This is a genomic window from Ruegeria sp. CK1 (genome assembly GCF_056536545.1).
Window position 1 is genome coordinate 1,204,774 of the sequence record NZ_JBQFPX010000001.1, and the last position, 110,919, is coordinate 1,315,692.

Below are 110,919 nucleotides of genomic sequence, written 5' to 3' on the forward strand. Positions count from 1 at the left end.
AGCCCATCAGGACAAAAGTGCCGTTCGCCCCAAAGGTTCCTACAAAATTTTCAATGGCATGGGCTTGTGCGCTAAAAATATTGGGCAAGGTCACCGCAACATGGGTCCAAGATGCAACCATTTCGGCCCAGATTTCGTTGATTTCCTTGATCGGGTCTTCGCGTTCCTCTGCTTCGGCGGCTTTTTGTTCAGCGACCGCGTCCAAACGCTCTAGCAAAATGGCACGGACCTGATCGTCAGACATCCGAGCGACCAGATCGTCCACCTGTTCGGGCGTCAGATCTTCGGGGATGGTCACCGCCGCAGGAGCGTCAGTACTGCCGTTGGTTTGGGCGTATAACGGGCCCGACAGCAGCACCACGGAAATAATCGCCATTATCAGGCGGAGTGGGTGGAACATAGATTGTGTCCTCGATCGCGAAAAATTGTCTGTTTTTTCGGGATCATAGGACTGAAAGAGGTTTTTTCCCAGAAGTTTCACCGGCCTGATTTGACCTAGATGGCAAAAAACCAAAAAAAAGGCCGAGCACTAAGCTCGGCCATAGTCCAACAGGGAGGTATGAAGATGATGAGCGTTTCAGCATCACCGCCTTCGATTGCTCATTTAGGGATCACTTTGTTAACGATCAAGATTTTTCAGACTGATATTAGGTCATGTCCGCTATGCCATTTATGCATAGCTAGAGTTTTCCCATCTGCTTCAACTGCTTGCGCTGTGCGACAATCTCTTCCTGAACAAAATCGCGGAAGGCGGCAACACGTTTGGAATGACGCAATTCCTCGGGGTAGGCGAGGTAAACGGGGACATCAGCGCTTTCGATATCCGACAGAATGGGAACGACGTTCGGGAGGCCCTGTGTCACGTAGTCCGGCAAGACACCAATACCAAGGTTATGCAGGACGCCCTGAAGCACTCCAAAGTAGTTGTTCACAGTCAGCAGTGAACCGGGATTATACGTCATTAAATGACGCACCATGGCGGCACTTGCGCCAACTTGCGGTGCTGCAGGTGTCTGACAAATCAATCGGTGATTGGATATTTCTTCCAATGAAGACAGCATGCCGCCATTGGCCTCAAGATATTCTTCTGTTGCGTACAGCTGCATCTGAACGGTCATGAGGCGCTTACGAACAAGATCGGCCTGGCTTGGCTCCTTCATGCGGATGGCGACGTCAGCCTCTCGCATTGGCAGGTCAAGCACGCGTTCTTCCAGCATCAGGTCGATGTTGAGGTCAGGGTATTGTTCGTAGAGTTTCGGCAGACGAGGGGCCAGCCACAGAGTTCCAAAACCGAAGGTGGTCGTGACGCGTAAAACGCCAAATACTTCTTCTTCGCTGTCGCGGATGCGCGCTGCTGCTGCATCCAGACGTTTTGACATGGCCGATGTTGCGTCGAACAACAGTTCGCCCTGTTCAGTCAATATCAGGCCGCGAGCGTGGCGGTGAAACAGGGTCGAATCGAGCGATTCTTCAAGCGCTCTGATCTGCCGACTGACGGCCGATTGCGACAGATTCAACTTGTCGCCAGCGTGAGTCAGACTGCCAGCATCCGCAACTGCGTGAAATATCCTAAGCTTGTCCCAATCCATCGCCGCAACTTTCGTTATTCTTCGGAACGCCTATATGAAATAGATAACAACTTCTACATTCAAAGGCTGAAAACCTCAGGATTCAGAGGATAAATACTATCCAGGTCAGAAATTATGACCTAAAATGGAGAAAAATGTAGCACACTGATCTGACGAGGGGAGGCGTCTGATGAGTCAGCCAAAAATATCGCTGAATGACCGCTTTGATCTAAACAAAAACCCCATTCTTCTGAATGGCACGCAAGCTCTTGTGCGGCTGATGTTGATGCAAAAGGCGCGCGACACGCAGGCGGGACTGAATACAGCTGGTCTGGTGACCGGGTATCGGGGCTCACCACTGGGTGCAGTTGACCTGCAGATGACCCGCGCCCAAAAACAGCTGACCGAAAGTGACATCACCTTTCAGTACGGCCTGAACGAAGATTTGGCGGCAACCGCCCTGTGGGGCAGTCAACAGGCGGGACTACGCGGAGACGGACGTTTCGACGGCGTGTTTGGCCTTTGGTACGGTAAGGGGCCAGGGGTTGACCGATCTGGCGATGTGATGCGTCACGCCAATATGGCAGGTACAGCCCAACATGGCGGCGTGCTGATGGCGATGGGTGATGACCACACTGGCGAAAGCTCGACCGTGCTGCATCAATCAGAGTGGTCATTGGTCGACATGTATATGCCGATCGTCAGCCCAGCCGGCGTTCAAGAGATACTGGACTACGGCATCTACGGGTTTGCGCTCAGCCGCTTTTCGGGGCTATGGGTCGGTCTGAAGACGATGAAGGACACGATCGAGGTCACTTCGGTTGTCGATGGCGCTTTTGACCGTATGAAGTTGTCTGTGCCCGAGTTTGACATGCCGGAAGGCGGTCTGAACATCCGGTTGGTTGACACGCCTCATCTGCAAGAGGGGCGGATCATTGATTACAAACGTTTTGCAGCCGAGACCTTTTCACACGCGAATAAGATGGATCGTCGGGTTTGGGGGAAAACCGGCGCCAAGATCGGATTCGTTGCGGCTGGCAAGAACTGGTTGGACCTGACCCATGCCATGTCTTTGCTGAACATCGACGCGAATGAGGCTGAACGGTTGGGGATCACGACCTACAAAATAGGTCAGACATTTCCACTGGACATGGCCGGATTCCACGACTGGGCCGAAGGACTGGACCTTATTGTTATCGTTGAAGAAAAACGAAAACTAATCGAGGTTCAGGTCAAGGAAGCTATATTTGATGATCGCCGGGGTCGCCGCGTTTATGGCTGGTACAAGGGTGGGGCCGGAACGCTGCACCGCGAGGAGCTGTTTCCTACACGTGGTGCCTTAGACCCGAATATGATTGCTGAGAAGCTGGGCGAAATTCTTATTGAAGAAGGCAGGGATACCGATGGTATTCGGGCCGGATTGGCCAGCTTGTCCGAGGCGCGCCGCGCTGACAATGCAGAAGAAATCGCGACACGTCTGCCCTATTTTTGCTCTGGATGCCCGCACAACAGTTCTACGAGACTGCCCGATGGCAGCCGTGCCTACGCCGGGATAGGCTGTCACTATATGGTGCAGTGGATGGACCGGGAAACCACCGGCTTTACGCAAATGGGTGGCGAAGGAGCGAACTGGATTGGCGAAGAGCCCTTTTCCACCACCAAACATGTGTTCCAGAATTTAGGCGACGGAACGTACAACCACTCGGGCGTGCAGGCGATCAGGGCGGCTTTGGCTGCAGGCACCACTATAACTTTCAAGATCCTGTTCAACGATGCCGTTGCTATGACTGGCGGGCAGGAAAACGAAGGCGGGCTTTCCGCAGAACGGATCGTGGCCGAGGTCAAAGCCATGGGCGTCCAGCATGTTGCGGTGGTCTATGATGAAAAGGAAGACGTAAACTTCAAAGCGCTACCATCGGGCGTTGAAACATTTGAACGCGCCGAGTTGATGCGGGTACAAGAACAGTTCCGCGAAATCGAAGGCGTGTCAGTCATCGTCTACATCCAGACATGTGCAGCAGAAAAACGCCGCAGGCGCAAAAGAGGCCAGTTTCCCGATCCAGACAAGCGCGTGTTCATTAACACCGATATCTGCGAAGGCTGCGGTGATTGCGGTGTGCAGTCGAATTGCGTGTCTATCGTACCCAAAGAGACAGAATTAGGGCGTAAACGCGCGATCGACCAATCAAGTTGCAATAAGGATTTCTCTTGCCTCAAAGGGTTTTGCCCGTCGTTCTTAGCTTTGGAAGGCGCAGTCATCCGTAAAGAGGCAACGACTGAGATCGACTTGCCCGATTTGCCTGAGCCTGTCCTTCCCGAAATCAAAGGCACGCATAACGTTGTGATCACCGGCATAGGTGGAACTGGTGTCGTTACTTTGGGGGCTATTCTGGCTCAGGCCGCGCAAATTGATGGCAAGGGCGCGGGAATGATGGAGATGGCTGGGCTGGCTCAGAAGGGCGGTGCAGTACAAATTAATTGTCGCTTGGCGAACAAACCTGAAGATATCAGCGCTATTCGTGTCGCCACGGGCGAGGCGCACGCCTTGATCGGCGGGGATTTGGTCGTTTCGGCGGGAGCCAAAACTCTGGGTCTGACACGAGCTGGTCAAACCGGCGCAGTCGTCAATAGCCACGAAACGATCACAGGTGATTTCACGAGAGACACCGATTTTCACATTCCTGGCGACCGGCTGGAATTAGCGTTGCAAGCACGGTTAAAAGAGGATGTTTTCTTATTCGATGCCACCGATCTGGCTCGCGCGGTGATGGGGGATTCCATCTACTCCAACATGATGATATTCGGGGCCGCCTGGCAAAAAGGCTTGTTGCCGATGAGTCACAGCGCCGTATCGCAGGCAATCGAACTGAATGGAACAGCGGTGGAACGCAACAAGCGCGCCTTTGACGTTGGCCGTTGGGCTGTTCTCCATCCCGAAGAGGTCGCGCGGATATTAGAGCCCAATGTGGACGAAATGCCGAAGTCCTTGGAACAGCAAATCGAATATCGTGCTCAACACCTTATAGCTTATCAAGGCAATCGATTGGCAAATCGCTACAGACAGCTTGTCGATGTCTTTGAAGACAATGACATCCGACAAGCCGCGGCAAAAGGCTATCATAAGTTGTTGTCCTATAAGGATGAATATGAAGTGGCACGTCTCATGCTGGACAGTCGTGAAAAGGCTTCAGCTGAGTTTGACGGGGACTTCAACATGACCTTTTATTTGGCCCCTCCGATTTTGGGGAGCACTGGGCCTGACGGTCGACCTCAGAAAAGAGCTTTTGGAGAGTGGGTTCTAAAACCAATGAAGCTTCTTACGCGTTTAAAATCATTGCGTGGCACACCACTAGACATATTCGGGTACAGTGCAGAACGGCGTATGGAGCGCGCCCTTATCAAGCAATATGAGAATGATATCAAAGAAATAACGCCGCTTGTTACTGCGCAAACCAAGGATGCGGTAATCGCTCTGCTACAACTGCCGCTGGAAATTCGCGGTTTTGGGCCGGTACTGCGCGCCAACGAGACCAAAGCCGCCAAACGACGCGAGGAATTATTGACTACCATTCGCAACGGAGGGCCTGAGTTGCGCGCTGCGGCCGAATAATTCGTCACGGGATTGTCACGAAACCTAGTCAAAATTGTTGCTTACACTTATCTAGCAGGCAGCAAACCTTGGAGACTCGAATGCCCCCGCGCCATCATGTCGCTCGTGACATTTCTTACGCCTATTCCGCGGAAACCAAAGGCGGGCGGATGGTGATCAGGCTTATGGAGAACACCACAGGCCGCATGCGATTGATCAAGCGCGCGGACGGTTACGAGAAAGAAATCGCTAACGGGCGCGACTTTTGGTCGGTTATGGTGGACCGTTATGGTTTGTCGCTGGATGTCGTCGGCGGGGCGCTGTCGAATATTCCCAAAACCGGGCCGTTGATCCTGATCGCAAACCATCCATACGGTATTTTGGATGGGCTAATGATGGGTCACATGCTGTCGGAAACGCGCGGAGATTTCCGTATTCTTGCCAATCGTGTGTTTCGCAAAGCCGAAGATATTAATCGCATCATCCTACCGATCTCGTTCGATGAAACGAAAGAAGCGATGAAACTGAACCTTGAGACCCGGAAAACCGCGTTGAACTATCTTGGTGACGGCGGGGCGATTGGGATTTTCCCCGGAGGTACGGTCAGCACCGGTGTAAAACCGTTCTCTCACCCAATGGACCCAGGGTGGCGCGGCTTCACCGCGCGAATGGTAGCCAAGTCCAACGCAACTGTTGTGCCTGTTTTCTTTGACGGTCACACCTCGCGCCTGTTCCAGATCGCCAGCCATTTGCATAACACGCTACGCATGGGTTTGCTGATAAAAGAGTTCAAAAAGCGCATAGATACTCCGGTCAAGGTCGTAGTCGGAGAACCGATAGAACGAGATGTTCTTGATCCGCTGAGCAAGGACACGCGCAAGATGATGGATTTCTTGCGCAAAGCCACGTATGAGCTGTCCCCGACACCTTTGAAGTCTTATGACTACGGTTATGAATTTGAGGAACGGCATCGCGCCTAAAGGGGCAAATGGCAGTAGGCATTTTTGATTCTGGTTTGGGCGGGCTTACCGTTCTGGACGCCGTGCAGAAACGTCTGCCGGACGTGGATTTCCTTTATTTTGCGGACAATGCGCATGCCCCGTACGGTGTGCGCGACGCCGAAAACATCTACGATTTAACAAAGCACGCTGTGTACGACCTTTGGGATCGAGGGTGTGATTTGGTGATTCTAGCCTGCAACACCGCCAGCGCCGCCGCGTTGCGTCGAATGCAGGAAGAGGGCGTACCCGAAGGTAAACGCGTTTTGGGCGTGTTCGTGCCGCTTATCGAGGCGCTGACTGAGCGCCAGTGGGGTGACAACAGTCCTCCTCGTGAGGTCAACGTTAAACACGTGGCATTGTTTGCCACGCCCGCCACAGTATCGAGCCGTGCCTTTCAGCGAGAGCTGGCATTTCGCGCAATTGGCGTAGACGTTGAAGCTCAGGCCTGCGGTGGCGTCGTCGACGCCATCGAGGACGGTGATATGATCCTGGCAGAGGCGTTGGTGCGCAGTCACGTGGATGCATTAAAGCGTAAAATGCCGGAACCACAGGCGGCCATTTTGGGTTGCACGCACTACCCATTGATGGCCGAACAGTTTCAGGCCGCGTTGGGTGCTGATGTTCAGGTGTTCAGCCAGGGAGCTTTGGTAGCCGAAAGTCTGGCGGACTACTTGAAGCGTCATCCAAACATGCAGGGCAACGGCGAGGGCGGATTCCTAACAACCGGCAAACCGGACTTCGTCAGCGATCGGGCAACACAGTTCCTCCGACGACAAATCACGTTCGAGGCCGCCTGACTTAGGTCAAGGACACCGCCACCACACTTCTTTATTCGAAAACCGTCACGATGGCGGTCCTGAAATATGACACAATGGAAAAAGAGGTCTGACATGACCCATAAAATCGCAATTCTGGGCGCTTCGGGCTATACTGGTGCCGAACTGGTGCGGCTGATCGCCGAACACCCGAATATGGAAATCACCGCTTTGGCCGCCGAGAGGAAGGCGGGAATGTCGATGGCGCTGGTTTTTCCGCATTTACGCCATATGAAGCTGCCGGACTTGTGTAAGATCGCAGAGATCGACTTCTCACAGATCGATCTGTGTTTCTGCGCCTTGCCGCATAAAACCAGTCAGGAAGTCATTCGTGATCTGCCGAAAAACCTACGGATCATTGACCTGTCCGCAGACTTTAGGCTGCGCGACGCCGACGAATACGAGAAATGGTACGGCAACCCCCACGCTGCGTTGTCTCAGCAAGAAGAAGCCGTGTATGGCCTGACCGAGTTTTATCGCGAAGACATTCGCAATGCCCGGCTAGTAGCCGGCACTGGGTGCAATGCCGCGACGGGTCAGTACGTGCTTCGGCCTTTGATCTCGGCGGGCGTTATCGATCTGGATGATATCGTTTTGGATCTGAAGTGTGCAGTTTCGGGGGCTGGGCGGTCACTTAAAGAAAACTTGCTGCATGCAGAGCTTAGCGAGGGCTACAACGCCTATGCCGTAGGCGGCACTCATCGCCATCTGGGTGAGTTCGATCAAGAGTTCTCGGCGCTTGCTGGGCGGACAGTGCATGTGCAATTCACTCCGCATCTGATCCCCGCCAACAGGGGCATTCTGGCTACAACTTACGTAAAAGGCGACCCGGCAAGCGTTTATGAGACGCTTGCTAAAACCTACGAAAACGAGCCCTTTATCCAAATGTTGCCGTTTGGCGAAACGCCCTCGACCCACCATGTGCGGGGCTCGAACTTCTGCCATATTGGTGTGGTCGGCGACCGTATTGAACGCCGTGCTATCGTTATCGGCGCCTTGGATAACCTGACAAAAGGTAGCAGTGGTCAAGCCTTGCAGAACGCCAACCTGATGTTAGGTGAGGATGAAACCGCAGGCCTGATGATGGCCCCGTTGTTCCCGTGAGGATGAAATGAAAACGCTCAAGAAACGCCGTCGTATACAAGTCATTTTGGTGGCTGTTGTGGCTCTGGCTGCATCGACGGTGTTAATTGGCGTCGCGATGAAAGACGGGATCAACTTTTTCCGCTCGCCGAGCCAAGTGATCGCGGAACCGCCGTCTCCGACTGAAGTGTTCCGCATCGGTGGTTTGGTTGAAGAAGGTTCGATTGTGCGCGGGCAGGGTGAGACCGTGCGTTTCGTTGTGACCGATGGGGGCGAAAGCGTACCGGTGGCGTTTACCGGAGTTCTTCCGGATTTGTTTTCGGAGAACCAGGGCATGGTCGGGACGGGTTCCTACGTGAACGGTGTTTTCGAAGCCACTGAAATTCTCGCGAAACATGATGAAACTTACATGCCGAAAGAGGTTGTGGATGCTCTGAAAGAACAAGGTGTCTACAAAGAAGGTGGCGAAAGCTGATCACAGATTACAATCTGTAAAGTCGGTGGGGCGTTGCATAAGCAGCGCCCTTTCTCTTTGGGCGGATTTAACGAGTAGACCTCAGCGTTTGTAGGGTGACAAACAGGGGGTGTAATGCAGAACGTTCGACAGATTGCCGAGGAAATCGTGGCACGAGAGGGTGGATTTGTAGACGATCCAGATGACCCCGGCGGAGCGACCAAATACGGTGTCACCATCCATACTATGCGCCATCTAGGATTAGACCTTTCGGGCGATGGAGCAATTAATGGCATTGATGTGCGTTTGCTTAGCAAAGCTCAGGCCGTTGAGATATTTGTGCAGCATTACTTTGAACTTCCCAAGCTCAACTTGCTGCCGCTCAAACTGCAGCCCCCAGTGTTTGATATGTATGTCAACGCGGGCAGTCAGGCTGTCAAAATCTTGCAAAGGCTTCTGCAAGAAATGGGTTTTGAAATCGCGGTGGACGGTGTTGTAGGCCCCAAGACTGCGGAGGCTTGTTACAATGCTGCAGATCCCGACCCGGTTACGCTCCGAGATGCCTATGGGGTTGCGCGCCGCAATTATTATTTTCGGCTTGCGGATCACCGACCATCCTCGCGCAAGTATGCACGCGCCAGAAACGGCGGAAAAGGGGGCTGGATTCGTCGTGCCGAGGAGTTTGTATCGTCAATTTACCATCTGAGTGACACGGATTTCCAAAGGAGAGTTGCGGGATGGGATTAATCTCGAACGTGCTGACATTTCTGTTTGGTGGCAGCCGTAACGTTGTGCGTGAAACCGCTGAAATATTTCGAGAAAATGCAGAAAACGGCGCAAAACGCGGTGTATCTTTGCAAAAACAAGCGATGATGCAACTAGGCGAAGAGTTCAATTTGCCACAGAAAGGTGCGTTTGATCGGTTCATCGATGGACTTAATCGTTTGCCACGCCCTGCAATGGCTCTTGGTACATTGGGTCTATTTGTTGCAGCGATGGTCGACCCGATCTGGTTTGCGTCACGGATGCAAGGGATTGTGCTGGTTCCCGAGCCATTGTGGTGGCTCTTGGGTGTAATCGTGTCCTTCTATTTTGGCGCTCGCCACCAGGCAAAGGTTCAGGACCTACAACGGGAGATATCGGCTACCATGAGTCGTACGCCTCAAGTTGTAGACAATCTTAGGTCGCTGAAAAATCTGCGCGCAAGCGGTGTTGGGGTCGCGAACCCCGGTACGGATACAGCGTTGGCTGATAAAGTAGCTCGCCCGGACACCAACCCGGCTCTTGAGGACTGGCGGCGTAGACGTCTGGCATGACCCGCGACACTATGTTCGCCCCTAAGGGGCGAAAGTGATTGGAGCTTGCCTCAGAACAGGAATATATCCGTTGGCATGATTACTGAACTCGGCCACTTTGCCCTGATCCTTGCCTTCCTCGTGGCCATCGTACAAACGGTGGTGCCGCTAGTGGGTGCTGCGAAACGATGGCCTGCATGGATGAGCTTTGCGGAACCCGCGGCGATAATTCAGTTTTCCTTGGTTACATTTTCTTTCGGTGCGCTGGTCTGGGCTTTCGTCAACTCAGATTTCTCGTTGCGGGTGGTGGTTGAAAACAGTCATTCAGCAAAGCCAATGCTCTACAAGATTAGCGGCACGTGGGGTAACCACGAAGGATCCATGTTGCTGTGGGTGCTGATTGTGGCGCTTTTCGGTGCCGCGGCCGCGGTGTTTGGCGGTGGACTTCCACCAACATTGAAAGCGCGGGTGTTGGCGGTGCAAGCCTCAATCGCAGTGGCGTTTTTTGCATTTATCTTGTTCACCTCAAACCCGTTTGACCGGCTGGTTGTGGCACCCTTCGATGGTCGCGATCTGAACCCGCTTTTGCAGGACCCGGGTTTGGCCTTTCATCCCCCGTTCCTGTATCTGGGTTATGTCGGTCTAAGTATGGCTTTCAGTTTTGCTGTCGCAGCCCTGATCGAAGGGCGTGTGGATGCAGCATGGGGCCGTTGGGTACGCCCGTGGACATTGGCAGCTTGGGTTTTCCTGACCATCGGTATCGCGCTGGGGTCTTGGTGGGCCTACTACGAATTGGGATGGGGAGGGTTCTGGTTTTGGGACCCTGTTGAAAACGCCTCGTTCATGCCTTGGTTGTTGGCAGCCGCGCTCTTGCATTCAGCGATCGTGGTTGAAAAGCGTGAAGCCTTGAAAAGTTGGACCATATTGCTGGCGATCATTGCGTTTGGGTTTTCTCTTATTGGCACGTTCATCGTGCGCTCTGGCCTTCTGACCTCGGTACATGCATTCGCCAATGACCCTGAACGGGGGGTCTTCATACTGCTCATCTTGGTGTTCTTCATGGGTGGCGCGTTGACGCTATTTGCGGCTCGCGCGCAATCGATGGAGGCCAAGGGTGTCTTTGGGATGGTGAGCCGAGAAAGCAGCCTACTGCTGAACAATATCTTGCTGGCTGTAAGCTGCTTCGTTGTTTTTGTCGGGACTATGTGGCCGATGGTGGCTGAAATGGCGTTTGACCGAAAACTCTCAGTCGGTGCGCCATTCTTTAACGCGGCATTTACTCCTTTTATGGTTGCTTTGGGGCTTGCCTTGCCTGTGGGCGCGATGCTTCCTTGGAAACGCGGAAAACTTGGGAAAACAGCTTATTCCCTGCGATATGCCTTTATATTAGCAATTGCGCTGGCTTTGCTGGTTTGGGCGATGCAGACAGGTCGCAGTGCGTTGGGTCCAGTTGGTCTGTTCCTCGGCGCATGGATAACCTTTGGCACCGCCATCGATTTGTGGAGCCGTACGGGCCGCAAGGGCAATATAAAGCGCCTATTCCGACTTCCCCGAGCAGATTGGGGCAAGGCTGTGGCTCATACCGGTCTGGGTGTGACGATGTTCGCCATCGCTGGTCTGACCGCGTGGGAGGTTGAGGACATTCGCGTCGCACAACCGGGTCAACCGTTCGAAGTGGGACAATTTACACTGACCTTGGAAGACGTTCGAAACGTGGAGGGTCCGAATTATTTTTCGACGACAGCGGATGTGCTGGTTGAAAAGGATGGGCGGCTCGTCGGCAATCTGCATCCTGAGAAGCGGAACTATCCGGTTGCGCAGATGCCCACAACTGAAGCTGCGATCGACTATCGGTTCCTTCGCGATTTGTATGTTGTAATCGGAGATCAACAAGCGGACGGCGGCTGGGTTATACGAACCTACATCAAGCCGTTTGCAAACTGGATTTGGGCCGGTTGTATACTGATGTCTTTGGGCGGTGTCTTGAGCCTGTCGGATCGTAGATTCCGTGTCGCAGCCGGAGCGCGCAAGGCACCTGCGGGCGGAGTACCGGCAGAATGAAGCGTCTGATTTTAATTTTGACGTTAATTGCGTCCCCGCTATTTGCCGTCCAACCTGACGAAGTTCTGGACGACCCTGTGCTGGAACAACGTGCCCGTGACCTCAGCACTGGTTTGCGCTGTCTGGTTTGTCGCAACGAAAGCATCGATGAAAGCAATGCAGAACTTGCCCGTGACCTTCGTCTATTACTGCGTGAACGCCTTGTGGCAGGGGATACGGATGACGAGGCAATAGCCTTTATCGTTGACCGCTACGGCGAGTACGTGTTGTTGAGGCCAACTACGGCAGGCTCCAACCTGATGTTGTGGCTGGCGGGTCCAATCATGCTGCTGATTGCAGCGGCTATTGGTTTGAACTTTCTCCGGAAGCGCTCTCAGGTACAGACTGAAGCTGAGAAAGACACTCTGAGCGAGGCTGAAAAAGAACGCCTGCGCCAAATTCTTGAAGACTGACCCAGGGTTCCGCTTTTCCTTCTACCCTATTTCAGTCAGGGTTCCGACAAGCTCGGAATTGGAGGGGGTTCATGGAATACGAAACGATCCTGCTAGACATCACGAACGATTTGGCGGTTCTCACCTTGAACCGGCCTGACAAAATGAACGCGATGACGGTACAGATGCGTGCGGAAGTTACGCATGCCATGAAACACGCTGCGCGACACGCGCGGGCGATTGTTCTGACCGGGGCTGGCACGGCGTTTTGTTCGGGGCAGGACCTAGGGGATGCGTCCAGCACGGGAAAAGTCGATCTGGAACGTACACTTCGCGATGAATACGAACCTATGCTGGAAACGATCTACGACTGTCCAGTACCCACAATTGCGGCGGTAAATGGCGCGGCAGCCGGGGCAGGGGCAAACCTTGCGCTTTGCGCGGACATAGTGATTGCCACCGAAAGCGCTTATTTCTTGCAGGCTTTTGCTCGGATTGGGCTTCTGCCTGATGCAGGCGGTACGTGGTTCATGCCACGCCAGATGGGGTTTGCCAAAGCCATGGGGGCAGCCTTGTTCGCCGACCAGATCAGTGCGCGGCAGGCAGACGAATGGGGTATGATCTGGGAAGCTGTCCCTGATGATCAGTTCGACGCTCACTGGCGCAATCGTGCCGCTTATCTGGCCAAAGGTCCTACCGCAGGATTTGGCGCAATTAAGCAGGCAATCCGAGGCACCTATGAAAAAACACTGCCGCAACAACTTACACTAGAAGCACATCTTCAAGGTGAATGCGGACGCAGTCGGGACTTTGCTGAAGGTGTCGTTGCCTTCATGGAAAAACGCCCCCCGAAATTCGAGGGGCGCTAAAACTATTAGGCGCGGCGACGGCGGCGTGAACGCCGCTCAGGCACTGCAGCATCGTCGCCCGTGCCGTCTGAGGCTGACGAGAACGGCCCCAAGACAGCGGTAATCTCATCCAGCGCCGGGCGAGATCCGCGCGGTGCGGTATCCAAAGCTTTGCGCATTTCGCGTAGGTGCGCAGGCATGGTGCCGCAACAGCCGCCAATGATAGTAGCTCCCGCGTCGCGGGCCATTGCTGCGTACTGCCCCATCAATTCAGGCGTGCCGTCATAGTGAATATGTCCATCCATGTATTTCGGAATGCCCGCATTCCCTTTCGAGATCACAGGCCGCTCAGTTCCTTGTGCGGCGAAACCAAGCACAGTGCGCAGAATGTCGGACGCACCTGTACCGCAATTGGCCCCAAAGGCCACTGGTGGGTTAGGTAGCGTTTCAACTAACTGTGCTAGATCGGCCGAAGTGACGCCCATCATTGTGCGTCCGGCGGTATCAAAGCTCATGGTTCCGCACCATGGCATATCGGCTAGAGCAAAGGCTTCGGCTGCAGCGCGGAATTCTTCAGGGGCGCTAATGGTTTCCAGCCACAAAACATCTGCTCCACCTTCTTTCAGCGCATCGGCCTGTTCATGGAACATCTCAACCGCAGCAGCATGAGAAAGCGCACCAACTGGCTCCATGATCTCTCCTGTCGGTCCAACCGACCCAGCCACGACGACGGTACGTCCGGCTTTATCCGCGACTTCGCGCCCAAGTTCAGCACCAATACGGTTTAGTTCTGCAACACGATTGTGGGCGTCATGAAGCTTGAGCCGCGCAGAAGTGCCGCCAAATGTATTAGTTAGGAACAGATCACTGCCTGCATCGACAGAGCCTTGATATAGCGCACGTATTTTGTCCGGCGCATCCACGTTCCAAAGCTCGGGGGCGTCACCGGACTGTAGGCCCATATTGAACAGGTTCGTGCCGGTTGCGCCATCTGCCAGGATGGTATCAGTGGTTTCAAGAAGCTGGCTCAGTGCATTTGTCATTGGGATATTCCGGAAAAGGCACAATAGGCCTGATAAGATCAGAGACGCCCCGTGTCTCATGACCGGGGCGTCAAATCAAATTCATAAATCTCATGAAGATCATGAGGTGGGCACTAAGCCCTTAGTCTGTCTCGCTGAGAACCTGTGCTTTGGCTTCTGGCAAGAGCTCGGCCATTTTTGCACGGATTTCGTCATCAGACGACAAAGACCCCAGATCGCCAGAGACCTTGCGTACCACGTCTTCGTGTCCGGCTTCTTCGAAGTCGGCAATCACGACGGTTTTAGCGTACGCTTCCGCGTCTGCGCCGGTTTTGCCCAGTTTTTCCGCAGCCCAAAGGCCCAGCAATTTGTTGCAGCGGGCCTGTGCCTTGAACTGCATTTCTTCGTCATGCGCGAACTTGGCTTCAAATGCGTTTTCGCGCTCGTCAAACGTGGTCATAGGTTCGGGACCTCATATCTGGAATCTTGTTCAACAGATAAAAAAACAACACCGGAATGTATAGCGAAAACAGTCATTGCGCGACCAAATGTACTGTGCAACCAAATGTTGCATGACCTGAGTTGGGAGCACCGTTTAAGTTTAGTTTTTATGAGGGTTATGATGGTTCACTATTCACATCCGGGCGATGTTTCCTTGCAAGATGCAACTGTTGCAAGATCTGTTTCCGCACCTGCAGTTCCAACAATGGCCGCAGATAACCGACTTGATCGAGCAAAGATTGTGCAGCTGAACACGGTGCTGGCGTTCAGTCCAGTTTTTCTTCCGTTAAGCGACAAAGCGACGGCGAGCCTAAAAGTGACGGCGACGGAATGCGCTGGAGCAATGGCCGTAGGACCACGAGAAACGGCGTTCCGCTTTAAGCGCGAGTGGCAACAGCTGGCGGCTACGTAAATGGTAGAACAGGAAAAAAACGACGGAAGCTTTAGTGCCTACATCCTGTTGTCCAAAGCTATTCAGTTCAATTCAAACGAAATCGAACAAGCTTTGCTAGAGGCTTATCCAGCACTGGATTTACAGACCGAGACCTCTATCAGTTTTGCTCAGGATTGTGACACGGATCAATTTGTTACCACCCCGATCCTCTTTGGCGCCAAAGGGCGCGACAGTGCGATCGCAATGCTGACACGGAAACCGGGCAGCGGCCAATGGGATCCACAGGGACTAACCCTGTCGCAACAGTTGCAATTCCCCGAAATCAAGAAAGCCCTCGAGCAGAATGCATCATATATTTGCGTGACAACTGAAAAGAACGATCAGGAAGAAACCAGCGAGTTTCGTGTTGCGCGTTTATGCTCATGCCTTGCTGCAATATTCGCGAAATTGCCAGCCGCGCTTGCGGTTTATTGGGAGACAGCAAATCACTTTCTTACTCCAACAGATGTCGTGAAAATGGCGGATAAAGCCATGTCGGATGAGTTCCCGATTGAAAAATGGATCGGAGTGAATTTGAACCGGCTAAAGGATGAAAACAAAGAGTATTCTTCGGGGATCACGCGTGGACTAAAACAGTTCAAAGGATGTGAGATCAGCCTTGCTGCCGCACCACTGGATTTGGCCACAGCTGCAAATACGTTAACTACTGCCGCCGCTATGCTAACTTCCTATGGTCAAAGTTTCCGGGATGGGGGCACCGTAAGCCACGAAGGTCAGTCGCCCGAACAGTCCATGCGTATTCGGTTTGCACCGTCAGGAACGAATGGGTCTAGTTGTGATGCCTGGGTACTCGTTCATCCTGACAGCCCATTTGACCACGAAGATGCCTTAGGCGAAATGCAAAGCGCACCGTCACCACAGAGGCCGGACCAGCAGGTTAAGTCCAAGATAGGCTTCTTCAAACGCTTGATCCGAGGTGGGCGCCACCTCTGATAACTTGCGGGTTGCGGCGCTCTGCACTATGAGAACGCCAACAACGAGGGACTCGTGCTCTCTTATGATAGTGGAAAGGTCGCTTTATGGCGCGTCGCAAGAAAATCTACGAAGGTAAGGCCAAGATCCTGTATGAAGGCCCTGAACCCGGCACCATCGTTCAGTATTTCAAAGATGACGCTACAGCGTTCAATGCCGAGAAAAAGGACGTAATCGACGGCAAGGGCGTATTGAACAACCGCCTGAGCGAGTTTTTCATGAACGGTCTTACGCAAATCGGCGTACCAACGCACTTCATCCGGCGTTTGAACATGCGCGAACAACTCGTCCGCAGTTGCGAGATCGTGCCTTTGGAAGTGATCGTGCGCAACTACGCCGCTGGTACAATGTCGAAACGTCTTGGTATAGCTGAGGGTACGCAACTGCCGCGTCCAATCGTCGAGTATTGCTATAAAGACGACTCGCTAGGTGATCCTTTGGTGACAGAAGAGCACATCGCTGCCTTTGGCTGGGCTAGTCAGCAAGACATGGATGACATTCTCAGCTTGGCGTTGCGCGTAAATGATTTCCTCAGTGGCGTGATGCTGGCCGTTGGAATTCGTCTGGTGGACTTCAAGATTGAAATCGGCCGGGTATACGACGGCGATTACCAACGCCTGATCATCGCAGATGAGATCAGCCCGGACAGCTGCCGTTTGTGGGATATCGAAACCGGTCAGAAACTGGACAAAGACGTGTTTCGCCGGGATCTGGGCAACCTGACCGACGCTTATTCCGAAGTCGCGCGCCGCTTGGGCGTTCTGCCGAAAAGCAACGTCAGCAAGCCGACGCTGATCAACTGATCTGCTGGATTGCTTAAACATTGAACAAAAGCGCCATATCGGACGATGTGGCGTTTTTTTCTTTGAAATTGGAGGTTTGACAGATCGGCCGATTGTCTCGCATTGTCGGGCGAGACTTTGAGCGAGGTGACACCCGAGATGGCCGACCTTTTTAATCACGCCGTTTTTCTTAAATACCTCGCCGCCTTGCTGGCCATTTTCAGCCCGCTATACGGAATACCGGTTTTTCTGAGCATGACCGATGGCTACACGCCCTCGGAACGAAAACGTGTCGCTTTAACCGTCACGGGTGCCGTGGTTGCATTTTCTCTGATTGTCGTCTTGGTCGGAGAAGAGATTTTGGCAATCTTCGGCATTGATGTTCCGTCATTTCGCGTTGCCGGTGGGTTGATTATTCTTAGCCTGGGAATGGCGATGCTGAACACCTCGGGCAGATCACCGGGCGATCAGCAGGCTGCCGAGGAGGGCCATAAAAAAAAGAGCAACATAGCGGTGGTGCCGTTGGCGATACCGTTGATCTTTGGACCTGCAACCATTGCAACGACTATTGTATTTGCACACCAGTTGTCGGATGGCGCTGAGATCGTGACGCTCGGTTCGGCTATATTGATCGCATGTGGCCTAATTGGCCTGGGATTGCTGTTTGCAGTTCCAATATCGCGATTTCTGGGCCCTACAGTTCTCGATGTTTTGACGCGTGTTATGGGAATAGTCCTTGTGGCGGTCGCCGTCGAAATGGTTTTCACAGGCGCGTTCGATGCGATTGATGCGCGCTATCCCGGCTTAACTTCGGGCGGTGGCGGATAAGCGAGGAAAACTGTGGTTCAAGAAGGGTTGTCCAAGGCGGGTAACCACGTTATCCCCCGCGCAACGGAACGGGCCAGGAAGCTGAGCCCTCAGCTGGAGTTGCAGGAATGAAAGCACGGGTGCATGTGATGCTGAAGAACGGGGTCCTCGACCCTCAAGGTGAGGCCGTGCGGCACGCATTGGGCGCCATGGGTTTCGATCAGGTCGAAGGCGTGCGTCAGGGCAAGGTTATCGATCTCGAACTGGCAGAAGGCGCGACCGAGGCGGACATCACCGAGATGTGCGAAAAGCTTTTGGCCAATACGGTCATCGAACGTTACGAAATCGAACTGGTCTGAATTTATTCCTGGAGGGCCCGCCATGCGCGCAGCTGTCATCGTTTTCCCTGGGTCGAACTGCGACCGAGACCTTGCCGTTGCTTTCGAACAAGCGGGATTTCAGGTCGACATGGTATGGCACAAAGACGCCGCGCTGCCTGAAGGCATCGACATTGTGGGCGTCCCTGGTGGTTTTTCGTATGGCGACTACCTGCGCTGTGGCGCCATCGCCGCGCAATCTCCAATTTGCAAGGCCGTTGTCGAGCATACTGATCGGGGCGGGTACGCCGTCGGAATCTGCAATGGTTTCCAGATCTTAACCGAAACCGGCATCCTTCCGGGCGCGTTGCTGCGCAATGCCGGATTGAAGTACATCTGCAAAACTGTCGGCCTTAAGGTGGAAACCAGCGATAGCGCCTTTACGCAGGGCTACAACGCAGGCGATGTTATTGGAATTCCGATTGCGCACCACGACGGAAATTACTTTGCTGACGACGCAACGATGTCTGCACTTCGTGATCAAGACCGGATCGCGTTCACCTATACCGAGAATCCCAACGGCTCAGTCGGTGACATTGCCGGTATTCTGTCTGAAAACCGCAGAGTTCTGGGGATGATGCCGCACCCCGAGCGGGCGGCGGATATGGGTCACGGTGGAACCGACGGGACGGCATTGTTCCGCGCATTGTCCGGGGTACTCGCGCCCGCGTGACTTGAGGTTGAAACATTCCCCGCGTAATTTCCCGGGATGAGTTCTGATGTTCGCTCTACTTGGTCTGTTCTGACGAAACCATTTCGTGGTGCGCCCCTTGGGTGGCGCCTGCGTTTCGCCGTCATGGCTCTGTTGGTTGCGGCGGCCGCCACGGTCTGGATAACGAACCGTTTGCTGACAGACCGGTTCACGGAATCCACGAAAAACCGTGCCGAGCTGCGTTTGGCACTGTATTCCGGGAACCTGCTTAGTGAACTTCGCAGAAATGCGATTGTGCCACAGCTTCTGTCGCGTGATCCCACGTTGTTGTCAGCGCTTCAGTCCAGTGACTATTCACTGTCAACACAGCGCCTGATTTCCTTCGTTGAAGAGATTGGCGCTGCTTCTTTGATGTTGTTGGATGGGGACGGGCGCACGGTCGCATCAACAGATCGCAACCGATTGGGTGAGGCGCATCGAAGTTCACCATACTTCATCGATGCCGTACGCTCGAACGCCACAATTTTCACTGTGATTCCAAAGGAATCCGGCGGCTACAGCTTTGTTTACTCGCGCCGTATGGAGGCCAATGCCGAAATTCTGGGCGTTATCTTGGTTGAGGTTGACCTGCACAAGTTTGAACTGGCGTGGGCAGGAATCTCTGATGCCGTGATGGTTTCTGACAGTACCGGAACAATAATCCTGTCGACTGAACCGCAGTGGCGCGGGCTGGAAGAAAACGAAGCTATGCTGCGCCAGCCGCCTGCCGGTGCAATTCAGCGCGCGATCCGTGCGACGACAGATTGGACCGCGTTGCCGCCAGATGCTTATCTGCAGGGTGAGGCGGTGATGCGGCTGGATACCCGTATTCCGTTCCGCGGTTGGAAGATGACATCTTTCACCACCTATGCCTCAATCCGAGAGAAGGTGAACAGTGTTCTCGCGCTTGAGATCATGGGCTTTGCGATTCTACTCGCGTTGGCTTTCTATGCACTCAGCCGCCGGGCGACTTTCCGGATGACGTTGTTCCAACGCGAGTCGGCAGAGCTTCGCGCATTGAACACAAGGCTACAGCGGGAAATCGCTGAACGCGAACGGGTTGAAAAGACACTGGAAGTTGCTGAGCAAACACTGGCGCAAAGCTCGAAACTGGCGGCTTTGGGAGAGATGTCAGCCGCTGTCAGTCACGAGTTGAATCAACCACTGGCTGCAATGAAAACCTATCTGGCAGGGGCGCGCTTGCTGTTGCGCAGGAACCGCCCCGAGGAGGCCTTAGCCAGCTTTGGTCGCATCGACGGTTTGATTGAACGGATGGGTGCAATTACACGGCAGCTTAAGTCCTACGCACGCAAGGGTGCGGACGCGTTTTCCCCTGTAAACCTTGGGGAAGCGCTGGCTTCCAGCCTGTCAATGATGGAACCGCAGCTGCGTCAGCGGCATGTTAAGATCACGCAAATTCTGCCCGAAGAACCTGTTATAGTAATGGGGGACAGGATGCGCATTGAACAGGTGATGGTGAACCTCTTGCGGAATGCACTGGACGCCACCAAATCAGTATCAGAGCCGGACGTCGAAATCATTCTGGCGGCGGGCGATACGGCGGTGCTAACTGTGCGGGACAACGGTCATGGCATCGAAAATATCGAGAACCTGTTTGAACCATTCTATACGACTAAGCAGCCCGGAGATGGGGTCGGTTTGGGGCTTGCCATCTCTTCAGGTATCGTAAACGACCATGGAGGTCGGTTGACCGCGCGAAACAGCCAGCAAGGTGGCGCGGTGTTTGAAATGAAACTGCCGATACTGGGAAGCGACGGCCTTGAGGCCGCTGAATAACGAGGAAGTACTATGGCACAGGCCATGAAAATCGCCATTGTCGATGACGAACAGGACATGCGCCAATCGATCAGTCAATGGTTGGCGCTGTCTGGATACGACACCGAAACCTTTTCCAGCGCCGAAGATGCGCTGAAAGTGCTGGGGCCGGATTATCCCGGCATTGTCATCTCGGACATCAAGATGCCCGGCATGGACGGCATTCAGCTACTTAAAAAGCTGATGGGGGCTGATAGCACTTTGCCGGTTATCATGATTACCGGTCACGGTGATGTACCGATGGCAGTCGAAGCGATGCGCGTGGGTGCCTTCGATTTCCTTGAGAAACCTTTCAATCCAGATCGTATGTCCGAATTGGCTAAACGCGCCAGCAATGCGCGTCGTTTGACTCTGGACAACCGTGCGCTTCGGCGTGAGCTGTCCGGTGGTACTCAGATCATGAACAAGCTGATCGGTGCCAGCCCGGTGATGGAGCGTTTGCGTGAGGACATTCTGGATCTGGGGCAAGCTGACGGTCATGTTCTGATCGACGGCGAAACTGGAACCGGCAAGACTCTGGTGGCACATGCTCTGCACGCGGTAGGTAGCCGAGCGGGTAAGAAATTCGTCCTCGTGTCCTGCGCAGCGCTGGAAGAAGAGGCGTTGTCGAAACGTCTGTTTGGTCCAATGATGCCCGAAGATGCACAACTGCCAGCGATCGAAGAGGCACGTGGCGGCACACTGGTGCTGGAAGATGTTGAGGCGCTAAGCGACACGCTTCAGGCACGTCTTCTGAGCGTCATGAACGATCAGGGCACACCGGCCGAAACACGGATCGTTGCGATATCGAACCTGCAGGAAGCCGGTAAAACCAGCGAAGACGTCCTGCGCCCAGACCTATTCTATCGATTGGCCGCCCTTCGGATCACCATGCCGCCGCTGCGCCAACGCGGAGAGGACATTCTGACACTGTTTACCCGTCTCAGTGAGCAGTTTGCCGAGGAATATGGTTGCGACGCGCCTCAAGTTAGCGCCCAGGAAGCTGCGCAATTGTTGCAGGCTCCGTGGCCGGGCAATGTACGTCAGCTGATCAACATCGCCGAACGTGCGGTGCTGCAATCACGGCGTGGGTCTGGAACGATTGCCTCGCTTCTGATGTCTGATCATGAAGAAATGCAACCCGTTATGACAACGGAAGGCAAGCCGCTCAAAGAATATGTCGAAGCTTTTGAGCGGATGCTTATCGACAATACAATGAGGCGCCACAAGGGTTCCATCGCTTCTGTGATGGAAGAACTTTGCCTGCCGCGGCGAACGCTAAACGAAAAGATGGCGAAGTATAGCCTGCAGCGTTCGGACTACTTGTAAACGCCTGGGAGGGGGGGGTGACCCCCTCACTTGGCCTTCTGGGCCAATTCACTGAGCTAGGATATTTGAGCCAGATGAAGAAATCCCTGCCGTCACAGCGGCATCGGGATGCAGTTTGCCCATTGTCTTTTCCACAGGACTGCCTTTATGGTGTCGAAACGGGTCCGGCCTTTTTTGCCTTAAAGTCCCGAATCTTTGAGTTTCGCTGCTCTGACGCGGATGGTGATATTCCCCACGTGGCACGGCAGACCGATTATGCCCCTCAAGGGGGCAGTTGAACGCCTGAGCCCTTCAATACGGGCGAAAGGAATAAATGGGCAGGCTGCGACGCAACGCGCCTGTCGGAGAAGAACCGCGATGACGCGCGCGCAACGAGTGAACATACGGGCAGGGGGCCACAGCGCCAGACCCTGCCGCGCGCCGTCCGAAATCGCCCTGACAAGACACCACCCCAAAAGCGCCTGTCCCCCCGGACGGGTAAGGACAACGCGTTTGGCGCGGTGCACCAAGGACACATGGCTAAGAAAATGCTTATCGATGCCACCCACGCAGAGGAAACTCGCGTCGTGGTGGTCGACGGAAACAAGGTCGAGGAATTCGATTTTGAATCCGAAAACAAACGCCAGCTTGCTGGCAACATCTATCTTGCAAAAGTAACACGGGTTGAGCCGTCTCTTCAGGCGGCTTTTGTTGATTACGGTGGGAACCGGCATGGTTTCTTAGCGTTTTCGGAAATTCATCCTGACTACTACCAGATACCGGTCGCTGACCGCGAAGCGCTTATGGAAGAAGAGCGCGCTTATGCCGAGGCGATGAAAGCCCGGGATGACGCGGAAGAGTCAAAGCCGAAAAAGCGCCGTTCGCGGTCTCGGACAAAAGCGGCGGACGTGAAATCGGATGACGTTGTTGAATCCATCGAGGTCTCATCTGAGCCAACCGGTATGGAAACGATTGATCTGGATGAAGGTGAAGAGGGCGCCGATATGTCGGTCCCTGAAGGCACCTCTCCGATGGAACGTGTTGCAGAGACGCCGGTTGAAGAACCTAACGACGACGCCGATGCTCCAGATGATACAGAGGCGACTGCCGTCGAGCCTGATGACGCAGTAGAAGAGGAAGCTGCACCGAAGGCGGAAGAGAATATAACCGAAGCCGCTGAAGAAACAGAAACTGCAACGGAAGAACCTGCGGATGACGAAGTCGAGGCGGAGGACGAATCTGCCGAAACCGTTGCCGAGGCAGAAGCAGAGGCAGAGGATACTGCAGAAGCTTCTGACAGCGAAGAAGAGGCACCTTCTGAAGATGTAACTGCGGCCGATGAAGCCAAAGGCGCTGCTGATGAGAGTGGCGAGGTTGAAGAGGATTCACCGTCGGATGCTGCGGCGAAGGATGACAGCATCGAATCCGTCGCCGAAGAGGATGACAGCGAAGACATTCGTCCGCCGCGCAAACCGCGCCCGCGTCGTTACAAAATTCAAGAAGTTATCAAGGTGCGCCAGGTTCTACTGGTGCAGGTCGTAAAAGAAGAACGCGGCAACAAGGGCGCTGCTCTGACAACATACCTTTCGCTGGCAGGACGTTATTGCGTCTTGATGCCCAACACGGCGCGCGGTGGCGGGATCAGCCGTAAAATCACCAATGCTCCGGATCGTAAAAAGCTTAAGGAAATCGCCGCCGAGATTGACGTGCCAACCGGCGCAGGCCTGATCATCCGGACCGCAGGTGCAAAGCGCACCAAGTCCGAGATCAAACGAGACTATGAATACCTGCAACGTATGTGGGAGCAGATTCGCGAACTGACGCTGAAATCCATCGCCCCCGCGAAAATTTATGAAGAAGGCGACCTGATCAAACGCTCGATCCGCGATCTCTATAACCGCGATATCGACGAGGTTCTGGTTGAGGGCGAGGGCGGTTATCGCATCGCCAAGGACTTCATGAAGATGATCATGCCGTCCCACGCCAAGAACGTGAAACGGTATGAAGATGCGCTGCCTTTGTTCGCGCGATATCAGGTCGAAAGCTACCTGACAGGTATGTTCAACCCGACGGTGCAACTGAAATCCGGCGGGTATATCGTCATCGGCGTAACCGAAGCGCTGGTGGCGATCGACGTAAACTCAGGTAGAGCGACCAAAGAAGGTTCGATTGAAGAAACCGCGCTGAAAACCAACCTTGAGGCTGCCGAGGAAGTGGCGCGCCAGTTGCGTCTGCGTGATTTGGCGGGTCTGATCGTCATCGACTTTATCGATATGGACGAGCGCAAGAACAACTCGGCCGTCGAAAAGCGCCTGAAGGAAAAACTAAAGACGGATCGCGCGCGCATCCAAGTTGGTCGGATCTCTGGATTTGGTCTGATGGAGATGAGCCGACAGCGCCTGCGCCCTGGTATGCTCGAGGCAACTACGCAGCCGTGCCCGTCCTGCCATGGCACCGGTCTGATCCGCTCGGACGACAACATGGCGCTGACAATCCTTCGTCAAATCGAAGAAGAAGGCACGCGCCGCCGCTCACGCGAGGTTTTGGTACGTTGCCCGGTGAGCATTTCCAACTTCTTGATGAACCAGAAACGTGAGCATATTGCCCAGATCGAGGCGCGCTATGGTCTTTCGGTTCGGATTGAAGGTGACGTACATTTGGTTAGCCCCGACTTTTCGATGGAAAAGTTCAAGACCGCTAGCCGGATAGTGCCCGAAGCGAGTGCTCCGGTCGTATCTGTCGACGCATCTTTGATGGATCTGGTTGACGCTGACGAGGATGAAGTCGCTGAAGAAGAAGCGATTCAGACCGAAGAAGAGACCAAGCCCAAGCGCAAGCGTCGCCGCCGTCGTCGCAAGAAGAACAACGGTGGAAGTGACACGCCCGAGGCTAATTCAGAGGAAGGTGAAACCACCTCTGAAGAGGCTGCTGAAACCACTCCTGAACCTGAGGGCGAGGGCGCCGAAGAAGCAGAAAAGGCAGAGAAACCCAAACGGCGCCGGGCGCCGCGTCGCAAAAAGAAAGACGCAGAAGCTGTTGACGCCACAGAGGAAACTGCCGTTGAGGCAGAAGTTGTGGAGCAGGTTGAAGATACTGTAGCGGTTGAAGAAACAACTGCTGAGTCGGCAAAAGTGACAGGTGACGAGCCCTCTGAACCTGAAACAGCTGACCCAGTTGCTAACGAGGCTACTGCGCCAGAAGAAGTCGAGGTTTCCGAGCCTGTTGACGAAGAAGTAGTAGCTGTGACCGAGACGGTCGTCGAAGAGGTTTCAGAAGAGATTGTTCAAGCAGAACCCGAGGCGGAACAGGAAGAGCCCGAACCTGTCTTGGAAGTTGTCGCCGAAGAACCCGAAAAACCTACTGAACCCGCAAAGCCTAAGCGGCGTGGATGGTGGTCTTTAGGGCAGTAAAAAAGAAAGGCGGGTTTAAAACCCGCTTTTTTGATTCGTTAGAGTTGCCGGCTCAGCCTGCTTTTTGGATGAGATAGACTTGGTGACCATCCGTGTCTTCTTGCGACAACAGCTGGTTTCCGCTTTCAGAACAGAAATGCGGTACATCGATTATGGCTGCAGGATCATCAGCCAAAACACGTAGAATGGCCCCCGCAGGCATGGATTTAAGACGTTTTCTGGCTTTAAGGACAGGCAGTGGGCACAATAGGCCCAGTGCGTCGAGCGTTTCAGTGGGGTTTGACATAAAACTCAGATATTTCCACTTTCAGCTGCTGTCCAGCACCCAAGCACGGGGATGTGACCGATTGGCCCCGTGACGTTTACGATGTGATACCATATGTGCTGATTTATGTTCGGAATTGATATCATCGACGCGGGCCTTCTACCCGCTATGTTCATCGCGATGCTGGGCGGGCTGATAAGCTTTTTGTCGCCTTGCGTTCTTCCTATCGTTCCGCCGTATCTGGCGTATATGAGCGGCGTGTCTATCAACGAGATGCAGGACGAGGCGCATGCGAGGCGCAAGGCAACGTTGTCTGCACTGTTCTTTGTGTTGGGCTTGTCGACCGTATTCCTGTTGTTGGGCTTCACGGCATCGGCATTTGGGGTATTCGTACTTCAGAACCAGGTGCTATTCGCTAAAATCTCGGGTGCGGTGGTTATTATTTTTGGCCTGCATTTCCTGAACGTCATACGCATTCCATTCCTCGATCGTGAAGCTCGAATCGAAACCGGTGATTCAGGCGGCTCGGTTTTTGGCGCATATATCTTGGGGCTTGCGTTTGCTTTTGGATGGACGCCCTGCATCGGCCCACAGTTGGGCGCGATCCTGTCACTTGCCGCGTCAGAAGCTTCTGTCGCAAGGGGAACCCTGTTACTGGGCGTGTACGCAGCAGGTCTGGGGATTCCGTTCCTGCTTGCGGCGGTTTTCCTGAATCGATCGATGTCAGTGATGAACCGGATCAAGCCTCATATGGGAACGATCGAGAAGGTAATGGGCGGTTTGCTGCTTTTTGTCGGCATCATGTTGATCACCGGCCTATTCACCGAGTTCAGCTGGTGGCTTCTAGAGGCATTTCCTGTACTGGCCAACTTTGGGTGACCTGCTGATCTTGCTTACCTTGGAGCCAAGCCTGCGCTAACCTACGCCGCAGAAGGTAAGTCGATGAGCAGTCAAACAAAACAGCGGCAAGTGCGCAAGCGTCAGGTATTCTACATTCCCGGTTATGACCCGATACACCCGCGTCGCTACCGCGAGCTGTATCGGAAAGAAGGTCGGGCACAAGCTGACATATCGGGTTACGAGATAGCTATTTCTCGAAATGCAGACCAAGGGCTTTTCGGATGGCATGTCCGATCACATCAGGACGGCACCGAAGTTGAGGCTGATTTTAGGGTCCTAGTCTGGTCGGATATCGTGCGAGACAGCATGTCGACTTCGATCCCCGCGACCTATCTACAGTTGCTGCGAACAGCATGGGTTTACATCGAATCCGGAGCGCTTTGGCGCCTGATGCGTCTTCGAAAAGGGCCAGTTATCGCGGCTTTGTATCCTGTGGGAATGTTGATTGCTCAACTCGCAATGGCGCTCGTTGTTGTTTGGGGTTTGACGACATTTCTATGGGACATTGTTGGATGGTTCGGGATAGTTCCGGCAAGTGCTGTTGCCTATGCGCTGCTGCTTTGGTTCCGTAAAATCGACAACCGTCTTTTTGCCTACTACCTAATGCATGATTACGCATACACGGCGCAATCCAAGGGGGCAGTCCCCGCCCGATTGGAACAGCGTCTTTCCGATTTCACGGGTCATATCCGACAAGCTGTCGAAAGCGACGTTGATGAGGTTTTGGTCGTTGGACATTCCTCTGGTGCGCATCTTGGGGTGATTGCACTTGCTGATATGCTTAGGACGAAAAAGCTTTCCCATATCGGCCCAAAGCTTTCTTTTCTGACTTTAGGGCAGGTGGTGCCTATGGTGTCCTTTCTGCCAGAGGCTTTAGATCTGCGTTCCGACCTTCTTTTTTTGTCGACGCAGAACGATTTGACTTGGGTCGATGTGTCAGCGCCCGGCGATGGATGTGCTTTTGCCCTGTGCGATCCTGTCGCTGTCAGCGGTATCGCGACTGACCAGAAACGGTGGCCGCTGGTATTGTCGGCGGCCTTTACTCAAACCATGTCTGCTAAGCGCTGGAAAAAACTGCGATGGCGTTTTTTTCGGCTCCATTTTCAGTATCTGTGCGCATTTGATCGTCCCGGTGTCTATGACTATTTCCGCATAACTGCAGGGCCATTGACCTTGGGGCAGAGATTTGCCGGACGAAAACCATCCAAATCGCGCATCGAAACTCCAGTTTCAAAATTTAGATCGGTGCGCCCATGAGGCCACCCAAACCCACCCCTAGGCCCGAACAAGTATCGCTATGGCGTTACCTTAAACTGTTTCGAAAGGACGTGTTGTCAGCGCAACCGCACCGTCTCTATCGCGCTTGGATGGCCGAATTTCGCACCCCTTTCTTCCGGTCCTACATGATCAACCAGCCAGATTTGGTGGACACCGTACTGAAGAGTCGCTCTGACGACTTCCCGAAGTCCAGCCGTATCAGTGAGGGGTTGCGTCCGCTGTTAGGAGACTCGGTTTTTCTGACCAATGGAAACGCTTGGAAACGCCAGCGCCGGATCATTGACCCAGCTTTTGAAGGTGGGCGTTTGAAGGATACATTCCCGGCCATGCTGGATGCAGCCAATGCCAGTGTTTCGCGACTGAGAGGGCAGGGTGGTCAGGTAATTGAGTGTGAAGAGCTCACCAGCCATGCCGCGGCTGATGTAATTTTTAGGACACTTTTTTCTGTGCCGATTGAACACGAAGTGGCAGCGCAGGTATTTGACAAGTTTCGGGCTTATCAGCGTCAACAACCGCTTTTGAACCTAGCCGCATTTATTCCGTTGCCCCATTGGATTCCGCGTTTGCACGCGCGCAGTACGCGACGGAATGCGCGGGATATCCGAAAATTGATTGCGCGTTTGACTGCAGAACGCGCGGATTTGATCAAAGCTGGCACGGCACCGGACGATCTTGCCACAAAAATCATGACCACGCCTGATCCAGAAACCGGGCACTGCTTTGACACACAGGAAATGGTGGATCAGGTCGCTATCTTCTTCCTTGCAGGACATGAGACCAGCGCGTCTGCACTGGCATGGTCGCTGTACCTAATGGCGCTTTACCCCGATTGGCAGGAGAAACTCAGTGCCGAGGCGGAGGTTTTGGAGGATCCAAGCTTTAGCGTGATGTCCAGACTAAAACTCAGTCGCGATGTGTTCAGAGAATCTCTGCGTCTCTACCCTCCGGTGCCAATGATGGTGCGAGAAGCGACTTGTCCTGAACATTTCCGAAATAGAGACGTGTCAAAAGGATCGCAGATTGTCATCAGCCCCTGGCATTTGCACCGCCACGAGCGTCTCTGGGATCATCCCGACGATTTTGACCCTACACGTTGGGCCACCGAAAACGGTAAAGCCTGCCAGCGCGACGCTTACATTCCTTTTTCCACAGGTCCACGTGTATGCAGTGGCGCCGGGTTCGCAATGGTCGAAGGACCATTACTGTTGTCCATGCTACTGCGGAACTACCGGTTTGAATTGATCAGGGGCCAAACACCCGTTCCGGTCGCGCATTTGACGGTGCGCTCCAAAGATGGAATTTGGTTGCGTGTGGTTGAGCGCTAACAAACTACCATCGTCCGCCGCCTTGCTGTATGCGAATTAAAAAAGCGGAATCATTGTTGAACAGGAAAATCTTATGTCCAAAGCAGAACAGCGCGAACAGATGTCCAACGGCGCGGGTTTCATTGCAGCCCTGGATCAAAGTGGCGGGTCGACCCCCAAGGCGCTGGCTCTCTATGGAGTAGAGGCGTCAGATTACAACTCGGACGAAGAGATGTTCGGCGAAATTCAGAAGATGCGCGCGCGCATCATTTTGGCTGACGACTTCACCAAGGACAAAGTTATCGGTGCCATCCTGTTCGAACGCACGCTGGGCGAAGAAATCGAAGGCCGCAAAGTTGCGGATTACCTTTGGTCGCAGAAAGGCATCGTGCCTTTCCTGAAGATCGACAAAGGCTTGGAAGAGCAAGCCAATGGCGTTCAGATGATGAAACCGATCCCCGGTCTGGCTGAGACCCTGGCCAAGGCCGACGGCGTTTTTGGAACCAAGGAACGCTCGGTAATTCATGAGGCTAACGCTGAGGGCATCGCCGCCGTAGTTGCGCAGCAATTCGACGTAGCCCGCGAAGTTGTCGCGGCGGGTATGGTTCCGATTGTGGAACCGGAAGTAAACATCAACTCTGCCAACAAAGCCGAGGCTGAAGATATCCTGAAAGCGGAAATCTTGAAAAACCTCGACCAATTGGACGAAGGGCAGGAGATTATGTTGAAGCTGACGCTGCCCTCTAAGGAAAATCTGTTTGATGAAGTTGCAGATCACCCACGCGTTTTGCGCGTCGTGGCGTTGTCGGGTGGCTATTCGACCGAGCAAGCCTGCGATCTGCTGAACCAGAACGACAAGATGATCGCGTCATTCTCGCGCGCATTGACCGAAGGTCTGTCCAAGCAACAATCGGACGCCGAATTCAACGCGGCCCTTGGTGGCAATATCAACAAGATCTTCACCGCCTCGGTTTAAGAGCGGCTACACTGGTTTGATAAAATTGCGGCGCAACTGCGCCGCTTTTTCGCGCTTAGAGCAGCCTATGGCGTGATCATTCACCAATCCCATGGCCTGCATGAACGCAAACACCGTGGTGGGTCCGACGAACTTCCATCCGCGTTTCTTCAAATCCTTCGACATCGCGATAGACTCTTCCGATGTAGATGCGGTTTGCGGTGCGGGGGGGCTGTCTGCTTCGTATCGCCAGACATAAGCAGCTAATGACCCTTCGGCGGCCACAAGCTCTTGCGCGCGGCGGGCATTATTTATGACCGCTTCGATTTTTCCACGATGACGTATGATACCCGCGTCTTGCAGCAGGCTTTCAACATCAGTTTCATCAAATGCTGCTACAGCATTGAAATCAAATTGTTTAAACGCTTTCCGAAAATTCTCACGCTTGGACAAAATTGTTCGCCAGCTGAGTCCGGACTGAAAGCTCTCAAGACACAGCTTTTCAAACAGGCGTTGATCGTCGCCAACAGGATAGCCCCATTCATTGTCGTGATATTCAAAGAACTCAGGCGCTGATTGGCACCACGCGCAACGGGGTTGGCCGTCTGGGCCGGTAACTGTTTGGCTCATCAATGTACCCTTTTTGTTCTCACTCAACTTAGTCGCTGTTACATGTGAAAAGCAAGGGGAGCCTGTCAGGTTCTATACCAATTCAAAACGAAAACGCGAATGGTCGACGCCAGGCCAATCTCGGGATCGCGTTCAACGTCAATTTCAGCGGCCAAAGCGTTGATAGGTATATTTTTTTCTTTGGCTATATCGCGAAAAGCTTGCCAGAACTCATCTTCAAGAGAAACCGAAGTTCGGTGCCCTTTCAAGGTCAGTGAACGTTTGATCGGACGTCCACTCATTCATCCAACTCGCGATTGTCGAGATCGCGGCGCTGCTTGTCCTGTTCGAACTTGGTCTCGACCTTTTCGATCTTGCTTCGCCCAAACTTTACAGCGTTTTGATCAGCACGGGCTTTTTTCTCAGCCCGCGCTTTTTGTTTTCTGTACCGGTTCAGATTGACCGGCTTACCCATCAGTCTTTTGGACCGATCATATGTTCGGGACGGACGACCGCGTCAAAGGTCTCTTCGTCCACAAAACCCAGTGCAATCGCCTCTTCTTTGAGGGTGGTACCGTTCTTGTGGGCCGTTTTTGCGACCTTGGTGGCGTTGTCATAGCCAATAGTCGGGGCTAGCGCCGTCACCAGCATCAGTGATTCTTTCATCAACTTGTCGATGCGCGGCTCATTGGCCTTGATTCCGACTAGCATCCGCTCTGTAAAGCTATCGGTTGCGTCGCCCAGCAGTTGGATAGACTGCAGCAGGTTGTACGACATCATCGGATTGTACACGTTCAATTGAAAGTGGCCCTGCGAGCCAGCGAATTTCATCGCTGCATCATTGCCAATCACATGAGCTGCCACTTGTGTTAAGGCTTCTGCCTGCGTCGGGTTGACCTTACCGGGCATGATCGACGAGCCCGGCTCGTTTTCCGGCAGGATCAATTCACCTAAGCCCGAACGAGGCCCAGAGCCCAGCAAACGGATGTCGTTTGCAATCTTATAGCAAGAGCCCGCAATCGTCGCCAAAGCACCGGATAGGAAGACCATTGCGTCATGCGCGGCCAGCGCTTCGAACTTGTTCGGTGCCGTAACGAAGGGCAGGCCGGTTATCTCTGCCATATTCTCTGCCACCGCTTCGTCCCAGCCATTATGAGTGTTGAGACCGGTACCAACAGCGGTACCGCCTTGCGCCAATTCGTAGATTCCGGGCATGCAAGCTTCGACTCGGGCGATACCTTGACGAATCTGATGCGCGTAGCCTCCAAATTCTTGTTCCAAAGTCAGCGGAGTTGCGTCCTGCGTGTGGGTCCGACCAATTTTTATGATCCCAGCGAATTCTTTCGCCTTGTCTTCAAGCGCCGTGGCGAACTTCTCGAGCCCTGGCATCAAGACATCACGCACACTCATTGCAGTGGCGATATGCATGGCCGTCGGGAACGTGTCGTTTGAAGACTGACCCATATTACAGTGGTCGTTCGGGTGCACGGGTTCTTTCGAACCGATCACACCGCCCAGAATCTCAATCGCGCGATTGGCTATAACTTCGTTCGAGTTCATGTTCGATTGCGTACCAGAGCCGGTCTGCCAAACGACCAGAGGGAAGTTGTCGTCGAACTTGCCTTCTATGACCTCGCCTGCGGCTTGGATTACGGCATCAGCGATCTTTGCATCAAGCTTGCCGATGGCCTTATTTTCCATAGCGCAAGCTTTTTTAATTACACCCAGCGCGCGCACAATAGCGACGGGCTGTTTTTCCCAACCGATAGGGAAGTTCATAATCGAACGCTGTGTTTGGGCCCCCCAGTATTTGTCTGCGGGAACTTCCAACGGGCCAAAGCTGTCGGATTCGGTACGGGTTTGAGACATCTGTCACTCCGTTGTGTATACATTTGCATGCCGTTTACCCGCTGCAAAGCTTGGGTGCAATCGGCCAGTTGCGCGCAACATAAACTTAAGGCCGCCAGAGGTATAGGTAGAAGGGTCGATGAATTTTCTGAGCAAAACACATTGTGCATGCGTGCGGCTGAGCTACAATAATACGATAAATAACTCGGAGGTTCAGGTGGGCACATTGTTTCGAACTTATCACCTGAAAACCATCGCTTTTTCGATGGGTTTACTGGTTTGGGTGATGGCGGCCAGCCTTGCGGCCCATGCCGCAGCAATTGATCCGTTTGTTGGTAACTACGTCGGATCGGCAAATGTCGTTGACGATGACGGAACCGAAACGCCACGAGACATGAGTGTTTCTATTGAGAATCTGAGGGATGGATTCAACGTCAGCTGGACGACAACAACTTACAAAGCGGATGGCCGCGTCAAAGAGCAAAAGTTCTCGATAGATTTTAAAGAGTCGAATAGATCCGGCGTGTTTTCTGCCGCAATGAAGCGCAATGTGTTCGGGCATGAAGTCCCACTAGATCCGATGCAAGGCGAGCCTTTTGTTTGGGGGCGGATCGAAGGCGACACTTTAACGGTGTTTTCGCTGTTTATAGGAGAAACCGGAGATTACGAACTACAACAGTTTGATCGGACGCTGACCGAAGGCGGCTTGGATCTTTCGTTTTCCCGCTTCCGGAACGGTGTCAAATCTCGATCTGTCGAGACGTTTCTCAAAAAACAGTAACGCAGCCTATTTCAAGGTGCGTTACTTTCGGAAGCTGTCCAAAGACACAACTTCTGCGTCTTGTTGATCCTGTTCTTCTTCTACTTCGATTGAGTCTTCATCGATGGGCTCAAACTCTTCCTCATCCTCTGGGCTTTCAAAGCGCAACCCAAACTCTACCGACGGATCAACGAAGGTTTTTATCGCTGCGTAAGGAATATAGAGAGGCTCGGGCGCATCGCCAAAGTTCAAAGTAATCGCAAAGCCGTTATCACCAACTTCAAGGTTTTCGAACCAATGCTGCATTACAATCGTCATTTCTTCGGGGTAACGATCGCGCAACCAATCAGCCAGTTCGACCCCGTCTTGCCGTGTATCGAAAGTGATAAAGAAATGATGAGAGCCCGGCAGGCCGGCTTCGGAAACACTGGTCAGGACGGTCTTGATCAGACCGCGCATTGCCGTGTGCATCAGGTTCCCGTAATCGATGTCTTGCGACATATGTAATCCTCAAAAGTGGCTGTCCTCAGCATAAGCGATTTCGGCGGAAACGAAAGACCGGGTATGTGAGGATTGTTTAAAGAAGATGTATTCCTGTTCCAACCGCAGCCATTACGATTAGTGTGGTCGCCATCCCAAATTTAAACTTAAAAATCAATAGCCCCGCTAACAATGTCAGACCCAATGCCGTCGGATTTAGACTGGTTGGAACAGGCAAGGGTATGGTCATCGGTCCCCATGGGTATTCGGGGACTTCGTCAAACAGGACGTTTAGGCTGAACCAAACTGACAAGTTGAGAATCACACCGACCACGGCGGCAGTTATTCCATGCAATGCGGCTGAAAGTTTCGGGCGGGCCGCCAACTGATCTAGGTAGGGAGCCGCCAGAAAGATCCATAGAAAACACGGAACGAACGTGGCCCATAGTGCCACCAATCCAGCAGCGACTGCCAGTGAGGTCCCGCCGCTGACGTGTCCGGTAAGCATTGCTACAAACTGTGTCACCAGAATTAATGGCCCCGGCGTCGTTTCTGCCAGTCCAAGTGCATCGATCATCTGGTTCGTGCTGATCCAATGATACTGGTCGACGACAGTCTGAGTCATGTAGGCCAGCACCGCGTAGGCACCACCAAAGGTGACGACTGCCAAGCGGGCGAAGAACCAACCTAGATCGCTCAGCAATTCTTGCCCTGACATGGTAAGCAGCAGTAACGGACCCAACCACAAAATGGTCCATAATATAGCAGTTCGTAGTGTTTCGGTAACTTTGGGGGCGATCTGAGTGTTCGTAGGCGTGGCTTTACCTTCAAAAGTGACATAGCCCCAGATTGCCGCAACCAGAATGATCAAAGGAAAGGGAAGGTTAAACGCAAATATCGCTATAAAACCCAGTGCGGCAATAGCCCGATGATTCACGTCCATTGGTGCCTTGCGTGCCAGGTTTCTAAGAGCCTGCAGGACTATGACAATCACTGTGGCCTTAACCCCCAAAAACCCGGCCTGCACAATTGGAAGGTTACCGTACAAAGCATAAAGGCCAACCAATACTGCGATAATGAAGGCTCCGGGTAATACGAAGAGGGCGCCCGCGATCAAACCTCCTGTGACGCCTCGCAATCGCCAGCCAGCATATGTCGCCAGCTGCATTGCCTCGGGGCCAGGCAGAAGCATGCACAGCGAAAGTGCCCGCAGATAAGTTTGTTCGTCCAGCCAAGGGCGCCGTTCGACAAGTTCCTGATGCATTAATGAAATCTGAGCCGCAGGTCCTCCGAACGAGAGAATGCCGATGCGACCAAAAACACGAGCAAGCTCCGAAATTGAGGGTGTCATGCGTTTCGGTCCATGGGCCAGTCGTGTTGTTCGTCGAACCCGTCCCGAGCCCAACGGTACAGTGCATCGTACAGGCAAAATCCCGCTTCAAGGTTCTGGTGATCGTCGCGAAATTGCCGTGAAAGGCCAACTGAAACAGCAAGCAGCCCGGCAGCTTCGGGGGCGAGATCATGGCGATTAGTGTCAGCAGCCCGAACAACCATCGCAAGTCGGTCCAGAGCAGGTGTGTGCAGCTGAAATTCGTCCAGCATTGTATCAAACGTACAGTGATCGTCCCTGTGCGACCAAAATGCGTCCTCAACATCAAAAGGAGTACCATCAAAGGCTGCGGCGGTCGCTTGAACCTCGGACGGGGAAACGAATAAAAACTGCGCGTCTGGGTCTACAAAACGCCGGATCAACCACGGGCACGCGATCCGGTCTATCTTGGGGCGGTGGCGTGTGACCCAGACCGACCGGCCATCACTGCGCATTGGCACGGCAGAGGCTGGAACCCTGGGTGCGCCGGACGTATCCCGCCAGCCAAACATCCCGCCTTCTAGATATTCAGCCTCACACCCGTTGCTGCGCAGCCACGACACCACACCTTGGCTAAGTTTCTTACCCTTCTGGCAAATGATGACTGCGGACCTCTCGCCGATACGATCGGTGATGCCATCAATATCTTGGGCGGGGTGACGAACCGAACCTGGGATCAAAAAAGGATCGGCTTCAAAATCCACATCCAAGCATATGTCGATTAATACCGGCGCTTGAGGCGTTCCTATTAAACGCATCAATTGTTTTGGAGTTATTGAATTGGGCGCAGGCATAGCATGTCTCCTGATTTGAGCGGATACATGCGAAACTTGGGCTGGCGCCTCACGGGGCGTTCGCAATCTTACCCCATATGCTTTGCTTACGGCCAAGAACTAGATGGGTCAAGATTGCTGTGACCTTGTCAGGCCCAGTCCAGGCGCTGGCCTGTCATGCAAACGGGCAGGGTGTCTTGCGGAAATTGCCCCAGTTGTTCGAACAATGAAATGAAATCAAATTGGTTGTAAGCTTCAACCATGCGGCCCTCCTTTATCCGTGCAAAAACGCTGCCAGTGGCTTTGAGGGGAGCACCATTATCAGCTCGCGTGGTGCTGAGATGCAGGATCGCCGATACCCAATCACCGTCTTCAATGATCATTGGGAGTTCAACCTTGATATCACCAAGGACATGTCGAAAGGCCGTGACCAGATCGCGGAAATCGTCTGCTCCGACCTGCATTTCGGGTATCAGACCTTCGGCCAATGTGTCCGCTGAAAAAAATTGATCAATGGCGTCAAGGTTCCCGTTTTCCCAAACCTCAGAATACCATCCTTTGACGACATCTGCATGCGACATGCCGGCTCTCCTTTTGCAGTCAGGGTCAGCATGAAACGAAAGGGTGAAAAAACTCTGAACGTGAACAAGACCAGGGTTAAACCGCAGACATTATTGGGAAAGTGCAGGTTTCTGTTGCCAGGCACCTGCGAACCCCGCCTTACGCGGCTAGGCGCAAGGGCTTAAGTTTCGGTCTTGTTACTGCTTACGCAGCAACTGCAACCGGAGCACGATTGTCGTTTGCAATTGTACTATTTTCGCCGGTAACGGTGGCAGACAGCCGAGACAAAGCTAACCCCTTTAGACGTTCGTCGATCCTGTTTCGGCCCCAAAATCCCCAAACGAAGGATGGTTGGTGGAGCCGCCGGGTACCGCCCCCGGGTCCGATCCGCTTATTACGAGCGCGTTTATGTCCATAGTCCCGAAGGACACAACCTATATAGGGGAGCCGGGGCGCGGATGCAAACCAGGATTTCATGACTTCGCCACATTAAAAAACAGTTACTTACGCCGCCCTATTGAAGTTCGCGAGGATCAGCCACAGTGCGAGGGCAAGTTCGATTCCTCCGAACGTTATCGCCTTGGCCATCGGAGGGTTGTCCACAAGAACTGATACAAACCGGCCAAGGGCTGCTCCGGAATAGACGACACCCAACATGGCATAAGCCATTGGATTGTTCAGCCAAAGCACCGCAATGCCGGTAACTACGAACAGACCGCCCACCGAAGCACGCATCTCGCTTAGACCCATATTGCTGTCTGTGGGGGCGAGATCCAGGGACGCAGCGGTGAAGGACGGTGCCATGAATCCGAATAAGCCAAATCCGATGGTTAAAAGGGCGGCGATTACGTTCAACGCAGCTGTCATTCTGTCCTCATCACGCGGGTTTGCGGCGCTGTTGCGCCACGTCTTGCGCCAGCTTACGCGTGTAGCCTTCAAGCTCAACCAGAGTCGCGTCTACTTTGACCTTGTCGCGGGTTTCTAACGCATCGGCGATCTGGTTGTGCAGGGCAATGATTTCTTCGCGGGAACGGGCAGTAAAGGTAATCATATTCATCAAAGGTTGCATGGCCTCAACGGCACCGGCCAGTTGATAAGACAAAACCGGGTTGCCGGCACCGTCAACCAAAGCGCGGTGAAACGCGACGTCCGATGCACAAAAAGCTTCATCCGTTAGGCCGGGTTGCCCTTGGCGAAATATCTCGGCCCGCATGGTAGCAAGCTGATCGGCGGTCCTTCGCTGTGCTGACAAGGGCGCGCAGGCTCGCTCAAGGGCAAAACGGGCCTCGCACGCAGTATCGAAACTGACCGCATTCATTGACAATAACAGGGTCGAGGTCGTGACCTGTTGCGCATAGGCGTCTTCGAAACTGATGCGGTTTACGAACGCTCCTCCGCTGGCGCCGCGCTGCGTTCGGATAAGCGATTGCGCAGCCAGGCGTTTCAGTGCCTCGCGCACTGTGGGCCGGGACACCTGAAACTGATCAGCCAGCTCGGCCTCTGAGGGCAAACGCTCATCTACGATCAACTCGCCTGAGATTATTGCGTTTCGAATGGCCTGTGCGATCTGCGCGGACAAATCGGCAGGTTTCTTAGGATCGATTTTCATATTTCGGGGTCGCCTGAAAAAATTATTTGTCTGACATTTAAAAGTCTGACATTTGAAAAGCAAGGACCGAGTCGGGAGGGACACGTGAGTCGCGCAGTTCTACGCAGCGGATTGTGGCTGGGGTTTTACATCCTGATCCTGTGGGCATGGTGGATGATGTTCACCATGAGCCGAGACATGGATCTGGATTGGATCGGCCGCCCGGGACCAATGGGCCAGGCGATGGCCGCAATGGACCCCAGCATGGACATGTATATGCCAATGGCTGAGTTCGGTCCGCTGTTTGTGATGTGGGCAATCATGATGGCGGCGATGATGTTGCCAACCCTCGTTCCAACCCTTCGCAGTTACGAAGACTTGATCCGCAGTGCAAACGGCACGCGGGCAGGGTGGATCGGTGTGTTGGCTGGGTACTTCATCGTCTGGGTGGGCTTCGCGGCACTGATCACCGGAGTTCAACTCGGTCTACTTTTTGGCGGCGTTATTGACATGCTGGGGATCGCGAAATCCGGGCTTTTCGCTGGGGGACTGATGATCGCGGTAGGAGCCTTTCAGTTCACGCGCGCAAAAGAGGTCTGCCACGGCGTGTGTCACGCGCCCATGACCTTTTTTCTTGGTCACTGGAAAACCGGGTTCATTGGCGGGTTGCGCATGGGGCTGGGGCTTGGCGCGTTCTGCGTTGGCTGCTGTTGGGGTTTCATGGCGCTTGGCTTCGTTGGCGGTGTCATGAGCCTGCTTTGGATGGGCCTTGCGACGCTGTTCATGGTTCTCGAAAAACTGCCTCAGATAGGTCACGCAGTGACGCGGCCGATGGGATTTTTGTTGATTGCAGGGGGGATCATCCTAATGATCTACCCCTTTACTTTCGGAGGATAAGTATATGGCTAAAAATAGAAAACCCGAGGCTGATAGACTTCCAATCAGCCAGCGCATCGACAGCCGTATGCCAAATCCCAAGCGGCGCGAAATGAGCCCGACAGATTGGGCAATAAAGGGAGAACTGATCCTGAACTGTTCGTGTGATGTATTCTGTCCCTGCGTTGTGTCGCTGGGTGCGCATCCTCCGACCGAAGGACATTGCCACGCGTGGATGGGCGTCATCATCGACGAAGGCCACTATGAGGGCGAGAACCTGTCAGGGCTGAACATTGGCCTTCTGGTGGATATTCCTGGGCGCATGGGCGAAGGCCAGTGGAAAGTCGCGGCCTATGTGGACGAGCGCGCCAGCGGCAAAGCTTACAATGGCCTGCTGCAAATTTTCAGCGGGCAGGCGGGCGGCACCACCGGCCTGTTCACAATGCTGGTGAGCGAAATCATCGGTGCCGAACGCGCTCCGGTTCAGATCGAGCGAGACGGCAATAAGCGCCGTATCGCGATTGGCCGTAAGATTCAGGGTGAGATCGAGATGCTGGCGGGCAAAGACCCAGAGCATCCCGTAATGGTATCGAATTCTAAATACTGGATGGGACCGGACATCATCGTCGCGCGGGGTACCAAGTCCAAGGTGCGCGATTATGGCCGCGTGTGGGATTTTGGCGGTAAATCGGCTGAGATTTGCCCTATTGAGTGGCATGGTCCCAAATGATGATAACTGGAGCTTACGCGCGAGAAATGGCGCGGTATAATAGCTGGCAAAACAACCAGTTATCTGGCTTCCTGAAAGCATTGCCCCCCGGGGAGCTGACCAAAAACCGGGGCGCGTTTTTCGGCTCAATAATGGGTACAGCAAATCATCTGCTTTGGGGCAATTGGATTTGGATCTCGCGCTTTGACAAGGGTGAAGGCCCAGGTGGCGGTATTCCCGAGAGTGTTTCTCTGTGCTCTGATCTGACTGAGTGGCTGCCGCTTTGTGAGACGATCGACGCACGTATTTCGCACTGGGCAGCCTCACTTGGCGACGCGCCGTTGAGTGGGGAGTTTACGTGGTTCTCAGCAGCAAAAGAAGCTGACGTTACATTGCCTTACGCGCAATGCGTGATCCACATGTTCAATCACCAGACCCATCATCGCGGGCAACTTCATCAGATGTTGACCGAAACCGGATCGGCTGCACCTGTCAGCGATCTGGTGTTTATGCCTAAGGAGGCTTAGATGCCGCAAATTTCCCTGTCCCGCAGGCTGCGTCGAACCCCGTTTTCAGAAGGGGTCGAAGCGGCGGGGGTCAAAGCATATACGGTGTATAACCGCATGTTATTGCCGACGGTTTTCGAAAGTGTTGAGGCAGACTATTGTCATCTGAAGAACCATGTACAGGTTTGGGATGTGTCATGTGAACGGCAAGTTGAGCTGCGGGGACCAGACGCGGCCAAGCTGATGCAAATGCTGACTCCGCGCGATCTGCGCGGGATGCTGGCCGGGCAATGCTTTTACGTGCCTATCGTCGACGAAACCGGCGGGATGTTAAATGACCCAGTGGCAGTGAAGCTATCCGATGATCGTTGGTGGATATCTATTGCCGACAGTGACTTGTTGTTGTGGGTCAAGGGCATCGCCAGCGGATACAGGTTGGATGTTCTGGTGGATGAGCCGGATGTATCGCCTTTGGCCGTGCAAGGACCCAAGGCGGATGACCTGATGGCGCGCGTTTTCGGAGACCGAGTGCGCGATATCCGGTTCTTTAAATTCGATATGTTTGAGTTTGAGGGCCGTGACCTTGCCGTTGCTCGGTCGGGTTATTCAAAACAGGGCGGTTTTGAAATCTACGTCGAAGGCTCAGAAATCGGTATGCCGCTTTGGAACGCTTTGTTTGACGCGGGCGAAGACCTGCAGGTGCGCGCTGGTTGCCCCAATCTAATCGAACGTATCGAGGGCGGATTGCTGTCATATGGCAATGACATGACCGACGACAACACACCGCATGAATGTGGATTGGGCAAATTCTGCAATACTCATACAGCCATTGGATGCATTGGTAGGGACGCATTGTTACGTGTGGCTAAAGAAGGGCCAGGTCAGCAGATTCGTCCGATCGCAATTGAAGGTGACGCCGTTCCGCCCTGCGATAGGCCTTGGGCCGTGTTTGCATCAGGCAAACGGGTGGGTCAGGTGACCTCGGCCGCATGGTCCCCAGATTTCCAAACTAACGTGTCCATAGGCATGATACGGCTGAGCCATTGGGACGCCGGGACTAAAGTTGAAGTTGAAACTCCGGACGGTATGCGCAGCGCGACGGTGCAGGAACGATTCTGGATTTGAGGAGAAACGGGGCTTTGCCCTTGTCGATGAAAGTCTTCATCGAAGTCATATAGCCAGAAGTGACCCCCAGTCTGGCACAAAGGAAACGAAAGGATATCAGATGTTCAACGCATTGGTTATGGAGAAAGATGAAGAGAGCGGCCTTGCCAATCCTTCTGTGAAGCAGCTGTCACTGGATGACCTTCCAAATGGTGAGGTAACGGTCGCCGTCGAATACTCCACGGTCAATTACAAAGATGGTCTTTGCATGTCGCCAAAGGGCGGCGGTCTGGTCCGGAACTACCCGCATGTGCCCGGCATTGACTATGCAGGTAAAGTCGAGGCGTCATCTGATGATCGATACAAGCCCGGCGACAAGGTGGTTTTGACTGGTTGGCGCGTGGGTGAGGCGCATTGGGGCGGATATTCCCAAAAGGCCAGTGCTTTAGGCGATTGGCTGGTGCCACTACCCGACGGCCTCAATGCGCGGCAGGCTATGGCTGTGGGAACTGCTGGTTTCACTGCCATGCTCGCCGTCATGGCGCTTGAGGATCAAGGGATGACAACCGACCACGGGCCAGTATTGGTAACCGGAGCTGCGGGCGGCGTCGGGTCGGTGGCTACCGCCATTCTGGCCAATCTAGGCTATGAGGTTGCGGCCGTGACCGGGCGGCCTGAAACTGAGGAGTATCTGAAATCGTTAGGCGCCAGCACGATCGTTCCTCGGGAAGAATTGAATGAGACAACCAAACGCCCCTTGGAAAGCGAAACTTGGGCCGGCTGTGTGGATGCCGTCGGCGGAGCAATGCTGGCGCGCGTACTGGGTCAGATGAAGTACGGTGCCTCAGTCGCCGCTGTTGGTCTAGCAGGGGGGGCAGGCTTGCCTGCAACAGTCATTCCGTTCTTGTTGAGAGGGGTCAATCTGCTGGGTATCGACAGCGTCATGCAGCCTTATGACAACAGAGTTCGTGCATGGCAGCGCATTGCAACCGATCTACCGATGGAAAAGTTGGAAGCCATGGTCCAACCGGCCGTTTTGTCTGATCTGCCGCAATTGGGCGAGGATATTCTTGGTGGAAAGGTCAAAGGGCGCGTTGTCGTTGATGTAAACGCCTGATCACAAAGACACAGAGCAGACCGGCTAGTTCCAACGAAGGCCGGTCTGTTCGTTTTGAAAACTTCGCGAAAATGCCGCAAACTCCTCTGGCCATTGGCGCATTTCCACATCATCATTGCTATACATCCCATTTGCGATGGCTTATGAGCCATGCAAACAGCATTTGAAGACGGGGAGTGAGCAGCATGTCTGACGATTTCGAACTGGATACCGACGATCTGAAACGGCGCATGGAAGGCGCCATGTCCAACCTCAGAACCGAATTTGCCTCACTTCGGACTGGAAGGGCTTCGGCTTCGATGTTGGAACCCGTTATGGTTGACGCCTACGGTTCGATGACCCCAATCAACCAAGTCGGCACAGTAAATGTGCCCGAACCTCGTATGGTAACGGTCAATGTTTGGGACAAGGGGCTTGTCGGCAAAGTTGAAAAAGCCATCCGTGAAAGTGGTCTGGGTATCAATCCGCAGCTGAACGGCACCATCATCATGCTACCGATTCCGGAATTGAACGAAGAGCGTCGCCGCGAGTTGGGCAAGGTTGCCGGTCAATACGCCGAGCATGCCCGTGTTTCGATCCGAAATGTTCGTCGTGACGGAATGGATCAGATTAAGAAAGCCAAGGCAGACGGCATGTCCGAGGACGACCAGAAATTCTGGGAAGCCGAAGTTCAGGATCTGACCGACGAGATGATAAAATCCGTAGATTCTGCGCTTGATACCAAGCAGGCAGAGATTATGCAGGTCTGAACCGATAATGGGAAACGCCCCCCATACTGCGCCCACGCGCGGCCCGTGCCATGTCGCAATAATCATGGATGGAAACGGCCGCTGGGCGCAGGCACGCGGTCGGCCAAGGCTGTTCGGACACCACGCCGGTGCGCGGCGCGTGCGCGAAGTAGTTGAGGCCTGCCCGGGGCTTGGGATCAAGTATCTCACGGTTTTCGCTTTTTCGACTGAGAACTGGAAGCGCACGCAGGCCGAAGTGGCTGGCCTAATGAGCCTGTTTCGGCGCTATATCACCAAGGAAACTCGAACCCTGAAAGAAAACGGAATACGTGTTCGCTTCATAGGTGACCGGGTGCGTTTGGATTCCAAGTTGACTGCCCTTATGGACACGCTGGAAGAGGAAACGAAAAACAACGATCTCGTTCATTTGACGGTTGCTCTGAATTATGGCGGACGGGATGAAGTTGCCAGGGCGACTAAACGTTTGGCCCGAGACGTGGCCGAAGGTCGTTTGCATCCCGAAGATGTGGATGAAGAAACCCTGCCTAAGTATCTTGATACGCATGTTCTACCCGATCCTGACCTGGTGATCCGTACGAGTGGAGAGGCCAGGATATCCAACTTCCTTCTTTGGCAGTCCGCCTATGCTGAGTATGAATTTATCGATACGCTTTGGCCGGATTTCACAGCAGCTGAACTGGAACGGCTGTGCCACAGTTTTGGATCCCGCGACCGCCGTTTTGGAGCTGTGCCAGCATGAGCGAGGGCAGATGGTCTGACCTGACAGCTCGGGTTCTATCGGCGGCAGTTTTGATCGTAATCGGCTCAATCGAAGTTTGGCTGGGCGGTTTGTGGTTCGAATCTTTCATAGCAATTGCCTGCGGATTGATGACCTGGGAACTGGTGAAGATGATCGATCCAGATCGTACCGCTGTGGCGATACAAATGGGTGTATTGACGGCGGTTGTCGTGGTTTTAAGCTATCATCTGCCACCGCTATACAAATTACCAATATTATTGGCGCCCGCCTTGGTTGGTGCCGCGCAGATAGGCCGGCACAAGACAATTTATGTGCTTTTTGCCATCTGGATTGCCGCGTCCGGTCTGGGGTTCATTTCGATCCGCGAAAACATGGGCTTTGGCTGGATGGTGTGGCTGATTTCGGTCGTGGTCGCGACAGATGTAGCGGGCTACTTCGTGGGAAAAACCTTTGGCGGCCCCAAGTTTTGGCCCAGGGTAAGCCCTAAGAAGACGTGGTCCGGAACCGCTGGAGGCTGGGTTACCGCGGCTGTGGTAGGGGCTGTTTTCGCAGCTCACGCAGGCTTTGGCCTGATGTTCGTTTTGATCTCGGTTCTGGCGTCAATGGCCAGTCAGGCCGGAGACATTGTCGAGAGCGCCACCAAACGTAAGTTCGGCGTCAAAGACAGTTCGAACCTGATCCCGGGGCACGGCGGTTTTCTGGACAGGTTCGACGGCATGATGGGAGCGGCCTTGTTCGTACTGATCGCTGGGCTGATCTATTCCCCCGGAGGCATGTAATGCGCAAAGTGTCCGTGTTAGGTGCGACAGGTTCGATCGGGCAAAACACTATTGATTTAATTGATCGAGATCCATCCGCTTACGACATTGTAGCACTTACCGGTGGTGCAAATATCGAAAGGCTGGCTGAAGATGCGCGTCGCTTGAATGCCGACCTCGCGGTGACTGCCCATGAAGAGCGTCTTGATGACCTCCGCGCCGCACTAGCTGGCAGTGGTGTAGAAGCCGCCGCCGGTCAAACTGCGCTGGTCGAGGCTGCTGCACGCCCGGCAGACTGGATTATGTCAGCAATTGTTGGCGCTGCCGGGCTGCCGCCGGGGCTTGAGGCGCTTAAGCAGGGTGCAACATTGGCTTTGGCCAACAAAGAAACACTTGTTTGTGCTGGCGCTTTGGTGCTCGAAACCGCGAAAGCGCACAATGCTCGCCTTCTGCCAGTGGATAGTGAGCATTCCGCCGTGTTTCAGGCCTTGGTAGGTGAGGATATGAATGCGGTTGAGCGCATTATCATTACTGCCAGCGGCGGTGCATTTCGCGATTGGCCCCTTAGCGATTTGACCAGTGCCACGGTCGAACAGGCCTCGAACCACCCGAATTGGAACATGGGGCAGCGTATCACCATCGACAGCGCGTCAATGTTCAACAAAGCGTTGGAACTGATTGAGACAAAGGAATTCTTTTCCGTTTCACCTGATCAGATCGAAGTCATCGTTCACCCCGAATCCATTGTGCATTCGATGGTTGGGTTTAAAGATGGGGCCGTTATGGCGCATATGGGGGCGCCCGACATGCGCCATGCGATCGGTTACGCTTTGCACTGGCCCGACCGTCAGGAGCTGCCGATTGAACGACTGGATCTCGCAAAACTGGGCCAACTGCGCTTTCACGAGCCTGACGAGGCACGCTATCCGGCATTGCGTTTGGCGCGGAATGTGATGGAACGGGGCGGTCTGTCTGGCGCCGTGTTCAACGCTGCCAAAGAACGCGCGCTGGATTTGTTTATTGCACGTCAGGTCGGTTTTCTTGAGATGGCATCGATTGTCGAAAGCGTTTTGAACAGATTTGAGGCCTCAGCAGGCCTTCTTGATGCCCCGTTTAACCTTGATAACGTGCTACATACAGACCATTTGGCACGTAAGTGGGCCGATGAGGCCAAAATGAAGACTGCAGGATAGACCTTTGGACCAACTCTCACTGATCCCTCAATTCGGAAATCTATTGTTCACGATCATCGCCTTTGTGATCGCTCTGTCCGCAATCGTGGCAGTTCATGAGTATGGCCACTATATCGTCGGACGTTGGTCCGGTATCCACGCCGAAGTGTTTTCGATAGGTTTCGGCCCGGTTTTATGGAGCCGAATGGACAAACGGGGCACCAAGTGGCAGATCGCTGCCTTGCCCTTCGGTGGCTACGTTAAGTTTTTGGGCGACGCCAATGCAGCGTCTGGCAAAGACGAAGATGCGATGCAGGAAATCACTGAAGCCAGCCCAGAGGAGCTACGCCGAACCATGCATGGCGCACCGCTGTGGGCGCGGTCCGCCACAGTAGCTGCGGGTCCAGTGTTCAACTTTGTGATGTCCATTTTGGTATTTGGCCTGATTTTTATGTCTCAAGGTGTGACGCGAGAGCCTTTGACAGTGGGCGAGCTTCACGGATTACCCGGAACAGTTCAAGAACTTAGAGACGGGGATGAAATCGTAGCTATTGCCGGGCTCGACGTTCCCGATTTCGACCAACAGGGCGCTTGGGGCGAATTCACTGATGCCCTACCAGTTGAACCAAGCTTGGACTATACGGTCATTCGGGGCGGCCAGACGATGGATGTGACAGGTCCTTGGTTGTTTCCTGCGTTGATCCAGCAAGTTGTACCACGCAGCGCCGCCATGGATATCGACCTTCAGCCAGGTGACGTCATAACTGCTGTAAATGGTGATTCCATCTTTGCTTTTGAGCAGCTCAAAGAGCATGTTGAGAGCTCGGACGGCAAGGTACTGCTTCTGGATGTGTGGCGCGACGGGGCTGAGCTAGAGTTTGCTTTGGCTCCTCGCCGTACAGATGAACCCCAGCCTGAAGGAGGGTTCGTAACTCACTGGCGAATAGGAATAGTCGGCGGAATGGCTCTTGAGCCTGCGACCGAACCGGCAGGGATTTTCGCGTCGTTGTCAGGGGGTGTTCGCCAAACAATCCGGATAATTGACGGTTCACTGTCCGGCATCTGGCACATGGTTACTGGCGCAATCAGCACCTGCAATATTTCTGGCCCCATCGGTATTGCCGAAACGTCTGGTGCCATGGCAAGCCAGGGGGCGCAGAGCTTCATCTTTTTCATAGCGGTATTGTCTACGGCAGTCGGTCTTTTGAACTTGTTTCCCATTCCGGCGCTGGACGGGGGACATCTGGTTTTTTACGCTTACGAGGCGGTCGCAGGAAAACCTCCAAGCGATGGTGTTTTGAAAGTATTGATGGGCGTGGGTGTTTCCTTGATCCTAGGGCTTATGATCTTCTCTGTTACAAACGATCTGTTCTGCTGATTGTGACCTTTGAGGCAATAATTCGCCGCATTTACGCCTCAATCTGCGCGTAGGATTTGGGCAAGGTTAGTCTGCATCAGAGGCTGAAATGTCAATTTTCTTGCACCGTTCTTTTAAGGGATTTGGTTGGCTGTTCGTTCTGAATTGGGATTTGCTACTGTTCTGTGGCGCAACTGGCGTCGCTATGGCCGGTTGGTGCTACCTGATCACAATGTGATTCTTCGTTCACTTAAATTGAGACTGAATGCAACGGCCCTAGCGGCCGTTTTATGTTTTGGTCTTTTGACAAGCTTAGATATTCTCGCTACTCAGCTTTAAAGTCCAAAAATATTGGGTAGTGAAAAAAATGAATCAGAGGCTAGGCGTGGGTATATCCTGCGGGGGGCAGGGGCCGAAAAACAAGATTTTGTGGCGGTCACTAACGTTCATTTTCTTATTGACGCTGGTTAGTTTTGTGCCTTTGCCGCAGGCTGCGTGGGCTCAAAATTTTGTTGTGAATTCTTTCGATGTCGAAGGGAATCGCCGCATCGAAACCTCCACCATTATTGCACGCACTGGAATTGAACCGGGTCAATCAGTCAGCGGTGGAGAACTTAACGACGCATACCAGCGTTTACTTGACAGTGGTGTTTTTGAAACAGTTGAACTGACGCCGCGTGGCAGCACACTTGTTATCACAGTAGAAGAATACCCAACCATCAATCAAATCAGCATCGAGGGAAACCGTCGTGTAAAGGATGATGTTCTGCTTGAAGCTATCTCGTCCGAACCAAGACGGGTATTTACGCCCCAAGTGGCCGAGGCAGATGCGGACTTGATTGCGGAAATCTACTCGGCTCAGGGCCGCGTTGCTTCGACGGTTATACCACGAATTATTCGACGCAGCGATAACAGGGTCGATTTGGTTTTCGAAGTCGCAGAAGGCACCACGATTGAAGTCGAACGAGTGAGTTTTGTGGGTAACCGTGCCTATTCTGACCGGCGTCTACGCCGTGTTCTTGAAACGAAACAGGCGAATTTATTGCGAACTTTTATCAGCAGCGACACATTCATCGCTGACCGGATCGAGTTCGACAAGCAAGTCATTCGAGATTTCTACCTCTCGAGAGGTTATGTCGATTTTCGGGTAAACAGCGCGAACGTTGAATTCACTCGTGAACGCGATGCCTTCTTTCTGGTGATGAATATCACGGAAGGACAGAAGTTCTCGTTTGGACAAATCAGCACTGTCAGTGAAATTCCGGGGGTTGATCCAGCTCCGTACCAGGACGCGCTAAAAATTAGGCCAGGCGTGACGTATTCACCGACGTTGGTGGAAAACTCGATTGCTCGGATGGAGCGTCTAGGCATCAAACAAGGTGTCGATTTCCTGCGGGTCGAACCCCGTGTTACCCGAAACCCGCGCGATCTTACGCTGGATGTCCAATTTGTCCTTACGAAAGGTCCACGAATTTTTGTGGAGCGTATCGACATCGAAGGTAACACGACGACGCTGGACCGCGTTATCCGACGCCAATTCGACACTGTCGAGGGTGATCCATTCAACCCACGTGAAATTCGACAGGCTGCGGAACGCATTCGCGCTTTGGGTTTCTTCGCCGTAGCGGATGTCGAACCGCGTGAAGGTTCCACACCGAGTCAGGTGATTGTGGACGTGGATGTGGAAGAACAACCTACCGGCTCACTTAGCTTAGGCGGTAGCTACTCAGTTTCAGATGGTTTCGGCATTGCGATTGGTTTGAGGGAAACTAACTTTTTAGGGCGCGGACAAACAATCGGTGTCACCCTCTCGACCGCACAGGATGCCGAACAATACTCGTTGAACTTTACCGAACCGTATCTGCTGGGTCGTGAACTTAGTTTTGACGTAGGGCTTGGTCTAGCAACAACGAATTCAAGTTTTGCAAGTTACGACACCGAGACGCTGTTTTTCCGCCCCCAACTGAGTTACGCAATTGGGGAATTATCTGCGCTTCGGTTGCGTTATGGCTGGGAAAACAGCGAGATGACCGAGCAGGACAACGAAACAAACGGCGCGGTTATCTCATCTGATATCGCTCAGGGCGACCGCACGACCAGCTTGCTGGGTGTGTCATACATCTATGACAGTCGGCTAGGTGGGTTAAATCCGAACGCAGGTGTGCTGTTTGAGGCTGGTGTCGATGCTGCCGGGTTGGGCGGGGACAATGAATTTTTCAAAACAACTGCACGCACAATTGCTCAAACCCGCGTTTGGAACGAAGAAATTGTCCTTCGCGCCACCGTGGAAGTGGGGGCGTTGCATTGGACGGGCGATGATTTCAGTCGCACCATTGACCGATTTGTTCTGGGACCAAACGTTTTTCGTGGCTTCGAACCAGCCGGTATCGGCCCACGCGACCTGTCCAACGGTCAAGACGACGCAATCGGGGGCAACTACTATTGGGTAACGCGCCTCGAATCGGACTTTCCACTGGGCTTGCCTGAGGAACTGGGCCTACGTGGCGGCGTGTTCTATGATTTTGGCAACTTGTACAATCTGAATGACGTAAACACGGCTGGTGGTGACATTGTCGGTGAAGACGGGTCGATCCGTCACGTGATTGGGGTTTCGGTTCTTTGGACTACGCCATTTGGCCCACTGCGCTTCAACTTCTCGCACGCGTTAAAAAAGGAAGACTTCGACAAAGAGCAGAACTTTGACCTGACGATTCAGGCCCAGTTCTGAACCTGAATGTGTGAAAGCGCTTACATTAATCTTCGGGGCCTTCTAGCGGCCCTGAGTTTTTTTCTTGCCCTTTTTCTGTCTGAACCAAGCGCTAGTCAGCAATTAGGTGTTCCGCAGAGCAGCGTTCTAACGTTATCCAGTGATCGCCTGTTTTCTGAGTCTGCCTTTGGCAAACGCGTTTTACGTGAGATTGAATCGGAAAGCGCTTTGCTAGGCGAAGAAAACGAACGGATTGTTGACAGGCTAAGTCAGGAAGAAAAACTTCTTACCGAGCAACGCGAAACGTTGACTGCGGAAGAGTTTCGCCCATTGGCTGAGGCTTTTGACAGCAAAGTTCAATCACATCGGGAAGGGCAACGCGCAAAACTGGATGCACTGGCCCGTCGAAGTGAAGAAGCGCGGCAAAAGTTTTTTGAGTTAGTTCAGCCCGTTCTGATTGACCTGCTGCGCGAAACTGGTGCTTCAATTGTTATTGAGCGTTCCAGTGTCTTTCTCAGTGCGGACCGTACAGATATTACCGATGCGGCTGTTGCGCGGATCGATGCGGCCATTGGAGACGGCAGTGCCGTCGAAAACGGGTCGAGCGAATAGGTTTGCTTGCCCTTAGGGCGCTGTATTGCTAACCACGCGAAAACAGATATCCAGAACGGGACGACTACATCATGAGCACGGAAACCAAGAGCGCAGATATTCAGCTGATCCAAAGGATCTTGCCGCATCGCTATCCGTTTCTGCTGGTCGACAAGGTGGTTGACATTTCGGGCTACAATTCGGCGGTTGGCATTAAGAACGTCACGATGAACGAGCCACATTTCCAAGGCCATTTCCCGGGCACTCCGATCATGCCGGGTGTGACTATTGTCGAAGCGATGGCGCAAACAGCAGGTGTAATGCTAGGCGTAGGCATGGATGTGATCGACAGCGAATTGCTGATCTATTTCATGAACATCGACAAGTGCAAATTCCGCCGAAAGGTGGTGCCGGGCGACGTTCTGAAAATGCACGTTGAAACTGTTCGCGGCAAAAAGGGCGGTAAAATTTTCAAGTTCAGCGGTCGAGCAACCGTTGATGACGAAGTTGCTGCAGAAGCCGAATTTTCTGCCTATGTCGACTGGGACATGGAAAAAACAACATGAGCGGCATTCACCCAAGCGCAATCATCGAGGACGGCGCGCAGGTCGGTGAAGGTTGCGTCATTGGGCCGTTTTGCTATGTCGGCCCAAAGGCCAAACTTGGCAATCGGGTCGAGCTTAAGTCGCATGTAGTTGTGACGGGCGACACCACGATTGGCGATGAAACCGTAATCTTCAATTTCTCGGTAATTGGTGAAATCCCACAAGATTTGAAGTTTGGCGGAGAAGATACACGGCTTGAGATAGGCAAACGCAACCGAATTCGTGAACATGTGACCGTGAATACCGGCACTGATGGCGGCGGCGGCGTTACTCGCATTGGCGACGACTGCCTTCTTATGGCCGGAGTGCATGTGGCGCACGACGTTCAGATCGGAAACCGGGTGATTATGGTGAACCATGCTGGCGCGGCTGGTCATTGTATCATAGAAGACGATGTCATCGTTGGCGGAATTTCAGGGTTGCATCAATGGGTCCGTGTGGGTCGTGGGGCAATCATCGGTGCGCTGACTATGGTGCCCAATGACGTGATCCCCTATGGCTTGGTTCAAGCACCTCGGGGTGAGCTGGATGGCCTGAATTTGGTCGGGCTAAAACGCAAAGGTGTATCCCGCGAAGATATCTCGGCCTTGCGTGCAGCGTTCCGTGAACTGTCCGAAGGTGAGGGCACTTTTATGGAGCGGGCGCATCGTGTCGGCACAGGGAACGAGAGCGAATACGTACAGCGGATCGTAGATTTCGTGACCGGTCAAACAGATCGTTCTTTTCTGACACCGAGGAAGTAAGCAAATGCTTGCACTGATTGCCGGAAAGGGTGTTTTGCCGGGCGAAGTGTTCGACAGTTTGAATGAACGCCCTTTGGTCTGCGCGATGGAAGGGTTTATCCCGGACACGCTCAGCGCTGATGTCGTCTTTCCACTGGAACAGCTTGGCAGCTTCATAGCGGACCTTCAGATGCGGGGCGTGACCGAGATTTGCATGGCAGGTGCCGTTAGTCGCCCGGCCATAGATCCATCACGGATCGACGCAGCGACAATGCCTCTGGTTCCTGTACTACAGCAGGCGATGGTATCCGGAGATGACGGCGCTTTGCGTGCCGTTATCGGTATCTTTGAAAACGCTGGCCTAGCTGTCCGCGCGGCGCATGAGATAGCGCCTTCGTTGTTGCCTCAGCTTGGATGTCTGACAGAGGCACAACCGTCTGATACTGACATGTCCGATATGGACAGAGCTGTGGGCATTCTGAGGGCCATGGGGGCCGCAGATATCGGACAGGCCTGTGCAATATCGAAAGGACAGGCGCTGGCCGTTGAAAGCATCTTTGGTACCGACTGGATGCTGCAATCCTTGACCCAACGCCCGGACGCTGGTGGAGGTGTTTTATTCAAAGCTCCGAAGCCCGATCAGGATCGCAGGGCTGATTTGCCAACCATTGGGCCAGGCACTGTATCAAGCGCAGTCGCTGCCGGTCTGGCGGGCATCGCAATCGAAAAAGGCGGTGTAATCGTATTACAGCAGGACCGGGTTATTGACGAATGTAACCGTCTGGGCCTGTTCCTGTATGTGCGAGAGCGGACCAGCTGATGCGTGTGTTTGTTGTCGCCGGCGAACCTTCGGGTGATCGTCTGGGCGGCGCATTGATGGAGGGGTTGCGCGACCTTGTACCCGACATTCAGTTCGACGGGGTAGGCGGGCCATTGATGCAGGCACAGGGCCTTGAAAGTCGCTTCCCAATGGCAGAGCTGTCGGTCATGGGGTTGGTTGAGGTTCTGCCAAAATTCTTCCATCTAAAACGACGGATTGCTGAAACGGCACAGGCCGTTCTTGATACGCAACCAGACGTGTTGATCACAATCGACAGCCCAGATTTTTCGCTCCGCGTCGCTAAGAAAGTTAAAGCACAGAGTCAAATTAGAACTGTTCACTACGTCGCCCCAAGCGTCTGGGCATGGCGCCCTGGACGCGCAGACAAGATGGCCAAGGTCATCGATCACGTACTAGCGCTTTTGCCCTTCGAGCCACCTTATATGGAACGCGCTGGCATGGAATGCGATTTCGTGGGCCATCCAGTCGCCAGCGAACCGGTTGCGACGAAAGAGGATATTCACGATTTTCGGGCAACATACGGTCTTGGGGATGCACCGGTCATATTGGCACTTCCAGGATCACGAGGCGGAGAGATTGAGCGTTTGGCGCCAGTGTTTGGTGAAGCGCTGCGCCTCTATCTCAATGATCGGCCAGACGCGAGGGTAGTTGTGCCCGCTGTGGCGCATATGGCGGACACAGTGAAAGAGGTTGTAAAGGGGTGGCCCGGAAACCCTGTGGTCGTCGACCCACGGGACATGCCCTCTGATCGGGCTGTTCAGCAGAAACGCGCAGCTTTTGCATCGGCCGACTTGGCTTTAGCTGCCTCCGGTACAGTGTCGTTGGAATTGGCAGCTCAGGCCACGCCGATGGTGATTGCCTATAAGCTCAGTTGGCTGACCCAGAAGATGGCCGAGCGGATGGTCAAGTTGGATACGGTAACACTGGTCAATCTGGTGTCGGATACCAGAACCGTACCAGAGTGCCTTTTGGACAATTGTCAGCCCGAAAAAATCGCTGCCGCTCTGAACCGGGTTTCAGAAGCTCCGGATGCGCAACGCGATGCTATGGCGAAAACAATGGAACTGCTTGGGAGGGGCGGGGAAGCTCCCGGTAAAAGAGCGGCCAAAGCAGTTTTGAGCAGGATGAAAACGTAATGCTGGACCTCGTACTTTTCGGACTGTCTGCCTTCATGGCTCAGGTATTGACCAATTTGGACAATCTCGCTGCGCTGCTGGCGCTGATGCTGGTGTCTGGCGCGAGAAGATCAGTCTTCGGGTTCCTACTGGCACAGGCCATCGTGATCATTGGTGCGCTTTTGCTGGCTTTGGGCGTTGATGACGTGGTGCCGCATTGGGCCGGTTACTTGGGCCTGATCCCGCTGAGCCTTGGCATTTTGGCTTTGATCCGGCGCAAGCGGGGCGCCGACGCCGAAGCAAACCCAAATCTAGAGACGAGTGCCTCTGTCGTAATGGTCACGCTACTATTCATCAGCTTGTCGATGGACACTTTTGCAGTTCTTGCGCCGCTGTTGGCCGACTCTGCGCCCAGTTTCCGAACCGCTGGCGTGATCGGCGCGACCCTTGCGGCATTCAGCCTTGCAACCGTAGCGCTGTTTGGATCAAAGGCCCCCTTCATGAGCGGCGCCTTGGCTCAACGGCTGGAACGTCTTGTGCCTTATGTGATGATTTGTGCCGGGCTATATATCCTCAGCAACTCTTGGACTGACGCGATTTAATAACCGCGCCAGATCCATCCGCCGCCGAAGATACGGCTACCTTCCGAGGCATAGAACACGCAGGCTTGCCCTGGTGACACACCTTCCTCGGGCGTTAATAATTCGACTTCAGCCGTTGTGTCGGACAGAGGGCGAATAATTGCCTCACGCGGTGGGCGCGTCGATCGGACCTTGACCAAGACATGCCATTCCTTTTTTGACGTGAATGGTTCATCGCCAAGCCAATTGATTTCGCGCACTGGGATAGTGCGGGTGGCCAACATTTCCTTGGGGCCGACAACCACCTGCTTCTTGTCCACATCCAACTTGACCACGTATAGCGGCTCAGTGAGACCGCCAATGCCCAAACCACGGCGCTGACCAATCGTGTAGTGGATGACACCCTCATGCTGCGCCAGAACGCGGCCATCTGCATGTACAATCTCACCCGGTTCCGCCGCGCCAGGGCGCAGCTTTTCAATGACACTGGCATAATTGCCGTTCGGCACAAAACAAATGTCCTGACTGTCGGGCTTGTCAGCCACAGCCAGCCCGTATTGCGCCGCCATCTCACGGGTTGCGTCCTTTGACGGCAGATGACCCAAGGGGAAGCGTAGGAAGTCTAACTGTTCGGGCGTGGTCGAGAACAGGAAATAGGACTGGTCGCGGTTTGCGTCCTCGGCACTGTGCAGTTCCGGTCCGTTCGGCCCCATCTTGCGTTGGATATAGTGGCCAGTAGCCATGCAGTCGGCCTCAAGGTCCTTGGCGGTTTCCAGCAGGTCCTTGAACTTTACGCGCTCGTTGCAACGAATACATGGAACAGGAGTGGCACCGGCCAGATAGCTGTCTGCGAACTCGTCAATCACTGCGTCTTTGAAGATGTTCTCATAATCCAAAACGTAGTGCGGGAACCCGCGTTCCTCAGCCACGCGGCGCGCGTCATGAATATCGATCCCTGCACAGCAGGCGCCTTTCTTGGCCAGAGCCGCACCGTGGTCGTAAAGCTGCAAAGTAACCCCCACCACGTCGTAGCCCTGATCAGCCAGATGCGCCGCCACGACCGAGCTGTCCACGCCTCCGGACATGGCAACAACCACGCGTGTTTCTGACGGAGATTTGGCAAAGCCAAGCGAGTTCAGCGGTGTCTCGGTATCGAGTGCCATGACGATTCCAGTGCGGATTAAGAAAGACCGGCAGAATATAGGAAAATTCTACACACTCTCAAGGGGCGGTTTCACTCTGCATTAAGTAGGCTGGTGTCAGCTTTGTCACAGCACGAAGGGGGCCAAAGAATGTTTTTGCACAAAGTTGAGGGGCCATGGTCCGTAACCCTGCCAGATGGAACGATTTTAACGCGTGCCGACTTACCGCCAAAAGACACAACGCGATGGGTTGCTTCCAGAAAAGCCATCGTGGTTCGCGGGGTCGTCCATGGGCTAATCACATTATCTGATGCCAAAAAGCACTATGGGCTAAGCGATGAAGAGTTCAATTCGTGGGTTGCAGCGGTTGCAGAATATGGGACCGACGCCCTGAAGGTCACTGCGTTAAAAAAATATCGACAACCTAAAGGCGAAGGTGAATAAATGATTCAACGGTAACGTCAGATTAACCATTTTTGATCAGGCTGAAATTGAATTGGTAAATTGACCGAATTGGAGCAGTGAATGCGCATACTACTTGTCGAGGATGATCCAACCACGTCGAAAAGCATTGAATTGATGCTTACGCACGCCAACCTCAATGTTTATGCAACAGACCTTGGCGAAGAAGGCATCGATCTTGCGAAACTGTATGACTACGATCTGATATTGTTGGATTTGAATTTGCCCGACATGAACGGGCATGAAGTTTTACGTCAGTTGCGCATCGCACGGGTAGAAACTCCGATTTTGATCCTTTCAGGCGCCGATGACACAGAAAGCAAGATTAAGGGCTTTGGTTTCGGCGCTGATGACTACCTGACCAAACCGTTCCATCGTGAAGAACTAGTCGCACGCATCCACGCCATTATTCGCAGATCAAAGGGACACTCCCAATCTATCATCCATACGGGTCAAGTCGCTGTGAACCTAGATGCCAAAACGGTAGAGGTGGAAGGCCAGACGGTCCATCTAACTGGTAAAGAATATCAGATGCTGGAGCTTCTGAGCCTTCGTAAAGGTACGACGCTTACCAAAGAGATGTTCTTGAACCACCTTTACGGCGGAATGGATGAGCCCGAACTGAAGATTATCGATGTCTTCATTTGCAAGCTTCGTAAGAAGCTAAGCAACGCCACGGGTGGAGACAATTATATCGAGACCGTCTGGGGCAGGGGTTACGTTTTGCGGGATCCGCAATCCAACAACGTGGACGAAACCCGGATGGCCATCGGAGCCTGAATTCAATACGGTCGCCCGTGGTCCGAGGCAACCATTCCAAATTGGAAAACAGCACGTCTGGACCTAGCCAAAACCTCGCCCTATCACTGAGGTCCAAGAATGCGTGACAGGGCGAGGCTATGAGCAAATTGATTCCGGTATCTGAACTGACCGACGACGCCGCGCGCGCAGAACTCGCGCAGTTAGCGGATCAGTTGGCGCGGGCAAACACGCTTTATCACGGTGAAGACGCACCAGAGATTTCCGACGCTCAATACGACGCGCTAAAACGCCGAAATGCCGAGATAGAGGAACACTTTCCTCATCTAAAACGGGCGGACAGTCCGTCGGAGCGTGTTGGCGCGCGCCCTGCCGACGGCTTTTCAAAGGTAACCCACGCGGTTCGGATGATGTCGCTGGGCAACGCATTTGATGACGAGGATGTTCAGGATTTTGACCGTTCAATCCGGAAGTACCTTGGGTTAGGGTTATCTGATCCCCTTTCCTTCACTGCAGAGCCCAAGATAGATGGCCTGTCGCTTTCACTGCGATATGAGCATGGAAAACTGGTTCAGGCTGCCACCCGCGGCGACGGTGAGGTTGGTGAAAACGTCACCGCCAATGCGCGAACGATATCTGATATTCCACATACACTTAAAAACGCCCCTGACATTTTGGAAGTGCGCGGTGAAGTTTACATGTCGCACGCAGATTTCGAACAGTTGAACGCGCGTCAGGAGGAGGCCGGCGAAAAGCCTTTCGCGAACCCACGGAACGCGGCTGCCGGGTCTTTGCGTCAATTGGACTCAACCGTAACGCAGGCCCGCCCATTGCGGTTCTTTGCGTATGCTTGGGGTGAACTGTCCGAACCTCTAGCTCAAACACAGATGAATGCGATCGAACGGCTACATGCTTTAGGGTTCGCCACCAACCCATTGACCAAACGCTGTGATACCACCGAACAGATGTTGAATCACTACCGCGAAATCGAAGCACAGCGGTCCACCCTCGGCTATGATATCGACGGGGTGGTGTACAAAGTTGATGAACTTTCTTTGCAAACCCGATTGGGATTCCGTTCCACGACTCCTCGTTGGGCGATTGCACATAAATTCCCCGCAGAACTCGCCTGGACAAGGCTCGAGGCAATCGACATTCAGGTTGGCCGTACAGGGGCACTCAGCCCTGTAGCCCGACTGCATCCTGTAACTGTCGGCGGCGTGGTTGTATCAAACGCCACTCTCCACAATGAAGACTATATTGCTGGTCGTGATGCCAAGGGTGGCACGATCCGCGACGGCAAAGACATTCGGGTTGGCGATTGGGTACAAGTATACCGCGCAGGCGACGTAATCCCAAAGATTGCGGATGTTGACATTGCAAAACGCCCCGACGGTGCGGTGCCATTCGATTTTCCAACAGTTTGCCCTGAATGCAACAGCGATGCCGTGCGGGAAGAGGGCGACGCTGTGCGGCGCTGCACCGGAGGGGTTATTTGCCCTGCGCAGGCGGTAGAAAAGTTGAAGCATTTCGTCTCACGCAAAGCATTCGACATTGAAGGTCTGGGCGCAAAACAAATCGAAATGTTCTACGACGACCCAGATCTGCCCGTCAGAACTCCGGTTGATATTTTTACGTTGCAAGAGCGCGACGGGGCAAACCTCAACAAACTTGCCAACCGCAAAGGCTGGGGAGCGCAAAGCGCGGGAAATCTATGGGTCGCGATTGACGAAAAGCGCACGATCCCATTCGGCCGGCTGCTGTTTGCGTTAGGCATTCGACACATGGGCGAAGCGGCCTCGAACCTTATTGCCAACCACTACGGGACTTGGATTGATTTTGAACGCGCCATCACAACCGCGGCGGGTTTTCAGGGGTCGGAGTGGGAGGATTTGTTAAGTGTCGATGGTGTCGGAGAGGTTATGGCCCGCGCGCTGGTCTCGGCCTTCGCGCAAGAGGCCGAGCGCGCCAGTATTGATGCTTTGGTCGCTCAGCTCGTGGTACAGGAAGCAAAGCGGCCGGATACAGAAGGCAGCCCAGTGGCAGGGAAGACAGTTGTTTTTACTGGCACGCTTGAAAAGATGACGCGAGCAGAAGCCAAGGCCAGGGCCGAGGCTCTGGGGGCAAAGGTTTCGGGCTCGGTCAGTAAAAAGACAGATTTGCTGGTTGCGGGGCCGGGTGCGGGTTCAAAGGCCAAGAAGGCGGCGGAACTGGGTATTGAAACTTTGGACGAGGATGGCTGGCTACAGCTGATCGGAACTGTATGAGCGGACGCCCGGAAAGCCTTTTCCCACTGTTTTCTAGATTGGAAACGCTGGATGGCATTGGGCCGAAAACGGCGCAAGTGCTGGTGAATGCGGGTACCGAGACACCGCGTGATGTGCTGTTCAGTTTGCCTTACGCCGTGATTGATAGACGTCGCCGCGACACTATTCAGGGCGTGGATCTACCCACTACGCTAACGGTTGAGGTGACCGTCGGTGCACACCGCCCACCGCGAAATAAAGGCGGTGCGTACCGCGTGCATGTTGAGGACAGTCAGGCAGATTTCCAACTTGTTTTCTTCCATGCACGTGGAGACTATTTAAAACGCGTTTTACCCGAGGGTTCGCGCCGGGTCGTATCAGGCAAGCTGGAACTTTTCGACGGCATGGCACAGATGGTCCATCCGGACCACATGCTGCCTGTCGAAGAAGCGCCAGACATCCCGGACTTTGAGCCGGTGTATCATCTGACCCAAGGAATTACTCAGAAAACTGCTTACAAGGCGGCGCGGAGCGCACTGGCGCGCGCGCCTTCGATTGCAGAGTGGATCGATCCGGCATTAGCGACGAAAAACGGTTGGCCGGATTGGAGAACAGCGATTTTAGCCGCCCATAACCCGCAGGGTGCAGATGATGTGGCATTTCATTCGCCCGCGCGTGAACGGCTAGCTTATGACGAACTTTTTGCGCATCAGATGACTTTGGCCTTGGCACGACAAATAGAGCGTAAAGCTAGGGGTGTGATCAGTGTCGGCACAGGCAAGCTGCAAGCTAAGGTTATTGCAAACCTGCCGTACAAACCCACGGGTGCACAAATGCGGGCCATTGATGAGATCACACAGGATATGGCCTCGGACGCACGTATGAACCGACTGTTGCAGGGCGACGTGGGCGCCGGCAAAACACTGGTGGCCTTCATGGCATTGCTTGTGGCGGTCGAGGCGGGTGGCCAGGGCGTCATGATGGCACCCACCGAAATTCTAGCTCGGCAACATCTTGAGGGGCTACGTCCCTTGGCTGAAGAAGCTGGGGTTGTATTGGAAATTCTCACCGGGCGTGACAAAGGCGCAGAGCGGCGCGCGAAGTTGGAAGCGCTTAAGAAAGGCAAAATTCACATTCTGGTCGGCACCCATGCCGTGTTTCAAAGCGATGTAGAGTTCAACGCATTGCGTTTAGCCATTGTTGATGAACAACACCGCTTTGGCGTTCGCCAGCGAATGGAGCTGTCTGAAAAAGGGCAGGGCGCTGACGTTCTGGTGATGACCGCCACTCCGATCCCGCGAAGTCTAGCCCTTGCGCAATACGGTGACATGGATGTGTCCGTTCTGGATGAAAAACCGCCGGGTCGGAAACCAATCCAGACTGCTGTTGTCAGTACTGAACGTATGGATGAGGTCGTCTCGCATCTTCGGCGCGCCATTGATGAGGGACGTCAGTGCTATTGGGTCTGCCCATTGGTCGACGAATCCGAAGTCTCGGACCTTACTGCTGCCGAAGAACGTTTCAAACGTTTGCGCGCCATTCTGGGCGAAGGAACAGTTGGCTTGGTTCACGGCCAGATGCCCCCTGCGGACAAAGACGCCGCAATGAAAGCGTTTCAAGATGGGCGGACAAAGGTTTTGGTCGCCACGACCGTTATCGAGGTTGGCGTCAATGTTCCAAATGCCTCGATTATGGTTATTGAACGGGCCGAGATCTTCGGGTTGGCCCAGTTGCACCAATTGCGTGGCCGTGTGGGCCGGGGAGATGCGGATTCAACTTGTCTGCTGATGTATCAGCCGCCACTCAGCGATGGTGGCCGGAAACGGCTGGAAGTTCTGCGCGAAACCGAGGACGGTTTTCGCATTTCGGAGACTGACCTGCAAATGCGCGGCGCTGGCGATCTGATTGGAACGGCCCAGTCCGGCTTGCCGAAGTTTCGGATCGCTGACCTAGAGCGGCAGGCTGGATTGATGGCCACCGCGCAGACAGACGCTCGGGCATTGCTGTCTTCCGACCCTCGACTGCAATCTGACCGGGGTCAGGCGGCACGATTTCTTCTTTGGCTTATGAAACAGGATCAGGCGATCCGTTTAATTTCAGTGGGTTAGCCAAAACGTTCCCTTAAGTTCACAAATGTTCTTAAAAAGTTCTTTACCGACTCGGCAAAATATGAGAACAAAAGGTCAACAAAGGATTAAATCTCGACCGGAGGTGAGACCATGCTGACCCAGATCAAGACTGCCCTAAGCCGCTCGCACGCAACGATTTTGCAAGACGCAGCAGGGGCCGTGTCTTTGGTGGTTATGCTGATGGTTGCCCTTCATCTGCCAGGAGTTTTCTGACCCTTTCTGCCTGCGATCTCGTGCCGATCATACCGCGCTGTCATCCCCATTTCAGTCAAGGGTGACCTGCCTGTCCCAATTCCCTTGAGAGGTCTGCCTCGGCCTCGTGCGGCTATCCGGACCCCGAACGAGACACGCACAGCCTGCCGCCGCCCTTTCCGCCCGGAAGGTGCGGCGGCTTTTTTTAAAGCTCGCCAGTTTTGATGATTTCAAGCATCGCTGAAAGCACGGAATTCACAGCGACAGAGGCAAGGATCATGCCCATCACGCGACTGATGATGGCAGCGCCCGAGTATCGGATGAGCCGGATAATCGGGTCAGCAAGCAACATAAGAAAAAATGACATTAGAATGACAGACAGCATAACCAAGGCCGTGATGCCCTGATCTGCAGCACTGTAACGGTTGTTGTCGGTCAGAATAACGATGGCCAACATTGCACCCGGAGACGCTAAAGAAGGAACAGCCAGCGGGAAGATCGCCGGATTGGATCGATTGGCAGGCCGTTCCAACTCTTCTTCTGCCTCATGTTGTTCGACGACTTGCTTGCTTTCGCCAAATATCATTGTCAGCGCAAAGAGAAACAAAATGATGCCACCTGCGACCTGAAATGAGTTCAAGCCAATATCAAGTGCTTCGATCAACAACTGACCAAACACCAAGAAAAACAACAATACTGCAGCGCTAACCAAAGCAGCGAGCAAAGCAGTTTTGCGACGAGCCGTTGCTGAGAGAGTTGCAGTTACAGCAATGAAAACGGGGATAGTGCCAATTGGGTCAATCACGACCCAGAGCGTAACGAAGTGTTCAAGCAATTTTTCCAATTCAATCCCCTAACATCGTGCAGCGTGATTAAACCGGATTGCCTGAAAATTCCAATTTTATGCGCAGTTGGCTTGTTCCGCTTGTTCCATCGCTTCTGCTGCAGCTTCCAAAGCGAGCATAATCGAAGCGTGGCGGTTTTTGTAATCCCGAGCAGGGATCAGCACTTCAAGCCCATCAAACGGTGCCTCAGGCGCAGGACCATCCTTTCTAAGCATGTCTGACAACTGCTCGCGCGCAGTTTCCACCTGTGCCCGTGTTGCCCCGACGATTGCGTTTCCTACGACCGAAGCTGACGCTTGACCCAATGCACACGCTTTGACGTCCTGACCATAGGCGGAAACTTTGCCGTCCTGCATCTGAACGTCTACAGTAACTGCCGAACCACAAAGCGGCGAACGCTTTTTTACCGTGGCATCGGGCGTCTCTAATCGGTCAAGATGTGGAATATCCGCCGCAAGTGCCAGAATGCGGCCCGAATAGAGCTTTATCAGATCGTTCTCGCCGGACATGGCTTTTCCTCGTTGTCTGTTCCCCATACATAGTGAGCATCCACTGGGATGCAAAAGGTTTTTCGAATGTCCACCACAACCACCTTCGATCCGTCTTCGTTAAAATACAATGAAGCCGGTCTTATACCTGCCATAGCGCAAGACGAAAGTTCCGGCGAAGTGTTGATGATGGCTTGGATGAACGTCCAGGCTATTGAAAAAACGCTGGAAACTGGCCGCGTCACCTATTGGTCGCGATCCCGCCAGTCGTTTTGGATCAAAGGTGGAACCTCAGGCCATGTACAGGAATTGGTGGATTTTCGGTTCGACTGCGACGGCGATTGTGTATTGGTTCTCGTGCGTCAAACAGGTGCCGCCTGTCACACGAACCGGCGCACCTGTTTTTACACTGCCGTTCGTGATGGCGAAGAGGTTGAACTGATGAAGCCAATGGAATGAGCGGTTCACAGGCCAACCATTTCCCGTATGACCGCAGGCGTCGCGCCTTCCGCCCGGTATTTTGAAATAGCCCGCGCGTCGTCGCGTTTAGCCAACCGTTTGCCTGCTTCATCGCGGATTAATGAGTGGTGTAAGTATTGCGGTGTTGGCAATGCCAGCAGTGACTGCAAGACAACATGAATTCGAGTCGCCTCGAATAGGTCCTGACCACGTACCACATGGGTGATGCCCTGAGCGGCGTCATCCAACACAACGGACAAGTGATATGACGTGCCCATATCGCGCCGCGATAGGACGACATCCCCGATGGTTTGCGTCAATTCTTCAAAAGTGAAAGCGATAGTGCCAGTATCGCCATTCGGTCCCGCGCCAATCTCCTGAAAGGTGCCAACTATTGCATCACGTTGGTCGGTATCCAGCAGCTCTTGGCAAGCAGCAGCCATGTTCAATCTTAGCGGAATGTCCTTAGGGCGAACGTTGGACGTCCGTAATTTTCCTCGACAGGTACCTGGGTAGATGATGCCATCGGGTCCAAGCAACGGGGCTCCTTCCTGGGGCGCATTGGCCGCGGCGGCAATATCCTTGCGATTACATGTGCAGGGGTAAAGCAAGCCACGTTCCCATAGATCATCCAAAGCTTGATCGTAGATATCCAAACGCTCTGATTGTCGCATCACGGGTTCAGGCCAGCTCAACCCCAACCAATTGAGATCATCGTAGATCTGATTTTCCCAGTGATATCGCGAGCGTGAGCGATCAATGTCTTCGATCCTAAGTAAGAATTTACCATTTCGAGAAACGGCAAGGTCATGGGCGAGGATCGCAGAATAGGCGTGCCCCAAGTGCAAAGGACCTGTGGGCGACGGTGCAAACCTAGTGATAAATGTCACGCTTTTTCAACAATATAAACGTCAGACTTCAAGTCCATACCGGGTAAATGCGGGCCATACTCCCGAAATAGTAATCGCGCGGCTCCCATGTCCAACCAGTCCGTTAGTCGCGAGGTATATGATACGTCTCCAAGAGTATGATCGTTAAAAGAAAATCCAAGCAGTCCACCCTTTGGCAAAGCGTGCATCAACAAGTCGAAAACCTCGGGCGGCGCTGCGCCGGTGCCAATTACGCCGATGGCTGTGATCGCTTTGTAGGCATCTTGCTCCAACGGATTAGGATCAGTGATCTCAAAAGTTGATAGATTTCGGTAGATGTCTTTGGACTCAGCGCTCTCAAGCATCATCGGGGACGGATCCACTCCGTCAATCACCTCGAACCCTGCGGCTCGCAAGGCCACTCCAGAAAGCCCAGTGCCGCAACCATAGTCCAGGATCGGTGTTTGCGGTTCGGGTAATTTTGACCAAAGTGCTTCGGCAATTCGAGCAGGAGTTGCATAGCCATGTGCACCAACCTCGGCATCATAAGATGAGGCCCATTTTTGATAGTGCGCGCGGGTAGCTTGTGGCGTGTCCAGTTTGTAGACGTCTTTGAAAAATTTGTCGCTCATACGCAGATGTTAAGCTGCTGGGCGCTTACGCGTCCAGTCAACACTGCGCCAGCCAGTTCACCCATTCTTCTTTGGCCCGGTCTGTATACGCCTTGTATCGATCTTTTCGACCACGCCGTCCTCCCTTCAAGCCATCTACAGGGCGGAAGAGGCCAAAATTTACATTCATCGGCTGGAAGGTCTTAGCCTCCGCACCGCCGGTGATATGGTGAATCAAAGCACCCATGGCACTGTCTTGCGGCACTTCAGGTAAACTGCGTCCCTGGATTTCTGCAGCCGCCAAACGCCCCGCCAAAAGCCCCATAGCGGCACTTTCGACATATCCCTCAACACCAGTGATCTGTCCGGCAAAGCGGATGTTCGGTTTGGACTTCAAACGCATTTGCGCGTCCAACAGCGTCGGCGAATTAATAAAGGTATTGCGATGGATGCCACCCAGACGGGCGAAACTGGCGTTCTCTAAGCCTGGGATCATGCGGAACACATCAGTCTGGGCACCGTATTTCATCTTGGTCTGGAAACCCACGATGTTAAACAACGTGCCAAGAGCGTTGTCGCGACGCAATTGCACCACGGCATGGGGTTTTACGTCCGGTTGGTGCGGATTGGTCAAACCAACCGGCTTCATTGGACCATGACGCAGCGTTTCGCGCCCGCGTTCCGACATCACCTCGATCGGTAGGCAACCGTCAAAATAGCCCGCAGTTTCCCCTTCGTGGAATACGGTCTTGTCAGCGGCCAGCAGGGCGTCGATGAATGCCTCGTACTGTTCCTTGTCCATCGGACAATTCAAGTATGCTGTGCGCTCTTCTTCGGTCTCGCCTTTGTCATAGCGCGATTGCATCCATGCTTTGCTCATGTCGATGCTGTCCGTATAGACGATGGGCGCAATAGCGTCAAAGAAAGCCAGAGATTCGGCACCGGTTTCGGCACTGATCGCTTCGCCCAATGCAGCCGAGGTCAGTGGACCCGTTGCAAAAATCCAAGTGCCATCATCGGGCAGGGAGGTGACCTCTTCTCCGGTCACTTCGACGCGAGGATGCGAACGAAGTTTTGTAGTGACGGAATCCGCAAAAGGGTCACGGTCTACAGCCAGCGCGCCGCCGGCAGGCAGACGATGCGCGTCGGCCGTAGTCATGATTAACCCATTAGCAGCCCGCATTTCCCAATGCAGGAGACCGACTGCATTTTGTTCGTCATCGTCAGACCGAAATGAGTTCGAGCACACCATCTCGGCCAAGTTGCCGGTCTGATGCGCAAACGTGCCTACTTTGGGTCGCATTTCGTGGATTACCACATCTACACCCATTTCCGCCGCCTGCCAGGCAGCCTCGGACCCGGCCATGCCGCCGCCCACGATATGCAATTTCTGTGTCATGCGCTGCCACATAGGGCACGAAATCGCACAACGCAACACAAGCCGGTTGGTTTATAAAACTAAGGGGATTTTGGGGTCGCCGCTGCGGGAATGCCGACGCCGGTGAGAGAAACCAGCTTGGAGGGACCTTCCGCCCACGGCGACCCAAAAGTGTCTCAAGAGCCTAAGCCCTGTCCCACCATTGCCACAGTGTTGCCGTTTTGAAAAGTGCTAAATCGTGAACAATCTGAAAAATTGTTGACAATAATAGATTTATTGATGCCAGTTGGGCGGCCTTTTTTCAATAAATGCGGATATTCCTTCTTCGGTATCCCGATGCAACATATTCTCAGCCATTACCTCTCCGGTATAGCCATAGGCCTGTTCAATTGGCATTTCCAATTGCTTGTAAAACGCTTGTTTGCCTATTTTAACGGCCGATCCAAGTTTAGCTGCCAATTGATCCGCCAGTGCTGCTGCTTCATGTGCCAATAGCATTTCTGGAACGACGCGATTGATTAATCCAACCTCGACCGCGGTTTCGGCTGAAATGAATTCGCCGGTCGTCAGCATCTCAAACGCACGTTTGCTCGGGATATTGCGGCTAAGCGCAACCATAGGCGTTGAACAGAACAGACCGATATTCACGCCATTCACGCCGAAACGGGTTCCTTCTGCCGCGATCGCAAGATCACAGGTGGCAACCAGTTGGCAGCCCGCCGCAGTGGCAATGCCATGAACCTGCGCAATGACCGGCTGAGGCAGAGACTGGATCGACAGCATCATCTTCGCGCATCTGGCAAACAAATCTTGAAAGTAGGATTTACCTCCATCTTCGGACTGACGCCCAGCTGTCATCTGCTTAAGGTCATGGCCCGCACAGAATGCCTTTCCTTCACCGCATAGAATTACAGCCCGGATAGAAGCATCATCGCGCAATGCGTCAAATTCGGCCTGAAGGGCCGCCAGCATCTCGTCGCTCAACGCATTCAAGCGATCAGGCGAATTCATTTTTAGGGTTGCCACAGCACCCGAGTCGTTACGTTCCAGAATTGCCATCTTGCTCTCCGTTCCGATGTCGGGCCAACCTTAGGTCGGCAAATCGAGGAGGGAAAGTATGTCGTTGGTCATGAACCGAGAAGACTTGGCAGAATACATTGCCCAGATCTTTCCGCAGGTGCATCGGGACTTTGTGGTCGAGGAATTGACTGAAGACACGATTGTAATGCGGCTGGTTGTTCAAGATCGACACCTTCGCCCAGGTGGAACCGTTTCCGGGCCATCCATGTTTGGATTGGCTGATGTAAGCGTCTACGCAATGGTGCTTGCTCGTTTGGGTCGCCAATCACTGGCGGTAACGACCAATAGTTCGCTTGATTTCCTGCGAAAACCAGAAGGCGGCAAAGATATTATCGCACACTGCCGCTTGCTGAAACTTGGCCGCAGCCTTGCAGTCGGAGACGTGTTAATGTTTTCCGAGGGGGCAGATAAACCCGTCGCAAGAGCGACGATGACTTATTCAATCCCCCCCAAAGGGTCTTCCGCCGCTGCATTTGGCTGAAAAAAGGCCGGGCAATGCCCGGCCAGGAAGAGGTCCCGTCAAGGGACTGGGGAAAAGTTAGTCCTGCCAGAAATAGCGGGCGCTCTCGCTCCGGGCTTGATATCTGGTCAGACCGACATCTTTCAGTAACCTGTCATCCAGATTGGACAAGTTAACTCGGCTGCGACGTTGACGTTCCCACTTTGTCACGATCGCCGCAAACCGCACGGCCAGCGCGGCGATCAGCGGCAGCCGAGGGCTGTCGTTCAGCAGCAAGAGGGCAGGGTTGTGCATTGCGCGTGTCATAGTAGGTATCCTTTCAAAATTGTATTGACACAAAGCTAATATGTTCGGTACATGTAATTGGTACATTCAATATTGTGTCAAAATCAAAGAAAGAATTGTAATGGATACAATTTGGCCGGAAGCGCTACCGAAGTCCAAGGGTCCCAAGTATACTCTTGTTGCTGACACAATAAGAAAAGCTATTGATAACAAATTACTGGAGATAGGAACAAAGCTGCCTCCAGTACGTGAATTGGCGTATCGATTACAAATCACTCCGGGAACAGTTGCGCGAGCCTACACGATTCTAACAGACGAGGGCTTGTTACAAGCTGAGGTGGGACGTGGTACATTTGTGGCACCGCCAAAGTCGCCAATATTGGATGATGTATGGGCGCGGCAACTTCACCTGAGAGACGACAAATACAATGCCAATGTCAGCCTTTTCAGCCCTCGTTTAGCCGATGTAGGGCAGGTCGCCTTGATCCGCGAGTGCTTGCAAAAGGTCTCACAATCTGACCCTCGGCTTTTCTTAAATTATCCAACCCGAGACGCGTATCAGCCAATGCGGCAGGCCGTTGTCGAATGGTTGTCGGATTTACCGTTGGGAACGCTTTCTCATGACGATATTGTACTGACACATGGCGGTCAGAATGGGTTGTGTCTTGTTTTTCAAACAATCCTACGTGGCCCCAAGCCAGTCGTTCTGGTCGAAGACCTGTCCTATGCGGGCTTCCGAAGGGCGGCGGAGTTGATGCGCGCCGATGTTGTTGGTGTGAAAATGGACAAATGGGGCATCGACCCAAAGGCCATGGAACATGTGTTGCGCCATACCTCGGCGCAAGCCGTTTGCGTTTCGCCCGAAGTCCAGAACCCCACTGGTGCGCATACGCCATTTGAAAGGCGGAAAGAGGTCGTAGAGGTAGCCCGCCGCTTCGATTTGCAGATTATCGAAGACGATTGCTATCGCATGGGTGATGCTCGTGAGCCGAGCTATCGCGCCCTCGCACCAGAACGCGGTTGGCACGTGTCGTCCATCTCTAAAACACTAACGCCTGCTTTAAGGGTCGGTTTTGCCATAGCACCCAGAGAAAGAAGCGTCGATTTGCGGCGGTCCGCAGAGTATGGATACTTCGGACTGGCCCAGCCTTTAGCCGAGTTGACGCGGCTGATGTTATCTGACCCACGAACGCGCAAGATCGCGCAAGATGTTCGCGTCAAAATGGGCGAATACGTACGAGTTGCAGTCAACGCGTTGGGCGGATTCGACCTCAATTGGGCGCGTGATGTCCCGTTTGTTTGGCTACACCTGCCATCCGGCTGGCGGGCCGCTGCATTCAGCCGGGCGGCTGAGCGGGAAGGGATACAGTTAAGGTCAGCCGATGAGTTCGCCTTGCGCGACGGACGTGCCCCGAATGCAGTACGCATCGCGATGAACGGGCATGTATCCCTTGAACGTTTCGAGGACGCGATGCAGCGATTGAGGACGTTGTTGGACAATCCCCCCGAGCAAATTAGCGTTTAATTATGGGGTAAAATAATACCTATTTTTTAACTGTTTGAAATACAACAATTTAAAAGCGTTTAGTGTTGTTGACCTGCACAGCACTCCCCTCTAAATACGCTCCATCGAATTCGGGCCGCTCTGTCTTGGGGCGGTCTTTCACATCAAACAGGACTATCCTGCCATGAAAACCTTTTCTGCAACACCTGCAGACATCGACAAGAAATGGATCCTGATCGACGCCGAGGGCGTTGTTCTGGGCCGTCTTGCTTCGATCGTCGCCATGCGCCTGCGTGGTAAGCACAAAGCGTCGTTCACCCCAAACATGGACATGGGCGACAACGTCATCGTGATCAACGCTGACAAAATCCAGATGACCGGCAAGAAGCGCGAAGAAAACTTCTACTGGCACACTGGCCACCCTGGCGGCATCAAGTCGCGCACCAAGCAGCAGATCCTCGAGGGTGCACACCCCGAGCGCGTTGTGACCCAAGCGGTCAAGCGCATGCTGCCGGGCAACCGTCTGGCGCGTCAGCAAATGACCAACCTGCGTGTTTATGCCGGTGCCGAGCACCCGCACGAAGCCCAGGCCCCCGAAGTTCTGGACGTTAAGTCCATGAACAAGAAAAACACCCGGAGCTAATGACCGATGGCTGATCAGATCAATACTCTCGAAGAGCTGAGCGCCGTCGCAGGCGTTGAAACCGTGGCCGAAGAAGTCATCGTGCGTGAACCCGTACGTGACGAGCTGGGCCGTTCCTACGCCACCGGCAAGCGTAAAGACGCCGTTGCCCGCGTTTGGATCAAGCCAGGTTCCGGCAAGGTCACCGTAAACGGCAAAGATCAGGACAAGTACTTCGCTCGTCCCGTTCTGCAGCTGATCCTGCGCCAGCCGTTCCAGGTTGCTGGTGTTGAAGGTGAGTTCGACGTTGTCGCAACCGTCAAAGGCGGTGGCCTGACCGGTCAAGCCGGTGCGGTCAAGCACGGCATCTCGAAAGCGCTGCAGCTTTACGATCCCAACCTGCGTGGCGCTCTGAAAGCCGCTGGCTTCCTGACCCGCGACAGCCGCGTTGTGGAACGTAAGAAATACGGTAAGCGCAAAGCACGTCGTTCGTTCCAGTTCTCGAAGCGTTAATCGCTACGAACTACGAATTGGAAAGGGCTCGCAACTGCGAGCCCTTTTTTTGTGTGTTCATGAATGTCTATCAGGCATTCTAAGGTGTAATGATCACCTTACCATCGCTCTTCTTCAACGCATCGGCCAGATTTGACAAAACATCCCGCAGCGCGAGGCGTTCTGAAATGTCAGTCTTCCAACGACCATCCGCGAAACGAGCCTGAACCTCGGCCACAACACGTGCCTGATCTTCCGGTGGTGTAGTCGTAACCCAGTTTGTCAGCCAGAACCCTTCGATCTGCTTGCCCATAAAGATAAGTTGACCAGCTTGCGTCAGGGTCGGCAATTCAGCACTAAGCTTTCCATAACATACCCAACGTGCTCGGTTTGGCATGGCGCAGAAGATCTGCTCGGACAGTTGATCAACCACCGCATCCAGAAAGACACGCGGTTTCAATTCAGCACTGATTGCAGCGAAGTTCTCAACGACGTCAGGTTCGGTCGTCACCAAAACCTCATACGCCCCAAGTGTCTTAAGCGTGTCTGCAGTTTCGGAACGCCGAACAAGAGCAATCGGTTTTAAATCAAGATCACGACCAAGACCGCACATCAATTTGCCAAGTTGACTGGTCGCGGCGGATGCAACGAATGAATCCCCGTCTTTGCGAGCGATATCAACCATGGCCATAGCAGTCAGAGGGTTCACGATCTGGGCCGCGCCATCCTCGTCCGAAATCTCGGGGCGCAATGGAATGCACATCACGGCGGGGGCTAGAACATATTCAGCCCAAGCACCGGAACCTGACGTAATGAAGGCCACTCGCATCCCATGCAGCCCTTCGGCACCTTTCCCGGTCGCCACGACATCGCCACAGCCTTCAAAACCGGCTGCAGCACCCTTTATGCGGGGTTGTCCGTACTCACCTTTAATAAAGTGAATATCTGACGGATTGACTGACGCTGCGCGCAATTTGATCAACACTTGCCCGGGGCCTGGGTCGGGAACAGGTATCTCAGTTTCCGCTAACCAGTCCGCAGCATTTACAATATGAGGTCCAGTGGCTGTACCGGAATAACCGCCTTGCGTAAGGACAATTGCAAACATGGACGAGGGCAGGGTGGTCATAGGGTTCCCTTCTGCGTGAACAAACTAATATTGTCGGTAGAACCCAGTCACTTGGTGATGGATTGAGCTTCGCGTCGAATTACATCGCAGCCAAACAAATATGAGGTTCAAGGTCAATTCAGCTTGGCAATGACGTCGCTGGAACCTGAAAGAAGGGCCACCCTAACAGGGCGGCCCAGAAAGCTCACTGTCCCGATAACAGATCGCGAAGCTCTTGAAACTTTGCTGCAATCGTCTCAGGCGATGCTTTGATATCATCCAGAATTTGAATGGCTTGGGTTTGCAGATCTTGCGCCAATTCGCTTTCCTTAATGGATGAAACCATTGTGTCATAGTCAAAGTTCTCAACGCTTAGCGCGCCATCTTCGATCCATGAATTCAGCAGGTCTTGTCCCTGGTTTGCCAAAGCGGCAACTTCTTCACCGGCCTGATTGGCCAAATCCGTCGCAGTTTCGCCAGCTTGGTCTGCGGCTTCAGATGCTTGGTCGGCGACGGACGAGGCGGCATCAGATGCTTGATCGGCAACGGACGAGGCCGCGTCATTTACCTGCTCTGTCACCGAGCTTGCCGCTTCGCTAACCGCGTCACCCGCATCCTGTGCGGCCGACTGCAATTGTTCAGCCGGAGTAGGATCCGGTTGTGTTGTGTAAAAATAGATTCCAGCGCCAGCAGCGGCGATGACTACAGCTAATAGGATAGTGCGCGTCATGTCTCTCTCCTTTGGAAATTGTGCCGCCGAGATGTGGTCAGCTTAGCGAAGATCAAAGGGGAATTCCCAGAAATTCTTTTCAAATCGGTAGATTGAGCCATGCTACGCCCAAAATTCTATGTTGCATGGCAATATCACGCCCACTAATGCGGATTACGTTTTTTCGCTTCCTAGCGGTTGAATTCCTGTCGTGATTTCGGAGATGACCATCCTGAGCGCAACAGTTTATCGACAACATCGTCGACGAGTTTTTCGTTGCTGTGAGTATTTTTCAATGACAATGCAATTGGTGCGCCCGGCGACGCGCGTTCTAATCTGAGCAATTTTGCCGAACTCAGAATTGTTACGCAGTCACGTGGTGGATCGAAACAATCGCGAATGTTAACCTTGGCTGCGAAGGCCTAAATCGCAGGTTTCTGATCAAAAATGGAAGTTCCAAGTTAACGACACCGTGCCCGTTTCACGGTTCGGCGAAACGGGCTTCGGTCCAAATATCGTTTGGGCTATCGTTGTTGCAGTAAACGCTTTAGATCAGGTTGACGAAACGCCGGCCCCTTCATTACCTTCCCGTCCTCGCGCAGTACCGGACGGCCATCAGCACCAAGTTTGGACAGGTTTGAGGAATGCACTTCCTGCATCGCCTTTTGCTTCAACGCGTGAAGGCCAAACTCAAGAAAGGTTCCGTCCAGAACATATTGGATATCACATAGCGCATCCAGAACCTCGACCAAATCACCGTCTTCGACTGCCGCGCGCAGTTCAGCCACTTCCTCTTCAAGGATAGCCAACCGCATCTGCGCGCGTGTCTCAGGAATGGATGGGGTCTCTATGACAGGAACATCAAAGGCCTCATGCCATTCCTTTACCAATGCGAGCGTGTCGTTCGGCATCAGAAATCCCAATCTTCGTCTTCAGTCGCGACAGCTTTGCCTATGACATAGGACGAACCAGATCCCGAGAAGAAGTCGTGGTTTTCACTGTCTGGGCTAAGAGCGGCCAGAATGGCGGGGTTCACCTCAGAGACCTCTGGGGGGAATAGCGCCTCAAATCCAAGGTTCTGCAGCGCTTTGTTGGCGTTGTAGTGCAGGAACACTTTCACGTCTTCGGTCAGACCAATCTCGTCGTAAAGCTCTTCGGTATATTGGTTTTCGATGCCGTAAAGCTCGAACATTAAACCAAAGGCATAATCCTTCAGCTCTTGTTGTTCCGCTTCAGGCAGTTTCTCGTAACCGCGTTGGAACTTATACCCGATGTAATAGCCGTGGACAGCCTCGTCACGGATGATCAGGCGGATCAGGTCAGCGGTGTTGGTCAGTTTAGCACGGCTTGACCAGTACATTGGCAAGTAGAAGCCGGAATAGAACAGAAAGCTTTCCAGAAACACCGATGCTATCTTGCGCTTTAGCGGATCGTTGCCGGGCGCATAGGTATCAAGGATCGCTTTTGCTTTGGCTTGCAAATGCGGGTTTTCATCGGACCAACGGAAGGCTTCGTCGATCTCTTTGGTCGAGCAGAGCGTAGAAAAGATCGAGGAGTAGCTGCGTGCATGAACCGCCTCCATGAAGGCGATATTGGTCAAAACAGCCTCTTCGTGCTGCGTCACGGCGTCCGGCATAAGGGCAGGGGCACCGACTGTGTTTTGGATCGTGTCCAGCAAGGTCAGGCCGGTGAAGACGCGTATGGTCAGCTGTTTTTCGTGATCGGTCAGCGTTGCCCAGCTTTGGATATCGTTGGACAGCGGTACCTTTTCCGGCAACCAAAAATTCACCGTTAGCCGGTTCCAGACCTCAAGGTCTTTTTCATCATCGAGCCGATTCCAGTTGATCGCCCGAGGAATCTTGGTTTGGATCATGTCTTTCATGGTCTGGCTCCGATCACAAAGTACAGGATACGCAGCCCTGCACCTCGGTCCCTTCAAGGGCCTCTTGGCGCAAACGCACGTAATAGATGGTTTTGATGCCTTTCTTCCAGGCATAGATCTGAGCCCGGTTGATATCGCGGGTGGTGGCCTCAGCCGGGAAGAACAGAGTCAGTGACAGACCCTGATCCACATGTTCCGTGGCCGCGGCATAAGTGTCGATCAATGCCTCTGGCCCAATCTCATAGGCATCGCGGTAATATTCGAGGTTTTCGTTATCCATAAAGGCTGCCGGATAGTAGACTCGGCCGATCTTGCCCTCTTTACGGATTTCGATCTTGGACACGATCGGGTGGATCGAAGACGTCGAGTTGTTGATGTAAGAGATCGACCCCGTCGGTGGCACCGCTTGTAGGTTACGGTTGTAAAGACCGTGTTTCATCACGTCTGCCTTAAGCCTTTGCCAATCGTCACGTGTAGGCAAGGTCATTCCTTTGAACAGAGCCTTAACCTTGTCGCTTTCGGGCAGCCAATCACGCGACGTGTACTTGTCGAAGAAAGTACCGGATGCATAGTCCGAGTTTTCAAAACCCTTGAATGCCACCTTACGTTCTTTCGCCAGATCGCATGAAGTGCGGATAGCGTGGTACGCGACGGCCGCGAAGTAAGCGGACGTAAATTCAACGCCCTCTGACGAGCCATAGTGAATATGCTCGCGGGCCAAAAAGCCATGCAGGTTCATTTGCCCCAGACCAATTGCGTGGCTTTCGTCGTTGCCCCGGCGGACAGAAGGCACCGAGTCTATGGCCGACATTTCAGACACAGCCGTCAGAGCCCGGATAGCCGCACCGACAGTTCGGCCCAAATCGCCGCCATCCATCGTTTTGGCAATGTTCAATGACCCGAGGTTGCACGAGATGTCAGATCCTAAATGGGAATAGCTGAGGTCATCGTCAAATTCAGACGCTTCGTTCACCTGCAGGATCTCGGAACAAAGGTTTGACATGTTGATCCGGCCCGCGATGGGGTTCATCCGGTTCACCGTGTCCTCGAACATCACATAAGGATAGCCGGACTCGAACTGAATCTCGGCGATGGTCTGAAAGAATTCGCGCGCATTGATCTTGGTTTTGCGAATGCGCTTATCATCCACCATCTCGTGATACTTCTCGGTAACCGAGATTTCCGAGAGTGGTACTCCATAAATCTTTTGCACGTCATGTGGCGAGAAAAGATACATATCGGCGTTTTTCTTCGCCAATTCAAAAGTAATATCTGGAATAACCACGCCAAGCGACAATGTCTTGATACGGATCTTCTCGTCCGCGTTTTCGCGTTTCGTGTCCAAAAACCGCATAATATCTGGATGGTGCGCGTTCAGGTAAACCGCCCCGGCACCCTGCCGCGCACCAAGCTGGTTGGCATAAGAAAAGCTATCTTCGAGCAGTTTCATCACCGGGATCACGCCCGAAGATTGGTTCTCAATCCCTTTAATAGGCGCGCCATGTTCGCGGATGTTGGTCAACAGAAGCGCCACGCCGCCGCCACGTTTGGACAATTGCAGGGCCGAATTGATACCGCGCCCGATGCTCTCCATATTGTCCTCAAGGCGCAGCAAAAAGCACGAGATCAACTCACCGCGCGAGGCCTTACCCGCATTTAGGAAGGTTGGTGTGGCAGGCTGGAATCGACCATCCAGGATTTCTTCCATGAAAGACATCGCCAGCGCCTCATCCCCTCGGGCAAGGGCCAGCGCTGTCATTACGACACGGTCTTCGTAACGCTCCAAATAGCGCTGACCGTCACGGGTTTTTAACGTGTAAGAAGTGTAGTACTTAAACGCGCCCAAAAAAGTTGGGAACCGGAACTTTTTAGCATAAGCCCCATCCCAGATTTTGCGCATAAAGTTCTTGGAATACTGATCCAGAACGGCTTCTTCATAATAGCCTTCAGAGACCAGATAGCCGAGCTTTTCGTCCAGCGAGTGAAAGAACACCGTGTTTTGGTTCACATGTTGCAGGAAATACTGCCGCGCGGCCATCCGGTCGGCGTCAAACCGGATTTTGCCCTCGCTATCATAGAGGTTCAGCATCGCGTTCAGCGCATGATAGTCCTGCTCGTTTATGCTGCTGTCGAGCATAGGTGTCTCCCTAGTTTCTCGAGCCCGATACGGATGCGGGCAATGTCGGTGTCTGTGCCAGCCAGCTCAAAGGAATAAAGCAGCGGCACGTTGCATTTCTTGGCGATGATGCGTCCTGCTAAAGCGTAGGTCGCACCGAAATTGCGATTGCCTGCACCGATCACCCCTACGATCCCTTCGCGTTTTTCGGGATCGTTCAAAAATCGGATAACCTGCTTCGGAACCGCCCCGCGCCCTTCGCCATCAGCGTAGGTAGGGCAGATCAGAACGAATGGGTGTCCAGGGTTTGGCAACTGGCCGTTCTCGATCGGAATGCGGAATGAGGGTAGGGCCAGCCGCGTAATAAAGCGGTGGGTGTTTCCGGACTTCGATGAGAAATAGACCAGCGCCGGGGTCGGCGCTGGCACGGTTTAAGCCAGTTGGGCGATCATATCAGGCCGAAACCCGGACCAATGATCGCTGCCCGCAACTACAACCGGAGCCTGCCGATAGCCCAGCTCCGTCACATGGGTCATAGCATTGTCATCCTGCGTCAGATCAACCACGTCATATGAGATACCTTTCGCGTCAAGCGCGCGGGTGGTGGCGGTGCATTGTACGCAAGCGGGTTTGGAATAGACGGTAATGCTCATTTGTCCTCAGTCCTTTTGGTCAAAGCCGAGGACGCCACGGGCAAAATGAACCCTTAACGCGCCCTCGAACCCTCCGTTCGTGGTTATCACTCTTGCTTGCGGCAGGTCTCCTGGCTAGCGGATCATCGCACTGGCTGGCCTTCCCAAAAGCGTACTTTCAGTGGCGTGTTCAGCCGAACTTTCCGCTTACAGTTGCGGGGGCAGCACCGGATTTTCACCGGTTTCCCTCTTAGCTTTCAACAGGAATCGAAAGAACCGAAGCAACATTATATTGGGGGTCGTATGGGTTGGATGTCAATATGTGGTGTGAATGTCTGTTCGTTTTCTTTTAACAGTGCCACACAAAAAGAGCGAGTGAAAAACACCACTCATGTCTGGCCTTGTCGAATCAAGCCATTTTGTGTTTCGTCACCGCGATGGTTCCCGACCGCCTTGTGCGGGAAGGAATAAAAGGGAATACGGTGCGGCCAATTTTAAAAAGCCAATTCCGTGACTGCCCCCGCAACTGTAAGCGGTGAGCGACCCGAGATCGTCCACTGGGCAAATGCCTGGGAAGGATCGGGACAGCGTTGACCCGCAAGTCAGGAGACCTGCCATCCGAATATGAATGAACCTGGGCGGGGTGTCCCAGAGGGAGATGACGATGTTTAAAACGGCCTTCGCCGTCCAAAACTTTGCACTCGCTTTGCCCTCGTCCAAACGGAGGAGGCGATGCTTGTGTCGTTGCAAAAATCTGAATTCCAGCCCCACAGAACTCATGGGGTTATCATCGCCTCATCAGAGCCAATAAACCACCCGTTCACCTTAGACGCGGGTAAAAACCAATGAACCGGCGCGCAACCGATTTGGACGCCGGAACGCAGCGGGGACGCTGCCTGACTGAATTCAGCGTACCGGCACTTGTTACTTTAGCACTGGCACTGTCGGTGTTTCTGTGGCTGATGATCTACGCGGTTATCTGATGTCAGCTGTTCTGCAAATCCGCGACCTTAGCCTGGGATATCCGGAACTAACACTGTTCCGCCGGCTGTCCATGGACATCGAAGCTGGGACAACATTGGCTATTTTAGGGGCCAATGGGTCGGGCAAAAGCACTTTTGTCAAAATGCTTTTGGGTCTGATGGATCCAGTGTCGGGCAGTTTGGAATGGCCCAAGGGCCGCCCGGCTGAGATCGGTTACTTGGCGCAGATGACCGAATTTGACCGTCGCTTTCCCATCCGCGTGCGCGATTTGGCGGCAATGGGCGCGTGGAGGGGGTTTGGGTTTCGATCAGGGCTGGACAACTCTGCGCGCAAACGAATGACAGCCGCACTGGACGAGGCCGGCGTACTGGATATCGCCGATCGCCCTCTTCATATGCTGTCAGGTGGCCAACTTCAGCGCGCTCTGTTCGCGCGTGTAATCATGCAAGACGCACCGCTGATCTTGCTGGACGAGCCCTTTGCCGCCGTGGACCAAAGCACCGAAGCCCATTTATTGTCGATCATACGTCGGTGGCGTGACGAAGGCCGAGCCGTAGTGCTTGTGGTCCATGATTTGTCGTCGGTTCTGGACCATTGCAGCCACGCTTTGCTGCTGGGTGGGCAAGAGGCGACGCACGGTCCAGTTAATGATGTACTGACACCAGACCGCCTGGTCGCGCAGGGCTATCTATCAGAGAGCCAAGCTTCTTGGATGTTCCGAAGCACCCCATCTATATCGGAGAACAGGCATGTTTGATCTCCTCACCGAAATGTGGAGCTTTGCCTTCATGCGCCGAGCATTTGTGGTAACCACGGTCCTTTCAGCCTCGGTGGCGCCGGTGGGTGCGTTCCTTGTACTGCGCCGCTTGTCTTTGGCGGGCGAGGCCATGGCCCACGCGATCACGCCCGGTATCGTCATCGGCTTTGTTACCGCCGGCCTTTCCGTCATGTCGCTGCTGGTCGGGGGTTTGATTGCCGGTGTCGGCGTTGCCATCTTGACGGCGTTTCTGGCTCGCCGAACCATTCTACGCAGCGATGCAAGCCTTGCCTCGCTTTATCTGATCGCATTGGCCGTGGGGATTTTCATTCTGTCTGCGGCAGGGTCAGCCGTACCGTTGAAAAGCTTTCTGTTCGGCTCGATCCTCGGGATCGATGATGCCTCAATGCTGCTTGTCGGCGGAGTGGCCACCGTCACACTGGTCGCCTTCGCATTCCTCCTGCGGCCTCTGATTGTCAGCACCTGTGACCCGGTTTTTTTCGAAACTCAAACGCGCCGCCCCTGGCTGGTTGATCAGGGTTTTATGCTCCTGCTGGTACTAAACCTGTTGGCCGCGTTTAAGACACTTGGCACGCTGATGGCCGTTGGCCTGATGATCCTACCCGCGACTGCAGCCCGCTATTGGGCGAGCACGATCACCGCACAACTGGTGCTGGGCTTTGTTTTCGCATTGTCCAGTTGCTGGATCGGCCTGACACTTTCGTACTTTTTCCCAAACACACCCTCGGGCCCTGCCATCGTATTGGTCGCAGGTGTGTTTTTTTTGGTCTCGGCCATCTTTGGCCCGCTTGGTTTTGGCGGACGGCTGCGCAAACCGTCCGTTTCAAAAGACATCCCCGTTGCGCAAATCCATCACGAAGAGAGAGCAAAATGACTCTTACCAAATCCCTCTATGCCGGCATCGCATCGGCATCCCTTGCCTTGGCCGCATTCCCGGCTGTGGCTGGTGAAAACGATGTGAAGATCGTCGCCAGCTTCTCGATCCTTGGTGATATGGTCGAGGAAGTTGTCGGCGATCTGGCCACCGTGACAACCATCGTTGGCCCCGACGCCGACGCGCATGTTTATCAGCCGTCTGTAGCTGACGCAAAAGCTGTAGCCGAAGCAGACATTATCTTCGTCAACGGCCTTGGCTTTGAAACTTGGTCAGACACTCTGATATCGGAGTCAGGCACCGAAGCGGCCGTGCATGTTGCAACCGACGGTATCATTCCGGTTGAAGTTGACGGTGAAATCGACCCACACGCGTGGAACTCATTGTCGAATGGCGTGATCTACGTGACCAACGTGGCGGAAACCATGAAAGAGGCGATGCCCGAGCATGCTGAGCAGATCGCCGCCAATGCCGACGCCTACATCGCCGATTTGGAAGCGCTTGATGCGGAGACCAAAGCGAAACTTGCTGACTTGCCCGCAGATCGTCGCACCGTTGTGACCGCGCATGATGCGTTCGGTTACTTGGCGGATGCATACGGCATGACCTTCCTGGCGCCAGTCGGAATTGACACCGAGGCAGAACCGTCAGCTCAAGATCTTGCCGTACTTATCGATCAACTGAAATCCCAGGGCGCGGCGGCTCTGTTCGTTGAGAACATCACGAGCCCGGCTTTGGTCCAGCAAGTCTCGGAGGAAACGGGAATTGAGATCGGTGGTCGTCTGTTCTCGGACGCTCTGTCCGAACGTGGCGGCCCGGCAACCAGCTATCTGGCCATGTTCCAACACAATTTGGGGACGTTGCTTGAGGCGCTGACACAACAAACCTCCAGCTAAGAGTCACGCGAGGCGATTGATGAATGATCGCCTCGCAAAGCCCACTGGGTTGCGCGTAACTAGCGCGCACAGTACTTTCGAAGGGGAACGCGGTTCATTCTACTCATTATTCATTAGGAGTTTTCAGATGAACGTTCGTACTTTGACAAATTTTCAGTTTAGACTTTTTCGGATTGCTTCAGAGACTTTATTCTTCATCCGTTCGACTGCTGGAAAAGCACTATGCACCATTGTTTTTTTCGTTGTTTCAATTGGAAACCTGCATGCTGAGAATCTTCCCACGACGGAAGACTTGGTAAATTCTATTTGGATCACCGAAAGCGGATATTCCTATGTAACTGTCGCGACCGATGGGACTATTGAGTCCTTCGACGGCGCAAACTTTTACCTAGAATTCAAAGAAATCAGCCATGGCGTTCTGGTGGGGCAAGCCCGATGGGTTAGCCCCAATGAAAAATTGGGCGAAACCCAGTATTTACTGTTCTTACCAGATGGTATTGGCAGTTATTCGTTTCAGGCCGCAGGAGCGCTAAACGTAGTCGGCGGAGCTGCAAATGGAAGTATGCGCATTGTCGCCGATGACACAGCTTTGTTCACGAGCTTCAATCTCGAAAACGATCGGGCAGGGTCTATTAATACGACCTTGACCAAGGTCGACAAGCTTCCGCCCAATTTCGAGAGTAAGGACTAGCCTCTCTCCAAAATCTAAATTCCGAAAACGTCAAGATAGCAGCTTTCACTTTTGCGGCGCTGTTCTTTCTGATCGTTGTGGACACAGGGTGTCTTTGGAAATCTAGCTTCTCTATGACGTGCAGAAAGCACCGCGAAGCTATCTGACTAGCCCCAATCATTCACCACTTTCCAGTTTAATACTCCTATACCCACGCTAAACCCTCACCTCCAAAATATTTGATTTTATGCATATACACTCGTAAGCTTGGGGATCGAATTTGGCGATGGGGGAGGGGAAGTAATGAGAATTCGTTTTAAGCCCAAGGTGTCGTTTCATGCTTCGGTTATCATTGCGCTTACACTGGGACATCAGGCACTAGGCTTCGAAGGCGAAGTACCTCCAGATACCGCGGTTCCCACGCCGACTTACTCTCCGTTTGTTGACCGATCTTATCCCGATCAGGTGCTCTTCGGCGATCTTCACTTCCACACTGAAATCTCGTTCGACGCAGGGTTGGTTGGAACCTCATTGAACATTCATGACGCCTTCCGCGTGGCGCGAGGTGAAAGGATAACCTCGAATACCGGGCAGCCGGTGCAGCTTATCAGACCGCTGGATTTCCTGGCTATCACGGAACACGCGGAAATGTTGGGGCTTGCGACAGCCGTTCGCGCAGCAGACCCTCGTTTATTGGCCGACGAATGGGGTCGCCTGACCTATGAAAGGTTCAATTCCGGGCAGGAAGGTCGGATGAAAGCGTTTGCCGACATCATCGAAATCGCGTCAGTCGAGGGGCGCGATCCGACGGCTGGTTTGAATTTGGACGGCGACCTCTGGCAGCAGATCGTTGAAACAGTTGACGAATATTATGAACCCGGCGTGTTTACATCGCTGGCGGGATACGAATGGACCTCGACACCGCGAGGCGACAATCTTCACCGCGTGGTGATCTTCGGGGACGGCGCCGATAAGACCAGCAGGACACGCCCATTCACCTATTTTGAAAGCGAAGACCCCGAGCCGCTATGGGATTATTTGGCAGCCTACGAAGAGGCTACTGGTGGAAGCGCAGTTTCCGTACCGCACAACGGAAATATATCCAACGGGATCATGTTCGCACCCACTAAATTTGACGGCACACCCATGGATGCTGAATACGCCGCCAAACGTATTCGTTGGGAACCCATGCACGAGGTAACCCAGATTAAGGGGGACGAAGAAACGCACCCATATCTTTCCCCTGATGATGAGTTCGCGGATTTCGAGACTTGGGACGTTGCAAACATCTCGGGAACCGTCGCAAAGACACCCGAAATGTTGCGCTATGAATATGGACGCTCTGCGTTGAAGGTCGGGCTTGAGGTTCAGCGGGAGACAGGCGTCAACCCGTTCAAGTTCGGCTTTTACGGTACGACGGACACGCACACTGCGCTCCCCACCACTCGAGAGGACAACTACTTCGGAAAGTACCAGCACACAGAGCCTTCGGCAAACCGCCACAACTTCGATGTGATCCCTGCCGAAGACCCGGCATTGCGCATCATAACTGCGCAGGAATCTGCTGCGGGCCTTACCGCTGTTTGGGCGCGCGAAAACACGCGTGAAGAGGTTCACGGCGCGATCAAACGCAAGGAAGCTTACGCCACAACCGGACCCAGAATGCGTGTTCGGGTGTTCGGCGGATGGGATTTCAACGCTGATGATCTGTACGCTTCAGATTTCGTTTCCAATGGATATCAGAAGGGCGTTCCAATGGGCGGTGACCTGAAGAACGCGCCTGATGGGGTTTCTCCCGGTTTCCTGATCCATGCTCTGCGCGATCCGGATGGTGCGAACCTCGACCGCGTCCAAATCATCAAAGGTTGGATCGACGAGAACGGCGAGACCCATGAACGAGTTTTTGACGCAGTAGTCTCGGGTGCTCGAGTGATCGGAGAGGATGGCCGCGCACGCGAACCGGTGGGCTCAACGGTTGATGTTGAAAACGCGACGTACAGCAACTCAATCGGCTCGGTGGAACTCGCCGCTTTTTGGCAAGATCCAGATTTTGACCCGAGCAACAACGCGTTTTACTACGTTAGAGTAATAGAGATTCCGAAACCGCGTTGGACAACGATAGACGCAGCTTTCTATGATATTCCGCTGCCGGACGCCGTTCCTGCAGAAATTCAGGATCGTGCCTACACATCACCGATTTGGTACAGTGCAAAATAGAGTGCTTGGCGTTTTGTAGTGCATTTACCGGCAGCTTGGTTTCCTAAGAAGGCTTTGCCTACCACCTCGGAAAAGACACAAGGCGTACTTTGCCCAAAACCCAGACGACCATATAAACTTAAAAAGCGGATAATGGCGGAGAGACAGGGATTCGAACCCTGGGTGGGCTTGCACCCACAACGGTTTTCGAGACCGCCCCGTTCGACCACTCCGGCACCTCTCCGCGGGGGTCTGTGAGGGGGGGATTTAGTGAGGAACGCGCAAGGGTGCAAGCAGAAAATTCCCGAAAATTCCCAACACTAGATTTTCCATTGCCAGACAACGCAAATCGCCTAGGCTTTAAGGTATGACAAATCACATTCGCCGCATCGCCCTTTCGTTTCCTGTCTTGTTAATCGCGCTGGTTATGACGTCCACGCCGTCTTCCGCTGCAGGGCGTGAACGGATTGAAGCTTTTTTGACAACGACAGGTTTTGACGTCGCGCTGGAGAGTATAGCGCTGGCCTCAGCCTCGGCACCTCAGATGCTGGGAATCGATCCCGATGGGTTTGGTTCAGACTGGACACGCCTGACCGAAGAGGTGTTTGACACCAAAGACATGCACGAGACTGCTGTATCCATTTTGGAACAGACCCTAAGCGATGACGCCTTGAACCACGCAGTTGAGTTCTATGCCTCTGACCTAGGGCAGCGTCTGGTCGAAGCGGAAAACGCTTCGCACATGATCGAAGACGAAGATGCCAAACAACTTGAAGGGCAGGAGATCGTGGCCGAGCTGATCAAAAACGGTTCGCACCGCGTCGAAGATCTCAAGCGCATGAATGCTGCCATTGACTCCAGTGGGACAGCATTGCGGGCTTTGCAGGAAATTCAATTGCGGTTTCTGCTGGCCGCGAGCGCTTCTGGCGTGATCGACCTGCAATTGGGTGCTGATGAATTGCGTGAGATGATGAAGCAAAACGAAACCGGCATGCGCCAGGCGCTGCAATTATCCGCGCTTGCCGGGGCTGCGTACACTTATCAGGATTTCTCGGATGAAGACGTGATCGCTTATGCCGAAGCGCTGGAACAGCCACTGATGCAAGAAGTATACGAACTGTTGAACGCCATACAGTACGAAATCATGGCAATGAAATTCGAAGTTCTTGCCTCCCGGATGGCCGACCTTCATCCAGCTCAGGACATCTGATGCGCCTGACCCACATTGCTGTTGCCTGTTGCTTGTGGACGCTTCCGTTACAGGCTGAGGAAAAAGTCGAAAGCTTGATGCAAGCCCTGCAGGTTGATGAAATCATCAGTGTTTTGCGGGACGAAGGCAACGCTATGGGTCAGGAGATGCAAGAGACCATTCTGAACAATAGCGGCGGCCCGGTGTTCTTGGCTGAAGTTGATCGCATTTATTCTGCAGACACGATGCGTGAACATATCGAACTGGTTTTCGAAGAATCCCTTTCAGACAGCCAACTCGACCGCGCAATCCTGTTTTTTGAAGGTGAGGTGGGGAAGACCATAGTATCGCTGGAGATCTCGGCACGTGTCGCACTTTCTGATGAGACGATCGAGAAGATGGCGGAGGAGGCTTATAGAACCGGCGACCGCGACTCTCGATTGTTTAAACTGGTCAGTGAATACATAGAGGCGAACAATCTGGTTGAAGAAAATGTTCAGAATGCCATCAGTGCAGATTACAATTTTTTCCGCGGTCTGAACCTGGAAGTTGGTGGCGACGATGCTGACTTGCTCGCCCAGCTACTTGCACAAAAGGACAGCATGACCGAAGAAACCACAACATGGTTGTATTCCTTCTTTCTGCTCGCCTATCAGCCACTAAGCGATGCGCAGATGCGCGAGAATATTGCATTTTCCCGAACCGAAACGGGTAGGGCGATAAATGACGCCCTGTTTGAAAGCTTTGACCGGATGTACGATTCAATCTATTTCCAGCTGGGTCAGGCGGTCGCTCAGGTTTTGAATGGGTCGGACCTCTAGGTCGGTATTTCATATTGACATTCCCCGGCATTCTATAGATAAGCGCGCATCCCGGCCGGAATTTCCGCGCCGGGTATCGTTATTATTGACCCAATGGGCTGATGCCCTGGGGTCTTCACACAGCCCGAAAAGGGCGCGCTGTTCGAGGTGGCGAAAGCCGAAACACCCAAACGGGGACCACAGAACGCGGGTTAGAAAAGGAAAGACGCATGTTTGCGGTCCTCAAGACTGGCGGCAAGCAGTACAAGGTTCAGGCGGGCGATGTGCTCCGTGTTGAAAAACTGGCTGCCGACGCAGGTGAAAAAGTTCAATTCAACGATGTTCTGATGCTGGGCGGTGACGCTCCGGTTGTTGGTGCACCTTTCGTTGAAGGCGCAGGCGTACAGGCCGAAGTGATCGAACAGGTCAAAGGTGACAAGGTCATCAAGTTCGTCAAGCGTCGTCGTAAGCACAGCTCGAAGCGTACCGTTGGCCACCGTCAAAAGCTGACTTTGGTCAAAATCACCGACATCCTGTCGTCGGGCGCTGACAAGTCGGGCATCAAAGCTGCAACCGGTTCGGCACCGGCTGGCGAAGCGGCACCTGCTGCAAAGCCCGCCAAGAAAGCTGAAGCCAAGGCAGAGGCACCTGCCGCTGCTGCTGCTGCTGCCGCTGACGATCTGACCAAGCTGAACGGTGTCGGCCCTGCCGCTGCCAAAAAGCTGGTTGAGGCCGGTATCGAGAGCTTTGCTGCTCTGGCTGCCTTGTCGGATGAGCAGATTGCTGCTATCGACACCATCAAAGTGAAACCCGAATGGGTTGAGCAAGCCAAAGAGCTGGCTCAAGGCTAAGGAGAGAGAGAATGGCACATAAAAAAGCTGGCGGTTCCTCCCGTAACGGTCGCGACTCAGCTGGTCGCCGCCTTGGCGTGAAACTGTATGGTGGCCAAGCAGCCATCGCAGGCAACATCATCGTACGTCAGCGCGGCACCAAGTTCTGGCCGGGCGAAGGCGTAGGCATGGGCAAAGATCACACCATCTTTGCAACTGTTGATGGCGCCGTAAAGTTCCACAAGGGACTTAAAAACCGCACCTTTATTTCGGTCCTGCCAGTGGCGGAGGCCGCAGAGTAAGCCGAAACCCAGAAGGTTTAGAAATAAATGGGGGACCGGCGGAAAATGCCGGTCCCCTTTCTCGTTTTCAGGAGTGGTCTTATGACCGAAGTGATCAAAACAAAACGTCTGATCCTGCGCCGGTTTCGGCGTGAGGATTCGGTGCGTTTGGTCGCCCTGATGAACGATATTGAGATGGCGCGTTGGTTAACAATGGTGCCGTATCCTTACAAAAAAGAAGATACTGTTGAGTTCATTGACACTTTGGCTCACGACCAAGACGCTTTTGCCGTGAATCTGGATGATACTCTTATTGGTTGTGTATCAACCGGTAGTCAGCCTGGGTATTGGATCGAAAAGGGCTCTTGGGGTCGCGGTTACGTAACCGAGGCAAGCCAGGCAATGATCACAAGGTACTTTCAGACCGGCCAAGAGGCGCTAAAGTCCGGCTATCACCTGGGGAACACGAGGTCCAAGGCCGTTTTAAACAAACTTGGTTTCCAACCACGCGGACAGCACACTGCAACTTCGCGGGCGACAGGTGAGGGCGTGACCATACAGGATATGGTGCTCAATCGTACTGACTGGGAAGCGGCGCAATGACAGTTGCCACCACCAGCTTTTTGATTTTCGCAGCCAGCCAGGTCGGAACGCCAGGCCCGGCCAATATGGTCTTATTGGGGACCGGCGCGCGCTATGGATTTTGGGCGGCGCTGCCGTTTGTTGGCGGCGTGATCCTGGGTAAGCAGCTGATTATTTGGCCTGTTGGGTTTGGCTTGCTGCACTTGGCAGAACAGGCGCCCATGGTGTTCTCGCTGATGAAATATGCCTCAGCGGCTTACATCATGTGGTTGGCTTGGAAAATTGCCAACACCAGATTGTCGCGGCAGGTGGGTGAGAGCAAGCCGCCCAGCTTTTGGGCTGGATTGATTGTGCATCCCTTGAATCCCAAGGCGTGGGCCATGATCATCGCGGGCTTCACCGGTTTTGTCGCCACAGGCACGCCTACTTTCGAGGCTACGATCACAATCGCTCTCTGTTTGTTGTTATGCCAGGTGCTTCTTCATCCGGTCTGGACTTTTGCGGGCGATAGAATTGCCCATGCGGTTGAAGGACGGCCTGCGGAAAAATATCTGATGTGGACGTTAGCGAGTCTCACTGTTGCGTCCGTACTTTTTGTGTTGTTCGGAGGAGGAACGCACTCATGAAACTTGAGACAATAATAAATCAGCCGGTCATAGAAACCGAGCGGTTCGATCTGCGCCCATTGCGACGGTCGGACATGGGTCTCATCGAACATTATGCAGGCGATGAGCGCGTGGCACGCATGACCACGTCTATCCCGCACCCTTTGCCGCCCGGCTCGATCGAGGCATTTGTGACCCGGTCGATGGCCGAGGATCGTGACGAAGATGTGTGGGCTATGGACGCCACCAAGGACGGCGGTCCCGAGTTGATAGGCCTGATTTCGTTGACCCGTCTGGATCGCAACCAGACCGAAGTCGGCTATTGGGTTGCGCCGGTCTATTGGAACACGGGCATTGCCTCGTTGGCGGTAGAGACACTTGTCACTGCCAACCCGCTTGAAAACGCAACGATGTTCGCAAGTGTGTTTCAGGACAATCCGGCGTCTGCTCGGGTGCTGACCCATTGCGGGTTCCAATACCTCGGTGATGCAGAAAGCTATTCGGTGGCACGAGATGCAAATGTGCCGACCTGGACGTACAGTAAGAAACTCTGACTTGTGGCCGATGGGGCCTTTGCAGTAGGGGACAGACCATGAAATTTCTCGATCTTGCAAAGGTCTACATCCGGTCCGGAGCCGGAGGTAGTGGTTGCGTCAGCTTTCGACGCGAAAAATATATCGAATACGGTGGTCCAGATGGTGGGGACGGCGGAAAAGGTGGTTCTGTTTGGGCAGAAGTTGTCGATGGGTTAAACACCCTGATTGACTTCCGCTATCAACAACACTTCTTCGCCAAGAACGGCCAGCCAGGTCGTGGTCAGCAACGCACTGGCAAAGATGGCGACGACATCGTCCTGCGTGTTCCTGTTGGCACCGAAATTCTTGATGAAGACGAAGAAACCGTCATTTGCGATCTGACTGAGGTCGGTCAACGGGTTTTGTTGGCAAAAGGCGGCAATGGTGGGTTTGGAAACCTTCATTTTAAGTCGGCCACAAACCAAGCGCCTCGGCGCGCCAATCCTGGACAGGCCGGAATAGACCGCACTATCTGGTTGCGACTGAAACTAATCGCCGACGTCGGCTTGCTGGGCATGCCCAACGCCGGCAAGTCGACCTTTTTAGCCGCGACGTCTAACGCGCGCCCAAAAATCGCTGACTATCCATTTACGACGCTACACCCCAATTTAGGTGTTGTCGGCGTTGATAATGTCGAATTTGTCGTAGCTGACATTCCCGGCTTGATCGAAGGCGCCCACGAAGGCCGAGGCATCGGCGATCGGTTTTTGGGTCATGTAGAACGCTGCGCGGTTTTGCTGCACCTGGTCGACGGCACGTCGGAAACCGTGGCCGAAGACTACCGGACCATTATAAATGAGCTCGAGGCTTATGGCGGCGAGCTGGCGAAAAAACCTCGCATCACGGTGCTGAATAAGGTCGATGCGCTTGATGAGGAGGAGCGCGATCTGGCCAAGGCAGAACTTGAAGAGGCCGTCGGCGGGCCCGTCATGTCAATGTCTGGCGTAGCCCATCTGGGTGTGACAGAAGTTCTGCGGGCGCTTCGGGCGCAAATAGACGAAAACCGCCTACGTCAAAAACCCGCTGAGGAGGTCAAGACGTGGCAACCCTGACCTCAGCTAAACGACTGGTGGTCAAGATCGGCTCCGCCTTGCTGGTGGACCGTAATTCAGGATTGTTGCGGTCTGATTGGCTGCATTCACTTGCGCAGGATGTAGCTTGGCTGAAGGGCCAAGGGACGGATGTCATTCTCGTCTCGTCCGGGTCAATCGCTTTGGGTCGCGGAGTTTTGGGATTGCCGATGCAAGCATTGGCTCTTGAAAAATCCCAGGCCGCGGCTGCTGTGGGGCAAATTCGCCTCGCCCGCGCTTACGAAGAAGCTTTGACCCCGCACAAGATCACCACTGCTCAGGTCTTGGTTACACTGGAAGATAGTGCTGACCGCCGCCGCTATTTAAACTCACGTGCAACGCTTGAGACGCTACTGAGTTTAGGCGTGGTCCCGATTGTAAACGAGAACGATACAGTTGCTACGGATGAAATCCGTTACGGAGACAATGACCGATTGGCGGCACAAATTGCTGTAACGGTAGGTGCTGACCAGTTGATTTTGTTGTCCGATGTGGATGGCTTCTACACCGGCAACCCGAATGAGGACGCTTCAGCAACGCGTTACGACGTGATCGATGAAATTACTTCCGAGATCGAGGAGATGGCAGGGGACGCCGGATCAGGCCTGTCCAAAGGTGGCATGAAAACCAAGTTGTTGGCCGCGAAAATGGCAACAGCTGCAGGCTGCGACATGGCGATTACAGAAGGGTCACCTCTGAACCCCCTGAAAACGCTTGAGAATGGCGCGAATTGCACATGGTTTACCGCCAAACTTGACCCGCATGCGGCCCGGAAGCGATGGATTTCGGCAATGAAACCTCGCGGTGAAATTGTGGTGGACGCTGGCGCGGCGCAGGCTCTAGGCAAAGGCAAGAGCCTGCTACCTGCAGGCATCGTTGAAGTAACCGGGGATTTCGGCCGCGGCGACCCTGTTGCCATACTAGACCCGACAGCCCGTCGTCTTGCACAAGGTCTCAGCCGTTATACTGCGCAAGAAGCGGACGCAATTAAGGGGCGTAAATCCTCGGAAATCGAGGCGACCCTAGGTTACCCGGGCAGGGCAGTTTTGATCCACCGAGACGATTTGGCACTGTAAAGGCACGATGATAAAACACTCAAAGACCGCACGAAAGGCACATGAAATGAAGGATTTCGACAGCATTCCCACATTGATGGCTGACCTTGGAAGGCGCGCCAAAGCGGCTTCGACCGAATTGGCCTTTGCCAGTGCTGAACGTAAGCATGCAGCACTGATTGCGGCCGCCGATGCCGTTTGGGCGAACCGAGAAGGCATCATCGAAGCCAATAAAAAAGATCTCGAATATGGCCGGGAAAAAGGTCTGAGCGCTGCAATGATGGATCGTCTGATGCTGGACGAGGCGCGTATTCAGGGCTTGGTCGACGGGTTGCGTACAGTTGCCGATCAACCTGATCCGGTAGGCGAAGTCCTAGAGGAATGGGATATGGCCACGGGCCTGAATATTCAGCGCGTGCGGACGCCACTTGGTGTGATCGGTGTAATCTATGAAAGCCGTCCCAACGTGACAGCCGACGCAGGTGCATTGTGTCTCAAGTCAGGTAACGCGGTGATCCTGCGTGGAGGGTCCGAGGGCTTTAACTCATCCACGGCCATTCACGCGTGTTTGGTCGAAGGATTGAAGGCCGCAAATCTGCCCGAAGACGCTATCCAACTGATACCCACAAGGGACCGCGCTGCTGTTCAAGAGCTGCTGACCATGACGGACTATGTCGACGTTATCGTCCCTCGTGGCGGTAAAGGTTTGGTCGAGCTCGTGCAACGCGAGGCTCGTGTGCCCGTCTTTGCACATCTTGAAGGCATCGTGCATATCTATATCGACAAGGACGCCGACCCTCAGAAAACTTTGGATGTCGTGCTGAATGCCAAGACCCGTCGTACTGGAATATGCGGCGCGGCTGAGTGTCTGCTGATTCATCAAGACATTGCAGAAACACTTGGGCGGGATGTGATTGCCGCGCTACAGGCAGCGGGTGTTGAAGTTCATGCCGAAGGGGCCCTGGCGAACACAGATACAATAGCTGCCACAGCTGAAGACTGGGGCAAGGAGTTTCTGGACAGCGTCATTGCAGCCAAGCCCGTCTCTGATAGCGACGCAGCGATAGCACATATTCGTCAATTCGGCTCGAACCATACCGACTGCATCATGACTGAGAACGCAGACAGTGCCTCTCATTTCTTTGAACGGCTCGACAGCGCGATCCTGATGCACAATGCCTCAACTCAGTTTGCAGACGGTGGTGAGTTTGGTATGGGCGCCGAGATCGGTATTGCCACCGGTAAGATGCACGCTCGCGGCCCCGTGGGCGCGGCACAGCTGACCAGCTTCAAGTACCTCGTACGTGGAAACGGGACAACACGGTCCTAAAACCGGATTACAACGCGGGTTGATGTGGTTTCCACAGCGACCCGCCGTCCCATCTGAGCAGCGGTCTCAGGTAACAAGACAAATTGCACGTGCGCGGGCGTTACCTTGTTGCCAAAGCGCCCGTTGGGCAGCTTATTCCAAAGGTCATGGTCCACGTTCAACTTGTCGGCCGAACCGGTGATCGTCCAACTATCTCCAAAATGGTCGATTGTGACCTCACCCCCAAATGGCATGGCGCTTTCGCAGCACATCAGGGCCAGGAACGCCAGCTTGACTTGATTGCGCGGCACCGCTTCGGTCAGATGCCAGTTAGTCCGAACGCGACCCGCGCGTTCCACGTCTTTTAGCAGTTCCGAAACCTCGGTTCGACCCAGCGGCTGATCACTAGCAGAGCCGAATGCCACGCGGAAAAAACGGATACGCGCACCTGCACTGCCAACACTACCTGAAATCAGTTCCATCTCAGGGCCTTGGACTGCGCCAACCATTTCAAGAAGTTCCAAGCCGTTGGTAATCGCCCCGATCGGGCTGATCAGATCGTGGCAGATCCGAGAACCGATCAACTCGGCCAGGTTGACTGTGGTGTCGCTCATGCGTACCTCCTGTTGCATCTGCCGACGGACCGGAGCCCACGCATGACAGACCTTAATGCTATTCTTGCACCGGGCATGTATGTCCGCCACCCCGATTTCCCCGACTGGGGTGTTGGACAGGTGCAGTCCAATATCGGGGGCAAGATCACCGTGAACTTCCGCGAGCAGGGGAAAGTGGTGATTGACGGAACACGCATCGCACTGATGCCAGTCTTTGATCCGTGAAACTGGTTTAGGAAAGGTTAACAACCCCTAATTCTGGTCTTGTTGCCATCCCCCCAGCAACTACGGTATCAGCGCGCAAACAAGTACGGAACCAACAATGCCGGATGCAGGCCCTTCCTTTACCGTTAAACTCGCCGAGACTGACGATGAGCTGCGCGCAGCCCAGCGTTTGCGCTATGACGTGTTTGTGCGTGAATTGGGTGGCGGTGGAGAAATGGTCGACCATGAAGCCGGGCTAGAAAGAGACAGGTTTGATCCGTACTTTGATCACATGGTGGCGATCGACGACCTGACCGGAGAAGTTGTCGGCGTTTACAGGCTGTTACCGGGCGAACGTGCAGTGGAATTGGGGCAGTTCTATTCGGAAGATGAATATGATCTGACGGTGTTGAAGCAAAGCGGCCGCAAGCTGCTGGAACTCGGTCGGTCCTGTCTGCACCCAGATTATCGCGGTGGCACTGCGATGTACCATCTGTGGAATGGGCTTGCTGCTTATGTTTCTGAGCGCGAGATCGAAGTTCTTTTCGGCGTCGCCAGCTTTCACGGCACCGACGTTCAGGAATTGGCACAGCCATTGTCGATGTTGCATCACAACCATCTGGCACCGCCCGACCTACGAGTCAGGGCGCAACCCAATGTGTTCCAATCTATGAACCTTGTCGCGCCTGAAGGTCTGGATCGCCGCGCTGCGATGTTGCAGGTTCCAGCCCTGATCAAAGCCTATCTTCGTTTGGGTGGCTTTGTAGGCGAGGGGGCGTTCATCGACCACGCATTCAATACAACTGATGTGTGCCTGATCCTCGACACTGCCCGCATGAACGAGCGGCAGAAGCGCATTTATGGCGGAGCCTGATCCGGTGAGCGAAGCTTCTTGGCAAAGCGAAGACGCGCCGGACCCAGTAAATCTGGGACTGTTGGGCTGGGTTCTGGTCGTGCTACGCGGAGTTCCCTTGGCGTTGCTGGTATTCGGCGGTCTGGTCATTCTTCTGACCATCCGTTTGATTGAGTACCCCTTGTTCGGCGTCCGTCGCCCCGTCACACCGTTTATTTCTCAATTTGTCTGCCGTAACGCTTTTCGTGTGCTAGGGATGGGCTTTCGAACCTCCGGAGAGCTGATGAAAGAACGCGGTGCCGTGGTCGCGAACCATACCTCGTGGCTGGACATATTTGCGTTAAATGCGCGGAAACGCGTTTACTTCGTGTCTAAGGCCGAAGTGGCAAAATGGCCGGGCATTGGTTGGCTTGCGCGGGCGACCGGAACTGTTTTCATTGAACGAGATCGCAAGAAAGCCAAAGAGCAAACGAGAGTGTTCGAAACCCGTCTAAAGGCAGGCCACAAACTTCTGTTTTTTCCTGAGGGAACATCAACAGACGGTCTTCGTGTGTTATCATTTAAATCAACCCTTTTTGCGGCGTTCTTCGCAGATGAGTTGCGCGATTTCATGTATGTTCAACCGGTTTCGGTTCTGTACCGCGCACCCACAGGTCAGCCCGAGCGGTTTTATGGCTGGTGGGGAGATATGGACTTCGGTCCACACTTGTTGAAAACCTTGGGTGCTCGCAGACAAGGATCTGTCGAGTTGATTTACCATGCCCCAGCCAAGGTCAGCGATTTTGAGAACCGCAAAGCACTGGCGGCGTTTTGTGAACAGGCAGTTCGCGGCGGTCATGCATTGGCACGCGAGCAGTAAATATCATGAAAAATCACAAAATAAGGTGATTTTTCACTTGTAGGGTAAAGCCGGCTGCCTTATACGCGCGCCATTCAAACCCGCAGGCGGGGTTTGGGCTTTTTGAGGGAGACATCCTCATCAAGACCGCCGGTTGGAGCATCCGCTTCTTTCACCCCCGCCCAGGCGTAAACCGGAAAAGGAAACATAGCATGGCTCTTCCCGAGTTCACCATGCGTCAGCTGCTGGAAGCTGGCGTTCACTTTGGTCACCAGACACAGCGTTGGAATCCCCGCATGGGCCCGTTCATCTACGGCTCGCGCAATGGAATCCACATCATGGACCTGACCCAGACCGTTCCGATGCTGGATCAGGCTCTGCAGGCTGTTCGTGACACCGTCGCTAAAGGTGGCCGCGTTCTGTTTGTTGGTACCAAGCGTCAGGCTGCTGGTCCGATCGCTGAAGCCGCTGAAAAGTCGGCTCAGTACTACATGAACCACCGCTGGCTGGGCGGCACGCTGACCAACTGGAAAACCGTTTCCCAGTCGATCAACCGTCTGAACCAAATCGATGAAGCCATGGAATCGGGCGCTGAAGGTCTGACCAAGAAAGAACGTCTGGGCATGGAACGTGACCAGTCCAAGCTGCAAGCTTCGTTGGGCGGTATCCGTGAGATGGGCGGCGTTCCTGACCTGCTGTTCGTCATCGACGTCAAGAAAGAAGCACTGGCGATTGCCGAAGCGAACAAGCTGGGCATCCCGGTTGTTGCTGTTGTCGACACCAACTGCTCGCCTGACGGCGTAGACTATATCATCCCTGGTAACGACGACGCAGCCCGCGCGATCTCGCTGTATTGCGATCTGGCGGCACGTGCCGCGCTGGACGGTATGACCGCCCAGATGGGTGCTGCAGGCGTTGACCTGGGCGAATTCGAAGAAGCTCCGGTTGAAGAAGTCGTTGCAGAAGAAGCGGCCCCAGAAGCAGAAGCTTCGGCCGAAGCGTAAGCTGCCCGTCACGTAAATGACATATGGGGCAGGGTATGACCTGCCCCAATTCCGTTTGAATTGAGGAGAGCCAAAAGATGGCAATCACAGCAGCAATGGTTAAAGAACTGCGCGACTCGACCGGCGCAGGCATGATGGACGCAAAAAAAGCGCTGACCGAAACCGGCGGCAACATGGACGAAGCCGTTGATTGGCTGCGTACCAAAGGCCTAGCCAAAGCGGCCAAGAAATCGGGCCGTACCGCAGCAGAAGGTCTGGTTGCTGTTCACGTCAACGGTGGCAACGGCGTTGCTGTCGAAGTGAACTCGGAAACCGACTTCGTTGCGAAAAACGCCGAGTTCCAGGAAATGGTTGGTAAGATCGCATACGCCGCAGAAGGTGTCGACAATGTCGAGGCTCTGCTGGCAGCCGATCTGGGCGGCAAGAACGTTGCCGACACCCTGACTGACAAGATCGCCACCATTGGTGAAAACATGTCGGTTCGCCGCATGGCCAAACTGTCGGGCGACACTGTTGTGTCCTACGTCCACAACGCAGCCACCAACGGCATGGGCAAAATCGGTGTTCTGGTTGCAATGTCGGGCGGTGATGAAGCTATCGGCAAGCAAGTCGCGATGCACATCGCAGCTGTGAACCCGGCTGCTCTGTCCGAAGCTGACATGGACCCGGCTGTTGTCGAGAAAGAAAAGCAAGTTCAGATGGACATCGCCCGCGAATCCGGCAAGCCGGAGCAGGTGATCGAAAAGATGATCGAAGGCCGCATGAAGAAGTTTGTGGCTGAATCGACTTTGCTGAACCAACAGTTCGTTGTGAACCCTGATCTGACAGTTGAAGCTGCAGCTAAAGAAGCAGGCGCAACCATCACCGGCTTCATCCGTCTGGAAGTTGGCGAAGGCATCGTTGTCGAAAAAGAAGACTTCGCAGCAGAAGTCGCCAAAGCCGCACAAGGCTAATCAGGTTCTCCCGGGCCCAAAGGTTCCGGGACACACCATTAGAAGCCGGTTACGCAATGCGTGACCGGCTTTTTCGTGGTTTTGCATGTAGCTGAATCAAAAAAGGACGCTCGCGCGTCCAAGAAAAAGTATGAGGGGCCCCGCATGATGGGGATGGTCGAGGCCCCCCAAATTTCCGGCAACCAGACGCGTACAAATAGACGCCTCGATGTCAGAGCGATTGGAGAGCCCTGTTATTGCAAAGATCCAACCAAATGTTCCCTGGCTAAAGCCACCACTCACGGAACAATATCACTTTGCAACTACGGTCCCGGATTCGAAAGTCATGTTTTCCTTACCTAGGGTAAATTGACGCAAATTGGCGTCAGATTTTTCTGGCGTCACGCCTCCATGACGAACATCTGGTTCTGCAATGAAGCTTTCAGTACCGCCTGGGCCGTGGTTTCGACAGAAAGCGACTCACGAGCGAGTCGCAGATGCTTCTCAACCGTTGCAGCAGTCAGCCCCATTAGTAACGCAATATCCTGGGTGGTTTTGCCATCCCCAACCCACTGCAGCGCCTCTCGTTGGCGTTTAGTGAGCGCGCGGTTCGGGGCGTTGTAGGGCAGGGTCAGGATCTTGAGATGCGCCATGTTGTTCATCAGCAAGATATCGTCGCCATGCTCGGCCCATGTTGCATCCACTTCTGCTTGACTGGCTGCATTCCCGGCAGAAAGTGAAATGGCTCCTTTTGACCTCATCGAGACCGAAGTGAAACTGACGGTATACCCACAGGAAACACCATGAGATTTGTTGAATTCAAGCACCTCTAGCTCTTGCGCCGTGAGGTTTCCGCCCGCCACCATGTTCTGAGCTACGCTCCAACTGGCTGCGCCTTCATTGTGTAACGCCCATTTCAACATAGGAGCGTGAAAATAAAGACCGTCCCGCAAGAAACCGTCTAGATACGGCTTTTCATGGTTCGTCAGGATGAGGAAATCCTCAGGATCACCGAGAGACGTTTCGGTACGGTATTGTGTGTGTCCGTAAATCAGGCGGTCAAAACCGTACTTTTCCATTTGGCGGCAATGAGCATCCCAAAGCTCTTCCAGAGTTTTGGAGTAACTGAGAAAAAGTAAATACTCGCTCAGCTTCATGCAGGGGACTCTGAATTTAGATGCGCCAGCAAAGCATCCAGTGCCAACACATATCCGTGGGAACCGAAACCACAAATCTGACCCATCGCAACCTTGGAAATATACGAGACGTGTCGGAATGATTCACGCGCGTGGATATTGGACAAGTGGACTTCGACCACGGGCAATTCCACGGATGCAATCGCATCCATGATTGCAATGGACGTATGCGTAAATGCGCCTGCGTTCAGAACAATTCCATCCTGATCCTTCTTTGCCGCGTGAATAGCATCGATCAGGACACCTTCATGGTTCGATTGAAGACATGAAACCTCAACGCCTATGGCTGACCCGTGGGCCACACATAGGTCCTCGACCATCTCCAACGTCGTACTGCCGTAAACTTCCGGTTGGCGTGTGCCCAGAAGATTCAGGTTCGGCCCGTTTAAAATCAGAGCTTTGCGCATTATTTTACTGTCCCTTTAACAGGTTCATAAACGCGAACGGGTGGTAATGTCCACTAAGCAACGCGCGCGTAAGGCGAGGCGTAACATTTCCGTCAATAGGTTTCGGTCGCTGTGGGCATTGTCACCACCGTTTTGCCAAGTGCCAAACGGCTTGATAGGTGGCCCAGTGCCTCATCAGCGTGTTCCAAAGTGTAGGTCGCGTTGATCCGAGGCTTGATCTGAGATTTGTCGTATAACCCGATCAAATCACGAATGTTTTCTTTATGGCCTTTAGGATCATGAAGGACCGAAGCGCCCCAGAAGACGCCAACTATTTGGCACCCTTTCAGCAATGGTAAATTTAGCGGGATTTTTGGAATACCCGCAGGAAAACCAACCACAAGATAACGACCATTCCAAGCGACGCTGCGCAGCGCTGGCTCAGCGTATTCTCCGCCTACTGCGTCATAAACCACATTTACGCCAAGTGGGCCTGCCAGTGATTTAATTTCGTTGGTAAATGCCTTCTGAGCGTCTTTGTCCAATTCCTCGGCATAAATGACGGTTTCATCAGCACCTAAACTTCTACAAAAATCTGCTTTGTCCTGCGATGAAACTGCCGCAATCACACGAGCGCCCATTGCTTTTCCCAGCTCAACCGCGGCCGATCCGACGCCTCCAGCAGCGCCAAGCACCAACAAGGTTTCCCCAGACTGCAAAGCGGCGCGGTCTTTCAGCGCGTGATACGATGTGCCGTAGGTAAAGATGAAACAGGCAGCGTCCTCAAACGGCATGGTGGCCGGGAATTTGATCGCTGTTGCGGCGGGCAATGTCACATGCGTTGCAAAGCCTCCGTGCCCCGTAAGAGCCATCACACGATCACCCATGTCGAAGCCTACAACACCTTCTCCGATTGCGAGTACTTTGCCGGCGATTTCACCGCCAGGAGCGAACGGGCGGGGAGGTTTGATCTGATACAGGTCTTGAATGATCAGAGTATCCGGAAAATTCACCCCGGCGGCCTTAATGCCAACCAGCAATTCGCCCCTTTTTGGCTGCGGATCGGGTAGGGTGGTAAGCTCAAGAGTTTCCGGGCCACCCGGTGCGACGCTGAGTAAAGCTTGCATATCAGCCTCATTGTCCATGTTATTCAGCAAGCAGAAGCTTTGGCGCAGCAACATGAGTTGTCAAGAAACCAACATAAGCCGAAATGAAAGGGAGTGAGAAACAGAACATGACCCCCGAAACACTATTCTCATTGCAGGGCAAAACCGCTCTTGTAACAGGTGGCGCGACGGGCATAGGTCGCATGGCTGCAGAGGCGCTGGTACGAGCCGGCGCGCGCGTTTTGATCGCTTCGCGCAAAGCCGAGGCATGCGAGGCGGTAGCCGCAGAGCTGAATGCTTTGGATGTAACGGGGCAAGCAGAAGGTTTTGGAGGCGATGTCGCGACGCAGGAAGGGATTGACGCGCTTGTGTCCGAAATTAACCATCGCACGGACACGCTTGATATCCTGATGAATAATGCCGGTGTGTCCTGGGGCGCCCCGATGGGACAGTTCCCTCATGACGCCTGGAACAAAGTCATGTCGGTCAACGTGGCAGGGTTGTTTGACTTGACCCAAAAGCTCCTACCGATGCTGATGAAATCCGGGTCCGCCGATGATCCCGCTCGGTTGGTCAATGTGGGTTCGGTCATGGGGGAAGTTCCGATGGGTGACGGTGCGTACAGCTATTCTGCGTCAAAGGCAGCTGTATTGCACCTGACTAAGGTCATGGCCAAAGAGTTCTCACCTCATCATATTACAGTTAACGCGCTCGCGCCGGGTCCGTTCGTATCACGCATGACAGCCTTCGCTACGGCTGACGAAGAAACACGAGAGAAGGTCGGCAATTCTGTTCCCCTAGGTCGCGTTGGCCGCGACGATGACATCGCTGGTTGCATGCTGTTTCTGTGCGGTCGAGGTGGAAGTTACGTTACCGGCGCAATCATCCCAGTTTCAGGTGGGATAAACGTGGTTACGGCTGGAAATATTTTTGCCGAAGCCCTGTGAGTACGCAGCATGACGAATTCGAGCTTGGACCTAGATGCCATGGATGCATATCTCAGCACAAACTTACCGGGCTATCATGGACCGTTGGAGGCAGAAAAATTTGCCATAGGCCAATCCAACCCGACCTTTCATCTACGAACACCAGGCCAGTCCTATGTGCTGCGCCGAAAGCCACCCGGTGTGCTTCTGAAATCCGCGCATGCCGTAGATCGGGAATACCGCATTCAAGCCGCACTAAGCGATAGCGCGGTGCCAGTGCCCGAGATGTATCTGCTCTGTACGGATGATAAAATCATTGGTTCCGAGTTTTATGTGATGGAACATCTCGAAGGTCGTATCTTTCTTGAACCGACAATGGCCGAAGAAAACAATGCGACCCGAACCGCTGTGATGGATGAAATGAACCGGGTTTTGGCCGCATTGCACATGGTTGACATCGACGCCATCGGAATGTCGGACTACGGTCCAAGCGGTAATTATTTTGAACGGCAAATAACGCGCTGGACGAAACAATACCACGCTTCTGAGACCACTAAAATCAAACAGATGGACGCTTTGATATCCGCTTTAACTCAAAAGCTTCCAGCAGATGACGGTCAGAGAACCCTGGTTCACGGCGACTATCGTATCGACAATCTGATGTTTGAAAAGAATGGCGCGCGCTGCCTTGGCGTTTTGGACTGGGAACTTTCGACAATCGGGCATCCCTTCGCCGACCTAGCGGCGGTGATAATGCAATGGCGGATGCCTCCGGGAACCGAAGGCCGCGGCCTGCAAGGTATCGACCGGGAAAACTTGGGATTACCATCAGATCAGACATTTATTGATCAATACTGCCACCGGCGCGGCCTGCAAGGTATCGACAATTTCGGGTTCTACCTAGCGTTCAATTTCTTCCGCATGGCGGCAATTTTGCAAGGTGTCTACAAACGCGCCCAAGACGGCAATGCGTCAGACCCGGAACGAGCAGTTATTCTTGGGTCATATGTTCCGATGTTTGCCGAGCATGGGTTAGCCGCGCTTGAAACTTAGGGCGCTTTGGACAATTCCAACCCTAGATTACCCATGCTGTTTTTGCCGAAGAACATCTCATTCCCGGTAAACATGCTAGGTACGCCAAACACACCGCGCTTTACAGCCGCCTTGGTTTGATCCTTGAGCTGTTGCTTGATCTCAGTATTGGTCATTGCGTCGCGGATTTTTCGCACTGGCAACTCGTTTTCGTGAAGAATTTCGGTCAAAACACCAATTTCATCCACCTTTTGTCCGTGCACCCAAATAGCATTAAATATTGCATCTATATATTTATTTTCCCACGATTTTCCTGATGCGAATACTGCGCCCCTCATGGCGAACCTTGTGTTGACCGGATAATGCGGGCTCATATGAAAACTTAGCCCTCTCGTACGCGCAAAACGGTGGAGGTCGTGGGTTAAATAGGCCGTTTTCTGACGATTTTCCGAATATGCCTGAAAAGGACTTTGATTGTTGGTCGCCTTGAAGATCGTCGACAGCTGCACGGGAACATAGCTTACTTGAACGCCATGCTCGTCCGCTAGCGCCGGTAGTGTTTTATACGCGAGAAAAGCGTTCGGACTGCAGAAGTCATACACAAATTCAATATGTTGCGCCATGTTGCTTCTCCTGAATTTGGACAATCAAATCTGTACCAACTCGTGACAAGCGAATCCGCTACACCCTTATTGTAACAGCCAAGTTGGTCTTAACGCACCGCTCTGGACGATTTCCCTGTTGATTCAGCACGTAAATTCGCAAAATCTGATTGATAACCAAGGGGCTGACACAAAATGACAAAGTTCGATCCTACGCGCTTGCATCGAATTTCCGCTTGGATGCAGCGATATGTCGATGAACGAAAATATGCTGGCAGTTCCTTGGTGGTGAAGCATCACGGATCTGAGGTGTTTTTTGCGTCTTGCGGTCAGAGAAGCATTGAAAGTTCTTTGCCGTTTCAGCGTGACACGATCGTGCGCATCTATTCGATGACCAAGCCAATCACTACTGTGGCACTGATGATGTTGGTCGAGCGCGGTTTGTTTCACCTTGATGCGCAGGTATCTGAATTTATTCCTGAATTTTCTGATATGCAGGCCCTGATACCAGGCGCGCAGCGATTGGATCAGACCGAAGCAGCGCCATCGCCAACTCTGCATCAATTGCTGACTCACACAAGCGGTCTCAGTTATCCGTTCAACCCGGGGGTATTGCCTGCGGCGATGGACGAACAAGACCTGATGTTCAAACCCGATCAAGGCCTATTGGAAAATCGTGTCTCGGACCTATCACGGTTGCCGCTGGCGTTTCAGCCTGGAATGCGGTGGGAATACTCTGTCGCCATAGATGTTCTGGGGCGAGTTATAGAGGTCGTTTCTGGGCAAACGTTGGAAGAATTTTTAACAAAAGAAATTTTCGAGCCACTCAATATGCGGGAAACTGGATTTGTAGTGCCATCAGGGGCAGGGGATCGCTTTGCCTCTCTCTACACCCCTCTGGCTGGCGATGCGATGGCCCTGAACGCGGCAAAAGCCGGTGGTGAGACCCTCCGCCTTGTTGATCAGGTTGGCAATTCTCCATTCGAAAACACCACAACGTTCTCGGGCGGCGGAGGGCTGGTCAGCACCATCGACGACTACTCTCATTTTATTGAAATGTTGCGAAACCGAGGGCAGGGCAATGGTCACCGCCTTCTAGGGACTAAAACGGTAGATTATATGCTGTGCAACCACTTACCGGGCGACATTGCCTATATGGGACCACAGAGTTTCGCCGAGCAGCCAATGGAAGGCACAGGTTTCGGACTTGGAGGAGCTGTAATCATAAATCCAGGCAGAACACGCGTTCCGGGTTCGCTAGGCGATTTCAGTTGGGGTGGCATGGCATCAACTTTCTTCTGGATCGACCGGGTCAATGATTTGACCTCCGTCTTCTTCACGCAATTGTCGCCGTCCAGTTCGTATCCATCACGAGCTGAACTAAAAGCTCTTGTCCTTGGGGCAATGATTGAATGACGCCCAAAGCGCTGCTACCCAGCCTTGAGCAGACCGAGCGGAGATCGACGATGACTGAGGCAGAACTTATCCTATTGGACCTTTTGAACATCGAAAGGCTTGAGGTCGACCTGTTTCGCGGCACCGGATCAGGTGGTGAAACCCCAACGCGGATATTTGGTGGCCAGGTCATCGCTCAATCCTTGGCGGCAGCTTACAGAACAGTCGAAGGTCGGTTGTGCCATTCGCTGCACGCTTATTTCATTCGCGCTGGTGACCCATCGATTCCTGTTATTTATCAAGTTGATAGAGCAAGGGATGGAGGTTCTTTGACAACTCGGCGTGTCGTCGCGATCCAGCATGGAAAGCAGATCCTGAACATGTCAGCGTCTTTTCATGTCCAAGATGAAGGCTGGGATCACCAACATGCAATGCCGCAGACTGAAGCCCCAGAATTTCATCCGGCCCGAGAAGAGCTACGGAAGAAATACGTTGATCTGGTCCCGGAAAAACTTCGAGGTGAGCTTTTGCGTGATCGGCCAATCGAAGTTCGTGAAGTCGACCATCTGAATCCATTCAAACCGGAAAAATCGGATGATCGGAACCAGATCTGGTTTCGTATGAAAGCAGCAGCTGAAGCTGACCCTGTAACGCAGCACCTAATTTTGGCATACGCATCCGATATGTACCTTATGTCGTCCGGAATGCGTCCGCATGGCCTCAGCTGGTTTACCGGAGAGGTAAATGGCGCCAGCTTGGATCATGCGTTGTGGTTTCACGCTCCGGTCCAACTTGGAAACTGGCACCTGTATTCGATGGATTCACCGTGGAGCGGGCATGGCCGCAACTTCAACCGCGGATCGATTTTTGCAGAGGACGGAACGCTAATTGCCTCGGTCGCGCAAGAAGGCCTGATGCGCAAAGCGCGCATACAGGCCAGGTCATAAGTTCAAGTAGGTACATCAAACTATTGATATAAGGCGGATAATGACATTGTCCGTCTACCCATTATTTACCATAATACCAATTACACGATATATGGCTTACCTCAATAGAACGCCTGCAAACCTGTCTGCGCCCGCCCCAAAATCAACGCATGAACGTCGTGCGTACCTTCATAGGTATTCACAGTTTCAAGGTTCACCATGTGACGAATGACTTGGAACTCAAGCGAAATACCATTGCCCCCATGCATGTCACGAGCCAGCCGTGCAATGTCCAGCGCCTTGCCACAGTTGTTGCGTTTGACGATTGAAATCATCTCCGGCGCGGCATCAGCTTCGTCCATCAGACGACCAACGCGCAAACTCACTTGTAGGCCCAAGGCAATTTCAGTTTGCATATCGGCCAGTTTGCGTTGGAACAGCTGTGTTTGCGCCAGTGGTCGATTGAACTGTTTCCGATCCAGCCCGTATTGGCGCGCAGCGTGCCAGCAGCATTCCGCCGCGCCCATAACGCCCCAACTGATGCCGTATCGCGCACGATTCAAGCAACCGAACGGCCCCTTCAAACCCTGAACATGAGGAAGTAACGCGCTTTCATCCACTTCGACTCCGTCCAGAACGATCTCACCTGTAATGGACGCGCGAAGGCTCAGTTTGTTCTGAATTTTTGGAGCGCTCAAACCTTTTAGGCCCTTGTCCAAGACAAAACCCCTAATCTTACCGTCATGCGCGTCGGACTTGGCCCAAACTACAAACACATCCGCAATCGGAGAGTTTGATATCCACATCTTACTGCCAGTCAAACGATAGCCGCCGTCAATTTTCTCGGCGCGCGTCTTCATCCCAGCTGGATCAGAGCCTGCGTCGGCCTCAGTCAGGCCAAAACACCCGATCCATTCACCACTGGCTAGTTTGGGTAGGTATTTCCGGCGCTGTTCCTCGCTGCCATAGGCGTAAATTGGATACATCACCAACGAACTTTGAACCGACATCATCGAACGGTATCCGGAATCGACACGCTCGACTTCGCGCGCGACCAAACCATAAGAAACGTACCCTGCCCCAAGACCACCGTATTCTTCGGGGACTGTGATGCCCAATAGGCCCATCGCGCCCATTTCTTGGAAGATTTCGGGATCCGTTTCTTCGTTTTGAAACGCTTCAGTCACGCGAGGCTGTAACTTTTCCTGCGAATAAGCATAAGCGCTGTCCGCAATCATGCGTTCGTCTTCGGTCAGCTGATCTGACAGGCGAAACGGGTCTTCCCAAGAAAACTTGCCCATGTCGGGCGCATCTTTGGCACGCAATGCGGGCTTTGTGTCTGGGGCGTTCATTGAGCTTCTCCGCTTAGTCAGCAACGACGCAAACTAACCCGGACTATCCACAAATGACAGTAAGAGTTTTGCATCCATATATGAGCAAAACTCATACCCCTGCCCCGCGTTCACCCCAGCGCGTAGCCCGCGCCACGGACTGTGCGAACCGGGTCTTCGCCACCGTGTTGCGTTAACGCTTTGCGCAAACGACCAATATGGACGTCAACAGTTCGCGTATCGACATAGATATCACGACCCCAGACGCGGTCTAACAACTGCTCACGGCTCCAGACACGGCCCGGTTTTTCCATAAACGTGCTAAGCAAACGAAACTCGGTCGGACCAAGCTTCAGGGGCTTACTGTCTCGGCTGACTTTGTGCGTTTCCGAGTCCAGAATTATGTCATCAAATTCCAAACGCAGGCCAACCGTTGCCGGGCGCACCCGGCGCAGTTGCGTGCGAACCCGCGCCATCAATTCAACTACCGAATACGGTTTGACCACGTAATCATCCGCACCGGTTTCCAGACCACGCACCTTATCGACCTCTTCCGTACGGGCCGAAAGCATGATGATTGGGATCGACCGCGTGTCAGGACGCGATTTCAGACGACGACAGACTTCAATGCCGCTTAGGTTGGGCATCATCCAGTCAAGGACGATGATGTCCGGGTGCTCCTCGTCCACCAACAGCATGGCTTCGTCGCCGCTGCCGGCTTTGGAGACGCGAAACCCCTCAGCTTCGAGGTTGTAAGCCAGCACTTCGCGCTGAGCCGGTTCGTCTTCAACGACCAGTACAGTGGGCTGATCCGCAGACATTGATCAGATCTCCTGAGGGGTGTGCGAGGTTATATCTGCCTTCGGACGCGCCTCGGTCGGGCGTTCCCCGGTAACGAGATAAACCACTTGTTCTGCAATTGCGGTGACGTGATCGCCCATACGCTCGATATTCTTGGCGATAAAATGTAGGTGCATACAGGAAGAAATGTTTCGCGGATCCTCGGCCATAAAGGTCAGAAACTCGCGGAACAGACCGTTATACATCTGATCTACTTCTTCGTCACGGTCGATGACGTCGGCAGCCAGTTCAGCATCACGCTGGATGTAAGCATCAAGCGCATCTCTCAGCATGCGCTCAACTTCACGCGCCATGCGGCGCAGGGCGGCGGCGCTGCCGTTGATCTCACCGGCATTTACCAAAACCGTGGTGCGTTTGGCGATATTTTTAGAATAGTCGCCGATACGCTCGAGGTTGGCCGAAACCTTCAAAACAGACAGAACCAAACGTAGATCGCTTGCAGTTGGAGAACGCAGAGCGATCAGACGCGCGGTTTCTTCGTTGATAATGTCTTCTAGCGCGTCGATCGCCTTATCGCCTTGGCGCACCTGTTGAGCCAGCTCTTCATCGCGTGTTTCAAGCGACCGCGCTGAGCTCATGATGGCGGCTTCGACCAGCCCGCCCATCTTCATGATATGGGCTTGGATCGCCTCGAGATCCCGGTCAAATACGGATGCAATATGTTGTTCGCTCATACCTAAATACCTGTGCTTAGCCGATCCGACCTGTAATGTAGCTTTCCGTACGGGGGTCTTCGGGGTTGGTGAAAATCTGTCCGGTCTCACCGAATTCGACCAAATTGCCCAGATGGAAGAACGCGGTTTTCTGACTGACCCGTGCTGCCTGCTGCATCGAGTGCGTGACGATCACCACCGAATAGCGCGAGCGCAGCTCGTCAATTAGTTCTTCGACCTGTGCGGTTGCAATCGGGTCCAAAGCCGAACACGGCTCGTCCATCAGAAGGACCTCTGGTTCAGTCGCTACGGCACGGGCTATGCACAGGCGCTGTTGTTGACCACCGGACAGGCCGGTTCCAGGTGCGTCCAGTCGATCCTTTACCTCATCCCAGATCGCACCGCGACGCAATGATTTCTCAACGAGTTCATCCAGTTCAGCCTTGTTCTTGGCAAGACCGTGGATGCGCGGACCGTAGGCCACGTTGTCATAGATCGATTTGGGAAACGGGTTCGGCTTTTGGAAAACCATACCAACCTTGGCGCGCAACTGTACTGGATCCACGCGCTTGTCGTAGATGTCCTCACCGTCCAGTTTGAAGGAACCCTGAACGCGCGCAACGTCGATGGTATCGTTCATTCGGTTCAGACAACGCAGGAACGTAGATTTACCGCAGCCCGACGGTCCGATAAACGCGGTGACAGTTTTGTCCTCGATATCGACATTCACATCTTTGATGGCGTGGGTATCACCGTAGTAAACTTGGCAGTCACGGCACTCCAGCTTGATTTCATTGGTGTCCACTTGTCTCTCCACTCGTGACATGTCGTTCATTTTTGTGCCCTTCCTTACCAGCGGCGTTCAAAGCGGCGGCGCAGAATAATTGCAATAATATTCATGGTCAGCAGGAACATCAGAAGGATGATAATCCCGCCCCATGCTTTTTCATAGAAGCCCACGTCTGCACGGGACGCCCACGTATAGATTTGAGCGGGCATTGCCGAGTTCGGCTCGGTGAAGCCAGCAAGGAACCCATCCGGGTAGCCGCGGGCAACAAAGCCCACCATGCCGATCAGCAGCAGCGGAGCGGTTTCGCCAAGCGCCTGTGCCAAACCGATGATCGTTCCGGTCAGGATACCTGGCGCAGCCAACGGCAGCACATGGTGGAACACGGCTTGCATTTTTGAGGCCCCTACCCCCAACGCCGCGTCGCGGATTGACGGAGGAACCGCCTTCAATGACGCACGGGTCGAGATGATGATCGTTGGCAGGGTCATCAGGGTCAGAACCAGACCGCCGACCAACGGAGCCGATTGCGGCAGGTGCATGAACTGGATGAAGACCGCCAGACCAAGGATACCGAATACGATGGACGGCACCGCAGCAAGGTTCGAGATATTGACCTCGATAAGGTCTGTAAACCTGTTCTGCGGAGCGAACTCTTCGAGGTAGATCGAAGCAGCCACGCCAATCGGCAATGACAGACCAAGAACCACCAACATCATGAAGAACGAACCCACGACCGACGCGCCGATACCAGCTCCGCCTGGATTGTCCACGCCCGAGTCAGCCCCGGTGATGAATGGCCAGTTGAACACCTGTTTGATGATTCCAGCCTCTTCCAGCGCATCTACAAGATCAAGGTCACTTAGCTGCAAGAAACGGCTGTCTTGAAGGGTGTCGCGTGACACGCGACCCTTGTAATAGCCATCAACCCGGCTGGACGCGGCAAGATCAAACTCGATAGGTTCACCCAGTTTATCAGGATTTTGGCTGTAGAATGTGCGGATCGTTCCGCCAACTTTGCCCAACAAACGCTCAATGGCTGCCTCGTCCACGTCGACGTTCAGGCCACGTTCATCCAACTCGTTTTTAAGCGCTGCTATGAACAGGTTGGAATAGGCCTTGGTCTTAAACAGTTCGCCCTCGGCTTCCTCACGTTGTTGCTCGTTCAAGGTGAATTCCACACTCACCACGGTTCGGGTGAATGCGGGGATCCCCTCTTTCAAGATCGATGCGAAAAGCACCACCAGGAAAAACAACCCCGTGGCAATAGCGATAATTCCATATAGGCGGAAACGCTTTTCAGCTTTGGCCCGCTTGCGCGTGCGCTCATCTGTTGCCGTGAGCGAGACTGAATGACGGCTGGCTTCAGGGCTTTGCATGCTTGCGTCGGTCATTCGTACTGCTCCCGGTACTTACGCACGATGTAAAGGGCAAAAACGTTGAGCCCCAATGTGAGGACGAAAAGGGTCATGCCGAGCGCAAAAGCAACGAGCGCTTCCGGAGACGCAAAGTCAGCATCGCCTGTCAATTGGCTAACGATTTTCGCAGTGACTGTTGTCATGGCTTCAAACGGATTGAGGCTTAGGCGCGCAGCGGCACCTGCCCCCAAGACCACGATCATAGTTTCACCTATGGCACGCGAAGCTGCCAAGAGAATGGCACCTACGATCCCCGGTAAAGCCGCAGGAAGAACAACCTGGCGGATCGTTTCGGACTGTGTTGCACCCAGCCCATACGAGCCGTCACGCATAGCCTGCGGGACAGCATTGATGATGTCATCCGACAAAGACGAGACAAATGGGATGAGCATGATACCCATAACCAGACCCGCAGTCATGACCGCCGTACCAGCCTTCATCCAGCCCAGACCACTGTCACCAAATACACCCAACAAAAGTGGGCCCACAGTCAGCAGGGCGAACAGGCCGTACACGATGGTCGGGATACCTGCCAGTACTTCCAGCAAGGGCTTGGCAAATGCCCGCACGCGTGGCGAGGCGTATTCACTCAGATAGATCGCCGCGAACAACCCAATCGGAACGGCTACCAAAAGGGCAACCAGCGAAATGTAGAACGTGCCCCACAGCAACGGAATGATGCCAAGTTCAGAAGAACCGCCGCGTCCTGAGAAACTGGGTGACCATGTGGTGCCGAAGAAGAAGTCACTCGCTGGATATAGCTTAAAGAATTCCCAAGTATTGAAGACCAGAGAAAGAACAATCCCGATGGTCGTTAGAATTGCGATAGACGCCGCCCCAAGCAGCAGGACGCGAATGCCTTGCTCAACAACGTTTCGGGCGCGGAATTCCGAATGTGTCTGAAAACAGCCGAAGGCTGCACCCCCTAGCGCCACCAAAAGCACAGCCACCGTCATGGCAGAGTAGCCGATCGAATTCTTAATCCGATAGCTTTGCGCTGCACGCAGAACCGGCTGTGTGATTTCCGAAGTGACAACTTGCCCTGCATCCTTAAGGCGTTGCGTCATATCAGTAACGTCAGCCCGTGCGTTCCGTGCCAAATCCTCGGTGATCTGACCTTGATCCACTGCGGCGTCCAAACCTCTGGCCGCGCGGCGTACCTCGGCCATGACAAGGCTATGGGAGGAACCCTCTTTGACAGCAGAGTCGGGAATCATTTCCGAAATCTGTGAATTCACGATCATTGGCTGCACAAGAAGCCAGATGATCAGAAGACCAAATGCCGGCACGACAGTTTTTAAGAAAGCGTTCGCGCCATAAAACGATGGCAGCGAATGTAGTTCTCGGCTGTCTCCTCCAGCGCTCCGAAGTGCCCGTGCCCGACCAAGCACATAGCCGACTGCTGCGATCGCAAGAACGATCAGAAAGAGCCAAAGTATCGGCATCACATCCCCACTGGTCTCAGTTTGTATTTATAAAAAAATGCTTGGGGGCGACGCCTAAGATCGCCCCCTGCATATCAAACCGTTTATAGGTTTAGCTGCCCGAACCCATGGTTTCTTCGTTGGCAATAGCGTCCTGAGTCTTCGCCAGCTCAGGGTCAGCAACTAGGCCATAGTTGGCCAGTGGGCTGGAAGGACCTGCAATTTCGTCAGCTACGAAGAACTGAGCGTACTCTTTCAGGCCAGGGATCACGCCGATGTGGGCTTTCTTAACGTAGAAGAACAGCGGGCGCGAAACTGGATATTCACCGGTCGAGATGGTCTCGGTCGACGGTGCGATACCCGACATGGTCGCAACTTTCAGCTTGTCGGTGTTGTTCTCGTAGAACGCCAGACCGAAGACACCGATGCCGTTGGGGTTGGTGTCGATGCGCGCCAGAGTCTCGGTGTAGTCACCGTCGATGTCGACCGACTTACCGTCAGTACGAACGTTCAGGCATGCATCTTCTGCATCATCTTCGCTCATGCCGCTAGCGATCATGGCTTCCATGGCGCCGGTTGCTTCACAACCGATCAACAGAACTTTTTCTTCGAACACTTCACGGGTGCCGTGCTTGGTGCCCGGGATGAAGCCTGCGATTTCAACGTCCGGCAGATCAGAGTTGAACTCAGCCCAAGTGTTGTAGGGGTTGTCGACGACTTCGCCGTCTTTCAGAACTTTTGCGCCCAGAGCGTTGAAGATGTCCGACGGCTCGAATGCGTTGAAAGCTGGGCCCGACTGCTGGCTTGCAAAGACGATGCCGTCATATCCGATGCGGACTTCCATGATGTCGGTCACGCCGTTGTCGGCACATGCTTTGATTTCTTTTTCGCGGATTGCGCGCGACGCGTTTGCAACGTCGATGGTGTTTTCGCCAACACCTTCACAGAAGCGCTTCAGACCAGCCGACGAACCACCCGATTCTACAACCGGTGTCGGGAAATCGGTGTTTTCGCCAAACAGTTCTGCAACGATCGAAGCATAAG

General features: G+C 53.7%; 119 protein-coding genes, 1 tRNA gene, 1 other RNA gene and 2 riboswitches (2 of these 123 cut by a window edge). Of the genes, 77 read left to right on the top strand and 44 right to left on the bottom strand.

All coding sequences use genetic code 11. The annotated features are described in order from the left end of the window. Both ACR0L3_RS05780 and ACR0L3_RS05785 read right to left on the bottom strand, forming a co-directional pair. A protein-coding gene (locus ACR0L3_RS05780; protein ID WP_480744365.1) for a mechanosensitive ion channel family protein crosses the window boundary here: on the bottom strand, positions 1 to 400 show its beginning. 1,886 nt of this gene lie to the left of the window's left edge; 400 of the gene's 2,286 nt are visible here — the first part of the coding sequence; its start codon is at positions 398 to 400; its stop codon lies beyond the left edge, outside the window. A gap of 280 nt (positions 401 to 680) precedes the next feature. Continuing rightward, positions 681 to 1,589: a LysR family transcriptional regulator gene (locus ACR0L3_RS05785; protein ID WP_480744367.1), complete on the bottom strand. Its 909-nt coding sequence runs from the start codon at positions 1,587 to 1,589 to the stop codon at positions 681 to 683. A 169-nt stretch (positions 1,590 to 1,758) separates the two neighbouring features. Here ACR0L3_RS05785 and ACR0L3_RS05790 point away from each other — a divergent pair, with 169 nt between their 5' ends. From ACR0L3_RS05790 to ACR0L3_RS05835, 10 genes are all read left to right on the top strand, one after another. Further along, positions 1,759 to 5,178, top strand: a complete 3,420-nt coding sequence (locus ACR0L3_RS05790; RefSeq protein WP_480744369.1) for an indolepyruvate ferredoxin oxidoreductase family protein — start codon at positions 1,759 to 1,761, stop codon at positions 5,176 to 5,178. An 80-nt stretch (positions 5,179 to 5,258) separates the two neighbouring features. Continuing rightward, positions 5,259 to 6,137 (top strand): lysophospholipid acyltransferase family protein, encoded by an 879-nt coding sequence (locus ACR0L3_RS05795; RefSeq protein WP_480744370.1) that lies wholly within the window; start codon positions 5,259 to 5,261, stop codon positions 6,135 to 6,137. An 8-nt stretch (positions 6,138 to 6,145) separates the two neighbouring features. Further along, positions 6,146 to 6,955 carry a glutamate racemase gene (locus tag ACR0L3_RS05800; RefSeq protein WP_480744371.1) on the top strand — a complete coding sequence of 270 codons (810 nt, stop codon included), beginning with the start codon at positions 6,146 to 6,148 and terminating at the stop codon, positions 6,953 to 6,955. A 93-nt stretch (positions 6,956 to 7,048) separates the two neighbouring features. Then, a complete protein-coding gene (argC, locus tag ACR0L3_RS05805) occupies positions 7,049 to 8,077 on the top strand; it encodes an N-acetyl-gamma-glutamyl-phosphate reductase (protein WP_480744373.1) in 1,029 nt (342 codons plus the stop codon). A 7-nt stretch (positions 8,078 to 8,084) separates the two neighbouring features. Beyond that, entirely contained in the window at positions 8,085 to 8,531 is a 447-nt protein-coding gene (gene ccmE, locus ACR0L3_RS05810; RefSeq protein WP_480744375.1) for a cytochrome c maturation protein CcmE, read from the top strand. A 114-nt stretch (positions 8,532 to 8,645) separates the two neighbouring features. Continuing rightward, the gene (locus ACR0L3_RS05815; RefSeq protein WP_480744376.1) at positions 8,646 to 9,257 is read left to right on the top strand and encodes a holin-associated N-acetylmuramidase; all 612 of its coding nucleotides are present in this window, start codon (positions 8,646 to 8,648) and stop codon (positions 9,255 to 9,257) included. Next, on the top strand, positions 9,248 to 9,826 hold the full coding sequence (locus tag ACR0L3_RS05820; RefSeq protein ID WP_480744378.1) for a holin family protein: 579 nt from the start codon (positions 9,248 to 9,250) through the stop codon (positions 9,824 to 9,826). Before ACR0L3_RS05815 ends, ACR0L3_RS05820 begins: the two co-directional genes overlap by 10 nt. Positions 9,827 to 9,901: 75 nt before the next feature. Next, positions 9,902 to 11,866: a heme lyase CcmF/NrfE family subunit gene (locus tag ACR0L3_RS05825; protein ID WP_480744380.1), complete on the top strand. Its 1,965-nt coding sequence runs from the start codon at positions 9,902 to 9,904 to the stop codon at positions 11,864 to 11,866. Further along, the gene (locus ACR0L3_RS05830) at positions 11,863 to 12,318 is read left to right on the top strand and encodes a cytochrome c-type biogenesis protein (RefSeq protein WP_480744381.1); all 456 of its coding nucleotides are present in this window, start codon (positions 11,863 to 11,865) and stop codon (positions 12,316 to 12,318) included. Before ACR0L3_RS05825 ends, ACR0L3_RS05830 begins: the two co-directional genes overlap by 4 nt. 71 nt (positions 12,319 to 12,389) lie before the next feature. After that, entirely contained in the window at positions 12,390 to 13,166 is a 777-nt protein-coding gene (locus tag ACR0L3_RS05835; protein WP_480744383.1) for an enoyl-CoA hydratase-related protein, read from the top strand. 5 nt (positions 13,167 to 13,171) lie between these two features. Here ACR0L3_RS05835 and bmt read toward each other — a convergent pair whose 3' ends face one another. Together bmt and ACR0L3_RS05845 are read right to left on the bottom strand one after the other, a co-directional pair. Beyond that, entirely contained in the window at positions 13,172 to 14,188 is a 1,017-nt protein-coding gene (gene bmt, locus ACR0L3_RS05840) for a betaine--homocysteine S-methyltransferase (protein ID WP_480744384.1), read from the bottom strand. 121 nt (positions 14,189 to 14,309) lie between these two features. Beyond that, entirely contained in the window at positions 14,310 to 14,627 is a 318-nt protein-coding gene (locus ACR0L3_RS05845; RefSeq protein WP_480744386.1) for a DUF1476 domain-containing protein, read from the bottom strand. A 105-nt stretch (positions 14,628 to 14,732) separates the two neighbouring features. Between ACR0L3_RS05845 and ACR0L3_RS05850 the strand changes: the two genes are divergently transcribed. The 9 genes from ACR0L3_RS05850 (at position 14,733) to ACR0L3_RS05890 (ending at position 25,284) form a co-directional block, all read left to right on the top strand. Further along, positions 14,733 to 15,080 carry a hypothetical protein gene (locus ACR0L3_RS05850; protein ID WP_480744387.1) on the top strand — a complete coding sequence of 116 codons (348 nt, stop codon included), beginning with the start codon at positions 14,733 to 14,735 and terminating at the stop codon, positions 15,078 to 15,080. Beyond that, positions 15,081 to 16,055: a hypothetical protein gene (locus tag ACR0L3_RS05855; RefSeq protein WP_480744389.1), complete on the top strand. Its 975-nt coding sequence runs from the start codon at positions 15,081 to 15,083 to the stop codon at positions 16,053 to 16,055. Between the two features lie 86 nt (positions 16,056 to 16,141). Continuing rightward, a complete protein-coding gene (purC, locus tag ACR0L3_RS05860; protein ID WP_480744390.1) occupies positions 16,142 to 16,897 on the top strand; it encodes a phosphoribosylaminoimidazolesuccinocarboxamide synthase in 756 nt (251 codons plus the stop codon). Between the two features lie 138 nt (positions 16,898 to 17,035). Further along, positions 17,036 to 17,704, top strand: a complete 669-nt coding sequence (locus ACR0L3_RS05865) for a MarC family protein (protein ID WP_480744392.1) — start codon at positions 17,036 to 17,038, stop codon at positions 17,702 to 17,704. 107 nt (positions 17,705 to 17,811) lie between these two features. Next, positions 17,812 to 18,042 (top strand): phosphoribosylformylglycinamidine synthase subunit PurS, encoded by a 231-nt coding sequence (purS, locus tag ACR0L3_RS05870; protein WP_109311572.1) that lies wholly within the window; start codon positions 17,812 to 17,814, stop codon positions 18,040 to 18,042. A gap of 22 nt (positions 18,043 to 18,064) precedes the next feature. Continuing rightward, positions 18,065 to 18,733 carry a phosphoribosylformylglycinamidine synthase subunit PurQ gene (purQ, locus tag ACR0L3_RS05875; protein ID WP_480744394.1) on the top strand — a complete coding sequence of 223 codons (669 nt, stop codon included), beginning with the start codon at positions 18,065 to 18,067 and terminating at the stop codon, positions 18,731 to 18,733. Positions 18,734 to 18,856: 123 nt separating this feature from the next. Then, entirely contained in the window at positions 18,857 to 20,548 is a 1,692-nt protein-coding gene (locus ACR0L3_RS05880; RefSeq protein WP_480744395.1) for a sensor histidine kinase, read from the top strand. Positions 20,549 to 20,560: 12 nt separating this feature from the next. After that, on the top strand, positions 20,561 to 21,895 hold the full coding sequence (locus ACR0L3_RS05885; protein WP_170348615.1) for a sigma-54-dependent transcriptional regulator: 1,335 nt from the start codon (positions 20,561 to 20,563) through the stop codon (positions 21,893 to 21,895). Between the two features lie 515 nt (positions 21,896 to 22,410). After that, a complete protein-coding gene (locus ACR0L3_RS05890) occupies positions 22,411 to 25,284 on the top strand; it encodes an Rne/Rng family ribonuclease (RefSeq protein WP_480744396.1) in 2,874 nt (957 codons plus the stop codon). A 52-nt stretch (positions 25,285 to 25,336) separates the two neighbouring features. Here ACR0L3_RS05890 and ACR0L3_RS05895 read toward each other — a convergent pair whose 3' ends face one another. Then, entirely contained in the window at positions 25,337 to 25,570 is a 234-nt protein-coding gene (locus tag ACR0L3_RS05895; RefSeq protein WP_480744398.1) for a sulfurtransferase TusA family protein, read from the bottom strand. Positions 25,571 to 25,675: 105 nt separating this feature from the next. On the opposite strand from ACR0L3_RS05895, the gene ACR0L3_RS05900 reads away from it, so the two are divergent. From ACR0L3_RS05900 to ACR0L3_RS05915, 4 genes are all read left to right on the top strand, one after another. Next, entirely contained in the window at positions 25,676 to 26,428 is a 753-nt protein-coding gene (locus ACR0L3_RS05900) for a cytochrome c biogenesis CcdA family protein (RefSeq protein WP_480744400.1), read from the top strand. A gap of 63 nt (positions 26,429 to 26,491) precedes the next feature. Then, complete coding sequence (locus tag ACR0L3_RS05905; protein ID WP_480744401.1) at positions 26,492 to 27,706, top strand: hypothetical protein; 1,215 nt, start codon at positions 26,492 to 26,494, stop codon at positions 27,704 to 27,706. Next, positions 27,703 to 29,052, top strand: a complete 1,350-nt coding sequence (locus ACR0L3_RS05910; protein WP_480744402.1) for a cytochrome P450 — start codon at positions 27,703 to 27,705, stop codon at positions 29,050 to 29,052. The genes ACR0L3_RS05905 and ACR0L3_RS05910 overlap by 4 nt, the downstream gene beginning before the upstream one ends. Before the next feature lie 73 nt (positions 29,053 to 29,125). Beyond that, complete coding sequence (locus ACR0L3_RS05915; RefSeq protein WP_480744403.1) at positions 29,126 to 30,007, top strand: fructose bisphosphate aldolase; 882 nt, start codon at positions 29,126 to 29,128, stop codon at positions 30,005 to 30,007. A gap of 6 nt (positions 30,008 to 30,013) precedes the next feature. On the opposite strand, the gene ACR0L3_RS05920 is transcribed toward ACR0L3_RS05915, so the two are convergent. The 4 genes from ACR0L3_RS05920 to fumC form a co-directional block, all read right to left on the bottom strand. After that, a complete protein-coding gene (locus ACR0L3_RS05920; protein ID WP_480744405.1) occupies positions 30,014 to 30,616 on the bottom strand; it encodes a DNA-3-methyladenine glycosylase I in 603 nt (200 codons plus the stop codon). A gap of 65 nt (positions 30,617 to 30,681) precedes the next feature. Continuing rightward, on the bottom strand, positions 30,682 to 30,897 hold the full coding sequence (locus tag ACR0L3_RS05925) for a ribbon-helix-helix domain-containing protein (RefSeq protein ID WP_480744406.1): 216 nt from the start codon (positions 30,895 to 30,897) through the stop codon (positions 30,682 to 30,684). After that, positions 30,894 to 31,070, bottom strand: a complete 177-nt coding sequence (locus ACR0L3_RS05930; protein WP_480744407.1) for a DUF4169 family protein — start codon at positions 31,068 to 31,070, stop codon at positions 30,894 to 30,896. The genes ACR0L3_RS05925 and ACR0L3_RS05930 overlap by 4 nt, the downstream gene beginning before the upstream one ends. Further along, the gene (gene fumC / locus ACR0L3_RS05935) at positions 31,070 to 32,464 is read right to left on the bottom strand and encodes a class II fumarate hydratase (protein ID WP_480744409.1); all 1,395 of its coding nucleotides are present in this window, start codon (positions 32,462 to 32,464) and stop codon (positions 31,070 to 31,072) included. Before fumC ends, ACR0L3_RS05930 begins: the two co-directional genes overlap by 1 nt. A gap of 244 nt (positions 32,465 to 32,708) precedes the next feature. Between fumC and ACR0L3_RS05940 the strand changes: the two genes are divergently transcribed. Further along, positions 32,709 to 33,224: a hypothetical protein gene (locus ACR0L3_RS05940; RefSeq protein ID WP_480744677.1), complete on the top strand. Its 516-nt coding sequence runs from the start codon at positions 32,709 to 32,711 to the stop codon at positions 33,222 to 33,224. Between the two features lie 21 nt (positions 33,225 to 33,245). Here the strand turns inward: ACR0L3_RS05940 and ACR0L3_RS05945 are convergent, their stop codons facing one another. The 7 genes from ACR0L3_RS05945 to ACR0L3_RS05975 all read right to left on the bottom strand — a co-directional run bounded on the left by ACR0L3_RS05945 (position 33,246) and on the right by ACR0L3_RS05975 (position 37,995). Next, positions 33,246 to 33,704, bottom strand: coding sequence for an SspB family protein (locus tag ACR0L3_RS05945; protein WP_480744411.1), 459 nt, complete (start codon positions 33,702 to 33,704; stop codon positions 33,246 to 33,248). Between the two features lie 76 nt (positions 33,705 to 33,780). Beyond that, a complete protein-coding gene (gene chrA / locus ACR0L3_RS05950; protein WP_480744412.1) occupies positions 33,781 to 35,034 on the bottom strand; it encodes a chromate efflux transporter in 1,254 nt (417 codons plus the stop codon). Beyond that, positions 35,031 to 35,846: a chromate resistance protein ChrB domain-containing protein gene (locus tag ACR0L3_RS05955; RefSeq protein ID WP_480744414.1), complete on the bottom strand. Its 816-nt coding sequence runs from the start codon at positions 35,844 to 35,846 to the stop codon at positions 35,031 to 35,033. The genes chrA and ACR0L3_RS05955 overlap by 4 nt, the downstream gene beginning before the upstream one ends. Before the next feature lie 128 nt (positions 35,847 to 35,974). Then, positions 35,975 to 36,406: an ester cyclase gene (locus tag ACR0L3_RS05960; protein ID WP_480744416.1), complete on the bottom strand. Its 432-nt coding sequence runs from the start codon at positions 36,404 to 36,406 to the stop codon at positions 35,975 to 35,977. A gap of 100 nt (positions 36,407 to 36,506) precedes the next feature. Then, positions 36,507 to 36,854, bottom strand: a transfer-messenger RNA (tmRNA) gene (gene ssrA / locus ACR0L3_RS05965). A 36-nt stretch (positions 36,855 to 36,890) separates the two neighbouring features. After that, on the bottom strand, positions 36,891 to 37,253 hold the full coding sequence (locus ACR0L3_RS05970; RefSeq protein WP_480744418.1) for a DUF4345 family protein: 363 nt from the start codon (positions 37,251 to 37,253) through the stop codon (positions 36,891 to 36,893). 10 nt (positions 37,254 to 37,263) lie between these two features. After that, positions 37,264 to 37,995, bottom strand: coding sequence for a FadR/GntR family transcriptional regulator (locus ACR0L3_RS05975; protein WP_480744420.1), 732 nt, complete (start codon positions 37,993 to 37,995; stop codon positions 37,264 to 37,266). Between the two features lie 84 nt (positions 37,996 to 38,079). On the opposite strand from ACR0L3_RS05975, the gene ACR0L3_RS05980 reads away from it, so the two are divergent. The 18 genes from ACR0L3_RS05980 to ACR0L3_RS06065 all read left to right on the top strand — a co-directional run bounded on the left by ACR0L3_RS05980 (position 38,080) and on the right by ACR0L3_RS06065 (position 54,244). After that, positions 38,080 to 38,871 carry a DUF2182 domain-containing protein gene (locus tag ACR0L3_RS05980; protein WP_480744422.1) on the top strand — a complete coding sequence of 264 codons (792 nt, stop codon included), beginning with the start codon at positions 38,080 to 38,082 and terminating at the stop codon, positions 38,869 to 38,871. A gap of 4 nt (positions 38,872 to 38,875) precedes the next feature. Further along, complete coding sequence (locus ACR0L3_RS05985) at positions 38,876 to 39,580, top strand: DUF1326 domain-containing protein (RefSeq protein WP_480744423.1); 705 nt, start codon at positions 38,876 to 38,878, stop codon at positions 39,578 to 39,580. Between the two features lie 26 nt (positions 39,581 to 39,606). After that, positions 39,607 to 40,086 carry a DinB family protein gene (locus tag ACR0L3_RS05990; RefSeq protein ID WP_480744425.1) on the top strand — a complete coding sequence of 160 codons (480 nt, stop codon included), beginning with the start codon at positions 39,607 to 39,609 and terminating at the stop codon, positions 40,084 to 40,086. After that, entirely contained in the window at positions 40,087 to 41,190 is a 1,104-nt protein-coding gene (locus tag ACR0L3_RS05995) for a dimethylsulfoniopropionate demethylase (protein ID WP_480744427.1), read from the top strand. Positions 41,191 to 41,290: 100 nt separating this feature from the next. Further along, positions 41,291 to 42,286: an acryloyl-CoA reductase gene (gene acuI / locus ACR0L3_RS06000; RefSeq protein ID WP_480744429.1), complete on the top strand. Its 996-nt coding sequence runs from the start codon at positions 41,291 to 41,293 to the stop codon at positions 42,284 to 42,286. A gap of 185 nt (positions 42,287 to 42,471) precedes the next feature. Beyond that, a complete protein-coding gene (gene frr / locus ACR0L3_RS06005; RefSeq protein ID WP_480744430.1) occupies positions 42,472 to 43,035 on the top strand; it encodes a ribosome recycling factor in 564 nt (187 codons plus the stop codon). Between the two features lie 7 nt (positions 43,036 to 43,042). Further along, positions 43,043 to 43,774 (top strand): isoprenyl transferase, encoded by a 732-nt coding sequence (locus ACR0L3_RS06010; RefSeq protein ID WP_480744432.1) that lies wholly within the window; start codon positions 43,043 to 43,045, stop codon positions 43,772 to 43,774. Continuing rightward, positions 43,771 to 44,553, top strand: a complete 783-nt coding sequence (locus tag ACR0L3_RS06015) for a phosphatidate cytidylyltransferase (protein WP_480744433.1) — start codon at positions 43,771 to 43,773, stop codon at positions 44,551 to 44,553. The genes ACR0L3_RS06010 and ACR0L3_RS06015 overlap by 4 nt, the downstream gene beginning before the upstream one ends. Next, positions 44,553 to 45,725 (top strand): 1-deoxy-D-xylulose-5-phosphate reductoisomerase, encoded by a 1,173-nt coding sequence (dxr, locus tag ACR0L3_RS06020; protein WP_480744435.1) that lies wholly within the window; start codon positions 44,553 to 44,555, stop codon positions 45,723 to 45,725. Before ACR0L3_RS06015 ends, dxr begins: the two co-directional genes overlap by 1 nt. A gap of 4 nt (positions 45,726 to 45,729) precedes the next feature. Next, positions 45,730 to 47,082, top strand: coding sequence for an RIP metalloprotease RseP (gene rseP, locus ACR0L3_RS06025; RefSeq protein ID WP_480744437.1), 1,353 nt, complete (start codon positions 45,730 to 45,732; stop codon positions 47,080 to 47,082). Positions 47,083 to 47,170: 88 nt separating this feature from the next. Beyond that, on the top strand, positions 47,171 to 47,299 hold the full coding sequence (locus ACR0L3_RS06030) for a hypothetical protein (RefSeq protein ID WP_480744438.1): 129 nt from the start codon (positions 47,171 to 47,173) through the stop codon (positions 47,297 to 47,299). Between the two features lie 129 nt (positions 47,300 to 47,428). After that, positions 47,429 to 49,789 (top strand): outer membrane protein assembly factor BamA, encoded by a 2,361-nt coding sequence (bamA, locus tag ACR0L3_RS06035; RefSeq protein ID WP_480744440.1) that lies wholly within the window; start codon positions 47,429 to 47,431, stop codon positions 49,787 to 49,789. 6 nt (positions 49,790 to 49,795) lie between these two features. Beyond that, positions 49,796 to 50,380 (top strand): OmpH/Skp family outer membrane protein, encoded by a 585-nt coding sequence (locus tag ACR0L3_RS06040; RefSeq protein WP_480744442.1) that lies wholly within the window; start codon positions 49,796 to 49,798, stop codon positions 50,378 to 50,380. Between the two features lie 71 nt (positions 50,381 to 50,451). After that, positions 50,452 to 50,925, top strand: coding sequence for a 3-hydroxyacyl-ACP dehydratase FabZ (fabZ, locus tag ACR0L3_RS06045; protein WP_480744443.1), 474 nt, complete (start codon positions 50,452 to 50,454; stop codon positions 50,923 to 50,925). Then, positions 50,922 to 51,707 carry an acyl-ACP--UDP-N-acetylglucosamine O-acyltransferase gene (gene lpxA / locus ACR0L3_RS06050; RefSeq protein ID WP_480744445.1) on the top strand — a complete coding sequence of 262 codons (786 nt, stop codon included), beginning with the start codon at positions 50,922 to 50,924 and terminating at the stop codon, positions 51,705 to 51,707. Before fabZ ends, lpxA begins: the two co-directional genes overlap by 4 nt. A 4-nt stretch (positions 51,708 to 51,711) precedes the next feature. Further along, on the top strand, positions 51,712 to 52,506 hold the full coding sequence (locus ACR0L3_RS06055; protein ID WP_480744447.1) for an LpxI family protein: 795 nt from the start codon (positions 51,712 to 51,714) through the stop codon (positions 52,504 to 52,506). Then, complete coding sequence (gene lpxB, locus ACR0L3_RS06060; protein WP_480744449.1) at positions 52,506 to 53,663, top strand: lipid-A-disaccharide synthase; 1,158 nt, start codon at positions 52,506 to 52,508, stop codon at positions 53,661 to 53,663. Before ACR0L3_RS06055 ends, lpxB begins: the two co-directional genes overlap by 1 nt. Next, positions 53,663 to 54,244 (top strand): cadmium resistance transporter, encoded by a 582-nt coding sequence (locus tag ACR0L3_RS06065; RefSeq protein ID WP_480744451.1) that lies wholly within the window; start codon positions 53,663 to 53,665, stop codon positions 54,242 to 54,244. The genes lpxB and ACR0L3_RS06065 overlap by 1 nt, the downstream gene beginning before the upstream one ends. On the opposite strand, the gene mnmA is transcribed toward ACR0L3_RS06065, so the two are convergent. Beyond that, on the bottom strand, positions 54,241 to 55,386 hold the full coding sequence (mnmA, locus tag ACR0L3_RS06070; RefSeq protein ID WP_480744453.1) for a tRNA 2-thiouridine(34) synthase MnmA: 1,146 nt from the start codon (positions 55,384 to 55,386) through the stop codon (positions 54,241 to 54,243). The genes ACR0L3_RS06065 and mnmA overlap by 4 nt on opposite strands. Positions 55,387 to 55,515: 129 nt before the next feature. Here mnmA and sciP point away from each other — a divergent pair, with 129 nt between their 5' ends. The 5 genes from sciP (at position 55,516) to ACR0L3_RS06095 (ending at position 61,174) form a co-directional block, all read left to right on the top strand. Then, complete coding sequence (gene sciP / locus ACR0L3_RS06075) at positions 55,516 to 55,809, top strand: CtrA inhibitor SciP (RefSeq protein ID WP_480744455.1); 294 nt, start codon at positions 55,516 to 55,518, stop codon at positions 55,807 to 55,809. Between the two features lie 81 nt (positions 55,810 to 55,890). Continuing rightward, positions 55,891 to 56,607, top strand: coding sequence for a response regulator transcription factor CtrA (gene ctrA / locus ACR0L3_RS06080; RefSeq protein ID WP_480744457.1), 717 nt, complete (start codon positions 55,891 to 55,893; stop codon positions 56,605 to 56,607). Between the two features lie 119 nt (positions 56,608 to 56,726). After that, positions 56,727 to 58,853 carry an NAD-dependent DNA ligase LigA gene (gene ligA / locus ACR0L3_RS06085; protein WP_480744458.1) on the top strand — a complete coding sequence of 709 codons (2,127 nt, stop codon included), beginning with the start codon at positions 56,727 to 56,729 and terminating at the stop codon, positions 58,851 to 58,853. Then, on the top strand, positions 58,850 to 60,940 hold the full coding sequence (recG, locus tag ACR0L3_RS06090) for an ATP-dependent DNA helicase RecG (protein WP_480744460.1): 2,091 nt from the start codon (positions 58,850 to 58,852) through the stop codon (positions 60,938 to 60,940). The genes ligA and recG overlap by 4 nt, the downstream gene beginning before the upstream one ends. 111 nt (positions 60,941 to 61,051) lie before the next feature. Then, a complete protein-coding gene (locus tag ACR0L3_RS06095; protein ID WP_480744461.1) occupies positions 61,052 to 61,174 on the top strand; it encodes a hypothetical protein in 123 nt (40 codons plus the stop codon). 184 nt (positions 61,175 to 61,358) lie between these two features. Here the strand turns inward: ACR0L3_RS06095 and ACR0L3_RS06100 are convergent, their stop codons facing one another. Continuing rightward, entirely contained in the window at positions 61,359 to 61,997 is a 639-nt protein-coding gene (locus ACR0L3_RS06100) for a MarC family protein (protein WP_480744463.1), read from the bottom strand. A gap of 57 nt (positions 61,998 to 62,054) precedes the next feature. Further along, on the bottom strand, positions 62,055 to 62,507 hold the full coding sequence (locus ACR0L3_RS06105; RefSeq protein WP_480744465.1) for an iron-sulfur cluster assembly scaffold protein: 453 nt from the start codon (positions 62,505 to 62,507) through the stop codon (positions 62,055 to 62,057). 48 nt (positions 62,508 to 62,555) lie between these two features. Here ACR0L3_RS06105 and hisI point away from each other — a divergent pair, with 48 nt between their 5' ends. Beyond that, positions 62,556 to 62,945, top strand: a complete 390-nt coding sequence (hisI, locus tag ACR0L3_RS06110) for a phosphoribosyl-AMP cyclohydrolase (RefSeq protein ID WP_480744467.1) — start codon at positions 62,556 to 62,558, stop codon at positions 62,943 to 62,945. A gap of 5 nt (positions 62,946 to 62,950) precedes the next feature. On the opposite strand, the gene gluQRS is transcribed toward hisI, so the two are convergent. The 4 genes from gluQRS to ACR0L3_RS06130 form a co-directional block, all read right to left on the bottom strand. Then, positions 62,951 to 63,835, bottom strand: a complete 885-nt coding sequence (gluQRS, locus tag ACR0L3_RS06115; protein WP_480744469.1) for a tRNA glutamyl-Q(34) synthetase GluQRS — start codon at positions 63,833 to 63,835, stop codon at positions 62,951 to 62,953. Further along, a complete protein-coding gene (locus tag ACR0L3_RS06120) occupies positions 63,832 to 64,446 on the bottom strand; it encodes a class I SAM-dependent DNA methyltransferase (RefSeq protein ID WP_480744471.1) in 615 nt (204 codons plus the stop codon). Before ACR0L3_RS06120 ends, gluQRS begins: the two co-directional genes overlap by 4 nt. A gap of 37 nt (positions 64,447 to 64,483) precedes the next feature. After that, positions 64,484 to 65,824: a methylenetetrahydrofolate--tRNA-(uracil(54)-C(5))-methyltransferase (FADH(2)-oxidizing) TrmFO gene (trmFO, locus tag ACR0L3_RS06125; protein ID WP_480744472.1), complete on the bottom strand. Its 1,341-nt coding sequence runs from the start codon at positions 65,822 to 65,824 to the stop codon at positions 64,484 to 64,486. Positions 65,825 to 66,076: 252 nt separating this feature from the next. After that, entirely contained in the window at positions 66,077 to 66,862 is a 786-nt protein-coding gene (locus ACR0L3_RS06130; protein WP_480744474.1) for an enoyl-CoA hydratase, read from the bottom strand. A 58-nt stretch (positions 66,863 to 66,920) separates the two neighbouring features. Between ACR0L3_RS06130 and ACR0L3_RS06135 the strand changes: the two genes are divergently transcribed. After that, positions 66,921 to 67,364, top strand: a complete 444-nt coding sequence (locus tag ACR0L3_RS06135; protein WP_480744476.1) for a PaaI family thioesterase — start codon at positions 66,921 to 66,923, stop codon at positions 67,362 to 67,364. A 57-nt stretch (positions 67,365 to 67,421) separates the two neighbouring features. On the opposite strand, the gene ACR0L3_RS06140 is transcribed toward ACR0L3_RS06135, so the two are convergent. Then, positions 67,422 to 67,649 carry a DUF1127 domain-containing protein gene (locus ACR0L3_RS06140; RefSeq protein ID WP_480744478.1) on the bottom strand — a complete coding sequence of 76 codons (228 nt, stop codon included), beginning with the start codon at positions 67,647 to 67,649 and terminating at the stop codon, positions 67,422 to 67,424. A gap of 100 nt (positions 67,650 to 67,749) precedes the next feature. Here ACR0L3_RS06140 and ACR0L3_RS06145 point away from each other — a divergent pair, with 100 nt between their 5' ends. The 3 genes from ACR0L3_RS06145 to rpsI all read left to right on the top strand — a co-directional run bounded on the left by ACR0L3_RS06145 (position 67,750) and on the right by rpsI (position 70,267). Then, the gene (locus ACR0L3_RS06145) at positions 67,750 to 69,153 is read left to right on the top strand and encodes an aminotransferase-like domain-containing protein (protein WP_480744479.1); all 1,404 of its coding nucleotides are present in this window, start codon (positions 67,750 to 67,752) and stop codon (positions 69,151 to 69,153) included. 163 nt (positions 69,154 to 69,316) lie between these two features. Continuing rightward, positions 69,317 to 69,775, top strand: coding sequence for a 50S ribosomal protein L13 (gene rplM / locus ACR0L3_RS06150; protein WP_039536983.1), 459 nt, complete (start codon positions 69,317 to 69,319; stop codon positions 69,773 to 69,775). A 6-nt stretch (positions 69,776 to 69,781) separates the two neighbouring features. Next, on the top strand, positions 69,782 to 70,267 hold the full coding sequence (gene rpsI / locus ACR0L3_RS06155) for a 30S ribosomal protein S9 (protein WP_010440030.1): 486 nt from the start codon (positions 69,782 to 69,784) through the stop codon (positions 70,265 to 70,267). A gap of 79 nt (positions 70,268 to 70,346) precedes the next feature. Here rpsI and ACR0L3_RS06160 read toward each other — a convergent pair whose 3' ends face one another. The 7 genes from ACR0L3_RS06160 to nrdH form a co-directional block, all read right to left on the bottom strand. Then, on the bottom strand, positions 70,347 to 71,375 hold the full coding sequence (locus tag ACR0L3_RS06160; RefSeq protein ID WP_480744481.1) for an alcohol dehydrogenase catalytic domain-containing protein: 1,029 nt from the start codon (positions 71,373 to 71,375) through the stop codon (positions 70,347 to 70,349). Between the two features lie 184 nt (positions 71,376 to 71,559). Continuing rightward, positions 71,560 to 72,084: a hypothetical protein gene (locus tag ACR0L3_RS06165; protein ID WP_480744483.1), complete on the bottom strand. Its 525-nt coding sequence runs from the start codon at positions 72,082 to 72,084 to the stop codon at positions 71,560 to 71,562. A 503-nt stretch (positions 72,085 to 72,587) separates the two neighbouring features. After that, on the bottom strand, positions 72,588 to 72,974 hold the full coding sequence (locus ACR0L3_RS06170) for a pyrophosphohydrolase domain-containing protein (protein ID WP_480744485.1): 387 nt from the start codon (positions 72,972 to 72,974) through the stop codon (positions 72,588 to 72,590). Further along, positions 72,974 to 74,002 (bottom strand): class 1b ribonucleoside-diphosphate reductase subunit beta, encoded by a 1,029-nt coding sequence (gene nrdF, locus ACR0L3_RS06175; RefSeq protein WP_480744487.1) that lies wholly within the window; start codon positions 74,000 to 74,002, stop codon positions 72,974 to 72,976. Before nrdF ends, ACR0L3_RS06170 begins: the two co-directional genes overlap by 1 nt. Beyond that, the gene (gene nrdE / locus ACR0L3_RS06180; protein WP_480744489.1) at positions 73,959 to 76,082 is read right to left on the bottom strand and encodes a class 1b ribonucleoside-diphosphate reductase subunit alpha; all 2,124 of its coding nucleotides are present in this window, start codon (positions 76,080 to 76,082) and stop codon (positions 73,959 to 73,961) included. The genes nrdF and nrdE overlap by 44 nt, the downstream gene beginning before the upstream one ends. Continuing rightward, a complete protein-coding gene (gene nrdI / locus ACR0L3_RS06185) occupies positions 76,064 to 76,489 on the bottom strand; it encodes a class Ib ribonucleoside-diphosphate reductase assembly flavoprotein NrdI (RefSeq protein WP_480744490.1) in 426 nt (141 codons plus the stop codon). Before nrdI ends, nrdE begins: the two co-directional genes overlap by 19 nt. A 3-nt stretch (positions 76,490 to 76,492) precedes the next feature. Then, the gene (gene nrdH / locus ACR0L3_RS06190; protein ID WP_480744491.1) at positions 76,493 to 76,714 is read right to left on the bottom strand and encodes a glutaredoxin-like protein NrdH; all 222 of its coding nucleotides are present in this window, start codon (positions 76,712 to 76,714) and stop codon (positions 76,493 to 76,495) included. A gap of 82 nt (positions 76,715 to 76,796) precedes the next feature. Beyond that, positions 76,797 to 76,989, bottom strand: a riboswitch (cobalamin riboswitch). 125 nt (positions 76,990 to 77,114) lie between these two features. After that, positions 77,115 to 77,326, top strand: a riboswitch (cobalamin riboswitch). Positions 77,327 to 77,538: 212 nt separating this feature from the next. Here nrdH and ACR0L3_RS06195 point away from each other — a divergent pair. From ACR0L3_RS06195 to ACR0L3_RS06220, 6 genes are all read left to right on the top strand, one after another. Further along, the gene (locus ACR0L3_RS06195) at positions 77,539 to 77,676 is read left to right on the top strand and encodes a hypothetical protein (protein WP_480744493.1); all 138 of its coding nucleotides are present in this window, start codon (positions 77,539 to 77,541) and stop codon (positions 77,674 to 77,676) included. Continuing rightward, positions 77,649 to 78,434, top strand: a complete 786-nt coding sequence (locus ACR0L3_RS06200; protein ID WP_480744495.1) for a metal ABC transporter ATP-binding protein — start codon at positions 77,649 to 77,651, stop codon at positions 78,432 to 78,434. Before ACR0L3_RS06195 ends, ACR0L3_RS06200 begins: the two co-directional genes overlap by 28 nt. Further along, entirely contained in the window at positions 78,427 to 79,329 is a 903-nt protein-coding gene (locus ACR0L3_RS06205) for a metal ABC transporter permease (protein ID WP_480744496.1), read from the top strand. The genes ACR0L3_RS06200 and ACR0L3_RS06205 overlap by 8 nt, the downstream gene beginning before the upstream one ends. Next, complete coding sequence (locus ACR0L3_RS06210) at positions 79,326 to 80,225, top strand: metal ABC transporter solute-binding protein, Zn/Mn family (RefSeq protein ID WP_480744498.1); 900 nt, start codon at positions 79,326 to 79,328, stop codon at positions 80,223 to 80,225. The genes ACR0L3_RS06205 and ACR0L3_RS06210 overlap by 4 nt, the downstream gene beginning before the upstream one ends. Positions 80,226 to 80,352: 127 nt before the next feature. Continuing rightward, the gene (locus ACR0L3_RS06215; protein WP_480744499.1) at positions 80,353 to 80,916 is read left to right on the top strand and encodes a hypothetical protein; all 564 of its coding nucleotides are present in this window, start codon (positions 80,353 to 80,355) and stop codon (positions 80,914 to 80,916) included. A gap of 282 nt (positions 80,917 to 81,198) precedes the next feature. Continuing rightward, the gene (locus tag ACR0L3_RS06220) at positions 81,199 to 83,112 is read left to right on the top strand and encodes a DUF3604 domain-containing protein (protein ID WP_480744501.1); all 1,914 of its coding nucleotides are present in this window, start codon (positions 81,199 to 81,201) and stop codon (positions 83,110 to 83,112) included. Between the two features lie 133 nt (positions 83,113 to 83,245). On the opposite strand, the gene ACR0L3_RS06225 is transcribed toward ACR0L3_RS06220, so the two are convergent. Next, positions 83,246 to 83,335: transfer RNA gene (locus ACR0L3_RS06225), tRNA-Ser, on the bottom strand. A gap of 123 nt (positions 83,336 to 83,458) precedes the next feature. Between ACR0L3_RS06225 and ACR0L3_RS06230 the strand changes: the two genes are divergently transcribed. From ACR0L3_RS06230 to ACR0L3_RS06275, 10 genes are all read left to right on the top strand, one after another. After that, positions 83,459 to 84,301, top strand: a complete 843-nt coding sequence (locus ACR0L3_RS06230; protein WP_480744503.1) for a DUF2059 domain-containing protein — start codon at positions 83,459 to 83,461, stop codon at positions 84,299 to 84,301. Then, on the top strand, positions 84,301 to 85,101 hold the full coding sequence (locus tag ACR0L3_RS06235) for a DUF2059 domain-containing protein (RefSeq protein ID WP_480744504.1): 801 nt from the start codon (positions 84,301 to 84,303) through the stop codon (positions 85,099 to 85,101). Before ACR0L3_RS06230 ends, ACR0L3_RS06235 begins: the two co-directional genes overlap by 1 nt. 209 nt (positions 85,102 to 85,310) lie before the next feature. Further along, positions 85,311 to 85,931, top strand: coding sequence for a 50S ribosomal protein L21 (locus ACR0L3_RS06240; RefSeq protein WP_480744505.1), 621 nt, complete (start codon positions 85,311 to 85,313; stop codon positions 85,929 to 85,931). Between the two features lie 11 nt (positions 85,932 to 85,942). Beyond that, positions 85,943 to 86,212, top strand: coding sequence for a 50S ribosomal protein L27 (gene rpmA, locus ACR0L3_RS06245; protein WP_010440093.1), 270 nt, complete (start codon positions 85,943 to 85,945; stop codon positions 86,210 to 86,212). An 81-nt stretch (positions 86,213 to 86,293) separates the two neighbouring features. Continuing rightward, entirely contained in the window at positions 86,294 to 86,794 is a 501-nt protein-coding gene (locus ACR0L3_RS06250) for a GNAT family N-acetyltransferase (RefSeq protein WP_480744507.1), read from the top strand. Next, positions 86,791 to 87,399 (top strand): LysE family translocator, encoded by a 609-nt coding sequence (locus ACR0L3_RS06255; RefSeq protein WP_480744509.1) that lies wholly within the window; start codon positions 86,791 to 86,793, stop codon positions 87,397 to 87,399. Before ACR0L3_RS06250 ends, ACR0L3_RS06255 begins: the two co-directional genes overlap by 4 nt. Beyond that, a complete protein-coding gene (locus ACR0L3_RS06260; RefSeq protein ID WP_480744511.1) occupies positions 87,396 to 87,932 on the top strand; it encodes a GNAT family N-acetyltransferase in 537 nt (178 codons plus the stop codon). The genes ACR0L3_RS06255 and ACR0L3_RS06260 overlap by 4 nt, the downstream gene beginning before the upstream one ends. 38 nt (positions 87,933 to 87,970) lie before the next feature. Continuing rightward, positions 87,971 to 89,005 carry a GTPase ObgE gene (gene obgE / locus ACR0L3_RS06265; protein WP_480744513.1) on the top strand — a complete coding sequence of 345 codons (1,035 nt, stop codon included), beginning with the start codon at positions 87,971 to 87,973 and terminating at the stop codon, positions 89,003 to 89,005. Next, positions 88,993 to 90,099, top strand: a complete 1,107-nt coding sequence (gene proB / locus ACR0L3_RS06270) for a glutamate 5-kinase (protein ID WP_480744515.1) — start codon at positions 88,993 to 88,995, stop codon at positions 90,097 to 90,099. The genes obgE and proB overlap by 13 nt, the downstream gene beginning before the upstream one ends. A gap of 46 nt (positions 90,100 to 90,145) precedes the next feature. Next, positions 90,146 to 91,408 (top strand): glutamate-5-semialdehyde dehydrogenase, encoded by a 1,263-nt coding sequence (locus tag ACR0L3_RS06275; protein WP_480744517.1) that lies wholly within the window; start codon positions 90,146 to 90,148, stop codon positions 91,406 to 91,408. On the opposite strand, the gene ACR0L3_RS06280 is transcribed toward ACR0L3_RS06275, so the two are convergent. Then, positions 91,405 to 92,001 carry a histidine phosphotransferase family protein gene (locus ACR0L3_RS06280; RefSeq protein WP_480744519.1) on the bottom strand — a complete coding sequence of 199 codons (597 nt, stop codon included), beginning with the start codon at positions 91,999 to 92,001 and terminating at the stop codon, positions 91,405 to 91,407. The genes ACR0L3_RS06275 and ACR0L3_RS06280 overlap by 4 nt on opposite strands. A 42-nt stretch (positions 92,002 to 92,043) precedes the next feature. On the opposite strand from ACR0L3_RS06280, the gene ACR0L3_RS06285 reads away from it, so the two are divergent. The 5 genes from ACR0L3_RS06285 to tsf all read left to right on the top strand — a co-directional run bounded on the left by ACR0L3_RS06285 (position 92,044) and on the right by tsf (position 95,853). Then, on the top strand, positions 92,044 to 92,226 hold the full coding sequence (locus ACR0L3_RS06285) for a DUF3553 domain-containing protein (RefSeq protein WP_010440107.1): 183 nt from the start codon (positions 92,044 to 92,046) through the stop codon (positions 92,224 to 92,226). Between the two features lie 97 nt (positions 92,227 to 92,323). After that, complete coding sequence (gene olsB / locus ACR0L3_RS06290) at positions 92,324 to 93,079, top strand: L-ornithine N(alpha)-acyltransferase (protein ID WP_480744521.1); 756 nt, start codon at positions 92,324 to 92,326, stop codon at positions 93,077 to 93,079. Continuing rightward, the gene (gene olsA, locus ACR0L3_RS06295; protein WP_480744523.1) at positions 93,066 to 93,917 is read left to right on the top strand and encodes a lyso-ornithine lipid O-acyltransferase; all 852 of its coding nucleotides are present in this window, start codon (positions 93,066 to 93,068) and stop codon (positions 93,915 to 93,917) included. The genes olsB and olsA overlap by 14 nt, the downstream gene beginning before the upstream one ends. 191 nt (positions 93,918 to 94,108) lie before the next feature. Then, positions 94,109 to 94,900: a 30S ribosomal protein S2 gene (gene rpsB / locus ACR0L3_RS06300; RefSeq protein ID WP_480744525.1), complete on the top strand. Its 792-nt coding sequence runs from the start codon at positions 94,109 to 94,111 to the stop codon at positions 94,898 to 94,900. Positions 94,901 to 94,977: 77 nt separating this feature from the next. Next, on the top strand, positions 94,978 to 95,853 hold the full coding sequence (gene tsf / locus ACR0L3_RS06305; protein WP_480744527.1) for a translation elongation factor Ts: 876 nt from the start codon (positions 94,978 to 94,980) through the stop codon (positions 95,851 to 95,853). 380 nt (positions 95,854 to 96,233) lie between these two features. On the opposite strand, the gene ACR0L3_RS06310 is transcribed toward tsf, so the two are convergent. From ACR0L3_RS06310 to ACR0L3_RS06320, 3 genes are all read right to left on the bottom strand, one after another. Beyond that, positions 96,234 to 96,989 (bottom strand): helix-turn-helix transcriptional regulator, encoded by a 756-nt coding sequence (locus tag ACR0L3_RS06310; RefSeq protein ID WP_480744529.1) that lies wholly within the window; start codon positions 96,987 to 96,989, stop codon positions 96,234 to 96,236. Beyond that, entirely contained in the window at positions 96,986 to 97,435 is a 450-nt protein-coding gene (gene aroQ, locus ACR0L3_RS06315; RefSeq protein ID WP_480744531.1) for a type II 3-dehydroquinate dehydratase, read from the bottom strand. The genes ACR0L3_RS06310 and aroQ overlap by 4 nt, the downstream gene beginning before the upstream one ends. A 92-nt stretch (positions 97,436 to 97,527) precedes the next feature. Beyond that, a complete protein-coding gene (locus ACR0L3_RS06320) occupies positions 97,528 to 98,541 on the bottom strand; it encodes an NADPH:quinone oxidoreductase family protein (RefSeq protein ID WP_480744532.1) in 1,014 nt (337 codons plus the stop codon). Positions 98,542 to 98,648: 107 nt separating this feature from the next. Here ACR0L3_RS06320 and ACR0L3_RS06325 point away from each other — a divergent pair, with 107 nt between their 5' ends. Further along, positions 98,649 to 99,467 (top strand): SDR family NAD(P)-dependent oxidoreductase, encoded by an 819-nt coding sequence (locus ACR0L3_RS06325; RefSeq protein WP_480744534.1) that lies wholly within the window; start codon positions 98,649 to 98,651, stop codon positions 99,465 to 99,467. 9 nt (positions 99,468 to 99,476) lie between these two features. Beyond that, on the top strand, positions 99,477 to 100,499 hold the full coding sequence (locus tag ACR0L3_RS06330) for a phosphotransferase (protein ID WP_480744536.1): 1,023 nt from the start codon (positions 99,477 to 99,479) through the stop codon (positions 100,497 to 100,499). Here ACR0L3_RS06330 and ACR0L3_RS06335 read toward each other — a convergent pair. Next, positions 100,496 to 101,101 carry a DsbA family protein gene (locus ACR0L3_RS06335; protein ID WP_480744538.1) on the bottom strand — a complete coding sequence of 202 codons (606 nt, stop codon included), beginning with the start codon at positions 101,099 to 101,101 and terminating at the stop codon, positions 100,496 to 100,498. The two genes, ACR0L3_RS06330 and ACR0L3_RS06335, sit on opposite strands and share 4 nt — an antisense overlap. A gap of 174 nt (positions 101,102 to 101,275) precedes the next feature. On the opposite strand from ACR0L3_RS06335, the gene ACR0L3_RS06340 reads away from it, so the two are divergent. After that, positions 101,276 to 102,496, top strand: a complete 1,221-nt coding sequence (locus ACR0L3_RS06340; protein ID WP_480744540.1) for a serine hydrolase domain-containing protein — start codon at positions 101,276 to 101,278, stop codon at positions 102,494 to 102,496. A 50-nt stretch (positions 102,497 to 102,546) separates the two neighbouring features. Beyond that, on the top strand, positions 102,547 to 103,422 hold the full coding sequence (locus tag ACR0L3_RS06345; RefSeq protein ID WP_480744542.1) for an acyl-CoA thioesterase: 876 nt from the start codon (positions 102,547 to 102,549) through the stop codon (positions 103,420 to 103,422). Between the two features lie 101 nt (positions 103,423 to 103,523). Here the strand turns inward: ACR0L3_RS06345 and ACR0L3_RS06350 are convergent, their stop codons facing one another. The 7 genes from ACR0L3_RS06350 to ACR0L3_RS06380 form a co-directional block, all read right to left on the bottom strand. Beyond that, on the bottom strand, positions 103,524 to 104,753 hold the full coding sequence (locus ACR0L3_RS06350; protein WP_480744544.1) for an acyl-CoA dehydrogenase: 1,230 nt from the start codon (positions 104,751 to 104,753) through the stop codon (positions 103,524 to 103,526). 110 nt (positions 104,754 to 104,863) lie between these two features. After that, positions 104,864 to 105,553, bottom strand: a complete 690-nt coding sequence (gene phoB, locus ACR0L3_RS06355; protein ID WP_475209346.1) for a phosphate regulon transcriptional regulator PhoB — start codon at positions 105,551 to 105,553, stop codon at positions 104,864 to 104,866. Between the two features lie 3 nt (positions 105,554 to 105,556). Continuing rightward, entirely contained in the window at positions 105,557 to 106,267 is a 711-nt protein-coding gene (phoU, locus tag ACR0L3_RS06360) for a phosphate signaling complex protein PhoU (RefSeq protein ID WP_480744546.1), read from the bottom strand. Positions 106,268 to 106,283: 16 nt separating this feature from the next. Further along, a complete protein-coding gene (gene pstB, locus ACR0L3_RS06365) occupies positions 106,284 to 107,072 on the bottom strand; it encodes a phosphate ABC transporter ATP-binding protein PstB (protein ID WP_480744679.1) in 789 nt (262 codons plus the stop codon). A gap of 23 nt (positions 107,073 to 107,095) precedes the next feature. Beyond that, positions 107,096 to 108,427 carry a phosphate ABC transporter permease PstA gene (gene pstA / locus ACR0L3_RS06370; RefSeq protein ID WP_480744548.1) on the bottom strand — a complete coding sequence of 444 codons (1,332 nt, stop codon included), beginning with the start codon at positions 108,425 to 108,427 and terminating at the stop codon, positions 107,096 to 107,098. Then, the gene (pstC, locus tag ACR0L3_RS06375; protein WP_480744550.1) at positions 108,424 to 109,896 is read right to left on the bottom strand and encodes a phosphate ABC transporter permease subunit PstC; all 1,473 of its coding nucleotides are present in this window, start codon (positions 109,894 to 109,896) and stop codon (positions 108,424 to 108,426) included. The genes pstA and pstC overlap by 4 nt, the downstream gene beginning before the upstream one ends. Before the next feature lie 91 nt (positions 109,897 to 109,987). After that, positions 109,988 to 110,919: the 3' portion of a substrate-binding domain-containing protein gene (locus ACR0L3_RS06380; protein WP_480744552.1), read on the bottom strand. The gene runs 109 nt beyond the window's last position; 932 of the gene's 1,041 nt are visible here — the last part of the coding sequence; its start codon lies beyond the right edge, outside the window — the gene reads right to left on this strand; the stop codon is at positions 109,988 to 109,990.

Excerpts from the sequence above, each read along its gene's own strand:
- dxr (WP_480744435.1), top strand. The coding sequence starts at position 44,553 with ATGCGCAAAGTGTCCGTGTTAGGTGCGACAGGTTCGATCGGGCAAAAC.
- ACR0L3_RS06135 (WP_480744476.1), top strand. The coding sequence starts at position 66,921 with ATGTCGTTGGTCATGAACCGAGAAGACTTGGCAGAATACATTGCCCAG.
- sciP (WP_480744455.1), top strand. The coding sequence starts at position 55,516 with ATGTTTTTGCACAAAGTTGAGGGGCCATGGTCCGTAACCCTGCCAGAT.
- purC (WP_480744390.1), top strand. The coding sequence starts at position 16,142 with ATGGCGCGTCGCAAGAAAATCTACGAAGGTAAGGCCAAGATCCTGTAT.
- purQ (WP_480744394.1), top strand. The coding sequence starts at position 18,065 with ATGCGCGCAGCTGTCATCGTTTTCCCTGGGTCGAACTGCGACCGAGAC.
- ACR0L3_RS06065 (WP_480744451.1), top strand. The coding sequence starts at position 53,663 with ATGCTGGACCTCGTACTTTTCGGACTGTCTGCCTTCATGGCTCAGGTA.
- pstB (WP_480744679.1), bottom strand. The coding sequence starts at position 107,072 with ATGTCACGAGTGGAGAGACAAGTGGACACCAATGAAATCAAGCTGGAG.
- ACR0L3_RS06230 (WP_480744503.1), top strand. The coding sequence starts at position 83,459 with ATGACAAATCACATTCGCCGCATCGCCCTTTCGTTTCCTGTCTTGTTA.
- ACR0L3_RS05920 (WP_480744405.1), bottom strand. The coding sequence starts at position 30,616 with ATGAGCCAAACAGTTACCGGCCCAGACGGCCAACCCCGTTGCGCGTGG.
- chrA (WP_480744412.1), bottom strand. The coding sequence starts at position 35,034 with ATGACACCCTCAATTTCGGAGCTTGCTCGTGTTTTTGGTCGCATCGGC.
- rplM (WP_039536983.1), top strand. The coding sequence starts at position 69,317 with ATGAAAACCTTTTCTGCAACACCTGCAGACATCGACAAGAAATGGATC.
- ACR0L3_RS05835 (WP_480744383.1), top strand. The coding sequence starts at position 12,390 with ATGGAATACGAAACGATCCTGCTAGACATCACGAACGATTTGGCGGTT.
- rpsI (WP_010440030.1), top strand. The coding sequence starts at position 69,782 with ATGGCTGATCAGATCAATACTCTCGAAGAGCTGAGCGCCGTCGCAGGC.
- ACR0L3_RS06310 (WP_480744529.1), bottom strand. The coding sequence starts at position 96,989 with ATGAAGCTGAGCGAGTATTTACTTTTTCTCAGTTACTCCAAAACTCTG.
- ACR0L3_RS06160 (WP_480744481.1), bottom strand. The coding sequence starts at position 71,375 with ATGACCACCCTGCCCTCGTCCATGTTTGCAATTGTCCTTACGCAAGGC.
- ACR0L3_RS06205 (WP_480744496.1), top strand. The coding sequence starts at position 78,427 with ATGTTTGATCTCCTCACCGAAATGTGGAGCTTTGCCTTCATGCGCCGA.
- ACR0L3_RS06120 (WP_480744471.1), bottom strand. The coding sequence starts at position 64,446 with ATGAGCGACAAATTTTTCAAAGACGTCTACAAACTGGACACGCCACAA.
- ACR0L3_RS06165 (WP_480744483.1), bottom strand. The coding sequence starts at position 72,084 with ATGACGCGCACTATCCTATTAGCTGTAGTCATCGCCGCTGCTGGCGCT.
- ACR0L3_RS05960 (WP_480744416.1), bottom strand. The coding sequence starts at position 36,406 with ATGTCGCATGCAGATGTCGTCAAAGGATGGTATTCTGAGGTTTGGGAA.
- pstA (WP_480744548.1), bottom strand. The coding sequence starts at position 108,427 with ATGACCGACGCAAGCATGCAAAGCCCTGAAGCCAGCCGTCATTCAGTC.
- olsA (WP_480744523.1), top strand. The coding sequence starts at position 93,066 with ATGGCGGAGCCTGATCCGGTGAGCGAAGCTTCTTGGCAAAGCGAAGAC.
- ACR0L3_RS06030 (WP_480744438.1), top strand. The coding sequence starts at position 47,171 with ATGTCAATTTTCTTGCACCGTTCTTTTAAGGGATTTGGTTGGCTGTTC.
- ACR0L3_RS06195 (WP_480744493.1), top strand. The coding sequence starts at position 77,539 with ATGAACCGGCGCGCAACCGATTTGGACGCCGGAACGCAGCGGGGACGC.
- ACR0L3_RS06235 (WP_480744504.1), top strand. The coding sequence starts at position 84,301 with ATGCGCCTGACCCACATTGCTGTTGCCTGTTGCTTGTGGACGCTTCCG.
- ACR0L3_RS06145 (WP_480744479.1), top strand. The coding sequence starts at position 67,750 with ATGGATACAATTTGGCCGGAAGCGCTACCGAAGTCCAAGGGTCCCAAG.
- hisI (WP_480744467.1), top strand. The coding sequence starts at position 62,556 with ATGCAAAAGGTTTTTCGAATGTCCACCACAACCACCTTCGATCCGTCT.
- ACR0L3_RS06140 (WP_480744478.1), bottom strand. The coding sequence starts at position 67,649 with ATGACACGCGCAATGCACAACCCTGCCCTCTTGCTGCTGAACGACAGC.
- ACR0L3_RS06010 (WP_480744432.1), top strand. The coding sequence starts at position 43,043 with ATGGGAAACGCCCCCCATACTGCGCCCACGCGCGGCCCGTGCCATGTC.
- ACR0L3_RS06345 (WP_480744542.1), top strand. The coding sequence starts at position 102,547 with ATGACTGAGGCAGAACTTATCCTATTGGACCTTTTGAACATCGAAAGG.
- ACR0L3_RS06220 (WP_480744501.1), top strand. The coding sequence starts at position 81,199 with ATGAGAATTCGTTTTAAGCCCAAGGTGTCGTTTCATGCTTCGGTTATC.
- ACR0L3_RS05790 (WP_480744369.1), top strand. The coding sequence starts at position 1,759 with ATGAGTCAGCCAAAAATATCGCTGAATGACCGCTTTGATCTAAACAAA.
- ACR0L3_RS05830 (WP_480744381.1), top strand. The coding sequence starts at position 11,863 with ATGAAGCGTCTGATTTTAATTTTGACGTTAATTGCGTCCCCGCTATTT.
- argC (WP_480744373.1), top strand. The coding sequence starts at position 7,049 with ATGACCCATAAAATCGCAATTCTGGGCGCTTCGGGCTATACTGGTGCC.
- ACR0L3_RS06215 (WP_480744499.1), top strand. The coding sequence starts at position 80,353 with ATGAACGTTCGTACTTTGACAAATTTTCAGTTTAGACTTTTTCGGATT.
- ACR0L3_RS05820 (WP_480744378.1), top strand. The coding sequence starts at position 9,248 with ATGGGATTAATCTCGAACGTGCTGACATTTCTGTTTGGTGGCAGCCGT.
- ccmE (WP_480744375.1), top strand. The coding sequence starts at position 8,085 with ATGAAAACGCTCAAGAAACGCCGTCGTATACAAGTCATTTTGGTGGCT.
- ACR0L3_RS05890 (WP_480744396.1), top strand. The coding sequence starts at position 22,411 with ATGGCTAAGAAAATGCTTATCGATGCCACCCACGCAGAGGAAACTCGC.
- bmt (WP_480744384.1), bottom strand. The coding sequence starts at position 14,188 with ATGACAAATGCACTGAGCCAGCTTCTTGAAACCACTGATACCATCCTG.
- obgE (WP_480744513.1), top strand. The coding sequence starts at position 87,971 with ATGAAATTTCTCGATCTTGCAAAGGTCTACATCCGGTCCGGAGCCGGA.
- ACR0L3_RS05800 (WP_480744371.1), top strand. The coding sequence starts at position 6,146 with ATGGCAGTAGGCATTTTTGATTCTGGTTTGGGCGGGCTTACCGTTCTG.
- ACR0L3_RS05905 (WP_480744401.1), top strand. The coding sequence starts at position 26,492 with ATGAGCAGTCAAACAAAACAGCGGCAAGTGCGCAAGCGTCAGGTATTC.
- ACR0L3_RS06325 (WP_480744534.1), top strand. The coding sequence starts at position 98,649 with ATGACCCCCGAAACACTATTCTCATTGCAGGGCAAAACCGCTCTTGTA.
- frr (WP_480744430.1), top strand. The coding sequence starts at position 42,472 with ATGTCTGACGATTTCGAACTGGATACCGACGATCTGAAACGGCGCATG.
- ACR0L3_RS06015 (WP_480744433.1), top strand. The coding sequence starts at position 43,771 with ATGAGCGAGGGCAGATGGTCTGACCTGACAGCTCGGGTTCTATCGGCG.
- recG (WP_480744460.1), top strand. The coding sequence starts at position 58,850 with ATGAGCGGACGCCCGGAAAGCCTTTTCCCACTGTTTTCTAGATTGGAA.
- acuI (WP_480744429.1), top strand. The coding sequence starts at position 41,291 with ATGTTCAACGCATTGGTTATGGAGAAAGATGAAGAGAGCGGCCTTGCC.
- ACR0L3_RS05940 (WP_480744677.1), top strand. The coding sequence starts at position 32,709 with ATGGGTTTACTGGTTTGGGTGATGGCGGCCAGCCTTGCGGCCCATGCC.
- rpmA (WP_010440093.1), top strand. The coding sequence starts at position 85,943 with ATGGCACATAAAAAAGCTGGCGGTTCCTCCCGTAACGGTCGCGACTCA.
- ACR0L3_RS05885 (WP_170348615.1), top strand. The coding sequence starts at position 20,561 with ATGGCACAGGCCATGAAAATCGCCATTGTCGATGACGAACAGGACATG.
- ACR0L3_RS05815 (WP_480744376.1), top strand. The coding sequence starts at position 8,646 with ATGCAGAACGTTCGACAGATTGCCGAGGAAATCGTGGCACGAGAGGGT.
- ACR0L3_RS06280 (WP_480744519.1), bottom strand. The coding sequence starts at position 92,001 with ATGAGCGACACCACAGTCAACCTGGCCGAGTTGATCGGTTCTCGGATC.
- ACR0L3_RS05880 (WP_480744395.1), top strand. The coding sequence starts at position 18,857 with ATGGCTCTGTTGGTTGCGGCGGCCGCCACGGTCTGGATAACGAACCGT.
- ACR0L3_RS05975 (WP_480744420.1), bottom strand. The coding sequence starts at position 37,995 with ATGAAAATCGATCCTAAGAAACCTGCCGATTTGTCCGCGCAGATCGCA.
- ACR0L3_RS05785 (WP_480744367.1), bottom strand. The coding sequence starts at position 1,589 with ATGGATTGGGACAAGCTTAGGATATTTCACGCAGTTGCGGATGCTGGC.
- ACR0L3_RS05970 (WP_480744418.1), bottom strand. The coding sequence starts at position 37,253 with ATGACAGCTGCGTTGAACGTAATCGCCGCCCTTTTAACCATCGGATTT.
- ACR0L3_RS06095 (WP_480744461.1), top strand. The coding sequence starts at position 61,052 with ATGCTGACCCAGATCAAGACTGCCCTAAGCCGCTCGCACGCAACGATT.
- ctrA (WP_480744457.1), top strand. The coding sequence starts at position 55,891 with ATGCGCATACTACTTGTCGAGGATGATCCAACCACGTCGAAAAGCATT.
- ACR0L3_RS06105 (WP_480744465.1), bottom strand. The coding sequence starts at position 62,507 with ATGTCCGGCGAGAACGATCTGATAAAGCTCTATTCGGGCCGCATTCTG.
- fabZ (WP_480744443.1), top strand. The coding sequence starts at position 50,452 with ATGAGCACGGAAACCAAGAGCGCAGATATTCAGCTGATCCAAAGGATC.
- lpxA (WP_480744445.1), top strand. The coding sequence starts at position 50,922 with ATGAGCGGCATTCACCCAAGCGCAATCATCGAGGACGGCGCGCAGGTC.
- ACR0L3_RS06040 (WP_480744442.1), top strand. The coding sequence starts at position 49,796 with ATGTGTGAAAGCGCTTACATTAATCTTCGGGGCCTTCTAGCGGCCCTG.
- ACR0L3_RS05795 (WP_480744370.1), top strand. The coding sequence starts at position 5,259 with ATGCCCCCGCGCCATCATGTCGCTCGTGACATTTCTTACGCCTATTCC.
- ACR0L3_RS05915 (WP_480744403.1), top strand. The coding sequence starts at position 29,126 with ATGTCCAAAGCAGAACAGCGCGAACAGATGTCCAACGGCGCGGGTTTC.
- ACR0L3_RS06130 (WP_480744474.1), bottom strand. The coding sequence starts at position 66,862 with ATGGCAATTCTGGAACGTAACGACTCGGGTGCTGTGGCAACCCTAAAA.
- ACR0L3_RS05850 (WP_480744387.1), top strand. The coding sequence starts at position 14,733 with ATGTTGCATGACCTGAGTTGGGAGCACCGTTTAAGTTTAGTTTTTATG.
- bamA (WP_480744440.1), top strand. The coding sequence starts at position 47,429 with ATGAATCAGAGGCTAGGCGTGGGTATATCCTGCGGGGGGCAGGGGCCG.
- ACR0L3_RS05855 (WP_480744389.1), top strand. The coding sequence starts at position 15,081 with ATGGTAGAACAGGAAAAAAACGACGGAAGCTTTAGTGCCTACATCCTG.
- nrdE (WP_480744489.1), bottom strand. The coding sequence starts at position 76,082 with ATGCTCGACAGCAGCATAAACGAGCAGGACTATCATGCGCTGAACGCG.
- phoB (WP_475209346.1), bottom strand. The coding sequence starts at position 105,553 with ATGTCTGCGGATCAGCCCACTGTACTGGTCGTTGAAGACGAACCGGCT.
- purS (WP_109311572.1), top strand. The coding sequence starts at position 17,812 with ATGAAAGCACGGGTGCATGTGATGCTGAAGAACGGGGTCCTCGACCCT.
- ACR0L3_RS06260 (WP_480744511.1), top strand. The coding sequence starts at position 87,396 with ATGAAACTTGAGACAATAATAAATCAGCCGGTCATAGAAACCGAGCGG.
- fumC (WP_480744409.1), bottom strand. The coding sequence starts at position 32,464 with ATGTCTCAAACCCGTACCGAATCCGACAGCTTTGGCCCGTTGGAAGTT.
- ACR0L3_RS05825 (WP_480744380.1), top strand. The coding sequence starts at position 9,902 with ATGATTACTGAACTCGGCCACTTTGCCCTGATCCTTGCCTTCCTCGTG.
- ACR0L3_RS06275 (WP_480744517.1), top strand. The coding sequence starts at position 90,146 with ATGAAGGATTTCGACAGCATTCCCACATTGATGGCTGACCTTGGAAGG.
- ACR0L3_RS05985 (WP_480744423.1), top strand. The coding sequence starts at position 38,876 with ATGGCTAAAAATAGAAAACCCGAGGCTGATAGACTTCCAATCAGCCAG.
- phoU (WP_480744546.1), bottom strand. The coding sequence starts at position 106,267 with ATGAGCGAACAACATATTGCATCCGTATTTGACCGGGATCTCGAGGCG.
- ACR0L3_RS06210 (WP_480744498.1), top strand. The coding sequence starts at position 79,326 with ATGACTCTTACCAAATCCCTCTATGCCGGCATCGCATCGGCATCCCTT.
- mnmA (WP_480744453.1), bottom strand. The coding sequence starts at position 55,386 with ATGGCACTCGATACCGAGACACCGCTGAACTCGCTTGGCTTTGCCAAA.
- ACR0L3_RS06250 (WP_480744507.1), top strand. The coding sequence starts at position 86,294 with ATGACCGAAGTGATCAAAACAAAACGTCTGATCCTGCGCCGGTTTCGG.
- ACR0L3_RS05945 (WP_480744411.1), bottom strand. The coding sequence starts at position 33,704 with ATGTCGCAAGACATCGATTACGGGAACCTGATGCACACGGCAATGCGC.
- ACR0L3_RS05910 (WP_480744402.1), top strand. The coding sequence starts at position 27,703 with ATGAGGCCACCCAAACCCACCCCTAGGCCCGAACAAGTATCGCTATGG.
- ACR0L3_RS06240 (WP_480744505.1), top strand. The coding sequence starts at position 85,311 with ATGTTTGCGGTCCTCAAGACTGGCGGCAAGCAGTACAAGGTTCAGGCG.
- ACR0L3_RS06170 (WP_480744485.1), bottom strand. The coding sequence starts at position 72,974 with ATGCCGAACGACACGCTCGCATTGGTAAAGGAATGGCATGAGGCCTTT.
- pstC (WP_480744550.1), bottom strand. The coding sequence starts at position 109,896 with ATGCCGATACTTTGGCTCTTTCTGATCGTTCTTGCGATCGCAGCAGTC.
- ligA (WP_480744458.1), top strand. The coding sequence starts at position 56,727 with ATGAGCAAATTGATTCCGGTATCTGAACTGACCGACGACGCCGCGCGC.
- ACR0L3_RS06340 (WP_480744540.1), top strand. The coding sequence starts at position 101,276 with ATGACAAAGTTCGATCCTACGCGCTTGCATCGAATTTCCGCTTGGATG.
- nrdH (WP_480744491.1), bottom strand. The coding sequence starts at position 76,714 with ATGAGCATTACCGTCTATTCCAAACCCGCTTGCGTACAATGCACCGCC.
- ACR0L3_RS05865 (WP_480744392.1), top strand. The coding sequence starts at position 17,036 with ATGGCCGACCTTTTTAATCACGCCGTTTTTCTTAAATACCTCGCCGCC.
- ACR0L3_RS05995 (WP_480744427.1), top strand. The coding sequence starts at position 40,087 with ATGCCGCAAATTTCCCTGTCCCGCAGGCTGCGTCGAACCCCGTTTTCA.
- ACR0L3_RS06350 (WP_480744544.1), bottom strand. The coding sequence starts at position 104,753 with ATGAACGCCCCAGACACAAAGCCCGCATTGCGTGCCAAAGATGCGCCC.
- ACR0L3_RS05990 (WP_480744425.1), top strand. The coding sequence starts at position 39,607 with ATGGCGCGGTATAATAGCTGGCAAAACAACCAGTTATCTGGCTTCCTG.
- ACR0L3_RS06255 (WP_480744509.1), top strand. The coding sequence starts at position 86,791 with ATGACAGTTGCCACCACCAGCTTTTTGATTTTCGCAGCCAGCCAGGTC.
- trmFO (WP_480744472.1), bottom strand. The coding sequence starts at position 65,824 with ATGACACAGAAATTGCATATCGTGGGCGGCGGCATGGCCGGGTCCGAG.
- olsB (WP_480744521.1), top strand. The coding sequence starts at position 92,324 with ATGCCGGATGCAGGCCCTTCCTTTACCGTTAAACTCGCCGAGACTGAC.
- ACR0L3_RS06320 (WP_480744532.1), bottom strand. The coding sequence starts at position 98,541 with ATGCAAGCTTTACTCAGCGTCGCACCGGGTGGCCCGGAAACTCTTGAG.
- rpsB (WP_480744525.1), top strand. The coding sequence starts at position 94,109 with ATGGCTCTTCCCGAGTTCACCATGCGTCAGCTGCTGGAAGCTGGCGTT.
- tsf (WP_480744527.1), top strand. The coding sequence starts at position 94,978 with ATGGCAATCACAGCAGCAATGGTTAAAGAACTGCGCGACTCGACCGGC.
- aroQ (WP_480744531.1), bottom strand. The coding sequence starts at position 97,435 with ATGCGCAAAGCTCTGATTTTAAACGGGCCGAACCTGAATCTTCTGGGC.
- ACR0L3_RS06330 (WP_480744536.1), top strand. The coding sequence starts at position 99,477 with ATGACGAATTCGAGCTTGGACCTAGATGCCATGGATGCATATCTCAGC.
- ACR0L3_RS05900 (WP_480744400.1), top strand. The coding sequence starts at position 25,676 with ATGTTCGGAATTGATATCATCGACGCGGGCCTTCTACCCGCTATGTTC.
- ACR0L3_RS05930 (WP_480744407.1), bottom strand. The coding sequence starts at position 31,070 with ATGGGTAAGCCGGTCAATCTGAACCGGTACAGAAAACAAAAAGCGCGG.
- ACR0L3_RS05845 (WP_480744386.1), bottom strand. The coding sequence starts at position 14,627 with ATGACCACGTTTGACGAGCGCGAAAACGCATTTGAAGCCAAGTTCGCG.
- ACR0L3_RS06335 (WP_480744538.1), bottom strand. The coding sequence starts at position 101,101 with ATGGCGCAACATATTGAATTTGTGTATGACTTCTGCAGTCCGAACGCT.
- ACR0L3_RS05895 (WP_480744398.1), bottom strand. The coding sequence starts at position 25,570 with ATGTCAAACCCCACTGAAACGCTCGACGCACTGGGCCTATTGTGCCCA.
- lpxB (WP_480744449.1), top strand. The coding sequence starts at position 52,506 with ATGCGTGTGTTTGTTGTCGCCGGCGAACCTTCGGGTGATCGTCTGGGC.
- ACR0L3_RS06285 (WP_010440107.1), top strand. The coding sequence starts at position 92,044 with ATGACAGACCTTAATGCTATTCTTGCACCGGGCATGTATGTCCGCCAC.
- ACR0L3_RS06055 (WP_480744447.1), top strand. The coding sequence starts at position 51,712 with ATGCTTGCACTGATTGCCGGAAAGGGTGTTTTGCCGGGCGAAGTGTTC.
- ACR0L3_RS05955 (WP_480744414.1), bottom strand. The coding sequence starts at position 35,846 with ATGCCTGCGCCCAATTCAATAACTCCAAAACAATTGATGCGTTTAATA.
- ACR0L3_RS05925 (WP_480744406.1), bottom strand. The coding sequence starts at position 30,897 with ATGAGTGGACGTCCGATCAAACGTTCACTGACCTTGAAAGGGCACCGA.